This window comes from Streptomyces corchorusii, from assembly GCF_001514055.1.
Taxonomy (GTDB): domain Bacteria; phylum Actinomycetota; class Actinomycetes; order Streptomycetales; family Streptomycetaceae; genus Streptomyces; species Streptomyces olivaceoviridis.
Genome location: NZ_KQ948355.1, coordinates 1 through 111,286 on the forward strand (window position 1 = coordinate 1; position 111,286 = coordinate 111,286).

The following is a 111,286-nucleotide window of genomic DNA, read 5'->3' on the forward strand; positions in this document are numbered from 1 at the left end:
CGTGCGGTCTCGTACAGACGTTTGAGCCTATGAGAAAGGCGCAGCACTTCGTGTATCCATCCACACGACCGATCACGCCAAGACGCAGACAGGGCAGCCGCCTTGCGGCGGCAGCAGCACTGCTGCTGATTGCCGAGGCTGGCATCGCCGTTACGGGTCAGGCTGCTGCGGCACCCGCCCCGAAGCGCACCAACGGGCTGGCTGAGGTTGCCCAACCCTCCAAGGCCGAGATCCTCCAGGCCGACATGGAGTGGGCTGCCCGGCATGCCAAGGGCTCGAAGGCATGGGCGATCCTCAAGGCAAAGAAGACCGGCAAGAAGGTCGTCGCCTACGACGAAACAACGGCCACCTCCTACACGGTTGCCAACCCTGATGGCACCCTCACCACCGACCTCACCTCTGGACCCGAGCGGGTCTGGCGTGGCGGCAAGTGGCGCAAGGTCGACGTCACCCTGACCAGGTCCGGGGACGGAACCGTGAAGGCGAAGGAACACCCCAACGGGCTGCGCCTGGCAGGTAAGGGCGGCACCACGGCGCGGTCGCTGGCCGCGGCACGGGAGGCAACTCCGCGTGACCTTGTCACCCTGGGCAGTGGCGACCAGGCGGTGACACTGCAGTGGAAGGGGGGCCTTCCCACGCCGGAGCTGGACGGCACGACGGCCCGTTACCGTGACGCTGTGCCCGGCGCCGACGTCATCGTCGAAGCCACCAGGACCGGCTTCGAGCAGTTCGTGGAGATCAAGCGTAGGCCCTCCGGCTCGTACTCCTACACGCTGCCGGTCAAAGCCAAGGGATTGAAGGCCAGGGCGAACCAGGATGGGGCGGTGACGTTCACCGACGCCAAGACCGGTAGGCGGCGCGCGACGCTGCCGGCACCGGTCATGTGGGACGCCTCGGTGGACAAGCGCTCCGGTGAGCACACCCGCCGAGCCCGCGTCGCCATGAAGGTCGTGAACAAGGGCACCGGACGCATCGACCTGGTCGTTGCCCCCAGCGCGGACTTTCTGGCCGACCCAACAACCAAGTACCCGGTCACGGTTGACCCGTCAACTTCTGCGCTGGCCTCGACGTTCGACACCTACGTGCAGCGCGGCGAGACGGTCGACTTGTCCACCGACACCGAGCTTGACTTCGGCAACCCGGGCACAACGAACGCCGACGGCACCACCCGCGTGGCACGGTCGTTCATCCATTGGAACACCACGCCCATCCAGGATGCGTTGATCGTCGACACGAACCTGGCGCTGTGGAACTTCCACTCCGGTAACACCGACTGCACCGCACAGTCCTGGACCGTCTGGGACACCACCGCAGCATCCACCTCTTCGCGCTGGACGAGCCAGCCCACTTGGAACCAGGAGTACCACTCCTCCACGCAGACACGCGGCAATCCCAACTGCACCAGCACTCAGCCCGATGGGTGGATCAACGCCGACGTCGACACCCTCGTCCAGAGCTGGGCATCGGCGAAAGCCACCCGCGGCTACATGGGCCTGCGCGCGGCCACTGACGATCCCCTCGCCTGGAAACGCGTCAATTCCGGCAATGCCACCACGAACCAGCCGAAGCTGACCGTGACCTACAACTACCGGCCATCCGACGGCACTGACCGGCAGGCCGGCGCGCCCTTCAAGTCCTACGCTGGTGTATGGGCGGTGAACACCACCACCCCGACACTGCGGGACACATTCACCGACCCTGACGGCGACACCGTCAACGGCACGTTCCAGGTCTACGACGCCGCCACCAACACCCCTATCAGCACCCCAGCCGGCGACGGTCTACTCGTCTCCAGCTTCGGCCCCCAAGGGCAGCCGGTCAGTGTGGTCGTGCCTGCGGGCCAGCTCAAAGACGGCAAGACCTACAAGTTCCGCACCAACGCCTACGACGGAACCCACTACAACCTCTCCTGGTCCCCGTGGACCGAATTCGTCGTCGACACCACCGCGCCAGGAGAGCCGTCTCCGGTGAGTTCCGCCCAGTACCCTGAGGGCGGCTACGGCGGCGGAAGCGGTCAGTCCGGAACGTGGACGGCGACCACGGCCAGCGACGCCAACCGGCTTCGGTACCGAGTGGACGGTGAGGACCCCGACCCGGATGCGGGAGCCACAGGACGTGGCACCTGGCAGACGGTCAACACCACCACATCCTCGGCCGGTACGTCTGGATCGTTCGCGGTGACGCCCACCACCGACGGCGCACACCAGGTCGAGACCCAGGCCGTCGACCGCGCGGACAACGTCGGCGCCACCAACGAATACGGTTTCATCGCCGGAGCCGCGCCGGCCACCCGAAGCCACAAGGTCGACATCACTCTGAACGCTCCGGTGACGACCGCGCTGGATCCAGCCGACTGGAACAACCCTTATCCGGCGTTCGGGTGGGATGGCTGGGACACCGCGACCAGCTCCGGGAACATGACGGTGGACGCGCCCCCGGCCCTGTCCCCGAAGAAGAGGATCACCAAGGCTGGTGGCGTCACGCTCACCATGATCCCTCAGAAGCAGCGCACGCCGGCGGCCGCCGAGGCGCTCAGGCAGTACCGAAAGCAGCACAAGTCCCCGACCGACGCCGCACCCCTCGCTGCCAGCTCATACACCGGCCCAGTGCTGGACCCGTCCTGGTGCGACCCGACAAACATCAACCAGAAGTCGTTCATCCGCCGTACCGAGGCGTGCCTGCTGTTCACCTGGGGAGCGGAAGCCACATCGCCCCAGGGGATCTACCGCCAGTACTGGGACGTCATGTGGCAGGTGAAGCTGGATCCCAAGGGCAACACGATCAAGACGTTCCTGCAGATGTACCCTCTGATGCCCACCGTTCAGGAACAGTGGCCGTCCTCTCCCAAGGCCATGGCGTTCAATGTGGTCACCGGCTGCCGCAACGGCGGCTGCACCAGCGGCACAGGTTTCGACTGGGAGACCGGCCGAACCCCCTCCTGGTCCTCCGGCCTTGATCAGCACCTCGCCCAGGGCACAGCCGACTTCACCTGGGACGGAAGCGTCACCAACGCTGCCGGCCTGAAGGACAAGGACCTGTCCAAGGTGCTCAGCTTGCTGGTCGGAGCTTCCTTCAGCACCGACACACCCGACTTGGTCGTCACCCAGGACAAGGTCTCCTCCGGCCCGTTCAACATCCGCTGCGACAAGGTCTACACCAGCAGCGGCTGCGTCATCCCGTCGTACAGTCCGGGCTACTCGATGAACTCCAAGAAGTTCCCTGCGGCCGCGGCCCACGCCTGGCTGATCCAGAACCGTCTGGCTCCCGAGTTCTTCGGCCAGACACCCGTGACCCCGCTGCAGTACATGCCGAACAAGACGCGGAACGCAGCAGGTGCGAGCGGCGCAGGACGCAGCGAAACCGCGAACCGGTACCGGGTCTGCTATGGCGCGGCGGCGAACAAGATGGTCTACCGCACGGATACGGCGCTCCATCCCGAACTGTCCGGCTCGAACAAGGACTCTCGCTCCTGTGACGAGTACTCCTTCAACGCGACGTACCAGTCGGCCGGCATGCCCACGACCGAGGGCGGAAAGAACCCCCGGCCCGTATCAGATGCGTTGCAGGGCCGGGAGTGCGTCCAGACCTACGAGAAGAAGTTGCCCGACGGAACGTACCGGCTCTACGACGACGAGCGCTACGCCGCACCGACCTGGGACGAGACCTGTGGCCGGTCCTCGATGTCGCTCAACGTCAACTCCCTGTCCATGTCCCGCTTTGGGTCGTTCGCGTCCACTTTCCGGCTGCTCGACAAGGACACGTACTGGGTAGACATCGATGGATTCCAGGACTGTGACGCTACGGCTGACGTGATCAAGTGCGCTCAGCGCCCGTGACGCTCCTCCCCGCTGTGTAGAACCCTCGGCCCTCGAACCCACTCGGGTTCGAGGGCCGAGGTGCCGTGTGGGGCGGCAGGTCAGTGGGGCACGGGCCGCCAGCCGTCTTGTGCATACGTGGGGTCGGGGTCGAACCAGGTGAGGCCGTCGCCGGTGGGCGACACGTAGGGGCACATCCCGAACATGCCGGTGGGGCGTCCTTCGGCCAGCGCAGCGGCCCCGTCTTCCAGCCAATCGGCAAGACCGCCACGCAGCGATTGCAGTTCTTGCGCGTCCCCCCAGGTGCCCAGCGCTCCTGTTGCCGGGTCCAGGTAGGTTCCCTCCATCATCGTGTACTTCGCGCTCGCGGTGACGGGCACGTAGGGCACGGTTCCTTGACCGGACAAGGCCGTGAGTATCCCGCCATGCGCAGTGATCACGTGTTCAAGTGGCAGCCACGCCTGACCATTGGGCATGAAGTCAACCGCGTTCGCCCTTCGGTGCCATGGATCGTCCTCACCTCCTGGTGCGAACGGCTGCTCGCCGAACTCGTCCAGGTCCGCGCCCTGCACCCCGTCATGGATCAGATAGAGCGCTCTCAATTCCGGCGGAAAGACCACCCCTATGGCATGCTCGGCCTGCTCGATCTGCTCGGGCGTAGCCGGCTCACGCAAGAGACTGTGTGACAGCGGCGCGTGCTTGCTCAGCCACTCCTCGATGCGCTGCCACGCCGCCTCCACCCGGGCCTGGTCATTCATGTGCACCCTCCCTCGGTCATCGAAGTAGTCTCCCCGGACCAGCAAGATGCCCCACCACGCCCCCGTGCTGTCGGCGTGCGTAGCCAGCTCTTCGAGCTGCCTGGTGGTCCGGCCCCTGGGGCAATGCATCAGGCAATACCGCTCATCTGCCTCATTTTTTCAGGGACGGGTCGCATGCGACCGCTACGACGGTGTGCGGCGCGGTGTCGGTCGGCGCAGCAGTGGGTGTCCAATCGCACGGCAGCGTGGGCCGCGCGACATCCTGGTTCACCGTCGGCATCGGCTCCGGTGCCGGCCGCATGCTGGCGTTGAGCACTTCTGTCGCGGCGTACCCGGCCACGCCGATCACCACGGCCACGGCGAGGAACGCCTGCATGGCCCGGCTCACCCCAAACCCCCTGTCCCGCAGCGTGATGGGCGCGGTGCCCGACGGACCTTTCCCACTTCCTTCGGCACTCACCATACGAGAACCACGCCGGCCACATGCGCCAGCCCTGTAACTGATCGTTTCAGAATGAGGTTCGCAGGCGGCGGAGGCATATGAGGCTGCCGGCCAGTTCGAGCAGGTCCTGGTGGATGTCGGCGCGTCGCTCGTGGCGTATGCGGAGTCGCTTGATCTGGTGGAGCCAGGCGAAGGCACGCTCGACCACCGCCGGGGCCTGTGACGGGGGTGGCCCCGCAGGCCCCGGATCGGCGGCGGGACCGCGTCCAGCAGCGGCAGAGGTTGGGTGACATCGTGACGGTTGCCCCCGGTGAGCGTGACGGCCAGCGGGGTCTCGTGACGGTCGACGATCAGGTGGTGCTTGGAGCCGGGGCGGGCCCGGTCGACGGGCGAGGGACCTACGTGATCCCCCCTTTCAGTGCCCGAACGTGCGAGCCGTCCACGGCACAGTCGTCCAGGTCCAGCAGGCCGGCGCGGCGCAACTCGCTGTCAGCAGGGAGGGCGGACAGCGTCCTCACCTACTCACGATGGGTGAACTGCCAGCCGATCAGCCACCGGTCGATCCCGACGACCTCCGTGACCGACCGGCGGCCAGGCCTCACCTCGCGCCGCTCACACACCCGCCCGAGCCAGGCGACACCTCCCCCATGAAGTAGAGGGTGCCGGCCGCGACGATGTGCTCCAGCATCGAGTCAGCCGACAAGTCGCCCACCACGTGCGGCCTGCTCTACGCCCCGTCGGGCACCGCGGGCTCGGCCGGGCGGCGGCAGCCGGAGACGGCGCCGTCGAGAGCCGGCCGGCGCGGACTCGCTCATCTGAATGAACATCGGCGGGAAACGGCATGGCGAACCGTTCCGCCAGGACAGGTCGATGCCATGAGACTTCTGCCTGCACGACAGCCCCCCACCGGCAGGAGGGCGCTGCTCGCCGCCGCCGTCCCGGCCGCATCACTGACCGGCCTCACGCCCGTCCACGCCACCACCACCGCCGGCGCCGTGGCCCGCGACCAGATCGCGTGCCCGCGCGGGTTCGTCTGCATCTACCCCGACATCAACTTCAACGGCCAGCCCTACGTCAAAACACCGAACTGGTCGTGGCGGTGCCTTCGACCGGAGAGTTCGCCGGGCGCACCACGGTGCACGTCGACGAACTGGTCGACGCCGCATGGATCGCCACCCCGTCATCAGGCGGCGAGCCGCTGCTCGGCGTCTGGCCCGGCCTGCCCGGACGGCCGCGCATCATCCACTCCGCACGCGACTGGCTGACGAAGCTCCACCTGGTCGCCGGCGGCTTCGGCGTGACCACAGTGCCGTCCCGACTCTCACCAGTGCTGCCGCCGGGGGTAAGCCTGCTGCGCGTCGACGGCGCACCCCCCGAGATCCGCCGTGTGCTCGTGGCACGCCTCGGCGGCCACCCCGCCCCGGCGATCACGGCCGTCACCCGAGCGATCACTACGACCGTCTGAACCACCGCCACCGCCGGCCCGCTCTTCGCGGTACTGACGCCCGGTTCCGCCGCCGTCACAGCTTGGCATCACGTGCATGACGGTCCAACCCGCGGATACGCCAGCGAGCTGGTCCGGGCTCGCAGCCTGGGGGCGAGCTGCTACGGCGAACTCCAGGTGCTCCACGCTGCCCGCGGCTCGCCTGAGCAGTTGCGTGGACAGGTCGAGGAGAATCCGGGCCGCTGCCCTCACAAGGCGAGGCGGCCCGAAAAGGCCGCCCCACTGCTGCCCACCGACGCGCCGCACCCCCGGCAGGGCGAGGCCGCCGCCATCTACCGCGCGCTCGGCGACCGCCGCCGCGAGTGCGCCGCCTGATGGAGATCACGTGGTGTCGAATCAAGGAGAAGCACCCCGGCCAGCTATCGTGCTTCAGCTCATCTCTCGACCCGGTGCGCACCATGCGACGATGTCCGGCACTCTCGCGCGTACCCGGTGCGCCTCACTCGATGTTCCGGACCGCACCTGTGCGCGCCGCCCCTTGACCAGGTTCGGTCCGGCTCGCATTCCCCTTCGATCACTGTCGCTCAGGGCCTCTGGCAGAGGTGCTCGACTGGGCAGTCCGGCAAATTGCGGCGGCACGTGGCGATCAGCGAGACGAGCGTGGAGAGCCAGCTCTCGTCGTCGTGCTCGGCGGTGTTCGTCTAGACCCCGATGCTGAACCCGCCCGGCGCGTTGTGATCTCGCGCGTGCAGTAAAGCGCGATGGCCGACACGCCTACGGCGAGGGGGACCCATTGCGGCTGGACGAAACCGACGTACTGAAACCCAACCCGACTACCTGAGACCAGCTGCGTGGACGATCCCAATACCGCGACGGCGTTAACGCCGACGAGGGCGTAGCCGATTCCGCGCCTCCGGCGTTCCGTCCGGGAAGTGAGCGCCGCGGCCATTGCCAGGAGGCCCGCCAGCGTCAGCGTGGAGATCCCGCCAGGGAGCAGCCAGTAGCCCCAGTCGATGCTGTCGTCCGCCGCGGCGGACGCGACCACCATGGCGTAGGCACAGAAAAGGAGCGCCGGCGGGAGAAACCGGAGCGGCAGGGCCACTCGTGCCTGCCAACCGGGTCTTGCCTCCACGGCGAACCATACGATCAGCCCCACAGTGACGATGGCGACCGCGCCGGCGCCGCTGGCTACGTCGCGACCGTCATAGGCTCCGTCGATATTGGCCGCGGTCACCGTGGCGGCCACCAGCGTGATGAGGAACCAGATCGCGATCGCGATCCAGGACCGCGGCGCAACGGGCTTCCGGGGAGAGGGGCCACCGGGGGACGACGACGGCCAAGCCTCTGCCAGCGGTGCGGTGGCCGCCGGCACAGGCTTGGGCGCGTCCGCGAGCCTCCGCAGGGCCTGGGCGGCGTCGGCGGCACTCGCGTACCGCTTGGTGGGATCCTTGCGTAAAAGCCTGAGCAGGACAGCGTCCCAGGCCTCTGGCACACCCGCGGCCACGGAACTGGGCGCGGGTGGCTGTTGGCTCAGATGCGCCGTCAGATAGCCGACGCTGTCCGGGGCCTGGAACGGCAACCTGCCGGTGACCAGCTCGAAGAGCAGGCAGCCCAGAGCGTACAGATCGCTCCTCGGTTCCGGGTGGCCGCGCGCCTGCTCCGGCGCCATGTACGGGGGCGTGCCCACGATGAATCCGGTCTGGGTCAGCCGGTCGGCAGTCGCGTAGGGATCGGCGGCGCGTGCGACACCGAAGTCGAGGACCTTCACCGTTCCGGAAGGTGTGACGAGGATGTTGGACGGCTTGATGTCCCGGTGCATGATGCCGTGAGCGTGCGCGTCACCCAATGCGTCACATATCTGAGCGCCCCAGCGGGCCGCCTCGGCCAGGTCGACGGAGCCTTCGCGGAGCTTGACGTCGAGCCCTTCGCCCCGCACCAACTCCATGACCAGAAAGGGCACGGTGCCTCTCTGCGTATCGCTCTCGCCGAGATCGTGGACGGACACGATGTACGGATGCTGGAGCCGGGCGGTGATCCGTGCTTCGCGCAGGAAACGGGCGCGGGCGTCATCTCCACGGCTTTCCCCCCCGGCGAGAAGGGAGATCACTTTGACAGCGACCTGCCGGTCCAGCGTCTCGTCCCGCGCCTCCCAGACCTCGCCCATTCCGCCCTCGCCGAGCTGCCGGACCAACCGGTACCGGCCTCCCAGAAGCTGGCCCTCCACCGCGCCCTCCCCGTCGTGGACTCACCTGTGCGCCGTCGCCCCGAGTCCCTCGATCATGGCACTCGGCGCAGAGCGCCACCCGCAACATCTGAGATTCAGAAGGCGCTATCAGGCGATTACTCGTGTTTGGTGCAGCTCGGACGAGGCTCACGCGCCTGGTCAGCCGTGGGCCTTTTCGAGGCCGAGCCCCAGACGCAGGTCACCCACAGCGAGACCCAATGCACCCGTGCCTCCCAAGCCATCGACACCGGATGCTCTGGTCGCCAACTCACACGCTCACTCGCCAAATGAAGCGCTCAGTCACACCGGGGACGAGGCGCTTGTACGGAGGCTTCGCTACAGCTCGATCTCGATCTGCTCGATGTCGGTGAACTCCACGCCCAGGCCGTGGGCGCGGGTGTTGTTGGCGCGGAAGTACATCCGGGCGAGGCCCTCGGCGGCGATCTGCTGGAGCTGCCGTTCGGTGGCGCCCTGCTCTTGGGCGGTGAACAGGCGGTCAGCGAACTCGGGCGGCAGGGCCTGGGTGATGTCGCGGATCCGGGCGTCGTCGGTGGTGCCCGGCGCCGCGGTGAACCCGAACCGGACCCGGGTGGAGACGACCAGGCCGCCGGTGGAAGCCGACTGCTTCTTGGCCTTGGCCCTCACCTGCGGCTGCCACCGCTTCTTGACCTCACGCTCTATGCGGTCACGCAGCTCGCGGCGGGCCGCTTGAGCTTGCCCGCGACGTACCGTTCCACGGTGCGCTGGGAGATCCCGAGCGCCTGAGCAGCGGCCTTGGTGCCCTTGAGCTGCTTGACCAGGTACTTCATCTGCGCCTGGGCGCTCTGTGGGATGGGACGGGCGAACGCTCCTTCCAGCGCGCGGTCCAGGCTGTCCCTAATCGATTCCACCATCGGCGGCTACTCCCCTTCCCCGGCCGTCTGGTCGGTCTTGATGAGGTGCGGCCTGGCGTTGGTAGTGGCTACGTTGAGCACGGGCTTGGTGGCGTCGGCGCCAGGTGGATCAGCGCAGTCGATGGGCGAGGTCACGGGTCGGCCGTGCGATCAGGGCGGTGAACAGGGCAACAGTCATGCCGGCCCGGAGGCCAGCGGCCTTCTTGCAGGACCGCAGAAAACATAACTGTGAGAGTTCTTCTGCGGCCCGGGATGGGTTGCTGCCAGGCTCGGCGCTCGTGATCCGGCATGACTCGAAACATAACTGGCGTTCCGTCAGGGACTGCCGTTCCCCCGAGATGTCTGCCGGACATGGGCGTCGGCCCGACCCACCCGTTGGCTTGATCAGCAGCTTGCCCGCCTTCCGGCGTGACTCATCACAGTTCCGCCACGTGGTGGCTCCACCCAGGCCGACGCCGTCACGGTCGTCCGCCCGGAGGAGAACACTGCTGTTTCCCCGGGCGCGCGATCGAGGCGATGACCAGCGGGCACAGCACGGTCGCCGGGCAGATCGACATCGCCGGCACTTACACACTCGCCTCCACCTCCGCGAACGCCGTCGCCTACGTGCCTCAGGGCACGACGTACACGGCATTCACCGGCGCCTTGCTCAGGGCTCTGCCAGGGCCGGTGGCACTGAGCCTGGACGACCTCTTCGACGAGGTACGACGCGATCTCGCACTACGCGATATGCCGCGACCCCAGCGCCGGGTGGTCAACAACGCCGGCAAGCTCATCCTGGCGCGCCCTCCCGATCCGGATGCGCCCCGCCTTGCCTTTGCCAGCGACCCGCCTCCCACCGCGTGGACGGGTCCAGGCACCTCTGCCTCGCCGAAACCCCGCCGCCCGAAGGTGAAGATCCACATTCCGATCCGGGTGTGGCCGCTGTTTATCGCCGCGGCGGCCGGACTGGGCGGGTGGTACTGGCTGCACACGCAGACACACTGGAGCAAGGGTGACCTCAGAGACGCGGTGCATCAGGTAGCCGCGGATCTGAACAAAGAGTCACGGGTTCACTCCCTCGGTGGAACACGTATCACATCCGGACATCGACGACGGAAGCGCTGGTGACTACGAAGTCACCAGCGACGACAACGCCTTCTGCATGCACGTGACCACATTCGTTGAGAAGGGGGCGGCCCACGGCATCCTTGATGGAGTCACCTTTTACGCCACAGTCACGGACGGCACCTGTCCCACCGCCAATCAGCCGAGTACCGGCAACGGTTCGAGTCCGTCATCAACACCCTCAAAGACCAGGTAGCCGCCGGACTTTTCTCCGGGCCTCGGCCAAACAGTCGCCGGTGCGCACGGCTTCGACGGTGGTGTGCGCCGCCGATATCGCCGCACCCAGACCGGGCGGGCCGCCGACGCGGCCCGTCGGCGGGGGTCTCGCCAGCTCAGGCTGCGGCGCTGGCTGGGCGAGGGCGTGCAGGGGAAGTCTGGCCCAGGACCCGATCGGGCTCGACCTCAAGGGAGATCCGGGCGACGAGACATCAGGCACCGATGAGCTTCTCATGGCTGTACGTAAGCACCATGACCGGAGTTGATGAACCGATCGGCTGTCCACTCCCAGACGCTGCGAGGTGTTCTGGAAGTGGGAAAGAGCGCTCGGCTGGCAGCGGGCGCAAAGTCTCTCCGTTCCATTGATCGTCAAGGCCATAGTCAGAGGAAGCTCACCAAGTGGGTCACTGTGCACACGACTGCGGATGCCATTTCGCTATGGCTGTGAGCGTCACTGCCTGACCGGGTTCCTGCTGTCAGTTTGTTTCGACGTCAGTCAAGGGCTTGCGGTGAGAGCGGATCGTCCCGCGGCCTGCGCTCGATACCGCCCCGGTGTGGTGCCGAACTCCCGTTGGAAGGCGTGTGAGAGCGCGTACGGGCTGCCGTAGCCGACTCGGTCGGCGATGGTGGCCAGGGTGTCCGGGGTGTCGCGGAGCAGGGTGGCGGCGCGGATCACGCGCCACCAGGTGAGGTACGCCATCGGAGGGCGGCCGACCAGGGTGGTGAACCGGCGCGCCAGGGTGGGACGGGAGACGCCCGCCTCCGCCGCCAGACGATCGTTGCTCCACGGCGCGGCCGGGTTCGAATGCAGCGCCCGCAGGGCGGCGGCCGCCACCGGGTCGCCCAGTACGCGGGGCCAGGCTCCGCTGGGGGCCTCGGTCATCCAGGCGCGGATCATGTAGACGAGGAGGAGGTCGAGCAGGCTCGGGAGCGCCACGCAGGAGCCGGGTCGCATCTCATCCAGCTCACCGGCGAGCAGATCGATGGCGGCACGGAGTTCGAGATGGCTGCTTACTCGGCTCGGAAGATGGACGACCTCAGGCAGCTCTGCCATGAGCGGGTGCATACGGCTGCAGTCGAGCCAGTACTTGCCGCAGAGCATCTCTGTCTCGTAGCGATCGGGCTGGGTTCGCGGCTCTGTCTCCACAAGCCATTGCTCGAACGGCACCGCCTTCTTCTTCGCGACCGCCGCATCGACCGGGGAATCGGCGATCACATGGCCTGTGCCATGGGGCAGCAGCACCGCGTCACCCACGCCGAGAGGTATGGGGGCGCTGCCGTCGGTCAGTAGCCAGCAGTGGCCCTTGAGGACGATGTAGAAGCCCGCGCCGTCGTACGGGTCCAGTCGCGCGCACCAGCTCCCGCTCGTCCGCAGCCGGTGGAACCAGGGGTGCCCGAGGTGCACGGCAGAGATCGCATCGCTCACCACATCCATCCGTGCAGGGTATCTGCTGTATGAAGGATGAGACGGATTCGTATTTTCTTGAGCCGGATGCATATTGAGGCGATCGTTCGACCTTCCTTAACGTCGATCACGTGATGAACGAGAACGAGAGTGTGCAGAGCATGGTGCTGGGGGACGTCGAGGTCATCCGGGTTGTCGAGTGGCACGAACCGTTCCTGCCGACCTCCGGCATGTTCCCGGGAGCTGCCGCCGATGTGTGGAAGGACAACGAGGACTGGCTGGCACCGGACCACTGGGAGCCGGACAGCGACTTGGCAGTGCTTGCTCTGCAGAGCTGGGTGCTGCGCAGCGCGGGCCGGACCGTCCTGGTCGACACCGGAGCGGGGAACGGGCGCGAGCGACCGGGCATGGGACCGTTCCACCACTCCCACAGTGATTTCCTCGGCCTCCTGGCGAGGGCCGGTGTCCGCCCGCAGGATGTCGACGTGGTCATCAACACCCACCTCCACGTCGACCACGTCGGCTGGAACACCGTCGACTCGGACGGGCAGTGGGTACCGGCGTTCCCCAACGCCCAATACCTCATTCCGGCCGCCGACGACTTCCACTACGGTCCGGACAACGCGTACGGGAACGGCACGCAGGAGGTGGACCGCCTGATCTACGAAGACAGCATCGCGCCCATCCACCAGGCCGGACAGGCCGTGCTGTGGGACGGCCTCCACCGCATCGACGAACACCTCACCCTGGAGTCCGCACCCGGTCACACTCCCGGCTCATCCGTACTGCGACTCGCATCCGGCAGCGACCGGGCCGTCTTCGTTGGAGATCTGCTGCACAGCCCGGTGCAGATCCTTGAGCCCTGCTGCAACAGCAACGCCTGCCTGGCCCCGGAACAAGCGGTGACCAGTCGCCGTCGGATTCTGGGGAGGGCGGCTGATGAACGGGAGTTGCTCGTTCCCGCGCACTTCGGTGGCGCGGGGGCCCTGGAAGTACGACGGGACAGTGACAGGTTCGCGCTGGGCCCCTGGGCAACAACCAGCCGGAAGAAGAGTCCGTCCGCCTTCGAGTGAGCCGTGACCTCACCCGCTCACCGCCCCGCCGTCCTCCGAAGCCCTCATCCAGCAGGTCCTCGGGGAGAGTGACGGTGCGCTTGATCGGCACCGGGTGCTCGGCAGCGCGCGGGTCGGGTGGCCCGGCCGGCTGCACGTGGCGCACCGCGGCAAGCAGCGGGCCGAAGGCGGCCGGCAGCGGCGCGGGCCGGAGAGTGGGGACCAGTCCCATACCCGGCACTTGAAGAGTTCATCGTCAACCGAACAAAACGCCGCCGCATGTTCGAGGGCCTCCGGCAGCCGGTCGTCTGGACACTGCTCGACGAGTCGGCGCTGCGGCGCCGCATCGGCAGCTCCGAGGTCATGGCCACGCAGTTGCACAAGATCGCCGGTATGGCCGAGGCAGGACGCCTGCGACTCCCTGTACTTCCGCACCGCGTCGGAGCGCACGCCCTCCTACAGGGCGACCTCACGCTCATGAGCTGCGAGGACTCCGCCCCGGTGGCCTACGTCGAAGGCTTCAGCACCGGCAACTTGATGGATGATCCTTCGCTGGTGAGGGCCAGTCAGACGGCCTACGCTCTGGCTCTAAGCGACGCGTTGTCGCAGCAGGAGTCACGTGCCCTCGTCAGAGCGGCAGCGGAGGCTCACGCGCATGCCGAGCAATGACCGCACCCTCTCCGACGCATCCACCCTCACCGGCTGGTTCAAGTCCAGCTACAGCGGTGGCACCAACGACGACTGCGTGGAGATCGCCTCCGGCCACACCACCGTCCCCGTCCGCGACAGCAAGAACGCCTCCGGGCCGGCGCTGCTCTTCTCCCCCGGCGGCTGGGCCTCCTTCATCGGTGCCGTGAAGGGCGGGCGCCTCGCCTGACCTGTGTGACGGGCCGCCTCACGCCCCGGCGGCCTGCTGGCGGAACGCCGCCGGGGTGGTTCCCGTGCGTTGGCGGAAGAACTTGGTGAAGTCGCTGGGGTCGGTGAAGCCCAGCCGGGCGGCGATGGCGGTGGCGGGCAGCCCGCTGTGGGCCAGTTCCCGTTTGGCCTCCAGCACCACCCGCTCGTCGATGTACCGCTTCGCCGACATCCCGGTGGCCGCCGTCGTGGCCCGGGTGAGCGTGCGGGGGCTGTAGCCGAGGGCCGCCGCGTAGTCCTCCACCCGGCGCGTGACCGCGAAGTCCCGCTCGACGGCCGCGTGGAAACGCCGGAACGCCTGGTTGGAGGCCGGCGCGTCCGGGGCCGCGCCCCGCGCCTTGGCCAGCCGCAGCAGCAGTACCGCCAGCAGATGCCGTAGCGCCTGCACATGGGACTCCAGCGGCAGCTGAGCCATCGCGTCGTACTCGTACCGCAGGTGGTCGAGCGCCCGGCGCAGACCTTCCGCGTCCGTGCCCGCCGGGCGCACAGGCCCCGGCGCGTACGGCGGGCGCGCGAAGGCCGCCGCGACCGTGGCCGCGTCCGGGAAGCCCGCCGGGAAGGCGACCACCACTCCGTCGGAGGCCGGCAGGTCCCGCCCCCAGCGCTGCACCTGCCCGGGCCGGATCCACAGCCAGGAACCCGCGTCGAGGGTGTGCGTGGTGAAGTCCACGGACACCGTGAGGCTCCCGGAGCGCACCGCGACCAGCTGGTGGAAGGCGGGGCGCAGCGGCGCGTACGGGTCGTTGCCGTGGTTGCGGGCGCGCCGGTCCAGCTCGGCGAGGTTGACCAGTTCGAGGCCCGGCGGGGAGCCGGCGGTGCGGCGGAACTCCAGGTCCCGGATCACCGGCCGAGGTTCCGGCTGTCCGGAAGGCTGTCCGTTTCTTCCCATGGCTAGTCCCGAGCCTACCTCCGACGGCCTCCCGACCGCTCCTAGCGTGGAGACGTCGGTGCAGGTCACAGGTGTGCACGGCGATGTGTACGAGCCGTACGGAAAAGGTGAGGGAGCCCGCGTATGAGACTGGTCGTAGGGATGACCGGGGCCACCGGGGCCGTCCTCGGCGTGCGGCTCCTGGAGAACCTCGCGGAGCTTCCCGAGGTGGAGACCCATCTCGTGCTCAGCCGGTGGGCCCGCACCACGATCGAGCTGGAGACCGGCCGGACGGCCCGCGAGGTCGCCGAGCTGGCGGACGTCGTGCACAACCCCGACGACCAGGGCGCGACGATCTCCTCGGGGTCCTTCAGGACCGACGGCATGGTGATCGTCCCCTGCTCCATGAAGACGCTCGCCGGGATCCGCGCCGGTTACGCGGACGGCCTGGTCGGCCGCGCGGCGGACGTCGTCCTCAAGGAGCGCCGCAGGCTCGTCCTCGTCCCCCGCGAGACGCCGCTGAGCGAGATCCACCTGGAGAACATGCTCGCGCTGGCCCGCATGGGCGTGCAGATGGTGCCGCCGATGCCCGCCTTCTACAACCACCCGGCGTCCGTCGACGACGTCGTGGACCACATCGTCGCCCGCGTCCTCGACCAGTTCGAGCTGCCCGCCCCCGCCGCCAAGCGGTGGGAGGGCATGCGCGCCGCGCGGGACCTCAGGTCCGCCTCCTGACGCCCGCCCCGCGGCGCCCCCTCCCCCGCAACCCCGTGTCCGGACCCGTCGTCCGGACGTCCCCGAAGGAGTCCCATGCCCTACGACGACCTGCGCGGTTTCCTCGGCACGCTGGAGAAGGAAGGCCAGCTGCTGCGCATCAGCGAGGAAGTCCTCCCGGAACCGGACCTCGCCGCGGCCGCCAACGCCACCGGCCGCATCGGCGAGGGCGCGCCCGCCCTCTGGTTCGACAACGTCAAGGGCTTCACCGACGCCCGTATCGCCCTGAACGTGCACGGCTCCTGGGCCAACCACGCGCTCGCCCTCGGCCTGCCGAAGCACACCCCGGTCAAGGAGCAGGTGGAAGAGTTCGCCCGCCGCTGGGACGCCTTCCCCGTCGCCCCCGAGCGCCGCGAGGACGCCCCTTGGCGGGAGAACACCCAGGAGGGCGAGGGCGTCGACCTCTTCTCGATCCTCCCGCTGTTCCGCCTCAACGACGGCGACGGCGGCTTCTACCTGGACAAGGCCGCCGTGGTCTCCCGCGACCCGGAGGACCCCGAGAACTTCGGCAAGCAGAACGTCGGCACCTACCGCCTGGAGGTCATCGGCCGGAACCGGCTGGCCATCCAGCCGGTTCCGGTGCACGACGTCGCCATCCACCTGCGCAAGGCGGAGGAGAAGGGCGAGGACCTGCCGATCGCCATCACCCTCGGCAACGACCCGGTGATGACGATCGTCGCCGGGATGCCGATGGCGTACGACCAGAGCGAGTACGAGATGGCCGGCGCCCTGCGCGGCGCCCCCGCCCCCATCGCCACCGCCCCGCTCACCGGCTTCGACGTGCCCTGGGGCTCCGAGGTCGTCATCGAGGGCGTCATCGAGAGCCGCGAGCGCCAGATCGAGGGTCCCTTCGGCGAGTTCACCGGCCACTACTCGGGCGGTCGCCGGATGCCCCTCATCCGCATCGACCGCGTCTCGTACCGCACGAACCCGGTCTTCGAGTCGCTGTACCTGGGTATGCCCTGGACCGAGGTCGACTACCTCGTCGGGCCCAACACCTGCGTCCCGCTGCTCAAGCAGCTGCGCGCCGAGTTCCCCGAGGTCCAGGCCGTCAACGCGATGTACACGCACGGCCTGCTGGTCATCATCTCCACGAAGAAGCGGTACGGCGGCTTCGCCAAGGCCGTGGCCATGCGCGCCATGACCACCCCGCACGGCCTCGGCTATGTCTCCACCGTCATCGTCGTCGACGAGGACGTGGACCCGTTCAACCTGCCGCAGGTCATGTGGGCGATGTCGGCGAAGGTCAACCCGTCCGGCGACGTCGTGATCGTGCCCAACCTGTCGGTGCTGGAGCTCGCGCCGGCCGCCCAGCCCGCCGGCATCACCAGCAAGATGATCATCGACGCCACCACCCCCGTCAGCCCGGACAACCGCGGCAGCTTCGCCACCCCCGCCAAGGACCTGCCGGAGACCCGCGAGTGGGCCGCCAAGCTCCAGCGGCTCATGGCCGAGGCCCGCGACTGACCGGCCGCAGCCGATCCCGCCGTCACCGCGAAGAAGGAGAACCCGCCATGACCATCTGCCCCCGCTGCGCCTTCGAGACCATCGAGAAGCTGTACTCCTCGCCCGTGCCCGGCGTCTGGGACGTGCTCCAGTGCGGGCGCTGCCTCTACACCTGGCGGACCAGCGAGCCCGCCCGCCGTACGCAGCGCGACGCCTACCCCGAGCAGTTCCGGCTGACTCCCGAGGCCATCGCCAACGCCCCGGAGGTCCCGGCGGTGCCGCCGCTGCGCACCTCCGCCTGAACCGGGCCGGCGGTCATCCGCCGGCGTGCTCCAGGAACAGCTCCGCCGTCTCCTTCAGCACCTCCCGTCCGTCCCGGGCCCACAGGTCCTCGTTGAAGATCTCCACCTCGACGGGGCCGGTGCAGCCCGCCGCCGCCACCCGGCCGCACCACGCGCGCAGGTCGATCGACCCGTCGCCGAGCCGGCCCCGGCCGTTGAGGACGCCGGCGGGCAACGGGGTGGTCCGGTCGGCGAGCTGGAAGGTGTGGATGCGGCCCCCGGCGCCCGCGCGGGCGATCTGCGCGGGCGTCTGGTCGTCCCATCAGACGTGGTACGTGTCGACGGCCACCCCGACCTGGTGCGCGGGGAAGCGTTCGGCCAGGTCCAGGGCCTGCGCGAGGGTGGAGACCGCACAGCGGTCGGCGGCGAACATCGGGTGCAGGGGCTCCACGGCGAGGCGGACGCCGTACTCCTCGGCGTAGGGGGCCAGCTCGGCCAGCGCGTCGGCGACGCGTTCGCGGGCCGCCCCCAGGTCCTTGCCGGTGGGCGGGAGGCCGCCGGAGACCAGCACCAGGGTGTCGGTGCCGAGCGCCGCCGCCTCCCGCACCGCCAGGCGGTTGTCGGCGAGGGCGGCCGCGCGTTCGGCGGGGGCGGCCGCGGTGAGGAAGCCGCCCCGGCACAGGGTGGTCACCTCCAGCCCCGCCGAGCGGACCAGCGCGGCGGTCTCCCGCAGGCCGTACGCCTGGACCGGCTCGCGCCACAGTCCCACCTTGCCGATGCCGGACTCGGCGCAGGCCGAGACCAATTCGGGCAGGGACAGTTGCCGCACCGTCATCTGGTTGATGGAGAAGCGGTCGAGACCGGTCACGAGGTCACCCCGTACAGGGTGAGAAGGGTCTTCATGCGGTCCTCGGCGAGCGCCAGGTCCGAGAACAGGCCCAGGGAGTCGGCCAGTTCGTAGGCGCGGGCGAGGTGCGGGAGGGAACGGGCGGACTGGAGGCCGCCGACCATCGTGAAGTGCGACTGGTGGCCCGCGAGCCAGGCGAGCAGGACCACGCCCGTCTTGTAGAAGCGGGTCGGGTGCTGGAACAGATGGCGGGCCAACTCGACGGTCAGATTGAGGAGTTCGCAGAAGCTGCGCAGCCAGGACGCGAGCGGCTCCACCGTGCCGTCGACCCGCTCGGCGCCGGCGGGCAGCACGTGCTCCACTTCGCGGCCGCGGGTGCGGGGCCGAGCGCCGCCCGGGCCCGCCGGTGAAGGTCGGCGGCGCGCTCGGGCGGGCAGTTCGTGAGCATGAGGTCGACCAGGCGGGCACGCTCTGGGGTCGGTCGGCCGGCCAGCAGCCACACCGTGGCCGCGACCGCCCGGTCCCACCACTCCCCCACCCCCGCCGCGCTGGAGGAGGAAGCGCTGGCGCGACGCCCCTGAAGACGCTGCGCAGCGCCTCCCCCGTGTAGTCGTCAAGGCGATCCGTAGCTCTCAACCACACGCTTCCCGTGGGTAGTTCCTCTACCTCCTTGAAGGCACCGGACTCGCGCAGTCGAGCGACGCCGCCGAGGCGATCGGCGATGCGGGCGGAGCACACGGTCACCCAGGGATATCCGCGAAGCACATCCTGGCTCTCCTGGATCCCCTTCAGCGGGCTCAGCCCCAGCCGATCCTCCAGCATCGTTTCCCCACCGTGACCGCCGTCATCAGTGACACAGCCGAAAGTGATCGGAACCCTCAGCGCAAAACGCCTGAGATGCTCGACTGCGGAATTCACATCCAGTGACGAAATGATCCTATGACCAGAGTGCGCGCCAGACTCTCCAGCCCCATATTCCACCCGCAGCCGGTGCCATTCACCGTCCGCGCTGACAGACTGAACAGAAACCTTGGCCTGACTGGCCCCGTATCGGCGCCCCTGTCACTCAGTTCCAGAATCCAGAATTCACTGTCCGCAGGCTGCTTGGCCCTTTTCGTAAGAAAGTTGCTCCAATTCTCTTCGGACCATGCCTTCCGGACCCGCACCCTACCCTGCAGCGGGTCCTGCTCGGTCAGTGAGGCCCAGGTACCCCCAGGGGACCCCAGAACACCCTCACCCTTCTTCGGAATGCACAATTCGGGACCGTTCCGCAGGCTACGAAGGAGGGGAGAGAAAAGCCCCTCAGCGGCCGTTTCGAACCACTCGACCGCAAGTCCGGAGACACCCGCGTCCGATGCCCGCAGGTCCATCTCGACTCTCACTACTTACTCCTTACCGCTGAAACCACCTGACAGGCCGTCCCGTCACCGGGACACCTGCCAGGCAATGCACGAAGTCACATAGCCTCACGGTCGCCCGGTCGTGGGCCGCCGCACACGCGCACTTCCTGCCTTCCCCACGTGAACGCGGTGGGGGAAGGCAGCTACCCGATCGAGTGTGGGCCAAGAACAGGCGTACGGAGACCCGCAGGCCACTGGAGAACGCCGAGCGACGCGCCGCCGGCGAACCCGTGCCCGGAGGTGCCGACGAGCTGAGCCGGCTGGCGGCATTGGAGGCCATCGACCCGGGATGGGTGCATCCTGAGGTGGGACGTGGCCTGGCAGCGCCGCTTCACCCTCGCCCGCGCCGGGGGCACCCTCCCCGAGGCGGCCGGTGAACTCGTCGTCCAGGGCGAGCATCTCGGGGCATGGGTCGCCGCGCAGCGGCAGGGGTGGGACAAGCTCTCCCCCGCGCAACAGTGGCTCCTCGGCAGCGCGCTCGGTCTGGAGCCCGCCAGCCCGCGGAACGCCCGGCCAAGCTCACCGCCAACGGCAAGTGGGCACTCAACCTCCGCGCGGCCCGGCAGCTCCACGCCCGCGAAGGACACCTACGCCCCGCCCGCAAACACATCGAACGCCTGGACGTCGACGGCGAGGCGGTCGACATCAAGCTGGGCACCTTCCTGGACAACACCCGCCGCCGCGCCGACAAACTCACCCCCGAACGACGCGCCGACCTGGACCAGCTCGGCATGCGCTGGTAACCCGACCGGACACCGAGGCGGCGGGCAGCCAACGCCCCACCACCCTCGCACCCTACGCAGCCGTGATCACAACCACTGACCACCCGGGGACCACATGACCGAGGCCCTGACCCTTGCCGACGAGATGCCCGACGCGTGGGTGCGCGCCCTGGTCGCCGCGATCGGGCGCCGGGGATGGACGGTGGCGGACGCTCACGAGTCGGCCGTCAAGATCGAGCCTCCTGGCCATCGGCTGGAGCGAGCGCTATGGCGCCGACTTGCGCGTCAGCACCCACGGCGGAGCCGCAGTCCCCGACCCCGAGGCCGCTGGCGAACTGCCCCGACGTAGACACCATCGCAGCGACCGTCGACCGGGCGGTGCTGAGGGGATGTGCGAATGCCCGGCTCGTACGGCACGCCGTCCCGGACACCGCCCCATCGGCGTCCTGCTTCTGCCAGAGCGCCCAACCCTGCGGCGGGCTCATCCGCGGCCCGGACTGCCCAGACCACGGCGACCAGCGCACGCCCCGTATGTGGCGGCACCGGGAAGGCCCCGCCTGCCCCCCGACGCGCCGGTAACCCGAGCACGAGCGGCGGTCGATACGGGATCGCGCCCCCGCCCGGTTCCGCCCCCTATCGAGGGGCGCGCGGCTGCTGTGGACGCCATCCGTCTCCCGAACCGACACGGCATCCGAACTTCCCCATTCCATATAGGCGCCGCGGCTTCGGTGCGGCTCTGCCCAACCGCCAGCTGGGAAGTCGGCACCCACATCCCCACGGTCCGGACGGCACCGGGCGGGCCGGGCTCGGTACTGAACACGGCGGCGGTCAGGAGCAACGGCAACATCCTGCTGAACCGGGCATGGTCGTCGGCCGTGAACTGCCGGCGCGCCGTGGTGACACCATCGGCGGGCAATCGTGGTTCCGGGGCCGCCGGCATCGCCGTTCAATCATGAGCGTCCCGGCCCGCGAGGGCGACTCCCGCCGCGAGCATGCTGCGTCGCCCCACACTCGTCTGCTCGCCTTCTCCCTCGGCGCCGGACCAGTGGCGCCTCAGCGCTGCGGCCGACCAGTTCCTGCAGGCCGGGCGAACGACTCCAGCCTCACGCGCACCCAGTCCTCGGCCGCCGAGCAGCTCTCTAACCTCGCGCAGTACTTCATGGGGAAAGACGCGGCGGGGTACCGGGACTATCGTCCCGCGAAGGGTCGCTGCCCGGCGGATCCACCAGTGGGCTGGCCGCCGGTCCAGGCTTCCGACGCCGGGACAGCCACCATCGACGACGCCACGCTGTTCACAGCACGCCTTGCTTCCGGCGTCCTCCCCTCCTTCGAGGTCGTCCGCTATGCCACTGGCCGCACGAAGCCCTGTGCGTCGAACTCAACGGCGAGCGCGGCTGCCTCGCCTTCGGTCTGGAACGGCTCAACGGGCTGTCGTACCGCGACGGTACCGAGCCCGGCACACACGCCGGTTTCCGCCGCATCCTCGTCACCGAACCCGACCACTCTGGCCTCGCAGCCTGTGTCCGCCGGATCGCGGTCTGGGCTACGAGCGAGCACGCTTTCGTCCGCCAGGCTCACGGCCTCGTTCACACATTCGCCGCGGGCCGCGCATCCGAACCCTCCTTTGCCGCGGCCTGCGCCTGCTTTCCTCCTCCACGCCAGTCCTGTGGCCGGCGCACGGACGACAGAGGCACTGCGGGAGTCGGGACAGCAGCCGCCGACGGCTGGCTGTGCTGTTGGCGGCATGGTCGGGCGCACATCAAACCCTGATCGGTCACCGGTGGTGGCTTCGATCCTGGCAGTTCGCGTGCGGCGAGGTTGAGCTCCTTCAACGCGGCCTGTTGCGAGGGGAGGTATTAACGGGTGCGGGTGGCCTGTGACGTGCGAGTGCGACCCGCGGCGTACGCGCATTACCTGTGGCGTAATCGACCGTCCACAGCTCGCCGGGCAGGGTGGTCCCTAGCAGACCATTCCCACGGGACCCCGACGCCGATGGAGGCCGATTCGCCATGTCCGCTCCTCAGCTCGCCGCCCTGGCCCGCACCTCCGAGCCGCAGACCATGCTGCGCCGCTTTCTCGCCCTTGACGCCGTCATCACCACCGGCAACGGACTCGCCTACCTCGCCGCCTCCGGGCCGCTTGGCCGATTCCTCGGCGTGGACCAGGGGCTGCTGCTGGGACTGGGCGCCTTCCTCGCGCTTTACGGCGCGGGCGTCGGAATCCTCGCCGCGCGCAAGAACCCGCCGGTGCTGCCGGTTCGTGCCGTCATCGAGGCGAACGTGGCCTGGGCCGCGGTCAGCCTGATCGCGCTCGCAGCGTGGCTGTCGCCGACTGCGGCGGGCGCGGTTTGGATCCCTCTGCAGGCCGTCACGGTCGGCGGCTTCGCGGCCCTGCAGTACGCGGCGCTGCGCGCGACGCGGGCCTGACTCAGAGCTCCGGAAAGCATGGCCGGGTGGGCGGCGCCCTCACCATCGGCGTCCTGCTCCTGCCAGACTGCCCAGTCCTGCGGCGGACTCGTCCCCGACGCGAACAGCCCCGAACGCGGTGCCCGCCACGCGCACCAGACTGCCCTGCCACGGGGCCCGGGCACGCGTGCCGGGCGTTGTGGGCGGGGAACGTGCGTGCTTTGGCCGTCCTGTGCCAGCCGACGCGCGGACTTGCCGAGCCGGGTACGGGTGAACGTGGCGGATGCCGACTCCCTCAGCGGGTTACCGGACAGGTAGCCCTGCTGTGGCACGCCAGCAGTCCGGATCGTGAGGATCTGCCGGCCAGCCGGTCAGACGTGCAGCGCCGGCACCGAAGGCGCCGGGCAGTGAGGTCTGTTCGCCGGCCATGATCCTGCGGGCGTCGACATCGTGCGCGGTGTCATCGGTCTCGTACCAGCAGGCCACGCTCACAGCGGTGTCCACCGCGTGCCGTCCGTGTCAGTCCACGCCACCTGAAGCAGGAAGTCCAGTTTCTTTCAAGGTGTCGGGCGTTGCCGGCCGTGCCGGTGGGGGTGGGGCGCGGATGCGTACAGGGGTGGGGTGGGGGCAGGAGGGCGGCGCGTTCGGCGGCGGTGCGGGCCCGTATCTGTTCCAGGCGGCGTTGGACGCGGGCGTGGGTGTACTGGTCGATCACGTCGGTGAGGAGGTCCCAGTTTCGCTGTTGAGGCCTGCCGGGCGCGGGCCGGGGACGTCGGGGCCGACGCGGTGGTGGCGGCGCCGGTAGCCGCCGGTGGCGATGAGCAGCTTGGTGTAGGGGTGCTGTTCGTTCTCGGTGTCGTCGCCGGGGGCGGTGATCTCCTCCATCCACGCTTCCGGCAGGGTTCGCCGGTGAGGATGGCGGCCAGGGCGCCGTAGGTGAGCGGGGCGACGCCGAAGGGGGCGCGCAGGGCCGGGTGGTCGGGCAGGGGTCCGCCGGGCGGCGGCGCGGTCGAGGTGACCCAGGGCCGCCTCGATCATGGCGGAGGCGGGTGCGTCGGGTGGCGGCCTCCGGTCAGGGTGCGCACCCGGGCATCCAGGTCGTCAGGCTGCCGCATCGCCCGGATCGTCCGGGCGCGGGCCCAGTGGGGGCGCTGCGGTGATGGCGTGGCCGGTGCGCCACAGTTCCACCAGAGCGGCTGTGGTGGCCCACGCGTGGCGGCGCCGGGGGGGAACTGGTGGGCGGCTGTTTCCCGAGCGGGCGGGCCCCTGGGGGCGGGAGGTTGGCCAGGATGTGGCCGCGGTCGGCGAGCGGGCCCGGATGCGGTGGCGTTCGGGGAGGTGCGCGCGCCAGTCGGGCACGTAGCCGCGCACCGCCTCACCCTCGGTGAAGGTGGCCGCGCACAGGTCGCACAGTTCCGGCCGGGTCTGCGCCGTCTTGTTGTTCTTCTTCCACCAGGCCATCGAGAGCCGCCCTCGTGGCGTACTTCCCCAGGTACTGCCCTGAGCCGCGACTACGCGCCGAGCGCGCCCGGGGGTTTCCTCCGTCCCGCGGCAACAACGAGAGGCTCGCCGTCGATGGACCGGGACCAGGCTCAGTCGGCCGAGCGCCGCACCCACCGCCGGTTGCCGCGCCGGAACGGGCCCGCGCGGTGTGCCCGCGGTGTACCTCAGTGTTTCGTCACCGTCCGGAACGCGGTCGGTGTCATCCCGGTGTGCCACCGGAAGAAGGCGCTGAAGACGGTCGGGTACACAAACCCGATGCGTCCGCTGATGGCGGCCGGTGACAGCGAGGTGTGGATGAGAAGCCGTTTCGCCTCCAGCAGCACCCGGTCGTCGATGTACCGCTTGGCGCCGCAGCCCAGCGCCGCCAGGGTCACACGGGTCAGGGTCCGTGAGCTGTAGCCGAGTCGCGCGGCGTAGTCCTCCACCCGGTGGGTGCGGGCGAAACCTTCCTCGACGGCCTGACGGAACCGGTGGAACGGCTCGCGGTCGCCCGAGCGCGTCCGCTGCCGTGGGTCGGCCAGGTGCACCAGCCGGATGAGGATCACGGACAGCAGGCCGCGCAGCGTCTCGACGTACGCCACCAGCGCCAGGTCGGCAAGGCAGGCGTGCATCTTCAACACCGTGCGGACCGTCACCGATCTGCTCATGGCCGGCACCCTGGACCGCCACCAAAACGTCGAGGTCATCGTGCCGCACTGCGGCGGGGCCCTGCCGGTCCTGGCGGACCGCATCAACGGCTTCATGAAGACTTCATACCGGCGGGCACCGGGGCGCCCGACGCCATCGAGCAGCTCGGCCGCCTCTACTACGACCTCGCCGGCCCCGCCCTGCCCCGTCAGATCCCTGCCCTACTCGGCCTCGTCGGCACCGACCGGCTCCTGTACGGCAGCGACCACTGCTGGACTCCGGCCGCCGGGGTGGAGGCCCACGTCGCGGCCCTCGACGCCGCCCCGGCACCCGAGGGCTCCGCGAGCTGGCGCGCCCTCACCACCGCCAACGCCCGCCGCTGCCTGTCCCGCACGGCCCACTGAGGCGAGGGAGCCGCCATTGTGACCGACGCCGCACCCGTGTCCTTCCCCCTCCGCCTGCTGACCCGCCCGATCCGGCCACGCTGCCCCTGCACCCGGCGCACCCCGCCGACGGTGTGAGGCTGCTGCGCGGCGCCGTCTACGCCGTCCCCGACGGCAGCCGTCCGCTGACCGTCGACCTGTGGCTGCCCGAGGAGGCCGCCCCACCCGTGCCTGTCGTCGTCTTCGTTCACGGCGGTGCCTGGCGCACCGGCCTGCGCGACGACCTCGGCCCTCGTTTCCGCTCCTGGCAGCCGGGCTCCTTCGCCCGCCTCGCCCGGGCGGGCTTCGCCGTCGCCTGCCCCGACTACCGCCTCAGCGGCGAGGTGCAGTACCCGGCCCAGACCGACGACCTCACCGCCACACTGGCCTGGCTCCACACCCGCGCCGACGACCTCGGCCCGGACACCCCACGGACCGTGCTGTGGGGCGAATCGGCCGGCGGCCACCTCGCCGCCCTGACCGTGCTGACGCACCCGTCCGGACCAGTACGGCGACCGTCACCGGTTGCGTCACCTGGTACGCCGCCACCGACCTGCCCAAACTCGCCAAGGATCGCCCCAAGGGCGCGTACGACCCGAAAGACCGGGACTCCTTCGAGGCCCTGCTGCTCGGCGGTGCCCCGGCGGACCGGGCCGAGGCGGCGCGGGACGCCAGCCCGGTCACCCATGTGGGCCCGAAGGCGCCGCCCGTCCTCCTCCTGCACGGCGTCGCCGACACCCTGATCCCGGCCCGTCAGTCCGTGCGCCTCGCCCAGGCCCTGCGCGCTGCCGGGCACCACCCCGACCTGCGCCTCCTGGCCGGCGGCGACCATCTCTGGGTGAGCCTGTGCGAGCAGGACGTCGAAGACTGCTACGTCCGCACCGTGGACTTCGCCCGCCGCTGCACGCATGACGCCGAGGAGGCCTGTAGCACTCCGAGCAGGCCTGTCCCGCCCGGAGCTGCCCGACGGCGTGTCCGGGGGACGCGTGCGAGGGACGGTCCGCGGTCGGCACCGACGGCCTCGGCCGACGCCGGACCGTAGTGGACGTGTTTTCGTGCCGTGCCCGCGTCCAGCGACTCCCGTGTGGCCGACTCCAGTCGGTCCGCCGGGCGCTCGTGCTCGCCGGGCCGATGCGGGCCGCCTCCGGTCCGTCCGTCAGGCGTCCGGTGCGGGAGCAGCCGCGGGGTCCGCGACGGGCCGGTGGTCAGCGAGCTGGTGACCCAACGCGCACACGTACGCGCCCGGCCCCTGCCTGCTGGATCTGGAGGTCAGCAACGGCGCCGTGGAGATCAGCGTCCGGGACAGCGATCCGGCTCTGCCGGTGCCCCGGGGAGCCGATGCGCACCGGGTCGGCAAGCACAACTTGGAGATCGTGATGGCCGTGTGCCGCAGCTTCGGGATCCGCCGCGAGCCGGTGGGCAAGCGCGTCGAAGCCGCCAGTGCTGGCCGACGATCCCAGGCTTCCCTCTTCACCTCAGCCGTCCCTCCCCACTCCAGCCAGGGCATGGGCGATAGCGGTCGCAACGGGGATGTCAGCCATCCGACCACGACCAGTCCGCGTGTTCACCCGCGCGAACACGAGGGGTGTCCCTCCGGGTCGCGCAACAGTAGGCGCAACCCCTTTGGCGCAACCTCCAGCGCAACAGGCAGGCGCAGCCCTTGTCGCGACCTCGTGCTCCCGGCCGCCCGAGGCACCCGGTAAGGCGGCATGGACGGCTCCCCGGGCGCGGGCCGGCTGGCGCAGCTCGGAGCGTGCCGCCGGCACCGAGGGGATCGTCTGCCAGTAGGGGTGCCGCCACAGCCGTACGGACAGGAGCAGCAGGCGGCGGCGCAGGGCGGCGGTGTCGCAGGGGGCGGGGTGCGGCGAGCGCTTGGTAGGTGGCGTTCCAGGCGGCTTGCGTCCGCACCAGGTCGTCGGGGAAGTCGGCCACGCCCACACCGGCATTAGATCGCCTGTTCGGTGAATTCTCTGTCATCTCGGACCGTCGCTGCCCTCCGACCAGCCGCCGGGGTCGAGGCCGCGCGCCCTGCGAGTGCAGGCGTGGTCCGCCTCCTGGTGGCGCGGCGGCTGACCGGATCGCCGACGCGCCCAGCATGCCGAACGTGATCGGCGAGAGGGCGAAGGTGACGGCCTTCGTGATCCGGTGGTGCGTCGACCGCGGCCCGCTGGCCGACGTGAGCGCGAACCCGGACGGGAGGCTGCACCACCCCGGACAGGTCGCGGAGATCTGCGCGCGAAAGGACGGGGCGGACCTGGTCGCCGCGGGCACCCCGCTCGGACCAGAGCAAGCCGCCACCCGCCTCGGTGTGCGCCGTGCCGACTTCGACCACTCGATTGAAGTCCGCTTCGGCACCTCGCGGGGCCGGGGCCGTCGACTGAGCGGCGTCGGCCCCGGCGACGCCGTATCCGGGCCCGGACACGCGCCTGCGGGTGGGCTGCTCCCGTTGGAGGTGCCCGGTTCCCGGGAGGAAGGTGGGTGGGAGGCAGGGTCGCGTCCCCGCCTACCGCCGGCCGAGGGACCGACTCCCGCGGGACCTCCCGCGGCCACGGCCCGCGGATCGAGGAGGCTGATGAGATGACAGGTACGGTCGACGCTATCGTCGTCGGTTCCGGTGTGAACGGCCTGGTCGCTGCCGCCGAGCTGGCCAAGGGCGGCTGGTCTGTGGTGCTCGTCGAAGGGAGCCGCCGGCTGGGCGGCTTCATCGCCACCGAGGAGCGGACCTTGCCCGGCTACCTGCACGACACCTACTCCTCGTGGCACCCGCTGTTCGTGTCCGGCCGGGCCTATGCCGCGCTCGGCAAGGACCTGCACCGCCACGGTCTGGAGTACCGCAACACCGACGGCCTCGTGACGGGCACCGTCACCGACGACGGCCGCGTGGTCCTCGCCCACCGTGACCCCGCGATCACGGCGGAGGCGTTCGGCCACGCAGAGGACCGGGCCGCCTACCTCGCCATGCTCCAGCGGTTCCTCGACAACATCGACGCCGTGGGCGGCATGCTGGGCGACGAGCTGCGCTCGCCGCGCGTGCTCCGCCACATCGTGAGGCTGCTGCGCCGCGAGCGCTTCAGCGGTACCGAGGCATGGCTGCGGGCGACCGTCACCAGCGGCCGCTCGTATTGCCGCAGCGCGTTCCGCGGCGACGAGCCGGATGCGCTGTGGGCGCCGTGGCTGCTGCACGCCGGCCTGTCCCCGGACCACGCCTCGGGCGGCCTGATGCTGCCCGCCATCGCCGCCGCGCTGCACGGTTTCGGCGTCCCTGTCGTGGCGGGCGGCGCCCACCTCTTCGTCCGCGCCTTCGAGAGGCTGCTCGGCGAACTCGGGGTGGACATCCGCACCGGGCAGCCGGTGGAACGGCTGCTCCTCACGGACGGCAGGGTCACGGGCGTGGTCGCCGGCGGCGGCAGCATCCGGGCCCGCCACGCCGTCCTGGCCTCCGTGACCCCGACCGCGCTGTACGGCCGGCTGCTGCCGCCGGACGCCCCGGTCCCGCCCGCTGTCCGCGACCGGGCCCGAAACTACCGCTACGGACGCTCCGCGATGCAGCTCCACATCGCCCTCACCGCCCCGCTCCGCTGGCACGACGAGCGCCTGGCCGGCGTACCCCTGCTCCACCTGAGCGACGGGTCGGCAAGCACCGCGATCGCGTGCGCGGAGGCCGAGGCGGGCCTGCTGCCGCGCAGGCCCACGGTGGTCGTCGGCCAGCAGTACGTCCTCGACCCGCCGCGCGTGCCGGAAGGCGCGGCCGCCCTGTGGATCCAGCTCCAGGAACTGCCGTACGAGCCGATCGGCGACGCGGCGGGCGAGCTGGACGCGACAGGCCGCTGGACCGGGGAACTGACCGAGGGATACGTCCGCCGGGTCCTCCAACGCATCGCCCGCCATGCCCCGGACCTGCAGGACAAGGTGCTCGCCTGGGACGCCGTCACACCGCCGGACCTGGCCGCGTACAACCCCAACGCGGTGGCCGGCGACCCCTACGGCGGCTCGGCCGAACTCGACCAGAACCTGCTGTGGCGCCCGGTGCCCGGCGCCTCCCGGCACGCCACGCCCGTGCCCGGCCTGTGGCACATCGGTGCCTCCACCCACCCCGGCCCCGGGCTCGGCGGCGGCTCGGGACACCTGGTGGCACAACGGCTCGTCCGCGGCACACGCCGGAGCAACCGCCGCTGATCCAGACCCGGCGGATGAGGCGGGCACACGGCCACCGCGTCGTCATAACAAGACCCGGTTCGGCCGGTGCTCTGCGGCGCCCCCACGACTCCGATTCCGCCGGGCCGGCCGATCCGTGGCCGCAAGTCCGCCCGACGACAGGGAACTTCGGGGTGCGCAGGGTTGACTTCGACTGGATGGTGCGGCCCGGCTGGGTCCGCTCACCGCAGTCGATCGAGGTCCGCTTCGGCACGAGCCGGGCCGGGGCCGTCGACGTCGCGCTCTACACCGCGGCGTCCATCGACGCGGTCCCCGCCGCACACCCCGAGGTCGACTGCGGCCTGTCTCTGGTTGTGATCAATCTGCGGGGGTGCCGGCGTCTTGTGCCGCGATCTGGTAGATCGTCGTGCATGACGCAGGCGCAACTGACCGATGAGGCATGGGAGTTCATCGAGCCGTGCTTGCCGATCGGTAGGTTCGGCCCGTATCCCGAGCGGCTGCGGCAGCAGTTCGAGGACGTGATGCGGTTCAAGACAAGCGGGCAGTGGCGGGAGATGCCGACCGAGTTCTGCGCCTGGCGGACCGTCCACAACCGTTTTCGTCGGTGGCGGGACGTCGGTGCCTTCGAGGCCCTACTGGAGGGCCTGATAGCCGAGGCTGCGAAGCGGGGCGAGGTGGACTTGTCGCTGGCCAGCGTGGACTCCACCACCGCCCGTACCCACCACGATGCCGCCGGGATGCAACTCGGCGAGGACGTGCTCACCGCCCTGGAGGAGGCTGCCGCCGAGGAGGAGAAGGCCCGGTCAAAGGGGGCGATGAGCAAGGACAAGACGGGCGATCCGCCGACAGTGACACCGCCCGGGAAGAGCGCCGCCACCGACGGCGTCGACACCGACTCCGGCTGAAGGCCGCCCTGCTCGGGCGCTCGCGCGGCGGGCAGACCAGCAAGATCCACGTCGCCGCCGACCGCAAGTGCCGCCCGCTGGCGCTCGTCCTGACCGCCGGGCAGGCGGCCGACAGCCCGCAGTTCATCCCCGTGCTGAAGAAGGTGCGGGTCCGCCAGCCGGTCGGCCGTCCCGCACCCGGCCCGACGCGGTCGCCGTGGACAAGGCGTACTCGTCCCGCGGCAACCGCGCCTACCTGCGAAAACGCCAGATCAAGGCGGTCATCCCGGAGAAAGAGGACCAGGCCGCCAGCCGGAAGAAGGGCAGCAGAGGCGGTCGGCCCGTCGGCCAGGACACCGACCTCTACAAGGCGAGGAACACTGTCGAGCGACTGATCAACAAGCTGAAAGGCTGGCGCGGCATCGCCACCCGCTACGACAAGACCCCGCAGAGCTACCTCGCCGGCCTGCATCTCCGCGCCTCCATGATCTGGGTCAGCGACCTCATCCGAACAAGCCTGTGATCACAGCTGGTTACAGGGCCGGTCGCGAGGTCAGGCGGTCAGTGCCGCAAGCTCCGCGTTGGCGCGCTCGGTGACCAGGGCGAGGACGCGGCCGGCGGCGGTCAGGTCCTCGGCGGGTATCCCGCCCCAGATGCGGGCGGAGATGGGGGCGGTCTCCGCGCCGGTTGCGGCGAACAGCTCGCGCCCCGCGTCCGTCGGGCGAAGGTGCGCACCGTCCGCGACGAGCAGCTGCTTGGCCAGCAGTTCGTCGAGGGTGGCGCGGATGTCGGCCGGATCGGCCTTGAGGGAGCCCTGGACCTGGGTGATGAGATCGTCCGACGTCTGCGGGGTCTCGGTGGTGATGGCGGCGCGCAAGGCGACCTGCTGCTGGAACGTGGCGCCGTACCGGGCCAGGACGTACTCCAGGACGCTGCGGGCGGCGTAGTGGGCCAGGGCGAGGGCGCGGGCATCGGCGACGGGCGCAGTAGCGGTGGATGCGGTGGTGGTCATGGTGTTCTCCTCCGAGTGCTCTGGTCGTTCGGTACGGATGGAGCGAGAGGTACGTCGAGCAGGGCCATCAGCTCGTCGGTGAACGCGCGCGTCCGCGGGGCGTCGAGGCCGCCGAGCGGCTCCAGCAGCTGCTGGAGCAGTCCCTGGACCACCGCGATGGCCTGTCGCGTGACAGCCTGTCCTTGCTCGGTGAGGGCGAGCTGTACGGCGCGCGGGTCGCGGGGGTCGCGGGTGCGCTCGATCAGACCGGCCGACTCCAGGACGCGCGCCAGCTTCGAGACATACAGCGCCTCCAGACCGGTGTGGTCGGCGAGCCGGCGCTGGCTGGGCCGCTCGCCAGCGCGCTGCATGCCGTGCAGTGACGCGACCACTACGTACTGCGCGTGGGTGAGACCCAGCGGAGCCACCGCGCGGTCGACCGCGACGCGCCACTTGTTGGCGAGCCGCCATACCAGGAAGCCGGGCGTGGGGCCCGGTGAACCCTTGTTCATGGCGAATAGAGTACATGGCTACTATAGCCATGGCTACTATTTTCCGGCGCGTGTGACGGTGCAATCGACTCGGCGCCGCGACGCACCGAGGGAACGCCTCCAGCGGGACCGCCTCCGCCCCGTCACATGATCACGACCAAATACAGGCCCTGGGCGCAGCCGCGCGTGCCGGAGAAAGGCCGGCGCTCCCCGCACCCCGCGCCGGCGAAGCAGACCACCCCGGCCTGAGGCCGGGCCATCGCCTGTCGATGCCGCCCCTCCCCCGTGTCCGGCAGGAGGGGCGGCATCGCCGTATGTGATCAGCCGCGTCGGCGGAACAGAGCACGGCAGGGCCTACCCGGCTCCCGGTCGTGATCGTGCTCCTGTCCCAGTGACGTGACGACCTGGAGACGCGCGGCTTCGACGACGGCTTTCCTGCGGGAGACATCGTCGGCATGGCAAGCTTGAAATAGCGGCTGCCAGATACAGATGCCGTAGTCCTTCGGGATTCTTCAGATCAGGAACCTTTCACAGTACTCCGGTCTTGTCCAGACCGCGCACGAACAGAAAGGCCGACACTGCGGCGAAGACCAGGACCGCGGCGTGGACGAAATCTTGTCCCTCGATGCAGCATCTGATGTCGATCCAGTCAGTCAATGAGAGGTCAGTTGTGGGAGCGGGTGTCGCCTGCCCCCTCAATTGGGTGGGTCAGCAGCTCGGGTCGCAGCAGCACGAGATGCCGCCGCCGTCTTCGTACCAGAGGCGAGGGGCCATTCGCCCCTCGTAGTGCAGCCGCTCTTGAAGGCCTGGCTGCCGATCTTCACCGACGACGCGTGCTGGTTCGTCGGGTGCTTGACGTTCGACCACGCCGTGTTGGCGCCCTCGTCGAGAATGAGGGCCGCGGATGCAAAAGCGGCCCTGGACCAGGTTTCTCCTGTGCATGGTGATCCACATCTCATTGTGAGTGCTGTGCGGGCTTGCCCGCGAACAGTTCAAAACCCATATCGAAAGGTGAACGCCGATCGCTGCGCAACCGTCTGATCATTAATGGGCAGGTGATTGGCTGAAACCTACTGGATCATGAGGTGAGGTTGGCGCGAATGACAGGGGAGGAGGTGAATTCGGACAGTGGCGCGATTTGCAGAGTTGCGAGAGCGGTGGGAGCAGGTGAGTTTCGGCGCGAATCAAGACTCTCGCTAGGGTGCTACGGTCCACGGCCGGTGGATAACTCCTGACGGCCGACCCTCATCGACCACCGCCTCGGGAGCCCTTTTTCATGTCAACCGGCCGAAACTTAGAGACGCCGTTCCGCTTTTCTCTGTTCGAAAGTCCGCCTGCACCGCCGACCCGATTGCACCGCGCCGGTCTCGTGTGGTTGCTGCCGATGCTGTGGACGTTCGCCTTCGGCCTGTGGGGGTTGTCCCGGCAGGACAGTGTGTGGCGGGACGAGGCCGCGACTTGGCAGGTGGCCCAACGCTCGACAGTGGAGATCTGGCACATGCTGGCGAACGTCGACGTGGTCCATGGGTTCTACTACCTGCTGATGCACCTCCTGTTCGAGTGCTTCGGCCCCGGCACCACGACCCTCCGTCTGCCGTCGGTGCTGGCCACGGCGGTCGCGGCGGCCTGTGTGGCCGTCATCGGCCGCCGACTGGCCAGCGCCTGGGCGGGACTGGCCGGCGGAATGGCTCTGCCCCTGCTACCGGCCGTGCAGTTCCATCTCCAGGAAGGCCGGTCATACGCGCTGGTGGCAGCCGGAGCCGGGGTTACGACGCTGCTCCTCGTGACTGCCCTCCAACGGCCGGTCAGGACGCGCCACTGGGCTGCCTACAGCGCGGCCGTGCTCCTCATGGGCCTGCTGAACTGGCTCTCCCTCATGATCCTCGCGGCACACCTGGCTACTTTGCTTTGGACCCCGGCCGAGCGTGGAGTCCTCGCCCGCTGGGCGGTGGCGGCCGGGTGCGCCACCGTCGGTGTGCTGCCGTTGATCGTGTTCAGCCGGAACCAATCCGCGCAGCTGTCCTGGATCCCACCGCTGTCGTGGCACATGCTGATCGGCCCGGGCGTGCTGCTGGCGATCGGCGGTGCCGGCGCACTGCTGGATCGGCCGCGGGCGGGTCGCTTGTCGTCGTCGACCGTGGGGTTGCCGCTGCTGGCAGTGCCGCAACTGGGCCTCATCGCACTGTCCCTGATTCAACCGATCTTCCTGGACCGCTACATCCTCTACAGCATGCTGGGGCTGGCACTGCTGATCGGTACGGCCGTCGGCTCCGCGGTGCGGGCGGTCAAACCCCGCTTCCCGGCAGCATCGAACTGGGTCCTTCCCACGGTGCTCGCGCTGGCAGTGCCGGCCCTGCTGCCGCAGTCACTGGCCAAGCGGTCCCCGGCCAGCCGGGTGGACGACGTACTGGCTGTTGCGTCGGACGTACGGCACTTGAAGCAGACCGGGGATGCGGTGCTCTTCGTCCCCTCAGCCCGCCGCGACAGCAAGTCCGTCTGCCCCGAGGCCTATGCGGGACTGAGGGACATAGCCCTCGCGGAAACACCGGAAGCATCCGGCACGTTGAAAGGCACTGAGTCGGCTCCGAATCGCATACGCGCCGCGATCCTCGCCGAGCACCGAGTCCTCGTGGTGACAGACGCATCTGGGGTGGCCCGCCCGGTGACAGCCGACCGCGACAAAATGAAGACCACAATCCTGCGCCAGTACTTCACCCCGGTGGCTGACGAACAGATTCGCGGCCGCAGGGTGACAGTGTATGAACGTGACAAGCCCTATCCCAACCGAGCGTGATCCCTTGATTCCTGCTGATCAGGCGTGGTTTCGCTCGGGTTGAGGGAGGCATCGCGACGTCTTGTGTCCGCTTCGCGGTCGAGAGGGTGCGCGGTGGCGTCGGTGCTGGGATCTGAGCGAACTCGACGGCGCAGTCGACGACCTGATGGGGGGTGAGCGGTATCCGCCGGTGCTGCTGCGGATCCACCATGCCCGCCTGCTGCACCTTCTGCCCCGCGCCGTTCCGCTGGGCGACGAGGGGCAGTGGCTCAGCACCCGTGTCGGCCGCGAAGGAGCCCGCGTGGGCGAGTTGTTCGGGCGGCGCCGCGGGCGGCCGACACGAACTTGACCGGCTGTCGGGATCCGGCATGGTCAGTGCCACGGAACCGCCAAGGGGTGGCCGACGCAGGACACCGGCTCTCACGACACGGCAGTCGGCATGGCGTCGTGCGACACAGATCACGGTCCCGGGCCCGGCTGTCAGACGCCGCTGCCACACTTCTGGCCATGAGCGATGAGGGATTCGAGTGGATACAGCAAGACCTCACCTCCTGGGGCTTCTACCTGGAGATGGTCAAAGGCGTGAGCGTTGAGGAGCTGGCGGCGATGCGGGGGGCGGATCCCTGCCTCGGCATCATGTCTTGCGACGTGTTCAATACGGCGTTGGAGCGCTCCAGCAATGTCCCGGACTGGGCCAGGTTGGGCGAGCACGCGGGGTGGGCTTTCGCCCTGTGCGGGGGTGACGACGGCTTCTACATGCAGCACCCTGACCACGTGAAGCACTTGTGGGAGGGCCGCACATGGCTGACCGTCATGGACACCACCATGGACCCACCCGTCATCGATGTGATCGTGGACGGAAAGCTGGATTGGAGTTACTTCGACGGCGAGGTTCACCAGGCGGTCAGGGCGGATCATCCCCTCACCCAGCGGATGATCGCCGAGATCGGGCTCGGCAGCGTCGCCCCGAACCCTGACTCGCCCGACGAGCCGGACAAGTGGAGGCTGCATGTCCCCGACATCCAGGACGTGTACCGGCTGATGGGCGAGCACTACGGGCTGAGCCTTCCCCGGAGCACGATTGTCGGTGAGGAACTGGTCGGAGTGTTCACCTCACCGCGCGTGTACGCCAGCGGGGAGCCGAACACCAGGTACGACAACATCCGCCTGCCTTGACCTCAGGCTGTGTCCGCGACATGAGGCCGACACCCATGTCGTGGAGCATGGCCGCGGGTGAGGCAGTGAGTGCACTGCGCCGGCGATTCATCGGCCTTCCGTGGCATGACTATGTCGGTTCCCGCCTTCCGGCAGACAGTACGCAGGTCAGCGCGGAACCGCCCGAGGAGTGCCCAGGCCAGGAGGGAAACACCTGGGCGACCCTGTACATGCTCGGCAAGGGCAGAGCCGAGCCCGGGTGGGAGGCCGGCGTCGCATGGACGCTGCCGTGGATCGAGAACATCGCCGACCAGCTGACTGAGGACCGGTCGGTCGCAGCAGTCAGGGCAGAGTGCCCGGTGGAAGGCATCCGACGTGGCATGGACGCTGCCAGAGCCGATGCTGAGGGTTGCCAGCCGTCTCCGTAGACGCCGGCCGGGTCGTACTGCGCTCCAGAGCTGGCACCGAGAGGAGCGTGGTGTTTCCAGAGGTCGTGGCCGGGGCCGTGCGGTTGCCTGGTCGCTGCCGGATGCGTCCGCGCTGGACGGCGAGCTCGTCGTAGGGGAGGCCGCGTGCGGGCTCGCGTTCGAGCGGCTGCAGAACGGGCTGGCCCAGCGCGGCGTGAGGGCGGCCCGGGCTGCCGCGTCCCGGACCTCGAAACCGGCCCGCTCCGGCTGAGTGACGGTGGTGCCCGAGTGGCCGACGCACTTCGGGGCGTTCGATCTGCTCGGGTTGTCCGGGACGGGCACGACCGGATGGCCGTATCGGTGTGTCCGCCACTTCGCCGGCGGTGTGTGTGACGGAGGGGGCTGCACGTGATCGGCGCCGACGCCATCGAGGTCCTTCCTCGGCCCGGGCGTCAGCGAAGGCGAACACCACGCCATCGCCGTCGCCCCGACCGAAGACCCGACCGGACCCGACCGGAGAAGGCTTTCGCTCACTGAGTGACGAGGCGGAACGGGTGGTGCGGGTCGCGGGGGCAGACGGTGATGTTCAGGCGGCCCCGGCCCGGTGAGACGCCTGTCGGCACGTTGGCGCCCATGACCCGGATGTCCTGACGGTCCTCGTAGGGGACCCAGCCGGTGGTGGCGGGGTCCCATTCACGCTGGTCGATGGTGAGCAGCGGGGTGAGCTCTGCGTCGCAGACCGGGCAGGCCAGGCGCGTGGGTCCGGTGAGGTTCCAGGCGATGTAGCCGTCGACCTTCCAGCCGGGGGCCGTGGACAGGTCGTAGATGTACTGTTCGTTCTGGTCCTCGCTCTCGTCCTCCTCCGGTCCCTCCCATGCTTCGATGCCTTCCTGCACGTCCTGGGGGAGCTCTTCGAACCATGGGTGCTCGATGACTTCTTCGGGGTGCAGGACGCAGGGCGACGGGACGAGTTCGGGGCGGCCGACGACCTCGGGAACCGGCTGCTCGGTCAGCAGTGTGCCGGTGTCCTCCGAGCGCCGCCACCTCAGTTCGACGTGCATCTCGTGGCGGCTCTCGCCGTGTCGTTCGAAGGGGCACCAGAACACCTGGAGCAGGTCGCCTGCCCCGGCGTCGGGAAGGCCGGGCACGTCCCGCCGGTAGAGCTGGGCCACGCCGATCAGCGGGATGGGGTCGGTGTCGGCCAGGTGGGGCGCGAGTCGGCCTCGCTTGAAGCGGGAGAGCTCACCGGTCTCCTCGGCGTTGGGGCCGGAGCGCGGATCGCGCTGCCAGGCCCGTTCCAGGAACTCCCGCTCGCGCACCACGTCGGCGTAGCGGTGGCCACTACCGCGCTTGTGGGGGAGGGTGCACACAGGCCAGGGCTCGTCGGCAGGCCACAGCATCGGACCTCCGACGGAGCTGTCTCGGGCTGTGGGGGTACCGCGGCGTGGGTGCAGTCGGGTCGCGGTCCGGCGCAGCGCGACCAGTTCGGGGACGATCGCTTCCACGTCGACGGGCCGGGGCGGGGTGGTACGGGGCATCAGCCGGGGCTTCCTGAAGAAGGTCGGGTGGGTCGTGACGTCAGGGCTGGGGGCCGCAGGGGACTCTAGCGAGCCGGGGTGTCTTCCGGGGTCCGGGTCAGGATCTCCATCCGGGTATGGCGGTGTGTACTCCGGCGGCGGGGTTGCCGAGCCGGCCGGCCAGTTCGAATCCGCGGTTGCCATAGGCGGTGTACTCGACCAGGTCGCGCTGGTACGGCGAGTTGGTGGGATTGTTGGTCAGCGCCACCAGGTTGTGCCGGGTGTTGTGGCGGGTGCCCGCGCCGCCGAGGCGGTTGGCGAGGGGGTGGCCGCGGGCCTCGTTGAACGCGTTGCCGTTGCCGCACCAGCCGGGGGGTGCCCCTATGTCTTTGGTCAAGGGAAACGGGGGTGCGTCGGGTCGGTGGGCCGGGCAGCATGTCGGGGTGGCTGATCTGCTGTGGGATGACGTGAAGTGTTTCTTCGACCCGGACTTGATGGGGTCGCTGCCGGACGTGCGTGTCCCGGATGCCTCGGTGGAGGACTGGCAGGCGGTCCTCGATCTTGTCGCGGAGAAGGACTGGAAGTGCCAGTACTACGAGGGAGAGACGGTGCTTCCGGTGCCCCGGGCGGAGGCCGTGCTGTCCCGGCCGGCGGATGCCGAGTGCCCGGACCTGCGGGTCTGGCCGACGCCTGATGTGTTGGCGATCTTCCGTTTACATGCCGACGATGAAGTCGACTTCGACGTCGACCTGCGCGAGTTGCAGGGCCAGGAGCGACTTGATGTGTTCTGCGGTTTCCTTCGGGAGATCGGGCGGCGGCTGGGCAAGTCGGTGCTGATGGACCCGGAAGGCGACTATGGCCATCCGGTCCTCGGCTTCGATGTCGAGGCAGATCGAGTCGTTCTCCTCGCAGACCCGCAGGTCAGGTGACCGCGGCCGACGGCTGCGGTTCGTAGAAGGCCCCGTCCCGGAGCATCGCGAACAGGACGTCGGCCCGGCGCCTGGCGAGGCAGAGCAGGGCTTGGGTGTGGTGCTTGCCCTGGGCGATTTTCTTGTCGTAGTAGGCCCGGGATGCCGGGTCGCCCAGGGCGGCGAACGCGGAGAGGAAGAAAGCCCGTTTGAGTTGCTTGTTGCCTCTTCTGGAGGGCTGTTCACCGCGGATCGAGGAACCTGAGCTCCGGGTCGCCGGGGCGAGTCCGGCGTAGGCGGCGAGGTGGCCTGCGGTCGGGAAGGTGCTGCCGTCGCCGACCTCGATCAGGATGCGGGCTCCCGTCCTGACGCCGACTCCCGGCATCGACGTCAGGACCTTCGAAAGAGGGTGGGCCTCCAGCAGTTCCTCGATCCGTCCGGCCAAGAGTTTCCGCTGGTCAAGCACGGCCGTCAGCGAGCCGGCCAGGCTTGGGACGATCAACGCGGCCGCCTCGGTGCCGGGAACGGTGACGGTCTGCTCGTCCAGGGCGGTGAAGATGTCCTCGACCAGCCGCTCAGCCATCCTGGGAGCCTTCGGCCGCAGAAGGGTGACCAGCCGCCGGCGTCCGGCCTTGCGGATCTGGGCCGGTGACCCGAACCGTTCCAGCAGGGTGAGGACGGCTGGGTGCTGCAACCGCGGTCCCAGCACCCTTTCCAGCGACGGATGGACCTGGGTCAGCAGGCCGTGCAGCCGGTTCGCAACCCGGGTGGCCTCGCCGGCCAGGTCGTCGTCGAAGCCCACGATCATCTCCAGCTCGGCGATCGTCTCGTCCTCGCCGTCGATCGCCCGCAGAGTGTGGGGCATCGCGCGGGCGGCGTCGGCGATGATGAACGCGTCCTTCGCGTCCGTCTTCGCCTCGCCGGGGTAGAGGTCGGCGATCCGCCGCATCGTCAGGCCGGGCAGGTAGGCGACGGGACAGCCCATGTCGCGGGCGACCACCAGTGGGCGCCGATCGAGGCCGGCTGGTCGACCACGACGAGCACTGTTCCGTGCTTGGCCTGGAGTTTCGCGAACAGCTCGCGGAGCTTGGGTTCGGTGTTGGGCAGGCGCTTGTCGAACGCCTTCTTCCCGGTCGGTGTGACGGCGGTGGCGTGGTGTTCGCCCTTGCCGACGTCCAGGCCGAGGAAGACGTCGATGTCGCCGGTATCGATCACGTGCAGGCCCCTCCATCACGCTTTCGTCCGGCCTTGCCAGGGCACCGAGCTGCCACATCCACGTCACGGAGAGCTCTTCCAGCCTGGGTGCAGCCGGTGCTCAAGCCCCTCATCAGCGGTCCGTCGATGCCTCCGGGCCCGGTGACACCACCCCCCGAATCATCAACAACAAGGGGGGGAAGTCATGCCGGACCCGAAGGCCGGAGGCCCCATTGCGGAGCCACGAAGAAGGTAACGGGGGGGCCGGGTGCCGCCCGCCTCGGTGCCTGTGTCCGGTATCTCGGGGGCGGATGCAGGCGGAGACGCCGGTCGGGCGGCCGAGGGGTCGTGCGGCTTGTAACGGATGCTGCCGCCGCGTCCGCCAGCGCCGTCGCTCCAGGTGTAGTGCTCCTTGCGGCACGGGGCCGGGCCGATCGGGTCGTACAGGTCCAGCGGGTTGTCGACGTAGGCGACCGGGGTCGGCGCGGGCAGAGGCCCAGTGGATAGGGGCTGACGTACCGGGCGCAATCCGGGTCGTGATGGCGGAAGAGGTTGTAGAAGAGGCCGGTCTCGTGATCGGAGTACTGGGCGGGGTGGCGCAGCGGGGTGTAGGCGGTGGCGTCTGGGATGACGCGTGAGGTGAGGCGATCCTCGGCGTCCCAGGTGAAACGCCATGCATCGGGCTTGCGGGACAGCCGCATTTTGACGCGTTCGACGAGGCGTCCGGCGGCGTCGTCGCGGTAGTGGGTGTGTCCGGCTCGCAGCACGCGGGTGCCGGTGTAGTCCCGTTCGCCGCGTGCGACTGGGTCCGCGGCACGCTGCGGCCATTGGGCGGTGCGCACGTTGCCCGGCGCGTCGTAGGTGTACGTCTCCGCGCCGGCGGGCCCTTCGGCGCGCAGTGGCCGACCGGCCGGGCCGAGGGCGTACGCGGTGCCCTTCCCCGGTGACCTCGTCGTGTACGGCGCTCAGGTGGCTGTCCGCGCGGTAGGTGTGGGTGCGGACTCGGACGCGGCGGGCCGGCCGAGCGGTGAGGCGCTGGTGGGTGAGCCGGCCCACCGCGTCCCAGCCGGAGACGACGTGCAGGCCCGTGCCGAGAGTGCGCTCGGTCTCGCGGCCGAGGAGGTTGTGGCCGAAGGTCAGGATGTGCCGGCCGTCGACGGTGAGGGATATTCGGTTGCCGACCTCGTCCAGCCCGATTCGGTGCGCGCCCCGGTGGGTGTGGTGCGCGAGACTCGCCGACCGGCCGCTTCATAGCCGAGGCGCAGGGTGGCGCCGTCCACGGTCTGGGTCGGCAGCCGTCCCGCCACGTCGTAGGAGAACTCCAGCGTGCAGTGCGGGCTTGTGGCCGCTGTCAGCCGGGACGCGGTGTCGTAGGAGAACGTGGAGCGGGTGCCGCCCATGGTCTTCGTGGTGAGACGGTCGTTTGCGTCGAACTCGTACCCGACCTCCTGGCCGGCCGCGTTGGTACGGCGGACCAGCTGCTCGGCGGGGTCGTAGAAGCAGCGGCGGATCCTCGACGGTCAGGACGTAGCCGCTGCCGCGTGTGACGTACGTCAGCGGCAGCCGTACGCCCTCAGCCGTGGCGACGCGGTCGCCGGGCAGGTCGGGCCAGCGCGGGTATGCCGGGGGCCGACCCGGATCGCTGGCCGGAGCTCGCCGACGCGGACCGCGTGTACCTCAGCGGCAGGCTCGCAAGCCCGCGACGAGCGATCGACGACCGCGGCGCCGTGGATCAGATGCTCCACGGCGAGCCGCATCCAGGCAACGCGCTCAGCATGAAGAACGGCCCGCTGTTCATCGACCTTGAGACGTACTGCCGCGGACCCGTCGAGTTCGATCTCGCCCATGCTGCCGAGGCGGTCCGCGCGCACTACCCAGGTATCGGCCAACGGCTGCTGGACGGGTGCCCGCAGCTCGTCATCGCGATGGTCGCCGCGTGGCGCTGGGAGCTCGGCGACCAGTACCGCGGGGAGGGCGGCTTCACCGCCCTGTGGTGATCAGGCTTCCGCGCGCTTCGGCAGCCGCCAGTTCGGGCGCGGGAAGTGACAGGTGTAGCCATCCGGGTAGCGCTGGAGGTAGTCCTGGTGCTCTGGCTCGGCCTCCCAGAACGGACCGGCCGGTACGACGTCTGTCACCACCGGCCCGGGCCACAGCCCCGACGCCTCGACGTCGGCGATGGTGTCGAGCGCGACGCGCCGTTGTTCCTCGTCGAGGTAGAAGATGGCGGAACGGTAACTGGCCCCGATGTCGTTGCCCTGCCGGTTCTTCGTGGTCGGGTCGTGGATCTGGAAGAAGTACTCCAGGATCGTGCGGTAGTCGGTGGCAGCCGGGTCGAAGGTGATCTCGATCGACTCGGCGTGGTTCCCGTGGTTGCGATAGGTGGGGCGGGCCAGGTCGTTGTCGCCGCTGTAACCGACCCGGGTTCGGGTCACACCGGGGAGTTTGCGGATCAGTTCCTGCATGCCCCAGAAGCAGCCGCCGGCCAGCAGCGCCCTTTCCTCGACGTCGGTCATCAGTTCTCACCCTTCCCCTCCTCCGGCAACCGGAGGAGCAACACCAGTGTTATGCCATACATTTCGTCACCTGTCAAGACGGTGACGCATGGCGGGGTCACCTGACGCAGCCCTCGGGGCACAGGTGCGGCGTGGTGGCCGGCTTGAGGGTGATGCACGGGTCCGAGACTGTCCCCACCCTCGCTCCCCGGCGGTCGCCTCGCGGCGGGATTTCCCGGCCCAGGGGACCGCCAGCGAGACGGCGTACCAGCCCCACTCCAGGCCTAAGGCCTTGTTGAAGGTGCGCCTGCTGATCATGTAACTGTAAACCGGAACCCGCCCGGAGCGGACAACATTCCGACGATACCGGTGGCGGCCACCTGCGAGGCGGCGGAGAGCGATCGCGACGCGGGAGGGGGCGCGTGTTCGCCGCCCTGCACCCGGTCGGGCGGATGGGCGAGATCGGCGACATCGTCGACGCGGTCCTCTACCTGGAGGACGCGCCGTTCGTTACAGGCGAGGTCCTGCACGTCGACGGAGGCCAGAGCGCCGGTCACTGACGCCGGTCCGGCGGTCACCCACCGCCGCTCGCCCCCCTCAGGCACATCGGCAGGCCGCTGATCAGAGCGTGATCAGTGGCCTGTTCCGCTGGCGGGGTCACCCGGCCGAGCCACGGCAGGTCGTCGACGATGACCATCAGCAGTGTCGGCGTGACCCAGCCCCGGCAGCGGGGCCCTGCGGTGGACGCCGGCAGGCGGTCGGGAGCAGGTTCACTGCCCGCTCCCGACGACGCCGGGGAAGCGTCTCGGTGCGCCGGGCCCGGCCGACCCGAGCCCCAGCCGGACAGCGTCAGCCGCCACCGAAGGACTCCCGGAGCGAGTATGTGACTGACATCGAGACCGCATGCCCGCCAAAATGCGTGAGCTGGCGCACGGGCCCGTCGGACGGGGGGCGCCAGCCCAGGTGAGCGGCGCGCGGCGCGCCCGCGGGCTGTCTGCTACCAGGTCTGTTCGCCGGCGCGGACGAGGATCTCGTTGACGGCGACCCGGCGGTCCCTGGTGACGATGTAGGACACGGCGTCGGCGATGTCCTCGGGCCGGAGCGGCTCCATGCCCGCGATCTGGCGCTCGACGGCCTGTCGTACGCCGTCGCGCAGGTGCGTGCTCAGTTCGGTCTCCACGGTGCCGGGCTCGACCACGCTCACCCGCACGCGCTTCTGGCTGAGCTCCTGCCGCAGCGCCTCGGTGAAGCCGTTGACCCCGAACTTGGTCAGGTTGTAGACGGCCGTTCCGGGGCGGGCGACACGCCCCGCGGTGGAGCTGATGTTGACCAGGTCCGCCACGCCCCGCGGCGAGTCCTCCGCCGCGCGCAGGAGATGCGGCAGCGCGGCATGGGTGACGTACAGCAGACCCTGCACATTCACCTCCAGCATGTGCTCCCACTCCTCCAGCGGAGAGTCCACGGCCTGCCCGACGCCCATGAAGCCGGCGTTGTTGACGACCGTGTCCAGGCGGCCGAGCTCTGCCACCACGCTCTCCAGCGCGCTCGCGGCCTGCTGCTTGTCGGTGATGTCGGCCTCGACCACCAAGGCCGTGCCCCCGTCGGCCCGCAGTGTGTCCGCCAGCGCCTCAAGCCGTGCCCGCCGTCGTCCCAGCACGGCGACGGTCGCGCCTTCCGCGGCGAGCCCGCGCGCGGTCGCCTCGCCGATGCCGCTGCTCGCACCGGTCACCAGAGCCACCGTGTTCTGCAGTCGCGCGGTCATGTGTCTTCCTCTCGTGGGGGTGGTCGGGCGGGTTGCCCTCGGATGCCAGCAACGCGGGTAACGGGCAGCGAGCCGGGAGTCCGCCGTAGGCCGGCGTCGCCCCTCGCCCCTCAGGAGGAGCCACGGTAACCTCGTAACCGGAACCAGTTCCGCTTGCACGCTAACCGGAACCGGTTCCGCTTGCAAGGGGCGAGGGGAAGGAAACAGGTTGACCGGCAAGAGCACAGACGGCACCGGACGGCAGGACAGGCCGCTGCGCGCCGATGCGCAACGGAACGAGGACCGGCTGCTCAGCGCCGCGGCAGAGGCGTTCGCCAGAGAAGGCACGGGCGCCTCGGTCAAGGACATCGCCCGCGCGGCCGGGGTCGGTGTCGGCACGCTCTATCGCCGATTCCCGTCCAAGGAACTGCTGATCGAAGCGACGTACCGGCACGAAGTGCAGGTGCTGTGCGAAGCGGCACCTGAGCTCACCGCTTCACTGCCCCCGGCGGAAGCGCTCCGGGCCTGGATGGAACGCTTCATCGACTTCATGGCGGCCAAGCACGGCATGGCCGACGTACTCCGAGTGGTGCTGACGGACGAGGGTGAGCGGCTGACCACCCGCGCCCACCTCACCGAGGCGGTCCGTCATCTTCTCGCCGCCGGTGCGAGTCAGAACGTCACCCGGTCACAGGTCGAAGCGCAGGACGTCCTCATGGCTCTCGGCGGCATCAGCGTCATGGCCGACACCGAGCAACAGCCCGGCCTGGCCCCGGCCCTGATCGATCTCCTCCTGCACGGCATCCTGACGCACTGAAGGGCGGTCGCCCGTGGTGCGCACCACGGGCGACCGCCCCGTCCCGCCACAGGGGGGTGGGGTGGCGGGAGTCTGTCAACAGATACACGTAGCCGCCGAAGGATTGGTTCATGATCTACCTGGACTCCGCGCGTACTGCCGGAGACGCGGACCGGATCCCGGATTGACGGCGCGACCGTGGCGGGGCCCGTGCGGGCGGAACGGGTAGTCAGACGGGGATGGATACGGTCCCAGGCCATCGTGCGAATGGTGCTGTAGCGGTCGGTGACCTGGACCGTCGCGGCGTCGGGCTCGCCGCAGGTGTCGGGCTTGGCGAAGCGGAACTCCTTAGCGTGCTTGGGCGGGCGTCCCCCTGTGGCGGTGAGACCCACGGCAACGGGAACCCGGCTTGCGCGCCACGCGGCCCGTGCGCATCCGCCCGAGGATCTCCACCGGCAGTCCTTCCAGCAGGTAGGCCAGGCGCGGAGCGTCGTAGCCGGCGTCGAGGACGATCAGAACCTCACGGTCGCCCGCCTGACAACGGCCCATGTCGATGACGTCCTCGGCCACGCGGCGGACCTGGGCCGCGGTGACCTCGGCGACGTCGTCGGCCGACCCGAGGCACAGCGCGGCGAGGATCTGGGGCCACGAGGTCCGGCCCGACTCCAGCGCGGCGACGAACGAGTAGGGCCAGCCGGGCACGAACTGGTCCGACGAGCGTCCGCCGCGGCCGTAACCGTGGCAGAACAAGCGGTCCGCACTGGTCGGTGCGTCCGGCCGGAGCCAGTGGGTGACGTCCATCGTCAGGATCAGACGCCTGCCGGCGGTTGCGGGCTGTGGCAGCACCGCCAGGATCTGCCGCAACCGCGGCACGTCCACGTGCCCGCGTTTTAGCGCGTCGTACATCGCGCCTGTCCGCGCCGGTGCTCGACCGCCAGAGCGCCCGCGGACCCCGACCTCGTCGACGGGATCCTCAAGGAGCTCCGAATCGACCCCACTCCCCCGGCCGAGTAGTCCGCGACGCCGCCCGGCCGACGCGGGAGCCTGGGGGTGTCGTCGGCCAGGCCGGTGCCGGCGCGGGGGTGCCGGCCGGTCGTGGGCCGGGGCTTTTGCAGGCGGGCGGCGCGTGGGCTACGTCTCGTCGACGTGGTGCAGGACGACGGTGAGGCGTACGTCGGCCTCCAGCATGGCCTGCGCTCGGTGCTGGCCGTTGATGTAGCCGGTGCCGCGGGAGGGCTGGATCGCGTTCGCGACGTTGAACAGGGTGGCCAGGGCCTGGGTCTCCCAACCGGTGGCGCCGGCCGTAGTCGCGTAGGCGGTGGCGAACTCCTCCATGCCGTCAGGGTCTACGCCTTGCGCGCGGGCTCGCCCGAGGACCTCGATGGCCATCGCGTTGACCCGGTGCCAGTCGCCGCCGTGATACCAGCAACACGACCGGGCGCCGCGGCGCGGCAGTACCTGACGCAACAGGCGGCGCCACCAGGGCACCCCGGCCGGCATGCACGCCGGCTCACGGAACGGGCGGGGCCGAGCGAGGCGGGCCACCGCGAACTCGGCGAACACCAACCGCGGTTTCGGCGGCTCGGCGGCGCGCGGCACGTAGCCGGCGTCGCGCTCCTCGGCGACTTGCGCGCCGACCAGGTCCTGCAACTGCTCGTGGGTGATCACCGACCACTTCGGGCCCCGTGGCCGGTAGCGGTCTCCGCCGTCGAACACCACACGCCGGAAGCAGGTCTCCTCAAGGGGCCCCTGCGGCCAGAGCTGCCGCTCCACCCATACCGGCGGCTGGTCCTGCTCTGGGCAGTGCCGCTCCCACACCGCGCCCGCGAACGTCTCCGCCCCGTTCATCAGGCTCGTACCCTCCGCGCCGGCGACCTGGGTCGCCACCGCGACCGGGCGCGTCCCGTCCGCGGTGAACAACTGCAGCCGGAAGGTTCCCGGCAACCCCGGGACGGTGAACATGTGGTCGTCCACGCTGAGCCGGCGCGGCGCAGCCAGCGCACTCAACTCGTCCGGGCCGTGCGGACGCGGCGCCGGTTCGGGAGCCGGGCCGGCGTGCAGGTCGTCGGTCATACCCCGATCACCCCCGACCCCGGCCCGGTGGCGCACCGGGCCCGGCCGGTCGGCAGGCCGCCGCCGTCTGGGCGAGGTCCACCTCGCCGGCTTCGATCAACGCCCGGCGCAACTACTCCGCCTCGGCGGGACGCTCGGCATCGGGCAACGGGCAACGGGCAACGCTGAAGAGCGGGGGCACGACGGGCATTGGCACAGGGTAGGAGCCGCACGGCCTGTAGTCCCCGGCCCGCCTGACGTCCTGGGGTGAACGGAGAAACGCGAGCCGCGCACCGCGCTCCCCTACGGGTGCTCGGCCGGGCTGTTCATCCTGAAAAGAGCACCGCTGACCATCCGTTGGAGGATCGACCGAGGCTCAAGATCGGCTCAACTCGCTGGAATCCGTCGCGGCCACCGGTGCATCCTCCTCGACAAGGCACGCACACCAGGGGGGAAGACCGATGGAGACCTTGTTCGGCCGTATCGTGATGCACGTTCGGGACGTCATATCCGGGCGCCGGGATGCCAAGGAGTACGGCGACCCGGAGGCCCATCGGCGCGGGCTCCACAACCGCGATGCCGAGCTCGCTCGCCACTACGTCCCGACGCCGCCGCCGGTCCCCGTGAACTTCACCACCGGCATGTAGTGCGGCGCGCGCACGAACGCCGCTGTGTCGTTCAACCGGCGCTCGGCGCACGGTCCAGTTGGGCAGTGTCCTGGCGATCAATAACGGAACCTCTTGTGCCGAGCGATCACGCAGCCGTCGCCGCGCCAAGGTAAGGGGCGAAATGCTCGGCGACCTCTGCGGCCACAGCCACCGCGTCGAGCGTCCCGTCCACTTCGATGACGCGGATGCCGAGGCGGCGGGCGTTCTGTGCTGCGTCCTCGGCGACCAGCCGATCACGGGCGAGACGGTTGGCCTGGGAGCGGGCCGGATCAGTGACAGGGACGTTGAGAGTTCCCGCGCGCGGGAGAGTCCGGAGTTGGTACTGACGGAAATCCTCGGTAGGGACGAGGACGACCATTCGCCGGAGTGAGTCGAGCAGCGGCGCGACCAGCTCCGGTCGCAGCCCCCATCCCTCAGCGATCGCCGGCCGGCCGGTGAACAGTGCGCGCAGGTCGTCCAACGCCCACTCGAAGCGGACCGGGAAGCCGGCTAGCGTCTCGGCAGCCATCTCCTCCGGGTCCTGGTCCACCCAGACATGGTCGGGGGTGGGATCTTCCACGGGCTCACCCAGGGCGACACGACGCGCGATCCGGCGATCCTGGTGGCCGCGGGCATCGTGGTAGTCGTAGTGGTACACCGTCAATCCGTACTTTCTCGCAATGTGTTCGGCAACGGTGGTCTTGCCGGACCACTGTGCACCGCCGATCCACAGCGCGCGCTGCAGGCTGCCATGTGGATCCCAGACGTCTGACATGAGTGTCCTCCCGTTGGAGAGCGGTGCAGACCTCCGCTCGGGAACGAGTTTCCTGGTTTGACAGCAAAAATTGCAGTCTTGCCTTCACTGGGCGGTTCGCAGAGAGTTGAAAGGAAGGGGCGGATCGTTCCCCTCGCGGATCGTTCCCCTCGCACTCCTGGCCGTGGCTGCTGCCCAGTTGAGTCGTTGATACGACTATGGGAAGCGGGAGTGACCTGACGAATGCCCAGTGGGAGCGCCTGGCGCCACTTCTGCCGGTGAGCATCGGACGTTGTGGCAGGTGGCGGGACCATCGTCAGGTCGTGAACGCGTTGCTGTTCCGATGCGCACGGGCGTGCAGTGGCGCGATCTGCCGGGGCGGTACGGGCCGTGGAAGACGGTGCACGAGCGGCATCGCCGCTGGTCGGCGGACGGAACGTGGGAGATGCTGCTCCGGCGGGTCCAGGCCGAGGCGGACGCGGCCGGCGAGATCGACTGGGACATCTCGGTCGGCTCGACGTCCGTGCGCGCGCACCACCACACGGCCGGCGCCCGACACGCTCCGCCGCCCGCTCTCAAAGGGGGCTCCGCCCGGACGGTCAAAACCGCTCGGGTCCGGGCGGGACTGATCGAGCGGCTGGCGGAGGTAGTTCGGGAGGTGAGGCGCTCGGCTGCTCGTGCGGCGGGTTTACTACCAAGATCCACCGTTCCGGGGCGCAGCCGGCGCGCAGGGATCGGCCGGGGGTGGGTGGGCGGCGGGCGGGGAGGTCGGACAGGGCCCGCCGGGCGGTGTAGAGGCCGTAGCCGGGCTCCAGACCGCGTGAGGTCTTCGGTTCGCCGATGTCCAGGCAGTGCGTGGCGATGGCGGTGGCCACGATCCGGTCGTGCAGGCAGGGGTCGCGGCGGCCCGGCCACGCAGGACCAAGGCGAGGTGGCGGGGGGCTCGGGCTTCGGCGAGCACGTGTCTGCGGAGGAAGCGGTCGCCCTCGTTCATCACGAAGATCGTCGCGGCGACGTCGACGGCCGCCAGGACGACGTCGATCACGGCGGCGACCTGGGCCCGATCCTCCGCACCCGCCGCCTGGCCCGCTGCCGCGCCATCGTGGAACCTCGCCGGAAGCGCGCGGGGGCGGGTTCGAGGACGGGGGCGCGCCCGGCTGTCAGCGCCGGCTGGCAGCATGGCCTCATGACTGACGATCTTGACGGCGTACTGGCAGATCCCGCCCGGCTGCTGACCGCCGACCGTGCGGCGCTGCGCGACCACCTCTCCGACGACGACCGGGCCCGTGGCGTCGGGGGTGAGGTCTTCCTACAGGCCGAGGCGATCTTCGGGGGCGCGGAGGTGACGCCCGCGGAGTTCGCGTCCTGGCTGCACTTCGCGGCGAAGGCCACCGGTCATGACGCGTACGCCGACCGGATCGCGGCGGCCGGTCCCGGCATGCCGTGGCGGACGGTGTGGGCGTGGTGGCGGCCGGCTCACTGGTTCCCGGTCCACCCGAGCCTGAACGGCGACTACTTCCGGGTGCGCCGGTGCGTGGACGGGGACCGGGAACTCGTCGAGGTGACCGACCAGCGCGGCGCCCTCTGGCTCGACGCTGCGACCGGCCACCGGGTGACGGGCGTGGACGAGGCGGCGCTGACCGACGCGCCGAGCGCGACCGGGGCCGCCGAGGCACCCGCGCTGTACGACCTGGACCTGTTCCTCCCGGAGGAGTGGGTGGGCGCCGTGGCCTTCGCGACGGACGGCGGCCGGACCCGGCATCTCGTCGAGAGCGTGCACGGCATAGCGGTCGTGGAAACGGACCCCGACGCGCTGCGGGACTGGCCGCGCGGCGTGGGCCTCGACCCCACGTCGGCGGAGGAACCACCGCCGGGACCGGCGCCCGCCGTGCGGCGGTCGACGGGTCCGCTCACCGCGGCCCGGGTCGACGACGCCTTCGGCGGCGCGCGGCACGTGGTGCGCATCGCCGAGAGCGACCTGCCCGAGGGGCTCGTCCACGCGGGCAGCAGGCGGTACCTGCGGGACGTCGGTCTGCCCGCCTGGTGGGTGTGCCACAGCGCCCAGTACGAAACCCACCCGCTTGACGCCATGCGCCCACCGGCGGAGGGTGCCCTGCCGGACGGGAGCCTGCCCGACGGGGTGGCCGCCGCCGACCTGATCGCCTTCGGCACCACCGAGTACGGCGAGCTGTACCTCCACCGTCACGACGGCACGGTACACATCCGAAGCCGCCTGACCCGCCGTACCGACGAGGTGCTGGTGCCGCTCGCCCCGGACCTCGACGTCTTCACCCGCGCCCTGGAGGCCGTCGACCGCTACCGCAACGCCTGCTGGCACCCGTACCCGGTGGAGGGCGGCCAGGAAGACGTGACGGAGCTGTTCCTGACGGAGCTGGCGGAACTGGCCCCGGACCTGTCCGACCAGGACACTACGACGGGCAGGGTGTGGAGCTGGCTCTACGCCGGCATCACGGAGCTGGGGGTGGACGGCTACTGAGCCGGTGCCGCCGGGTGACCGGGTTACGCCGCCTGCCATCCTCTGCTCGTGATCACCGCGGAAACGGCCGAGAGCCCGCACGAGGGCTCGTCCGGATCGGTTCCACCGTCGTGCGAGCTCATCAGCTCGCCGCGGCCACCGGCCCAAAGGGGGACGTGCCGGCCGGACGAACCGGACGATCACGCCCTCGGTCGTGCACGCGGAGGTCTGACCACCAAGATCCACCTCACCTGCGACGGCCGAGGCAGGCCGCAGACGAGGTGACGGCGGAGCGGTATGGCAGCGGGGCGAGGTCAAGAGCGTCCGCTGCTGAGCTGAAGGTGCCGCCGCAAGACCGTCCTGGGTCCTGCGGCGGTTCAGCGCTCGATGCCCAGGCCGTCCAGGAACTCCTGGAACAGATCCTCCACGAACGGGTCGGACCGCTTCGACAGGACATCGGCGATCGTCTTGGGCAGGGGGGTCAGGCCAGCCGCCCGTGCCCAGGCCACAGCGCGCTCCGCAGCTTCCTTTGGCCCCAGGAACCAATCGTCGACGGATTGGCCGTCCTCCGCCATGTAGGCGGACATGGCTGCCCGGTCGAGACATGCTCGCCAGGTTGCCTGGTCCCTGGTTCGGCCTTCCAGCACAAGGCAGTCACTGTCCATTACGAACCCGGCGAGGACCGGGCGGCCAGTGACTTCCACAAGCTCGATGAGAGCCTCCTCGTCGAGTGAGGTCTGTCCTTCCAACGACCAGAGCCGCCAGTCATCGGCGCGCTCCTGAAGCAGCTCCATGTGCGCCCCGTCGGTGAAGGCTGCCGCCCCGTTCAGCGGGTGCGGATGGCGGGCGACGATGAGAGAACCCCAGTACCCCATGTGATTGCTCCATGTCCGAGAGCCGCCGCCTGGCGGCGCTCGCCGCCGCCACCCAGAGCCGCGTTTGCGCTCGGAGTGCGATTCTCGCAGAAATCGCATCCTCGTCCGCCCGGACTCGGTCGTCCGTCAGATCCCCACGCCTCAGAACGTTGTTAGGACTCCGGGGCCGTGTAGTCGAGGTCGAACCACTCTGTCGCCGTCCATGTGGTCTCGCTGGTGGAGCGGTTCACCGACTGGAGGCGGAAGAGATGGACGTCGGAGGACATCTCGTTGAACTCGCAGAACTGATCGCCTGGCCGGAGGCTGGAGAGCGGCATCTCGTTGACGACGCCGGCGACACCGTCGACGCCTGGGCCGTTGCCGTTCTCTCCTGTCACCGCTCGTTCACAGGCCCGCATGCCCATCTTGCCCGTGACCTTCCTCCCGCCCCAGGCGATGGTCAGGGTCACACCGTCCGGGCAGGAGTGGATGTCGAGGTCGTGGTGGCTCATCGGGCTCCAGTTGTCGTCATGGTTGCGGACGACAGGGCCCTTGTCGTCGAAGCCGACCACGGAGTGATAGCAGTCTCTTTCCGGTGCCCCTTCCACGGTGAACTTGGCGTCCTTGAACCTGGGTTCGGGGCCGCTGCTCTTGGTCTCTTGCGGGGAGGTGTGTCGGCCGGGCGACCGGTCGTCGTCGCCGTCACCGGAGGAACAAGCCGTTACCAGCAGGGCGAGGCCGAGGACGCCCCCGGCTAATAGGCGCTGACGCAAGCTAGGAAACATGCGTGCACGATGCCATCGGTACCGGACATGTTCAACGTCCGGGAGGGCTGCGCGGACGGTTTCAGCCTGGGTGTTGTGGCCGAGGGCGCGGCGGGGGGTCGGTTCGGCGACAGGGCGTTCGATGTCGCATGTTCTGACGGTCGTTGAGGAATGTCCCAGGAAGTCGCCGAGGAGGCCCGCGCCCTACTCAAGGCGAAGGTCAAGGAGATGGAGAAGGCCGGGGAGCAGCGCGGCTGGGGGCCCGGCGCCGGCCCTGTTGGTGGGGCACATGGAGCAGATCGCCGCCGCCCTGTCACGCAACGGGACATCCCCGGCCGCGGTGGTGAAGTAGACCCGGCGGCCGGCGTCGACCGCGGCTCGGCCGAGCGCGACGGACAGCATGGTCTTGCCCACCCCGGGCGGCCCGACTGGGCCGCGCCACCATTCCTGATCGCGGTGTTCACCATCTCCCTGATCGCGGTCGGTGCCGGACCAGGCCGCACCCGACGGCCGGCACTGACCGCGCTCATCCTCGTGAGCGGCCTCAGCCGGTCTCTCGCCAGGTGGTCATGGTCACCGGGGTGGCATTCGGGCAGAGGGGCGCCCTCTGGTGCCGTCGCCGCTTCCGTTCAACGGGAGCAGGGTCTCCAGATGAGCGCCCCGGACCCAGGAGCCCAGCAGGTCACGGTGCAGGGCCACGATGTCCTGGCGCAGCGCCAGGCCCAGCGCGGCCTTCGTGAACGTGCGGCAGGTGGTGACGAACAGGGCGACGTCGGCGCCGTGTTCGGGGCGGGCTGTGCCGACGAATTTCTGCATGTCCTGCGAGGACACACTGCGGTGCGGCGCGTACTTCTTGCACTGGACGACCAGCTTGCGGCCGTCGGCCAGGTAGCCGACGACATCCGCGCCCAGATCGCCGCTCTTGCCGCTGACGACGACTCGCGTGCAGCCGTCGCGCCGGCACAGATCGGCTACGTACGCCTCGAACTCCTGCCACGACAACGCGTCGACCTCGGCCATCGACAGCTCCCGCGCCTTGGCCTCCTCCTGTGCCCGCCACGCGCGGTCCTGACCGACCGCGCGGCGGTGCGCCCGCAACAGCGCCCATCCGGCCCCGCCCACCACGGCCGCGGCAAGCAGGGCCACCAGGACTGGCCACACCACCGACCAGTGCCCGGCCACCCACACCGCAACGACCACCGCCCCCACCGCACCCCAGCCCTGCAACTGCCTGCGCGTCCGCTTCTTCAAGCGCCGGCGCCGTCGACGTGCTGCCATCACTCCCCCTCTCCCCGGACCCGTGGCCCGCAGGGGGTGCCGCCGGGCGCCGCTCGTCGTTGGCATGTGCGGGGGCTCATCGGCCGGCCTGGGTGACGCCGCTCGCGAGCTGCCCCAGAAGGTTCACGATTCCCTGACCCGCCGGCGTGGGTGCGATCAGCACGCCCAGCGCCAGGACGATGACGACGGTCAGCTTCTCGTCGTTCCGGCTGCGGGAATGCGTACGCCGCCGCAGCCGGAAGAACACGATGACTGCGAGCAGCACCGCCACGTTGATGGTCAGCAACCGTCCAGACCTCCCCCACCGACTGTCCACCACTGCACCGGGACGGCAGAACGCCACCCCAGCCTTCTTGTGTAGCCGGGTGTCGGTGATGTTGGAGGCGGGTCGCTCGTGAATGGCACAAAGGCATCGGACCTGGCCGAATACCGCGCGATCTGCTACCGGTCGAAGATGCGCACGGTCATGTACAGGTCTCCGGGGGCACCGCCGTATTTCCCCGGTGCGCCGAGTTCCCTGATCCGGATCTTCCCGCGCCGCACCGTCCCGTTCCGTCCCGAGGCCCGCTGACTCACAACCTCACGCAGCCGCCACGGCCCCACCAGTGGCCGGGGGCATCCTGCGTCGGTGGATCGTTGCCGACGTCAAAGGTCCGTCAGGACGCGCTCAAGCGCCGAGCGGCCTGCGGGCCCCCAGTTCGGCTTGCCGCCCGGCAGGCCGTGGTCGCCGTTCTGGCCCATCAGCATCAGGAACAGGCTCTTCATCGCGGCCAGCCCACGCGCCCGTCGGACCGCCGCCTCGTCCGCCTGTGCGTAGCTGTCGAAGAACCGCGAGGCGCCGCCCTCGGGGAGCAGCACCCAGGCGGCGGCAAGGTCCCAGGCCGGGTCGCCGGCGAAGACGTCGCCGAAGTCGACTACGCCTGCCAATGTCCCCTCCGCGACGACGACGTTCGCGGGATGCAGGTCGCCGTGAACCCACACGCGCGGGCCCTCCCATCCGGGAGCCGCGGCAGCGTCGTCCCACACGGCCCGGATGTCGTCCTCGGCGAAGTGGCCGAGGTCCACGGCCCGCAGGAAGCGCTCGAAGCCCTCCGTGCACTCCTTGGGGTGGCCGCCGCGGTCCGAGGCGTCCGGTGCTTCGGCGGGCGCCTCCACATGCAGTGCCTTGAGGAAGGCCGCCAGGCTGTCGGCCGCATGGTCGCTGCGGGTGATCGAGCCGTGGTCCAGCGGCGTGCCCTCGACCCATGTCATGACGGTCCAGATCTTGGGGAAGCGCTCGGACGGCGCACCGTCCCGTACGGGGACCGGGATCGGCAGCGGCAGGCACGAGGCCAGGGTCGGCAGCCACCGGCGCTCCTTGAGCTGGAGATCCGGGTTGGTGTCCATCCGCTGCATCCGGACCACCAGCTCGTCCCCGAGGCGCCACATCTGGTTGCCCCAGCCGCCCGCCACCTCGCGGATGGGCAGCGCGGCCAAGTCCGGATGCTGGTCCCGCAGCAGGTCGCGGACCAGGTCCTCGCTGATCTCGATCTCAGATTCGATCATGCGGAGTCACAGTACTCGGCGCACGCGGAGGCGACCATGTTCTGACACGAACCTGGTCGCCGGGACCGCTGTGGCCAAGGGCCGGTGGCGCGCATGCAAGCGGTGCTGCGGCTACCGGGACACTTCATGCGCGAGGCAGACCGGTGGACCGTGAGCGAGGTCAGCAACCAGTCCACCGGGTACTGCCCGGACGTCACCTCTTGGGCGGAGGTCGCCCGTCCCATGAGCCGTGATCATTCACGGCCCAAGATCCACCTTCGATACACGGCCTGGGCGGCCCGCGGCCGTCAGTCGAGGCAGGTCACAGACGTCGTCCCAGGCAGCGGCGTCTCCCGGAGCAGCCCTCCCAGGACTGCGTGACGACGCCGACGCGCAACCGCGGACAAGCACGGACGCTCGCGGACCGTCGCCGCAGGTCAGGGCAGAGCAGGTTCAGGTTGAGCGCCAGACCGACTCGCCTTCCGCGTACCGGGGCCGCTTCAACCGATAAATGACTCACTGTCGGTCCGCTGCATGCTGTCGGCCCCGAAGCCTTCCCAGTCCACCGTCATGGTGGATGTCCCCGACCTGTAGATCTTGCCCAGGGTCCGGTCGGTGTTCCCGTCATCGCACTTCAGTCTGATCACGTGTCCCCCGTCCTCCTTGCTCAGAGTTCCTCGGCAGTGGCTTTCGCCCAGCAGTTCCACCCGGGAGCCTTCGATGCGCAGGACGACCGGGGGGCCGGCCGAGAAGGACGCCCAGGAGCCGGTGAGGGTGGTATCGACCCTGTCGTCGGCGTCCTGAGTCGAGGGCGTGCCGTTCACAGCGCCGCCGGTCGGCGTGGACACCGGTGCTGCGGACGGCTTCGCCTTCCCCGATTCCGCGCCGCTGCATCCGCTCAGGGCGAGGACTGCCGCCACGGCCACCGCGGCCTGGTGCATTTGTTTGATCACGTCAACCCTTCGAGGGAGCGGCGGAACCGGCGACCGACGTTCACGTCGGCCGGCGCGCGCCGAGATTGTCAACGCCATTCTCCGCTCCGGCCGGCTGCGGGAGGCGCACAGCCGGCCTTTTTCGAATCGAAGCTCGCAGGGGGTTGGGCCAGCCGACATCAGAGTCCGAACGCGGTGGTCACCTGCTCGGTGAGATCGTCTTCCGTCATCGTCGTGTCGACGTGGATGGTGTGCAGTTGGAGGCTCTCGGTTTCCTCCGCGAGGCGTGTTGTGAACATGTGGTCGCGTTCCGCGATGTTGCGGCCGGCCTTTGCGGGGTCGCTGGTCTTCCATACGAATTCCTGCCCTGACACGGACCGAGTCCGGATAGCGGCCTGGCGGAAATCGGGTGTGGGAAGAAGCCAGACTGCGTGCTCGGGAACAGCGAGCAGAGGTTTCACGAGGTGAGGCAGCAGCCGGAATCCCTCGACGATGACGCATGGCTCCTGCGGCAGGCGAAGGAGATCTTCAATGATCAGGTCGAAGCCCTCGCCTTGAAACCAGTGGAAGGTCTCAAGCATGACCTGCGGAGTCCGGCTCACCCATCGCTCGTCCATGTCCATGGCGATGAACTCGTGCAGGCGGGGGGCCTCTTCGGGGGTGGTCCGCCTGGCGTGATCGTGCATCACGTCGTCGGTTGCGTAGAGACGCCACCCGTAGCGATCGGCGAGTCGGCGGGCGATGGTCGACTTGCCCGCACCACTGCCGCCACCGATCCAGAAGACGTGCCGCAGCCGTGCCGGAAGTTCTGCGGCGTCGGTCATCTCTCCGTACTGTCCGGGTCGCATCTCTCTCCCATCCGGTGGGACGACCAGGGCGAGCCTCACTGCGGTCGTCGTGGTTGGCGGTTTCCTCTCACCCGATCACGAGGTATACCCCGGCGGGCCGCAAGAGGGGCTGTTCGCCGGGCCGCTACGCGGGCAGCCGCCGGAGCTGCGAGGGTCCCTTATGTCGTCGTCCGGGAAGCAGGCATCGCCGGGGTCAGAACCGGCCGGCCCCCCGGTACAGCTTCAGTTCGCCGTCCAGCTCGACGGCGAGGACGGTGGCGTGCGGGTCGAGGTCGGACTCGGCCGGCGGGTCGATCCACAGCACCCCGACCGCCTCGTGGAGTCCGCCGATCACCCGGTGGCGGAGTTCGGTGCCGGTGCCGAGGACGGTGACCCTGTTGACCTTGGTGGCCAGGCCCCGGACGCCGATCTCGGCGCGCGGGGCGTCGAACACGGTGAGGTAGAGGGTGCGCCGGTCGGGAGAGAGGGTGCTGGGACCGTAGTGGTGCCCGGCCGGAAGGCCGCGCACGGTGCCGTACACCGCCTCCGCGTGTGTGCGGATCCACTCCCCCAGCCCTTCCAGGCGCTCGACCTGCGGCTGCGGGATGGTGCCGTCCTCCATGGGCCCGACGTCGAGCAGCAGGTTGCCGCCGCCGCCGATGGTCTCGGTGAAGTAGCGGATCAGCTGGGCGAGGGACTTGTGGTGGTGGTCGTGGTGCTGGTAGCCCCACGAGTCGTTGATCGTCAGGCACAGTTCCCAGGGGCCGTCCGGGGGCACGACGGGGACGCCCTGTTCGGGGGTGGCGTAGTCGCCCTCGCTGAGCATGCGCGCGTTGAAGACGACGTGCGGGACGTACGAGCGGATGAGCGCGGCCAGTTCGGGGATGCGCCACTGCTCCTCGCTGCGGTCCCACTCCCCGTCGAACCACATCAGGTCCGGCCGGTAGCGGGAGGCCAGCTCTCGTATCTGGCCGTCCCGGTAGGCGAGGTAACGCTCCCAGGCGTCCAGGTCCTCGTCCTCGGCGGCCACTTCCGAGTAGCGGTTGTCCTCCAGCTCCGGCGGACGGCCCGGCTTGCGGGTGCTCGCGTAGTCGGGGTGGTTCCAGTCGGAGTGCGAGTAGTACAGGCCGACCTGCAGGCCCCTGTCGCGCAGGGCGTCGGCGTAGGGGCCGAGGTAGTCCCTGCCGAGGTCGAGGTCGCCGTACGCCGTGTCCCACAGGGCGACGCCGTCGTGGTGGCGGCTGGTCAGGACGGCGTACCTGGCACCGGCGCGGGCGAACAGGTCCGCCCACGCCCGGGGGTCGTAGCGGGCGCCGGTGAAGCGCTCCAGCTGGGACATGTACTGGTCGTGCGGCACGATGTCGTCGTAGAAGGACCAGGACTCCTGGACCCCGTCGACGGCGTAGATGCCCCAGTGCACGAAGATCCCCAACTTGGCGTCGGTGAACCAGGGTTGTATCGCCATCCGTCAGCTCCTGCGCAGGCGGAGGGTGAGGATCTGGAAGGGTCGCAGTTCGACGGGCACGGTGTCGCCGTCGGTGGTCGCGGCCTCCAGGGGGCGCTCAAGCAGGTCGGTGACCTGGGCGGCGGCGAGGGGGAAGCCGGTGCGCAGGAGGCCCTGGGCGCGGCCACCGCGGGACTCGTAGAGGCGGACCACGACGTCGCCGGAGGAGTCGTCGGCGAGCTTGACCGCCTCGACGGTCACTCCCTCGCCGTCCACCGAGACCACGGGCTGCGGCTCGCCCGCCGCCTCGGCGACCCGCAGCGGCAGGTTGAGGGCGTAGCCCTCGGCGACCGCGTCCGCGATGCTCGCGCCGGGCAGGAGGGAGTAGGTCAAGCGGTGCCGGCCCTGGTCGGCCCCGGGGTCCGGGATGCGCGGGGCGCGGACCAGGGAGAGGCGAACCGTGGTGGTCGTACCGCCGTCCTCGCGGACCGTGCGGGAGACGTCGTGGCCGTACGTCGAGTCGTTGATCACGGCGACGCCGTAGCCGGGCTCCGCGATGTGCACCCAGCGGTGGCCGGAGACCTCGAAACGGGCCGCCTCCCAGCTGGTGTTGGTGTGGGTGGGCCGTTGGACGTGGCCGAACTGGATCTCGGCGGAGGAGTGCGGGGCGCGGATGTCCACCGGGAAGCCGGCCTTGAGGAACTTCTCGGCTTCGTGCCAGTCGATGTCGGTCTCGAAGTCGATCCGGGGGCTGCCGGCCCGGAGCGTGATCGTCTGGGTGATCTTCGAGCCGTTGCCGAACGAGCGGCTGACCCGGATCGCGCCGAGGAGCGGGTCCTGCTCGACGACCGTGATCTCCGAGGTGTCCAGCAGGTCCGTGTAGCGGTTCTTGTAGTGCTTGTCGACGTCCCAGGCGTCCCAGTAGTTCGGGAGGTCGGTGTGCAGGCGCAGGAGGTTGCCCTTGTCGGCGAGGACCTCGCGGTTCACCCGCAGGTCGTACACGGAGGACAGGGTGCCGTCGTCCGCGATCCGTACGCGCACCAGGCCGTTGTCGATGACCCGCCCGTCGACCGTCACCGGCTGCGGAGTCCTGGCGCCGCCCGTCAGTGGCGCGCTGCCGCTCGCGGGGACCTCGACGTACACCGGCGCGCCCGCGCCGTCGCGGACGACCTCGGCGCGGGCGTAGGGGCTGGTGTTGAAGACCCGGGCGGTGCCGGTGCCCAGCGCGGTGATCGCCTCGGTGGTCAGGGCCTCCAGTTCCTCGGCGACACGCGCGTATTCGGCCTCGGCCTCGCGGTGCACCCAGGCGATCGAGGAGCCCGGCAGGATGTCGTGGAACTGGTGGAGCAGGACGGTCTTCCAGAGCCGGTCGAGCTTCTCGTGCGGGTACCGGTAGCCGGGCGCGTGCAGGGCGGCCGTCGTGGCCCACAACTCGGCCTCGCGCAGCTTGTGTTCGCTGCGCCGGTTGCCCTGCTTGGTGCGGGCCTGGGAGGTGTAGGTGGCGCGGTGCAGCTCCAGGTAGAGTTCGCCGACCCAGACCGGCGCGTCCGCGTACTCGGCACGGGCCTTGGCGAAGAAGGCGTCCGGGTGCTCGATCTCGACCCGCGGGGAGCCCTCCAGGTCCTTCAGGCGCCGGGCGCGTTCCATGATCTCGCGGGTGGGGCCGCCACCGCCGTCGCCCCAGCCGAACGGGGCCAGCGACCGGGTCGCGGCGCCCTTCTCGGCGTAGTTGCGGACCGCGCGGGACATCTCCTCGCCGCTGAAGCAGGCGTTGTAGGTGTCGACGGGCGGGAAGTGGGTGAAGATGCGGGTGCCGTCGATGCCCTCCCACCAGAAGGTGTGGTGGGGGAACTTGTTGGTCTGGTTCCAGGAGATCTTCTGGGTGAGGAACCACTCGTTGCCGGCCAGCTTGGCGAGCTGCGGGTAGGCCGCGTTGTAGCCGAAGGAGTCGGGCAGCCAGACGCCCTTGGTCTCCACGCCGAAGTGCTCGATGAAGAACCGCTTGCCGTGCACGAACTGGCGGGCGACGGCCTCGCCGCCGGGCAGGTTGCCGTCGGCCTCCACCCACATGCCGCCGACCGGCGCCCACTGGCCCTTCTTGACCGACTCCTGGATGCGGGCCCACACACGCGGGTAGTTGTCGCGCACCCACTCGTACTGCTGGGCCTGTGAGCAGGCGAAGACGAACTCCTCGTACTCGTCCGCCAGCGAGGTCACGTTGGAGAAGGTCCGGGAGGTCTTGCGCTTGGTCTCGCGGATCGGCCACAGCCAGGCCGAGTCGATGTGCGCGTGGCCCACGCCGGAGATGCGGTGGGCGCTCGCGTGCGCCGGTTTCGACAGCACCGGCTTCAGGGCCTCGCGGACGGCGGGCGCCGAGCCGGAGATGTCGTCCAGGTCGAGCAGGTCCATCGCGTGGTCGAGGGCGTGTGTGATCTCGTGCCGGCGCGGGTCGTGCTCGCCCAGCTCCACCATCAGCTCTCGGAGGACCCGCAGGTCCAGGTCGAGGTGCCAGACCTCTTCGTCGAGGACGGCGATGTCGGCGCGCCTGAAGGTGTAGAGCGGCTCGTCGCCGGCCGTCAGGACGTCGCCGAGCGGGGTCGGGGCCGCGAAGTCGCCTGCGAGGATGTCGGGGTTGGACGCGGCTTCGAGCAGGTAGTCGACGACCTCGCCGCCGGTCGCCGGGTTGGCGATCGGCACGTACTGGTTGAGCGGGTTGACCGCCTTCAGCGGGGTTCCGTCGGTGAGGTGGACCAGGGCCTCGGCCTGGTTGCCGGGCCAGTCGCCCACGAAGCCGAGGTCGATGACGGCCTCGACGCGGCGACCCGCGAACTCGGCGGGCACCTGGCCGTGCAGCCGGAACCAGGTGGTGCCCCAGGGCGGGCCCCACGGGGTGTTCATGGCGAACGGTTCGTACGAGGCGGCGGCGGCTTCCTCGAAGGGCACCGGCTCTCCGGGGGCCTGCCAGGCCGCCACCTCGAAGGGGACGGTGGCCGCGTGGATCGCGGGCTTGACGCGCTGGTTGTGGAGGCGCTCTACGCGCTCCTCGATCCGGCGGCGTTCGTCGTGCATGGAGGTCTCCAGAAGAGGGCTGGAAGCGGTTGTTGAGCGGCCGGTTAGGCGAGGTAGGCCAGGCCGGGATGGACCGCGGTGTAGCCTTCGACCAGTCGGCGGGCGACGTTGACCGAGTCGACCAGTGGGTGCAGCGCGAACGCCTTCACGGCCGTCGCGCGGGAGCCGGACTCGGCGGCCGCGAGCACCTCGCGCTCGACGGCCTTCACCGCGCAGACCAGCCCGGTGGCGTGGTCGGGCAGCGGCTCGACGGCGACCGGGTGGGCGCCGTTGGCGTCGACGAGGCAGGGCACCTCGATGACGGCCTCGCCGTCGAGCACCGACAGGGTGCTGCGGTTGCGGACGTTGAGGATCAGGGTGGTGCGCTCGTCGCGGGCGATGGCCCGCATCAGGGCGAGGGCGACCTTCTCGTAGCCGCCGGAGAGGTCGTCGGCGTCGCGTTCGCCGGCGCCCGCGGTCTCGCGGTTCTCGGCCATGTAGGTCGCCTCGCGCTCGGCGCGGGTACGGTTCCAGACGTCCAGGGCCTTCTTGCCCGGGTCCCTGACCTGCTGGTAGAAGTGCGCCTGCTGGTCGCGCAGGAAGGCGCCTCGGGTCCGCTCGGCCTGCTGGTAGGCGCGGACGGCCTCGCGGTTGAAGTAGTAGTAGTGCAGGTATTCGTTGGGGATCGCGCCGAGGGACCGCAGCCAGTCGGCGCCGAAGAGCTTGCCCTCCTCGAAGGAGCCGAGCAGGCCGGGGTCGGCGAGCAGGCGCGGGAGTTCGTCCCGGCCCGCGATGCGCAGGCCGCGTACCCAGCCGAGGTGGTTGAGGCCGACGTAGTCGATCCAGGCCTCCCGCGGATCGGCACCGAGGACCCGGGCGATGCGGCGGCCGAGGCCGACCGGGGAGTCGCAGATGCCGATGACGCGGTCTCCGAGGTGGCGGGACATGGCCTCGGTGACCAGGCCGGCGGGGTTGGTGAAGTTGATGACCCAGGCGTCGGGGGCGAGGCGGGCCACCCGCTGGGCGATGTCGACGGCGACGGGGACCGTCCGCAGACCGTAGGCGATACCGCCCGCGCCGACCGTCTCCTGGCCGAGGACGCCCTCGTCCAGCGCGACCCGCTCGTCGTGCGCGCGGCCCTCCAGGCCGCCGACGCGGATCGCGGAGAAGACGAAGTCGGCACCGCGCAGGGCCTCGTCCAGGGAGGTGCTGGTGGTCACGGTCGGGGCGTCGTCCACGGTCGACGCCTGTTCGGCCAGCACACGGGCGACCGCCCGCAGTCGGTCGTCGTCGAGGTCGTGCAGGACGACCTCGGTCACCCGCCCTTCGCCGCGGTCCGTCAGCAGTGCCCCGTACACCAGCGGCACCCGGAATCCGCCGCCGCCCAGGATCGTCAGTTTCACGTCCGTACCTTTCCTGCTCCTGCCATGACCACCTCGACACCGGCCTCCTCCAGGGAGGACCGGGTCGCCGGGTCGATGGGAGCGTTGGTCACCACCATGTCCAGGTGCTCGGGACCGCATACCTTCGCCATGCCCGTACCCGGGAACTTGGCCGCGTCGGCGAGCAGTACGACCTTGTCGCTCGCGTTGATCATGGCCCGCTTGACCGGCACCTCCACGACCGTCGTGTCCATCACCTGTCCGCCCGGACGGACCCCGCTGGTGCCCAGGAAGAGCCAGTCGGCGTGCAGTTGGCGCAGGTTGTCCTCGGTGAGGAAGCCGACCAGGGACCGGTACTCGCGCCGGACCATGCCGCCGAGCAGCACCAGTTCGATGCCCTCGTCGTCGGCGAGCTCCTCGTAGACGACCAGGTTGCTGGTGATGACCGTGAGGCGGCGGCCGTGCAAGTGGCGGGCCAGCCGGTAGGCGGTGGTGCCGATGTCGAGCAGTACCGACTGGCCGTCGGCGACCATGGCCGCGGCGCGCTCCGCTATGGCGTCCTTCTCGGCCACGCGCACCTCGGCGACCTCGGCGAAGGGCTGGTCGCCCTCCTCCACGACCGCGCCGCCGTGCACCCGCGTGAGCAGCCCGTCCTCCTCCAGTTTGACCAGGTCGCGCCGGATCGTGGCGGGGCTCACGCCCAGTTGCTCGGAGAGGTCGGTCACGGCGGCGGGACCGCCCGAGCGCAGGGCCCGCAGGATGAGTTGATGTCGTCGTTCTGCCAGCACGACGTGAACAGTACTCTTCATCTTCAATCAAATCCATGCTCACTTCTGCTCGACTATTGACCAATCTCGGCGAGCGGCGCACGATTCCCGTCATCGAAATGGACGGGTTCCGACGAGAGGGTGGCGTGTGGACGACGACAGGCCCGATGTGCTGCTGACCGGGCTGCTCTTCTACGACCTCGTCCTCACGGGGCTCGCGAAGCCGCCGACACCGGGTGAGGAGATCTGGACGGCCGGCATGGGCTGCGGCCCCGGCGGGATCGCGAACCTCGCGGTGGCCGCGTCCCGGTTCGGTCTGCGCACCTCGCTGGCCACGGTCTTCGGCGACGACTTCTACGGCGCGCACTGCCGGGAGGTCCTGCGCGACCAGGAGGACGTCGACCTCTCGCTGTCCCGCACCGCGGACGGCTGGCCCACCCCGGTCACGGTCTCCCTCGCACATGGCGGTGACCGCGCCCTCGTCACCCACGGCCAGGAGCCGCCGTACTCGCAGGACGCGCTGATGGGCGACCCGCCCGAGGCGCGCACCGCCCTGGTGCACCTTGAGGCCGAGCCCCGCGAGTGGATCGCCAAGGCTGCTGCGAACGGCACCCGCGTCTACGCGGACGTCGGCTGGGACCCCACCCAGCAGTGGTCCCGCGACCTCCTCGACCAGCTCGCGCTCTGCCACGCCTTCCTCCCCAACGAGCACGAGGCCATGGCCTACACCCGCACCGACACCGCGACCGCCGCGCTGCGCGCCCTCGCGGAGCTGGTCCCGGTGGCGGTGGTGACGCGCGGCGGTCGCGGCGCGGTGGCCGTCGACCAGACGACCGGCGAGTACGCGGAGGTACCGGCGCTCGACGTGGACGTCCTCGACGCGACGGGAGCCGGGGACGTCTTCGGGGCGAGCTTCGTCGCCGCCTCGCTGGGCGGCTGGCCGCTGACGGAACGGCTGCGGTTCGCCGTCCTCGCCGCCGGACTGTCCGTCCAGCACCACGGCGGCGCACTCGCCGCCCCCGGCTGGTACGGCGTCGACCGCTGGTGGCGCCGCGCGCCGGCCGACCCCGACGTCAGGCGCGCCTACGGCTTCCTCGCGGACCGGCTGCCGGCCGACCCCGGACCACCGGTGCGGTACGCGCCCGTCACTCCCCCCGCACCGCGGCGCTGACCCCACCCCCACCCCACGCTCATGCGAAGTCACGAAAAGATCCGAAAGGCGGTGGGAGCTGTGCGGCTCTCACGTAGGGGCCTGCTGCGCGCGGGCCTGGCCGGCACGGCCGCCACGGCGCTCGGCGGCCTGGCGCCCGGCTGTGCCGTCCCGACCGGTTCCACCGGCCGGGACATGGTCCTGTGGTACTGGGACGGCGGGCTCGGCGACACGGTCGTGCGGAAGGCGAAGGCCCGCTACGAAGCGGACGTCGACGTGCAGGCCATCAAGATCGGCGGCTACTACCGGTCGAAACTGCTCACCACCATGACCGGCCGCGCCCGCGTTCCCGACATCGCGGGCCTCAAGGGCGAGGACATGGCGTCCTACCTGCCCGACGCCGACCAGTTCGTCGACCTCAGGACCTTGGGCGCCGACAGTTACAAGAGCCAGTACCTGCCGTGGAAGTGGGAGCAGGGTTGCGCCGACGACGGCACGATGGTCGGGTTCCCGATCGACTGCGGGCCGGTCGCGCACTTCTACCAGTACACCGTCTTCCGGAAGGCGGGGCTGCCCTACGAACCCGACGACGTCTCCCGGCAGTTGAACACCTGGGAGAAGTTCTTCGCGGCCGGCGAGCAGCTGAGGAAGCGGATCCCGGGGACGTGCCTGCTGACCGACATCACGTCCGTGTTCACCAACGTCGTGCAGCAAGGCAGCCAGCGGTACGTCGACAAGGACCGGCACTTCATCGGCGACCAGGCACATGTGCGCGACGCCTGGGCGCTGGCCGTGGAGGCCAAGCAGCGGAAGATCGTGTCCGACCTGGTCACCGGCACACCGGACCAGCTCTCGGCCGTGCAGGACGGCAAGCTGCCCAGCCAGCTCGGCGCCTCGTGGGCGACGTACGACCTCAAGAGCGGGGTGCCGAAGACCAAGGGCAAGTGGCGCGTGGCCCAGATGCCGGTCCGGCCCTCCAACAACGGCGGATCGTTCCTGTCGATCACCAAGGCGTGCCGGGAGCCCGAGCAGGCGTTCCGGATCATCACCTGGATCCTGAACGCCGCCAACCAGGCCCAGGGGTACGTCGATGCGGGCCTGTTCCCCTCCACCCCCGCCACGTACGCCATGAAGCAGCTGCGGGAGCCGGACCCCTTCTTCGGCGGTCAGGTCACCACCGACGTCTTCGGCCCCGCCGCGCGGAAGATCGCGGTCGCCTACAACAGCCCATACGACGTGGCGCTCTCGCAGCCCATCCTCGACGAGATCAAGAACGTCGGCGTCCTCGGCAAGGACCCGGAGAAGGCCTGGAGTGACGCCATGGGCAAGTGCCGCCGGATCGCCAAGCACCTGGGGGTGAGCTACTGATGGCCACCGCACTCGAAAAGCCCGCGCCGGCCGTGGAAAGCCTCCCGGCCGGCCGCCCCCGCACGGGTCTGCGCAGGTACTGGCACCTCTACGCCGCGATCTCCCCCTTCTACCTCCTCTTCCTCTGCTTCGGCCTGATCCCGGTCGGCTTCTCGCTCTACGTCTCCCTGCACCGCTGGGACGGCCTCGGCCCGATGGAGTGGGCGGGCCTGTCGCAGTACCAGTACCTGCTGGGCGACGGCGACTTCTGGCAGTCGGTCGGGAACACCATCGTCATCTGGGCGCTGGCCACCTTCCCGATGATCTTCCTGGCGATGGTGACGGCCGTGATGCTCAACTCGGCGGTCCGCTTCAAGAACGTCTACCGCTTCGCCTACTTCCTGCCGAACGTCACCTCGGTGGTGGCCGTCGCGATCGTCTTCGGCTCGGTCTTCTCCACCAACTTCGGCCTGGTGAACGCCCTCTTGCAGGCGGTCGGCCTCGATCAGGTGGCGTGGCTGAACACGCCGTGGGGCATCAAGATCGCCATCGCCACGCTGATGACCTGGCAGTGGACCGGCTACAACGCGATCATCTTCCTGGCCGGCCTCCAGACCATCCCGGGCGAACTGTACGAGGCGGCCCGCATGGACGGCGCCGGCCCCGTGCAGACCTTCTTCCGGATCACGCTGCCGATGCTGCGGCCGGTGCTGCTGTTCGTGCTCGTCGTGTCCACGGTCACCGGCCTGCAGAGCTTCTCCGAACCGCAGGTGCTGCTACAGAACACCGCCAACGAGTCGACGTTCTCCGGTGGTCCCGGCCACGCGGGCCGCACGATGGTCCTCTACTTCTTCCAGCAGACCTTCGACAACAACGACTTCGGCTACGGAGCCGCCGTGGCGTGGGGCGTCTTCCTCGTCGTCATCCTCTTCTCGATCATCAACTGGCGCCTGGTGCAGCGTCGGGGCGAAGACTAGGAAGGCCGATCACCATGGCATCCATCCAAGGAACCCGCGGGCCGGGGCGCATCCAGGGAACCCGCGCCCGGGGCATCGCGCTGCACGCCGTACTCATCGTCGGTCTGCTGCTGTCGGCCTTCCCGTTCTACTGGGCCGTCATCATGTCGACGCACACGTCGTCGGAGATCTTCGCCTATCCGCCGAAGCTGCTGCCGGGCTCGCACTTCCTGGAGAACGTCCGCAACCTCTTCCACAGCGTCGCCTTCTTCGGCTCGATGGGGAACTCGCTGCTGGTGGCGGGCTCGGTGACCTTCCTGGTCCTGTTCTTCGACTCGCTGGCGGCCTTCGTCTTCGCCAAGTTCGACTTCCCCGGCAAGAACGTGCTGTTCGCGCTGCTGATGCTCATCTTCACGGTGCCGGCGCAGCTGTCCGCCATCCCGCAGTTCGTGATCATGGCGAAGCTGGGCTGGATCGGCACGATGACCTCGCTGATCGTGCCCGCCGCGGCCAACGCGTTCGGCATCTTCTGGATGCGCCAGTACATGAAGGGCGCCATCCACGACGAACTCCTCGACGCCTCCCGCATCGACGGCGCCAGCTTCCTGCGCCAGTACTGGCACGTGGCCCTGCCGGTGGTCCGGCCCGGCCTGGCCTTCCTCGGCATCTTCACCTTCATGGGCCAGTGGAACGACTACGCCTGGCCCCTGATCGCCCTCACCGACCCCCGCAACGTCACCCTCCAGGTGGCCCTGTCCCAGCTCAACGGCACGCACGGCACCACCGACTACGGAATCGTCGTGACCGGGGCGCTCCTCGCCCTCATCCCCCTGCTGATCGTCTTCGCGATCGGCGCCAAGCAGATCATCGGTGACCTCGGCAAGGGAGCCATCCGTTGACGGACCCGCTTCTCGCACTGCGCCCCTGGCAGGCACCCGAGGTGACCTCCTGGGGGCGGCTGCCCATGAACGCCGTCGACCGGCGCTCCGGCGCCCTGTCCCTGGACGGCGACTGGCGCTTCCGGCTGCTGCCGACGCCGGAGGCGACGGTCCACGGCACCTGGTCGACGGCACACGTCCCGGGCGCGTGGACCATGCAGGACACCGACGACCTGCCCCAGTACACCAATGTCCGTATGCCGTACGCGGAATTCCCCCCGCGGTCGCCCGCCGCCAACCCCACCGGTGTGTACGAACGCCACGTGGACGTCCCCGCCGACTGGGCCGGCCGCCGGATCGTCCTGCACGTCGGGGCCGCCGAGAGCGTGCTGCTGGTGCACGTCGACGGACGGCCCGTCGGGATCTCCAAGGACTCCCACCTGGCCGCCGAGTTCGACCTGACCGACGTGGTGCGCCCCGGTGAGCCGTCGGTCGTACGGCTGACGGTGGTCAAGTGGTCCGACGCCACGCACATCGAGGACCAGGACCAGTGGTGGCACGGCGGGATCACCCGCTCGGTGCTGCTGTACACGACCGACCCCCTGCACCTCGCGGACGTGACCGTGCGGGCACGCCGGGACGGCGACCTGCGAGTGGACTGCCTGGTGCGCGACGCGGCGGGCGACGGGGCGCTGCCCGAGGGCTGGTACGTCACCGGTGACCTGGACGGTGACCTCCTGGCCCAGGACACCGAGTTCGACCGGCTCAACGCCGAGGACGAGCGGGTCTCCGACTTCCTGGGCGAGGTCCGTATCCGCGCCGTGGTGCCCGGGGTGCGCACCTGGAACGCGGAGCAGCCCGAGCTGTACGGGCTGACCGTGCGGCTGCACCGCGCGGACGGCACGGTCGCCGACTCCTCGTACCACCGCATCGGCTTCCGGGACGTCGACATCGTCGGCCGGGACCTGCTGGTCAACGGCGAGCGGGTCTTCATCCGCGGCGTCAACCGGCACGACTTCCATCCGCTGACCGGGCGGACGGTGTCGTACGACGACATGCGCGCGGACCTGGTGCTGCTGAAGCGGTTCGGCTTCAACGCGATCCGCACCTCGCACTACCCGAACGACCCGTCGCTGTACGACCTCGCCGACGAACTGGGCTTCTACGTCGTCGACGAGGCGGACATCGAGTCCCACGACCACGCCCATGAGATCGCCGACGACCCGCGCTACCTGAACGCCTTCGTGGACCGCGTCTCGCGCATGGTGCTGCGCGACAGGAACCACCCCTCGGTCATCGTCTGGTCGCTGGGCAACGAGTCCGACTACGGCGCCAACCACGACGCGGCGGCGGGCTGGGTGCGCCGGCACGATCCCACCCGGCCCATCCAGTACGAGGGCGCGGCCAAGCGCGGCTGGGCGGACCCGGACGTGGCCTCCGACATCGCCTGCCCCATGTACGCGCCGCTGGAGGACTGCCTGGCCCACGCGCTGTCCGGGCAGCAGACCAAGCCGCTGATCCAGTGCGAGTACTCGCACGCGATGGGCAACAGCAACGGCACGCTGGCCGACCACTGGGCCGCCATCGAGTCCACTCCGGGCCTTCAGGGCGGGTTCATCTGGGAGTTCCGGGACCACGGAATCCTCCAGCGCGTGAGCGACGGCAGACCGGTCGGGCGCGCGGGCGCCGGACTGTACGGCAACGGTGTCGCCGCGCCCGGCCACCGCTGGGCGTACGGCGGTGACTTCGGCGAGACCGTGCACGACGGGGCGTTCGTCGCGGACGGGATCGTCTTCCCCGACCGCACCCCCAAGCCCGCGATGTACGAGCACCGGGAGATCGCGGCACCGGTCCGCATCCGGTCCTTCCGGCACGAGGGCGTCGTCCTCGCCAACCATCAGCACTTCCGCGGCCTGGACTGGCTGACCGGCACCTGGGAGCTGGCGCTGGCAGACGGCCGTACCCTGACCGGGCCGGCCGCACTGCCCGACCTGCGGCCGGGTGAGACCGCGGCCGTACCGCTGCCGTTCGCGGTGCCGGCCGACGGCGGTGAGGCGTGGCTGACGCTGCGGGTGACGACGGCCGAGGACCAGGCGTGGGCACCGGCCGGTACGGAGGTGTGCGCGCCCCGGATCCGGTTGCGGGCTGCGGACGCCCCGAGGGAGCCGGTCGTGTCCGGGCCGGCCGTCGAAGTGGACGCCGAGGGGCTGCTGCGCCACCCGCTGCTGACCGCCGCCCCGACGCTGACGCTGTGGCGGGCGCCCACCGACAACGACGAGCTGGGCGGGATGGCGGCGCGCTGGCGTGCCTGGGGCCTGGACCAGATGGTGCGCGAGGTGGTCTCCGTGCGCCGGGACGGCGAACGGGTGACCGTGGAGTCCGAACACGGCTGCGCTCTCGGCGTGGTACGGCACCGGCAGCAATTCACGCCTGTCGAGGGCGGGGTCCGCGTCGAGGAGTCGGCCGAGCTGCCCGAGGAGTTCCACGACGTCGCCCGGATCGGCTCGGTCTTCGAGACGGTGGCCGGGCTCGACCTGCTGGAGTGGTTCGGTCAGGGTCCCTGGGAGTCGTATCCGGACCGGGCCGCCGGGGCGCCGGTCGGCCACCACGCACTGCCCGTCGACGACCTGTTCACCCCGTACCTGCGCCCCCAGGAGAGCGGCGGCCGGCACGGCGTACGGCGGTTCACTCTGTCGTCGCCCGACGCCACCGGACTCGCGGTCGAGCTGGACGAGCCCCGCCAGGTCTCCGTCACCCGCTACCGCGCCGAGGACCTCACCGCCGCCGCGCACCACGACGAACTCACGCCGCGGACCGGCTGCGTGGTCCACATCGACGCCGCGCACCGGGGCCTCGGCACGGCCTCCTGCGGCCCCGACACCTTTCCCGCCTACCTCGTCACACCGGGGGTGCACCGCTGGAGCTGGACCCTGCGCATGGTGTGAGTCCCCCGACGTCTCCGGCGGTGCCGTAACCGACGTCGTCCTCACCCCGGTCGACGAGCCGGCCGGGGTGACGGACGTGGCGGGTGGCCCAGGTGCGGCGGTCGAGGACGTTCGTCCGCAGGAGCGCGAAGAAGCCCTCCATGCAGGTTGTCGGGTTCGTCGGCGGTGAAGTTGCGCCACACCCGGTCATCGCGGGTCGGCGGACCTCGCTCCAGCAGTCCTCGGTGCGCCGGACCAGCCCCGTTCGGCATCCGCCCCGCTCGCGTCGACGTCCGGTCTTCGTGCCGGCCGCGACCATGGTGGCGGGCGCCCGTTGGCTCCAGGCGGCGGATGGTGGAGCAGAGCTCGCGGCGGACCGGGAAGTTACTCACCAACAGCGGACATACCTCGCCGGACAGCTGGAGCCTGCCGCCCGGCCCCGCAGGGTGAGGCACCCGTGGCCGTCCGCGCCGTAGACGACCGTGCCCGGCAGCGGCACGGTGCCTGGAACCGGGAACGGACCTCGGCCGCCCGTCAGTTACCCCTCAACGACATCTCATCACCCCCAACCGGAACGGCGAGGCTAGAGTGGGCACCCAGCCGGTGAGAACAGCCACCGCCGGAACGACGAGGGCGACGAGAGCATGAGCGACAGCGCGGACATCGGACGCTGGGGACAGTTCGCCGTGGAGGCGGCGCGAACGGTTCCCGCCTACCGGTGCTTCCTGACGGAGCGGAACATCGACGTCTCGGCGTTGGACCCCTCGGACCTGCCCGGCCTGCCCGCCATGGACAAGCCCGGCTACGTCAACGCCTTCCCGCTCGCCGAACGGTGCCGCGACGCCGACCCGCGCACGATTCAGATGGTGTCGATGTCCTCCGGCTCGTCCGGCACGCCCACGGTCTGGCCGCGTCGTCTCGACGACGAGGAACACGCGGCCACGCCCTTCCGCCGCGTCCTCGCCGGAACCTTCGGCGCGGACAGCCGCCACACCCTCGCCGTCGTCTGCTTCCCCCTCGGATCCTGGGTCGGCGGCCTTTACACGCTTCAGTGTCTCCAGCACCTGGCGCGGACCGGGCTGATCCTGACCATCGCGGCACCCGGAAACGACGTCACGGCCGTGCTGCGGGTCGTCCGGTCGCTGGCTCCGCTCGCCGAGCAGACCGTCCTGCTGGGGTATCCGCCGTTCCTGAAGGACGTGGTCGACGCCGGACGGGCCGACGGCGTGCCGTGGGAGCGCTACGGCATGCACCTCGTGTTCGCCGGTGAGGTGTTCAGCGAGACCTGGCGCGACACGGTGTGCGAGCGCGCGGGCATCGTCAGCCCCGAGACGGCCACCGCCGGGCTCTACGGCACCGCGGACGCCGGCGTACTCGCCTACGAGACCCCGGCGAGCATCCGGCTGCGCCGCGCCATCGCCGCCACGGCGGGGGCGGCCCCGGTCGTGTTCGGCTCCGAGCGGCTGCCGTCCCTGATGGAGTACGACCCGGCCCTGCGTCACTTCGACGCCGTGGACGGCGAGCTCTTCCTCACCACGGACGGCGTGGTGCCCCTGGTGCGCTACACGCTGGGCGACACGGGAGGGACGGCGAGCGAGGAGGCGCTGATCGAGCGGTGCGCGCAGGCAGCCGTCCCGGCGCCCTCGGCCGCACCTCGGCCGGCGGCCCCGTACGTCTGGCTCTTCGGCCGCCCGTTGTTCGCCCTGTCCATGTACGGCGCCAACATCTTCCCCGAGACGATCGCGGCGGGCCTGGAGAGGGACGACTGCTACGCGTACCTCACCGGGAAATTCGTCATGGAGGTCCAGGACGGCGAACGGCCCCGGCTGCGCGTCACCGCGGAAGTCGCTCCGGGCCACTCCGCCTCGGAGGTCCGGACGGAGAAGACCTCGGACTCGCTCCTCGCCGCGCTGCGCGAGCAGAACAGCGAGTACGCGCACTACGTCCCCGCCGAACTCCAGCCGCCCCTGGTCCGGTTGCGCCCGCACGGCGACCCCGAGTACTTCCCGGTCGGTGTGAAGCACCGCTACACCCGGACCGGCTGAGCACCACGCCTCACACGCGGTGCATGTCGACCTCAACACCCACTGCCACCGCGCAGGATGTCCGGGACGGACGCGTGGCGCAGCAGCGGCGGCGCGAGCAGCCCGCATGGTTCGGGTTCGGCGCGAAGCCCGGTCCCCGCGTAGTAGCGGTTGGCCGCCGGCGGCGCGACCTGAACGCGGAGCTCGTTGCCTCCGGGCTGTAGGGCGTCGGCAGGGATCGTGACGCGGTACGGCGACCAGGCGCGTTCCCCCACGCGCAGGCCGTTCGCGAACACGAGCACAGCTCCGGCGACGGCCGGGAGCGTCAGTTCCAGCAGGACTGGTGCGTCGAGCTGGATCCGCCGTACGTAGTCAGCGGTGCCCGCGAACGTCGGAAGGCCTTGCTGCTCCCAGCCGCACGTCACCGCGATGTCCCGGCGGGTACCCGCCTCCTCGTGCGCGTCCTCGGGGATTTCGAGCACCCAGCCGGACTCCAGCTCCTCGGGTTCCGACCATTCCGGCGTGCGGTGACCGGTCGCGGCCTCGCGACCTTCCGTGGCAGCCGCCCGCCCGGAGGCGGGCTCTGCGCCCCTGCGTACGCGCAGCAGGCGCAGCTCGTTGCGCTCCAGTCTCAGCACGACCGTGCCCTCGGCCGCGTCGAGGGCACGCACGGTGCCGTCGGCGGCCACCCACTCTTCGAGTTGCCAGGGTCCGTCCGGCAGCAGGAGCTCCGCTGTCCCCTCGGTCTCGGCGAAGCACGCGAAGCGGAAGCCGTCGGTCCCGTCCGGGCCGCCGCGCCAGCGCACCGCCGAGCCCGCCGGCACGTGCAGCGTCGGTTCGTTCTGCCCGCGCGGCGCGACGAGCCCGCGCAGGACCGCCTCCTCGGGGACCGCGTCGAACACCTCCACGGCCCGGGCGAGCGCTGCCCAGTCCTCTGCGGCGGTCTGCGGGCCCTCCTGGTAGACAGCGGGTGTCGCGCCGCTCGCGAGCACCCGTACCCCCGCCTCGGCCAGGCGGCGAAGCCGGCGCAGTGACGCGGCGGAGCGCAGCGTCGTCACGGCGGGAAGTACGAGCGCCCGGTACCGGCGGTCCTCGAAGCACACCGCGTCGTCCTCGACGACGGCAGCCTCAAGATCACGCTCGTCCACAAGGTGGAAGCTCACCCGGGACTCGGTGAGCGCGCGCGCCCACATGCCCAGCGCCGACGCCTGCTCGCCGAGTTGTCCCGCCGTCCAGATGGTGCGCAACGGGTAGAGGACCGCCACATCGCTCTGCGGTGACACGGGTTCGAGGAACTCGCTCAGCCGCGCGCTCTCAAGCGCGAAGCGCGGGTGGTGATCGGCGAACCAGGGCTCGAAATTGATGCCCGGGGGAAAGTCGAAGCGCGGGTTGCGCAGCGACTCGTGATCGTCGCCGTGGCCATGGGTCTGGTAGAAGCCGTGGAAGATCATCTGCCGCATGCCCTGGAGATGGTGGTTGATCGCCGTTGTGCGCAGCTCTTGCAGGCTGAGTCCCCAGTGGCCGGACCACGGAGTCCCGCCCTCGGGCGGGGTGAGGAAGTACTGCTCGACCATCGTCCCGCTGCGGCCGTGGTGGCGGGCGACCGAATCGCCGAAGACAGGACTGAGCTGTACCAGGGCGTCCTGGGCATCCACCGCGGTGAGGTCGCGGTAGCCGTCCACGCCGAAGTGGTCGAGGCCGAAGTTGACCCGCAGATCCCAGTCGGCGAACGCGGTGTCGAGCGTCCAGCCACCGACGTGCCCGAGGACTTCATGGCCGGACTGGCGCAGGCCGTGGGCGTGGCTCCAGGCCCGCAGCCGACCGAGGAACGTCCGCATCGCGTAGCCGCTGAAGTGCTCGTAGAACTGGGCCCGGAGGCTCAGCCTCTCCGGGTCGTCCCCGTCAAGCACGGAGGCGAGCACCTGGGGGGTCCGCTCGCCCCAGCGTTCCCGGATCGAGACAGCCAAGCCCTCGTGGAAGGGCATCGCCGAACGCAGGTCTCCTGTGCGCTCCGCCCAGTCGTAGTACACGGCGTGGGGCTGGTCGAAGAACATGTACGCGACCGTGCCGCCGAAGAAGTCGCCGACCGCTTCGGCGAAGGGCTGGTAGCCGGCCTCGACGAAACGATCCACCGCGACCGGATCGACGGGGTTCACGAGCCGGGAGGTCGCGCAACGGGCGGAGACGAACACGATCGTCTCCGCGTCGTCGGGTACGGGCTCGACAAGGCGGACCCGGCATCCGTCGGCCCCGCCGTCCACTCGGTCGACGAGATCGGGTCGCTCGACGACCGTGCCCCGCGCCTTTCGGATGACGAGCGCGTACTCCACCCGCCAGTCGGCCCAGGCAACGAGGCCGCCCTCGTAGTGCCAGTTCATCGCGGTCGGGCCGAGGTTCTCTGTCGCCGACCGGATCCCGCTGAGCGTGCCCCCGCTCTCACCTGTGGGAATCCGCACCCAGAAGAGATGCCGTTCGCGCAGCTCGTCGTGTCCGGCCACGGCTCGGCCCGCGGCGTGACCGGTCTGCCAGTTGTAGTCGTCATAGATGCCGACGATCATTCCGAGCCCGGCGGCTGTCTCGATGGCGACGCGGCACGCGGCGAGGTAGTCGTCGTCCAGGTAACCCTCGATCGGGTAGGACAGGCGTGCCTGCACCTGGAAGCTCCGGATCCCGGCGTCGTGCATCTGCCGCACCTGGGCGCGGATGGTGTCCGGGTCGGGCAGCCGATGCCAGAACCAGTAGGCGGCGGGCGCGTGCCACGGGTCCGGGTTCCGGAATCGCTGGAGCGCGGTCTCTCGTGCGGACAAGGGTGTCAGCTCCTCGACAGGGCGGCGAGGCCCGCACGGGCCGCGCCGCCGTCAGTACGGTCAGCGGTCAGTGTTCGGTGGAGTCGGCCGCAGGGCTGTCCGCCGCGTCGGGAGCCGGCGACTGGGGCCGGCCCTCCCCGCGAGCGGCGTCTCCTGCGGCCACGAGCGAGTAGTCGGGTCGCGGGTCCAGCCGGAGTCCGAAGGTGAGGATCCCGTAGAGCGCGGCACCGAGCACCATGGCGATGACAATGCCGAGCCCGCTCGACGCGAACACACCGGTTCGGCCGCTCTCGGTGAGGAGGAACCCGGTGATGTCACCCAGGTTCGGGTCGGCGCTCGTCACCAGGCCGAGGCCGACGACGGTTCCGATGATCAGGCTCACTATCGCGGTCCAGCGCCCGTCACGTCCGCCATGGCCGCGCGGGTTCGCCATGTCGGTGTTCCAGCCCGCGCGGCGCTGCCGGATGAAGTCGACGAGCTGGATGCCGCCCATCGTGCCCATCATCACGGCGATGAGCGACAGGAACGACTGGAACGTCGCAAGGAACGACGTGGAGATGAACAGCAGGTAGAAGGCGCCTGCCGCGATGATGATCGCGTTGATCATCGTCGTCACGGAGCGGCGCAGCGGCACACCGACCGCCATGAGCGCCAGTCCGGAGCTGTACATGCCGGTGATCGCAGCCGAGACGAGCGAGATGACGATCACGATGGAGAACGGGACGAAGAACCACATCGGCAGAAGCGCGGTGAGCGCGCCGATCGGGTCGGACGCGGTGGCGGCGCCGAGCTTCGGGTCCCCGCCGACGAGGAGCGCCCCGATGACGAGGAGGGTGACGACGGGCAGGCTGAGTCCGGCGGTCGTCCAGCCGATCACACCGCGCGCCGGGGTGTTCCGCGGAAGGTAACGGGCGAAGTCACCGCCGTAGTTGAGGAAGCCGAGGCCGACCAGGGTCATCGCCATCACGATGCCGCCGACGAACACGAGCGGTCCGCCCGCGGGGGTGTCTCCGAGGTGAGTCCACCGGATCTGAGGCACCACGAAGCCCAGGAACGCGACCGTCATGATGCCGGTCACCCATGAGATCCAGACTTCGAGCTTCATGATGAGCTCGTGGCCGAGGACGGACACCGTCATCGTCACGGCGAGCACGAGGACGAACCACAGCACGATGGTGAACGTCGCGCTGGACCCGTCCGTGTCGGCGAACGCCGACGGCCACAGCTCGGCGAACAGCTTCGCGCCGGTGGTGGAGGCCAGGGTGATGATCGTCACCTTCCAGCCCATGTTGGAGAGGTACGCGAAGAACGCGGGGATCCTGTTGCCCTTGATGCCGAACGCGAAGCGCGTCTGGGTGAGGGTCGGCAGTCCTGTGCGGGGCCCGCCCACGGCGAGGATGCCGACGAGTGCGGACGAGGCCAGGTAGCCGATGGTCCCAGCGATGATCGTCTGCCAGACGTTCAGGCCGAGGCTGAAGACGAAGATGCCGTAGCTGATGCCGAGGATCGAGATGTTCCAGGCGAACCAGACGGCGAACAAGCCGCTCGGTCTCCCGCGCCGTTCGGCATCGGGCACGGGATTGACGCCGTTCGATTCGACAGCGGTGCCTATGCGCCCTTGCTGGGTCGCACTGCTCATGGTGTACGCCTTTCAGTTCACTGTGTGGTGGTGCTGGGGATGAGTCCGGAGGCATGGCGGAGTCGAGTCAACAAGCCCGTTCGCCTTGCACAGCGTGGTCTGTGTCCGTGGGCGCACGGATCCGTCGGCGAGCAGAGAGCCGGACGACGGGGTGCGGTCCGTCCCTGCGGAGTGCGCAGCGGGTCCGGAGTGATCCGCTTCCTCCGCTTCCTCACGGTTCTGTGGTTCAGCCGAACACAGGGGCGGTCTTCCGCCGCGCGGCCCGGTGTTCGGTGCGCCAGTGCAGCAGCGGCAGAGCCGCGCCGGGGATGCTCACCGCGCTCCAGCCGCCGGCGCGGTGAGCGATCGAGCCGAGTTGGGGGCCGAGGGCGCCGCCGAGGACGAGGGTGGCGGCGAGGAAGAGGGTGGCGCCGAGGAAGACGGTGGCGCCGAGGAAGACGGTGGCGATGAAGGCAGAGTTGAGGCCAGCCCGGGCAGTGGCATCGAGCCGGTAGATGGTGTGCCGGCCGAGCATCAGGGTGGTCTGCACGACCATGCCGATGACGATCGCGGCCGGGGCGAGTAACACGATGCTGTGCCACACGATGCCGCGCTGTCCGAAGCCCGCGAAGGCGGTGACGGCGATGGCCGCGGCGGCGACGGCGAACGCGAGGCCGGTCATGGGACCGGCGAGCTCGCGGTCGGCCCAGTCCCCGGCGAGCGGAACGTTGGCGGCACCGGCGGCTCCGACGACGGCGAAGAGGCCGACGCCGACGGGGGTGTGGCGGAAGCCTGGGCCGGTCAGGACGTAGGGGACGGCCGTGATCGGGGCGTGCCTGGGCAGCGCGGCCCGCAGGGCCACGGCCGGCAGGGCCGTCAGGGCCGCGGAGCCAAGGGAGACGACGCGCCATCCGGCGACGTTGGAGACCAGGCTGCTGAGCATGCGGGACAGCAGGATGCCGGTGAGCAGGCCGCTCATCACCCGGCCCACGATCCGTCCGCGGGCGCGGTCCGGGGCGAGACTCGCGGCGAACGGGACCAGGATCTGGGCGACCACGAACGTGGCACCGCTGATCAGGGAGGCGGCCGGCAGCATCGGGAACCCGGTCTCGAGGCCGGCCGCCACCTGGGCGAGGGTGGTGACCGTCAGCAGGAGGGTGATCAGGCCGCGCTTCTCCAGCCGGTCGCCGAGCGGCATCAGGAAGAGCACGCCGATCGCACAACCGGCCTGGGTCAGCGTGATCAGTGTGCCCGCGGCGACCGTGCTGATATGGAAGACGTCCCGCGGGGACGACAACAGGGGCTGCGCGTAGTACAGGTCGCCGACCGTCATGCCTGAGGCGACGGCCCACAAAGCGACCAGCCGGCCCGGCACGCCGTGCGCGGGTGCAGCACGGTCTGACCCGCGGGGATCGGATGTGGGGAGATCGAGCGACTGGGACATGGAACCTTCTTCATGGCGGACGAGCCGGGGGCCTGGCTCGCCGATGACGCGTGACGGCGGTCGAGCGCCTTCCTTGCTGCCCTCACCTGGACCAAGCGCGGGACACCCCGTACCGCTTCCCTGAAGCCCTCTCCCGCCGCTCCGCCTCGGTGCGACCACGTCAGACGCCGTAGGCCTGGCAAGAAGCCTTGGCTAAGAGATCACAAGCAGAACTGACCGGACAGGGCTCGCGGATCGCACGTGCTGCCTTTTCCCGCCGTCGGCGTGCAGACACGCGGCGTCGGCCCGCCACGTCCACATGTCCCAAAGGGGTTTTTCCTCCGGGACTTCACGAAGACCTCCGCTCGATCCGCAACGTCGTTTCCTGCCGCAATCGCCAGGGTAACGACGGCTACCCGAGGCAGTTGTCCTTCGCTGCACGGAGGGAAGTCCGTCAGCGTACTGTTCGGCCCCTACGGGAACGTGCGGCGCACCCAGTCGGCGCCGGCCGGGCCGGTGGCAGCGCCGTGCAGGGTGCCCGAGGTCTTCCCGTATCCCTCGGCGTCGGCGCTGTTCAGGCCGGCGCCGCCTCCTCCTACGAGGAGGCGGAGGGCGTGCGCGCCGCCGCCGAGGGCTGGAGCCTCACTGATCGACGGCGCAGGCCGGCCAACCTCGTCGTCGTCGCCCTGGACAGGCTCGAAGCACTCGTACGCAACCGGCTCAAGCGCCTTCAGTACCGGCCCGGCACGCTCGAAGGCTTCACGGCGAATTGGTCGCGACGAGTGCGAGCCCGGGCCAGCTACGCGGGCGTCATTTCGGCCTCTGCGGTGCGGCCCTGCAACATCGGATGTCCTTCCACCACGCTGTCCAAGGCGGCGAATCCTTCGGTCAGTTGCAGGGAGTAAGGCACGAGCATCTCGATCAGCGCCTCTTCTACGTCGGGCAACTGCCGCACGTGCTCGGGGGTGAGACGCCCGTCGGCCAGCAAGTCCCCGGCGTGTGCCCTCACCTGCCGTAGCGCGAACAGGCGGTGCAGCTGTCCGAGGAGTGCCCGAGCTTGCGGATCCGCCGTCTCGCCACCTTCGCGCAGCAGTGCCTCGGCCGCGAGCCGGTGTACGTGGGCTTCGACGAGCTGCAAAGCCGGTCGCACGGTTCCGTTCCACCGCGCCAGGGGATCACCGCGGCGTCCCGTACGCAGTCGGCTCCGTGCTCGGCCGTGCCAGATGCGCTCGACATCGGCCAGCAGTTCCATCAGATACTCCGCGTCGTGGAGTGAGCGGTCGACCGGAGACACCTCTGACGGCGGCATCGGGGTGAAGCCGCCCATGAGCATCTCGCCTGCGGCTTTGACCCAGATGACCTGGTTGTCGCCCTCGGCGGTGACGGTCCCTTCATTCGCAGCCAACTGGTAGGCGATCCCGTTCGACAGCAGCAGGCCTTGTGCTCCGCAACGCTCCCGGCACTCGGTCATGACCGCCCGGGCCTGCCAGGTGATCCAGGCCTTGGCCACGGCCGCCAAACGCTCGACTTCGTCCTGATCTGCGTCCGTGCCGCTCGTCCACCTCTGCACCACGTGGCGGTGCAGTAACGTCGCGGCGTAGGTCGTGGCCACCGCGGACAGCAGAGGCGCGTGATGGCTGCGGTGCTCGATGAGGGAGACCTTGCGGCCCGTCGTCATCCCGGACGTGAGGCGGCGGTGAGAGTGCCGCATGGCGACTGCCAAGGCGTGTCGCGTCACTCCGAGGCTGTAGGCGCTCATGCACAACTTGCCTGCGTGTACACGGCGGACCGATCTGAGGAAACGTTTCCGGGGATTCCCCAGGGCGCTGGTGAAGGTGCCGTCAGGCGACAGCCGCCCCTGCTCGCCCTGGAGCATGGCCTCGTAGGGAAGCCGCACGCCGTGGAAGTAGGTGGCGCAGTGGTCGACCGGTGCGCTGGCCGTCTGGGGAAGGGGGCGTACCTCCACGCCTGGGTAGTGCCGCCCCTCGCTGTCGGTGAGCGGTGTGAGGAACAGGAACACTCCGTGATCGACGTCCCCGACCACCAAGCGGGCCGCGACCAGGGCGTTCTTGGCTCCGCCGGTGCCGCTGGTGTTGGGCATCCACTTGCAGGAGCCGGGAGTTGGCGTGTCAAGGATGAAGCCGCCCGTCGCGAAGTCGAACCGTGCTGTCGTCTCCAAGGCTGCGGCGTCGTTGCCATGGTCCAACTCGGTGCACAGGAACGTACCGATGCGCTCGGTGCTGCTGTAGACGGACAGGTCCCGTCCGCCGTGGTCATGGTCCAGCAGGCTGCCGATGTGCAGATTCCAGTGGATGCTCGCGATCGTCGCCATGCCTGCGTCCACCACCCCGGCCCACTCGTGCATCGCCGCGAGCAGCTCGATATCCGAAGCAAGACCGACGGGGTCCGGCACGGCTTCGGCGATGATCCTGAGCCGCTCGTACGACAGCGCCGTGCGGTCCTGTGGACTGAGGCCTTCCTGGAAGGCGAAACGATGTCCGCTGAACAGGCGTCTCCAGGGCTCGTGGATCTGCTCTGCGCGGGGCCCTAACAGAATACGAGCGAGTTCTGCGGATATGTACTGTTCATGAACTATTTGGGTGGTAGTCACGCTGGGAAAGATAGTGGAATTGATCACTCCGCACACCGTGATGATCAACACGATTGGGCACCTGTTGAAAGTGGAACAGGCCCTTCTCGGTCGGGTGAGCCGCATGTGCACAGGTCACGACGCAGGGAAGAGTCGCGCCGCTCCTCCCAGCTCAGCGCTGACCGCGCCCCGTCCAAAGGACGCACCCGCAGATCAGGTTCTCGATAGCGAAATCCTGTCGAAATGCCGCAAGGGCCAATTCATGAAATAGGGACCGAAACTTACAGGCCCTGGCATGCCCAGTGGCGGCCGGGGAGGATCGCACACTGGATTCCTCGCGCGTCGTGAAAGACGCGATGAGTCCGCGACAGCGAGGGGGTTCGCTTTGCTGAACCCCGTTATCGCTGCGCCGGAACGCGAATCTGAGCGCCGTGGTGCGCACCCCATGGCAGCACTGAGGGCTATGGACCGACTGAGGCCCGGGCAGCCGCTTGCTGCTGTCGCTGCGGTACTGCGCCCCCGGATCGGTGTGCATCACGGTGCCGGCGAGGCTGCCGCGGGTCCGTTCAGCTGCCTTCAGGGCGTCGACGACGAGATCGGCGCGCTGGTGTTCGGCGATCGCCCACCCGGCCAGGCGCCGTGAGCAGAGATCGATCACGGTCGCAAAGCAGCGGAACGTCCCGTCGACCAGCGGCAGATCAGTGACGTCGCCGACGTACGTCCGGTTCGCCTCGTCCGCGGTGGAGGTGCGGCTGTTCAGGTCCGGCACCTTCACCGCGGCGGGGTCCGGAATGGTCGTGCGATGCCACCCGCGCAGGCGGGGACTGGCCGGCCCGATGCCTGCATGACCCGGGCGATCTGCTTGTCGTTCACCACCTCGCCGTCCTCGCGGAGTTCGGCGGTGATCCTGGGGACCCCACAGGTGCCGTCCGAGGCCCGGAGAATCACCCGTATCCGGGCGGCGAGCTCGGCGTCGACAGCCTGGCGGGCCGCCCGCAGCGGTGCCCTGCGGCGCCAGTGCTCGTCGGCGGTGAGCTTGGCAAGGGTTGCCCTCGAACGCAGGTCGTCGGCGGGGAAGTTCCGGAGCACCTCGTTGGCGGCGATGAGCTGGGCGACGCGCTGCCGCTCGGACGGGTCGATGGTGCCGTCCGTCCCGGACCGCGTGCGTCGCCCGACCTCCCCCTTATCTACGATCGTGCAGAAGTCACCAGGGGTTGGCCATGCCCCTTCAGTCTTCCTCCTCGCCTTCGTCTTCGAAGAAGTCGCCTACCTCGTCGACGACTTCGGCCGCGACCAGACCGCCGACGACACCGACCGCCAGGCCCGCGGCGCCTGCGGCGATGGCGGTGCCCATGCCCGGCCCGGAGCGGTGGTGTGTGCCGTGATGGTCGTCGTGGCCGTAGTGTCCGCCGTGTCCGTGGCCCGCGTACGGATCCCCGTACCCGTAGGAGGTGGGGGCGCCGTAGGGGGCGCGGTGTTCCACAAGCTGCCGGATCCAGCCGTCGACCAGCGTGTTCCAGTCCTGGGCCGCATCGTGGGAGACGGTGAAGCGGGTGAGCGCGTCGTGGCCGGCGGTGAACAGGCCGCCGCGCTTGTCGGCCTCCAGCACCACCTCCAGGCCGCCGGGGCCGGCGAGGAAGGTGACCTCCAGCTCGTTGAGCTGGTGCGCGTACTGAGGGGCGGGGGTGAGTTCGATCTCCTGGTAGAAGGGCAGTTGCTGGCCGGTGCCGCCGATGCGGCCGAGTTCCAGGTCGGCGGACTTGAACCCGAATCCCAGCTGCCCCAGAGCCTCCAGGACCGCCTCCTGGGCGGGCAGCGGGCGAACCGCGAGCTGGTCCAGGTCACCCTTGTCCTTCGCCCCGGAGACCGCCAGCTCGGTGCGCACGCCGAGGACGATGCCCAGCGGCTGCCCGTGCAGTTCGGTGACCGGGGTCTCCCACGGCAGGCTGACGCGGAACGGGACGCTGCGGTGCTCGCCCTCGCCCAGGCGGAAGCCGCCACCGACGGTGAACCTATCGAAGACGACGGCGCCTTCGCTCTCCCCGTGCTCGTGCTCCGCTTCGACGCGGGCAACGAGTTCGAGGGTGATGTGGTCGATGTCGAAGTCGGCGTTGCCGCCCTTGAGGTGGACCTGCCCCGACAGGGCGCCACCGGGAAGGGCGGCGCCGGGGTCGAGGACCGTGTCAACCGTGGGCCCGCCCACGCCGAGCGAGCCGAGCAGCCGTTTGAACACCATCGGGGCGTTCACTCCTTTACGTGCGTGTCACTTGCGGGGCCGGGCAGGCGCGGCGGCACACACCTGATGGAACGGTGCCGGCCGCAGGCGCGTCGACCCGTCACCGGCCGCGTGCGGCCTCGCGCACCTCATCGAGGCGCCCTCCCTTCCCGGCGGGATGTCCTGGGAGGCGGCCGGGGATGTCCGGCTCCGCCTCTCGCTTTTTCTACACCCCTGTAGAAGCATAGGGGCCGGACGGCCCTCCAAGGTCGCGCAACGGCGCGCCTGGAGCAAACGGCTGAAAAGCAATCCCCGGATGACAGGTGCAGCCTGCTGACGAGGGTACTTTGCTGACCCTTTACGACGGGTGCCCTACCCGCCGGCCGGCAAGGACCACCAGTTCTCGCCACAGCCGAAGGAACAGCAGGCCCGCAACGGGTGAAGCTCCCAGCGCCAGCCGTGCCGTACCCGGCCGGCCGACGGGGGGCGGGACGGGGGCGGCACGGTGACCGAAGTCCTGCCGCTCCTGCTCGCCGTGGCAGGACGTTCGTCTTGCGGGGGCGGGACACCGGCGCCGCTCCCGGCGCTACGATCACCCGTGTGACCGCTGCGGAACCGACCATCCTCGCCACGTCCGGAGGGCACCGTGCCGGTACGCGCACCCGGCTGCTCTTCGACGCCCTGGTCCATCATGCGGTCGACCTCTCCGGCGTGCACGGCAGGCGTCCCCGCATCCTGTACGTCGGCACGGCGACCGGTGACGCCGAGCACGTGACGGCGCGGGTGGCGGAGGCGGCCCGGGTGGCGGGGTACGACCTCACTCCCCTGCAACTGTTCCCCATGCCGAACGTCGAGGACGTCGAGGGCACCGTCCTCGCGCACGACGTGGTCTGGGTGATGGGCGGTTCGGTGGCCAACCTGCTCGCCGTGTGGCGGGTGCACGGCCTGGACGTGATCATGCGGCGGGCGTGGCGGGCGGGTGTGGTGCTCGCCGGTGTCAGCGCGGGTTCCATCTGCTGGTTCGAGGGCGGCGCGACGGACTCCTTCGGCCCCGGGTTGCGCCCGGTCACCGACGGGCTGGGCCTGCTGCCGTACGGCAACGGCGTGCACTACGACTCCGACGCGGGCCGGCGTCCGCTGATCCACCGGCTGGTCGCCGAGGGCGCCTTCCGGACGGCCCACTGCACCGACGACGGGGTGGGTCTGGTCTACCGGGGCACCGAGCTGGTCGAGGCCGTGACGGAACTGCCGGGCAGGGGTGCCTACGTGGTCGGCCGCGCGGGCACCGAGACGGTGGAGGAGCGGATCGAACCGCGGCTGCTGCCCGCGCCCCGGTTCTGAGCAGCCGTTCCGTCGTCCCGGGACGTCCACGCGGTGACCGCTCCCGGCCGGTGCGGCACGCGCGGGAACACGGGGCGCCCAGGAATATGGGGGTCACTTCCCCATGTGGGGGTCGCGGAGGTCTGGCAGCTTCTTCCTCGTGACTGACACCGCCGACCTCCCGGCTCCCCGGACCGCCAGCCTTCCGACCCCGCTCAGCGCCGGCCCGCCCCACGCCTGGTGGGCCCCGGCGCTGACCCTCGCGGAACGGCTCGCCGCACCCGGCCTCCCGGCCGTGCCCGCCGGCGCCGCCGCCGGGCGGGCCCCGTGGAACCTCGGGGACGGCGAGGGCTTCGCCCTGCGACTGGCCCACCTCGGGGTGGACGGGGCCACCGCGGCGGCCCTCGCCGCGGAGACCGCCGAGTGCCTCGCCCTCCGCGCGGCCAAGCCCCACTGGGCCGGTTACGCCGAGGCGGCACTGGCCGCCGCCCCCGAGAGCGTCGACGTGCCGACCGCGGACGGCACGGGTCCCGGGGTCTTCGCCGCCGTCGTGCGGCCGCTCGTCACCCCGGCCGCGGACCTGCTGGCCCGCCGCACGGCGGACGTGTCCGCGGCCGAACAGGTCGTGTGGCGGGAGGCGTTCGAGCGGCGGTTGACCGAGCAGCTGACCCGGCAGGCGGCCAGGACCCTGGTCCACGAGCTGTCCCAGGCCCGACGAGCCCGGCGGCTCGCCGGCGCGGACCCGCGGGCACGGTTCGCCTCGTTCGTCACCGCCACCGGCAGTCGGCGGGGCCTGTCCGAACTGTTCGCGTCCTACCCGGTGCTGGCCCGGATGCTCGCGCAGACCGCGCTCGACGCGGCGGACGCCGCGGTGGAGCTGGTGACGCGGTTCCAGGCCGACCGGGAGGACCTGGTCGGCGAACTCCTCGACGGGCGCGGGCCCGGTGCGCTGACCGGGGTGGACCTGGGGCTGGGCGACGCCCACCAGGGCAACCGGGCGGTCGCCGTCCTGCGCTTCGCCGGCGGCGCCCGGCTCGTGTACAAGCCCCGGCCGCTCGATCAGCACGGCCTGCTGGACGACCTGGCGGCCTGGCTCGGCGCCAAGGTGCCCGGGCTCGCTCTGCGCACGCCGCGCAGTGTGCGCCGGCCCGGCTACGGCTGGCTGGAGTTCGTGGAGCACCGCTGGTGCCGGTCGGGCACCGAGACCGATGCCTTCTACCGTCGCCAAGGCGCGCTGCTGGCCCTGTTGTACGCGGTGGACGGCGCCGACATGCACTACGAGAACGTCATCGCCTGTGGCGACCAGCCGGTCCTGGTCGACGCGGAGACCCTGCTGCACACCGGCCTTCCGCAGGCCATGACGGCCGGCGCCGACCCTGCCGCGGACGCCCTGCATTCCTCCGTGCACCGCACCTGTCTGCTGCCCCACCTGCTGATCGGCGAGCACGGCGCGCTGGACATCTCCGCGCTGGGCCGGAACGCCGAGGGCACCTTCCCGAGCGAGGGGCTGCACTGGGAGGACAGCGGCGAGGACACGATGCGGGCGGTACGGGGGGCGGTGCTCAGCCCGGCCGCGCAGAACCAGCCGCTGCCCACGGGGGTGCCCCTGGACGGGGCGGACCACCGGGCGGCCCTGCTGGAGGGGTTCCGCACCGGCTACGCGGCGCTGGCCGCGCACGGTCGTGAACTGCTCGCCCCGGATGGGCCGCTGGCGCGGTACGCGGACAGCCCCGCGCGCCTCATCGTGCGCTCCACCCGTCTGTACGCCACGCTGCTGGAGGAGTCCGCCCACCCTTCGCTGCTCGCCGACGCCCTGGCTCGGGAGGGCGTGTTCGCGGTGCTGTGGACCGAGTCCGAGCACGACGAGGCCCGTCGGCGCCTGATCGAGCACGAGACCGCGGAGCTGTGGCGCGGTGACGTCCCCCTGTTCGTCCATCGGCCGTCCGGTACAGGGGTCCGGACGGCCGATGGCACCTGGTTGCCGGACGTGCTGCCGGTGGCCGCCCTGACCGCGGTCGGCGCGAAGCTGGCCCGGATGGACGAGGTCGACTGCCACGACCAGGAGTGGATCATCTCGGCGACGCTCGCGGCGCGCGGCAGCGGTTCACCCCTGGCGCGGCGCTCCGAACTCGCCCTCGCCCCGCTCCCGGCGGTCGTGCCGGACGCCTCGCGGCTGCTGGCCGCCGCGTGCGGCATCGCCGACGAGATCGCCGCCCGCGCGGTGCGCGGCGGCGGCCGGACCAACTGGCTGGGTCTGGAGCAGGTGTCGGGACCGCACTGGGCCGTGCTGCCGATGGGTGCCGGTCTGGGGCAGGGGTACTGCGGGGTGGCGCTGTTCCTGGCGCAGGCGGACGCGCTGACCGGGGCCGGCCGGTATGCCGCGCTGGCCCGGGAGGCGGTCCGGCCACTGCCCGCCCTGATGAAGGCGCTGGCCGACGATCCGGAACTGAGCGCGGCGGCCGGACCCGGCGCCTACACCGGGCTCGCCGGTGTCGTCCACGCGCTGGTGAGGCTGTCCGTGCTGCTGGACGAGGACCTGACGGGCTGTCTGCCTGAGGCGCTCACCGCGCTCGGGCACGCCGTGGCCGCCTGTTCCGATCCGGGGCTGGCCGGTGGCGCGGCCGGGGCGCTGACCGCCGCCGTCGCCGCGCACGAGGCGACCGGGATGCCCGAGGCCCTGCGGCTGGCCGACGCGGTGGCGGACCTGCTGCTGGCCGCGGTGCGCGGACCGGACCGGCCGGGCCCGTCCGCGGACGCCTCGGGCGTCGGTGGCGAGCCCGGGTTCGCGGACGGCGCGGCCGGGATCGGCTGGGCCCTGCGGCGCTACGCCGGCTGTCGCCCGGAGCGGGCCGCCGCGCACGCCGGCGCCGCCGACGCGCTGCTGCGTGCCGCGGGCCGCACGGTACGGACCGCGCCCGCGGACCTCTCCTGGGTCTCCGGGCTCGCCGGTGTGGCCGCCGCCGCGCCGCTGAGCGCCGTCGGCGCGCTGACACCGTTCCTGGCGGACGCCGAGGTGGGTCCCGGTCTGAGTCTCGGGCAGGGCGCGCTGGGCACGCTGGAGGCGCTGACCACGCTCGCCGGGCGGGGTGACACGGTGGCCGCCGGGGCGCTGCCCCGGTGTTCCGGACAGGTGCTCGCGCTGGTCGAGGCGCAGAGCCATCGTTGCGCCACTCCCGACCAGGTCCCCTCCCCCGGGCTGTTGACGGGCCTGTCCGGCATCGGCTACGGGCTCCTCCGTCTCGCCCGTCCCGAGACCGTGCCGTCGCTGCTGCTCCTGGAAGGGCCCGGTTTCTGACCGCTCACCTCCCCGCTCCGGGGCACCGCGCCCGCGGGCCGCGACCGGGCTCGCGCTCTCGGCCGCGTCCCGCCGCCGTGGTTCTCACCTGCGGCGTCGTCAGCGCACTCGCCACCTCGCCCCCGCGCCGCGGTGGCACCGGGACCGTTCCGTGGACGTGGTGGCGAGGGCGGGCGCCCGGCGCGCCGCGGGGGTGGTGGGACCAGTCCCCGGCTGCGCGACCTGCCGCGGTAGCCGATGTCCGATTACTATCTGCGCTCATGCGTTCCCATGCGCCTTCTCTGGTCGGACGGGACTCCCAACTGGTCCTGTTACAACGTGCCCTGGCCGACACGTGCCAGAGTCGCGGCGGTGTCGTGTTCCTCGTCGGAGAGGCCGGTGTCGGCAAGTCGCGGATCGCCGCGGAGGCCGTCGGCGGAGGTCTGGGCGCCGGGATGCGGGTGCTGCGGGGCCGCAGCAGCACCACGGGACCGGCCGTGCCGTTCCGACCGCTCACCGAAGCCCTGATGCCGCTCTTCCGCGGGGGCGAACCCGTCGACGACCTGGCCCTCGGTCCTTACCGGCCGGTTCTCGGGCGGCTGATCCCGGACTGGGACACCGGCGAACGGGACAGCAGTTCCATGGTGATCCTGGGCGAGGCGGTCCTGCGCCTGCTCATCGCCGCCGGGCGCGGGCAGGGCCTGTTGCTGCTACTGGAGGACCTGCACGACGCGGACCCGGAAACGCTCGGCGTCCTCGAATACCTGGTGGACAACCTGGAGTACTCGCCCGTCCTGCTGCTCGCCACGGTCCGGACGGACTTCAGCGACGCCCTCGACCTCGCGCAGTCCGCCCGCCGGCGCGGCGCGGCCACCCTGGTGGAACTGCCGCCGCTGACCCGGCCCCAAACGCACGAGATGATCGCGGCGCAACTGGGAGCCGACGGTCCGGAGCAGGTGCCGGCGGCGGTGCTGGAGCGACTGTGGGAGGACAGTTCGGGGAGCCCGTACCTGGTCGAGGAACTGCTCCAGTCGATGATCGGAGCCGGCGCCCTGGTCCGGGGTCCGGAGGGCTGGCGGGCCGTCGACAACCTCCGCAGCGACGTCTCCTCGTCGCTGGCGCGCGGCATCGTGCGGCGCATCGACCGACTCGGCGCACAGGGCCTGACCCTGCTGTCGGCCGCCGCCGTGCTCGGCCGGCGCTTCCCGCTCACGGTTCTGCAGCGCATGACCGGCGTCGACGACCGGGCCTTGCTCAGCCATCTGCACGCCGGGGTGGCCGCGCGGCTGGTGGTTCCCGACGAACCCGCGCCGGACTGGTACTCCTTCCGCCACTCGCTCACCGTGGAGGCCCTGTTCACGCAGATGACCCCGGGCCTGCGCGCGGAGTTGGCCCGGCGGGGCGCGGAGGCGGTCGAGGAACTGCATCCGGACCTGGCCGGTGACTGGTGCGCGCTCGCGGCCGGGCTGCGCAGCACGGCGGGCGACAAGGTGGAGGCCGGCCTGCTGTTCGCGAACGCGGGCGGGCGGGCGCTGGCGGCCGGGGCGCTCGGCTCCGCCGTCACCCTGCTGAGCCGGTCCGAGGCCCTGCTGGCCGACGCGGGCGATCCACAGTCGCGGGCCATGGTGCTGGAGAACCTGCTGCCGGCCCTCGCGGAGGCCGGCGACTTCACCCGCGCCCTCGACCTCGCCGAGGACCTGCACGCGCTGGGCGGCTCGGGGCTGAGCCCCGCCCGTCTGGCCACGCTGCACACCCGGCTGGCCAAGGTCGCCCACACGGCGGGCCGGTGGAGCGACGGCAACCGGCAGATAGCCCGGGCCCGTGAGGTGCTGGCCGCGGCACCGGACGAGTCGGTCGCCGCGGCCGTCGACGTCACGGCCGCCTACCTGGCCCTCGACACGCCGGGGCCCGACCGCACCCAGCACGCGGAGAAACTGGCCCGGTCCGCCGCCGACACCGCCGAACGGCAGGGTCTGCCCGTCGTCGCCTGCCAGGCCCTGGAACTGCTCGCGACGGTGGCCCGCGAGCGGGACCCCGAGGAGTCGGCGGCGATGCTCGGGCAGGCACTGGCCACGGCGGAGCACCACCGTCTCCCTCTCCAGCGCATGTACGCGGCCACCCGGCTCGGCGGCAACGCCTGGCTGGCCGACGGCGGCACCACGGGCCTGCTGGCGGTCCGCGAGGAGGCACTGCGGCTCGGCTCCGTGAACATCGTCCACACCGTGGACGGCATCCTCGTGCTGGACGCCGTGCTGCGCGGCCACTACGACACCGCCCGGTCGGCGGCCGTCGAGTGCATGGCCGTCGTGCGCAGGCTGCGTCTCGCGCCCGTCGTGCGGTACGTCCTGATGGCCCAGGCCGTCCTGGCGGCCCACCACGCCGACCGGGGGGCGATGGAGCGGTCGCTGGCGGCTTTCGACGAGTGGGACGGCGCCGGTTCGCAGGAGGAGGCGCTGGGCCGCGGTCTGGCCCGGGCGTTCTGCGCTCTGCTGGAGGAGAACCGCGGCCTCGCCCGGGAGGAACTGCGGCAGGTGCTGGCGCTGGAGGCGGGCAACCCCTCGACCTACCATCTCGGCGGCACCCACGGCCTGGTCCTGCTGCTGGACGTGCTCGCCGGGGACGCGGACCGGGCCCGGCACGAGGAGATCACCGCCACCGCCGTCGCCCGGATGCGCTGGAACCGTCAGTTCGTGCTGCTGAGCGACGCCGTGCTGCTGGGCCGCGAGGGCGCGGGTGAGCGGGCGGCGGCCACGGTGGAGGCCGCGCTGGCGGTGGCCGAGCCGTACCCGCTGGCCCGGCATCTCGGGCTGCGGCTCATCGCGGACGCGGCGCACCAGGACGGCTGGGGCGATCCGGTGGGCTGGCTGCGGCGGGCGGAGCACTACTTCCACGAGCGGGACGTCCAGGCTGTCGCGGGCGCCTGCCGGGCGGGGCTGCGCCGGCTCGGCGCCTCCGTGCACCAGCACCGCACCGGCACCAGCGGCATCCCCGACCGGCTGCGCGCCCAAGGCGTCACGGTGCGGGAGTTCGAGGTGTTCCGGCTTCTGGCGGAGCGGCTGAGCAACAAGGACATCGCCGACCGGCTGTTCATCTCACCGCGCACGGCGGAGAAGCACATCGCCAGTCTGGTCACGAAGACGGGGGCGGCGAACCGCGCGGACCTGTGCGCGCAATCAGCCGCCCTGCGGGACGTCTGAGGCCTGTCTGACCGTTTCCGCGCCAAACGGGAAACGCCGGGCGGGCCTTGGGGGCTCGGCGGCCGGCCCCGGCGAGCGGGGTCCGGCCGGCCGCGTGGCACCGGTGCCCGGCGCGGCGCTGGGTGGAAGCCCTGCGTGCTGGTCGCACCGCGTCCGTGAGGGGCCCTGCCCGGTCGGTGCAGCCGCGGCTCGTTCCCGCCGGTGCGGTGGAGTGCGCCGGCCGGTATCGGTGGGACGAGGTCCGGCCGGGCCGGCTGCCGCGGGCGCCCCGGAGCGGGCGGGCGTTTCAGTGCGGGGCGGGCGTTTCAGTGCGGGGCCGACACCGAGGTGTCGATCGAGGTCAGGGTGATGACCAGACCGCTGGTGAGGACCATGCCGGCCAGGACGCGGGCTCGGGCGCAGGCGCGGTTGCGGCCCGACAGGGTGATGCCGCCGGCGGCGTCCGAGTCGGCGGCCGGACGGGCGGGGAGGTCGGCGGGAGCGGAGGAGGCATCGCGACGGAGCTCGGCCATGGTGGGAACCTCGTGTCTGTGAGGGCGGGTACGGGAAGGTGAGCGAGCGGCGTCGGCAGAGACGCCCGGTGACTCTCAGCGTGCGGAGGGCCGGCCGGTACAGCGACGCTCGGCGATCGCCGTGGTCGGGGCGGGAGCGCCGGTGCGGAGCGGTTCGCGGCCGGTGCCGGCCGTGAGGATCGTGGCGGCCCGCCGGACGGGGGCCGGGGGGTTCGCGCCGCGGGGAGTCGCGGGTGCGGGGGATTCGGTCACGAGAACAAGGTCACAGATGCGGTGGGGGCCCGCATGGGGAACTGTCCCCCATATTTCCCGACGCCCTTGCCCGGTGCCGCCGGCCGATGGGGGGCCGCGGGGCGCGGGGCGTCGGGTCCCGTGCCGCCCGGCCGGGTGAGAAGCGCAGGCCGGCGGCGTAGGGGCGGCTGACGACGCGGCCAGGCGCCGCGTGGCCGGGCGGTGTACGGGGCGGGGGGACGGCCGTGGGGATATATGGGGGCGTGCACGACCCGACGAGCACGCCCTTCGTGCGTACGGGGTGACGCGTCGGCGGCCGGGGAGGGGGCCGGTGTGCGCGGTGGGGTCCGGTCCGCCCTCCGAGCGCGGTGGGCCCGGGCGCCGGACAGCCGGGCATCCGGACGGGAGCGCCGCCCGTGGTGGTGCACTCGCCCGACCCGGGCGCGGTTGTCCACGAGGAACTTGGGGGTTCGGCCCGCATCCGCCGTCGCGGCGGTTCCCGTTCTACTGGTGTCCGGTCGGCGGCCCGCGGTCGTGTCCCGGGGATCGCCGCCGGCCCGATCTCAACCCGTGTCCCACAGCCAACAGGTGCCGTACGACAAGACTTACAGGAGTGGACGACATGCGGACCTCTCTGGGTATCGACTCCGTTGCGCGGAGCGTGTACATCGCGATGGTCGACCGGCCCGGCGCGAAGGTGTCCGAGCTGGCCGAGTATCTGGAGGAGACCGAGGAAACGGTCCGAGAGGGGCTGGAGCGGCTGTCCGCCCTGCTGCTCGTCGTCCCGGGGGACTCCGCGAGCGGCTGGCGTCCGGTCGATCCGGAGGTCGGGCTGGCGGCGATGCTCGCCCGGCAGCAGGACGAACTCGCCCGCCACCGACTCCAGGTGGAGGGCAGTCGGCTGGAGGTGACGCGGCTGCTGTCGGAGCGCGGGCGGCGCGGCCGTGCGAGCGTTCCGGACGTCGAGTGGCTGGCCGGTGCGGACGCCGTGTGGCAGCGCATCACCTCTCTCGCCGAGGAGTGCGCGAACGAATGGCTGACCGTCGGACCGGCCGAGCGGCTGGACGCGGCGGTCCTCGACGCGGGCCGACCGGTGGACGAGGTACTGCGGCGGCGCGGTACTCCCGCACGCTCCATCGTGCTGGAGAGCGTCCGCAACGACCCCGGGGCGACGGAGCGGCTGCGCCGCGCGGAGGAGTGCGGCGGTGCCGTCCGCACCCTGCCGTCGCTGCCGGTGTGGATGATCCTCTCCGACCGGAGGCACGTCGTGGTGCCGGTCGTCGGCGGCCACAGTGTGGTCGGCGCGATGGCGTGCGGCGTCGAGTCGGTCACGGAAGCGTTCGCGACCCTGTTCGCCCGGCTGTGGAAGGAGGCCCTGCCGCTCGCGGAGGCACGCCCTCGTACCCGTGGCAACCTCTCCCTCCAGGAGCAGCACGTGCTCCGGCTGTGGGCGCAGGGGCTCACGGACGCGGCGGCGGCCCGCAGGATGGACGTCTCCCTGCGCACGGTGCGCCGGCTGTCGGAGAAGCTGACCGACCGGTTCGGTGCCCAGAGCCGGTTCCAGCTCGGCGCCCTGGCGCTCGCCAGCGGCGGCATCCGCGCCGAGGACGTGGCCTGAAGTCCCCCGCACCCGGTGTGACCCGCGGACGGTGAAGGGGCCGGACCTCCACGACGAGGTCCGGCCCCTTCACGGTGTGGCACCGCGCGCCGTCATCCGGCCGGCGCGAACTGCGCCGTGATCGCCGCCATCATCAGGTCGGCGATGCCCTGGGCGAGTCCGGCCGGGGTGGGAGAGTCGAACACGGCCCGCACCGGCACGTCGACCCGCAGCGCCTTCCGCAGTCGGGAGGCCACCTGCGTGGCGAGCAGCGAATGCCCGCCCAGTTGGAAGAAGTTGTCGTGCACGCCGACGCGCTCGATGCCCAGCAGTTCCTGCCACACGACGGTGACGGTCCGCTCGACGGCGTTGCGTGGCGCCGTGTACTCCGTCCCCAGGTCCGGCCGCTGGTGGTCCGGCACCGGCAGGGCCGCCCGGTCCACCTTGCCGTTGGCGGTCAGCGGCAGCCGGTCCAGCGTGACGAACGCCGCCGGGATCATGTAGTCGGGCAGGAACCGGCCCAGGTGGGCGTGGAGTTCCGCGGTGCTCGGCGTGTCCGCGCCGGTGGCCACGAGATACGCCACGAGCCGCTTGTCGCCGGGCGTGTCCTCGCGGACGACCACGCTGACCTCGCCGATGCCGGGGTGGGTCAGCACCGTGGCCTCGATCTCGCCGAGCTCGATGCGGTTGCCGCGGATCTTGACCTGGTTGTCGATCCGCCGCAGGAACTCCAGCTGTCCGTCCGCCCGCCACCGCACCAGGTCACCGGTGCGGTAGACCCTGGTGTTCAGCCCTTCGGCCTCGTACGCGGTGAACCTCTCCGCGGTCAGCTCCGGCCTGCCCAGGTAGCCGCGGGCCACCTGCACGCCCCCGACGAGGAGTTCGCCGGGCACCCCGACCGGCACCGGCCGGCCGTGCTGGTCCACCACGAACGCCAGGACGTTGGGGATGGGCCGGCCGATCGGCGGGACCGCGTCGCCGGGTTCGACCACCGTCGAGGTGACGATGATGGTGGTCTCGGTGGGTCCGTAGTTGTTGATCACGCGGAACGGCAGCCGGGCCCGTGCCGGCATCCGCAGCCGGTCACCGCCGGTCAGCACGTACCTGAGGGTGCTCTGGGCCGGCCACTCCACCGCCACCAGCGCCTCCAGCATGGGCGTGGACAGGAACGTGGCGTGGACACGCTGCTCGCACAGCCAGTCCCGCAGCAGGTGCGGAGTGAGCCTGACGGTCTCGGTGGTGACGCAGCAGGTCGCGCCCCGGGTCAGGCCGAGCCACAGCTCCCACGCCGCCGCGTCGAAGCCGATCCCGGCCAGCAGCGCGATCCGCTGCCCGGGCTCCAGCCCGTGCTCCCGCGCCGTCCAGTGCACCAGGTTGACCACGCTGCGGTGTTCGACCTGTACACCCTTGGGGCGGCCGGTGGATCCGCTGGTGTAGATCAGGTAGGCCAGGTGGTGCGCCGCGGCGACCGGCTCGGGGTCGGTGTCCGGTTCGCCGGCCAGCGTCACGGCGTCCTCGTCGAGCAGCAGCAGTGGTACGTCCGAGGGCAGCCGGCCGGTGTGCGCGGAGCGGGTGAGGACGACCGGGGTCGCGGTGTCCCGGACCATGTACGCCAGGCGCTCGGGCGGATAGTCCGGGTCCAGCGGCACGTACGGTGCCCCCGCCTTCAGGACCCCGAGCAGGGCGGTCACCAGGTCCGGGCCGCGCTCCAGGCACACCGCGACCGGCATGTCCGGCCGCACTCCGTACCGGGTGCGCAGGTGGTGGGCGATCCGGTTGGCGCGCGCGTTCAGCTCGCCGTAGGTCAGCGTGCCCTGCGGCCCCTCGACGGCCACCGTGTCCGGTTGCCGTGCCGCCCGTTCCTCGAACAGGCCGTGCAGCGTGGCGGTGTCCGGGAAGGCGGTGGCGGTGTCGTTCCACTCGACCACCGTCCGCCGCCGCTCCTCGGGGGTGAGCAGGCAGAGCCGGGACAGCCGTACCGCGGGGTCGCTCGCCACCGTCTCCAGCACTGTGCCGAGGTGGCCGGCCAGCCGGGCGACCGTGTCCCGTTCGAAGAGGTCCGTGCGGTACTCCAGGACGCCGCGCAGACCGCCGTCCGCCTCCTCGGACATCATCAAGGTGAGGTCGAACTTGGCGTCCGGCAGCGTGACCGTGAACGGCCGCACGTCGAGCCCCGGAAGGCTCCAGCCGTGCTGGTCCGGCGTGTTCTGGAGGACGAACATCGTCTGGAACAGGGGGTTGCGGGACGGGTCGCGGTCGGGGGCGAGTTCTTCCACGAGGCGTTCGAAGGGCAGGTCCTGGTGGTCGTAGGCGCCGAGGGCGGTGTCCTTGACCCGGTCGAGGAGTTCGGTGAAGGCGGGGTCGCCGGAGAGGTCGGTGCGCAGGACGAGGGTGTTGACGAAGAAGCCGATCAGATCCTCGGTCTCGGCGCGGTTGCGGCCGGCGACCGGGCTGCCGACGGTCACGTCGTCGTGGCGGCCGTACTTGGCCAGCAACACCTGGAAGGCCGCCAGCAGCACCATGTACAGGCTCGCGGAGCCGCTCCTTGCCGCCTTGCGCAGTCCGGCGGCCACCGCCGCGCCCACCTCGAAGGTCACGGTGTCGCCGCCTCCGGGCGGTCCCGCCGGACGGCGGTGATCGGTCGGCAGTTCCAGCGGTTCCACGCCGGCGAGCCGCTCCCGCCAGTACGCCAGCTGTCCTTCCAGGACCTCACCGGTGAGCCTCTGTCGCTGCCACACGGCGAAGTCCGCGTACTGTATTGGCAGTTCCGTGTCCTGGGGCGGGGTGCCGGTCGTCGCCGCCCGGTAGCCCTCCCGCAGTTCGCGCGCCATGAGCGGCTCCGACCAGCCGTCGCAGGCGATGTGGTGCACCGTCAGCAGCAGGTGCGCCTCCTCGTCGGCCAGCCGCACCAGGTGCGCGCGCAGCAGCGGTCCCGCCGCCAGGTCGAACGGCCGGGCGGCCTCCGCCCGGGCGAAGCGCCGTGCCGCCTCCTGCCGTTCTGCGGGATCGGCGATGTGCCGCAGGTCGTGGACGGCCGTGCGCACCGGGGCCGGCGGATCGACGACCTGCGCCGGCTCTCCGTCCTCGTCGGCGACGAACCGCGTCCGCAGGATCTCGTGCCGCGCCAGCATGCGGGTCAACGCCGCGTCGAGGGCGGCGGTGTCCAGCGGGCCGTCGACGCGCAGCGCGAACGGTACGGCGTACTCCGCGCGTCCGGGCTCCAGTTGGTCGAGGAACCACAGCCGCTGCTGGGCGAAGCTCAGCGGCAGCGGGCCGCCGGTCCGGTCGGCCGGGACGATCCGCCCGGCGCCGGCCGCCGCGTCCGGTGCCGGTTCCGCGACGGCCGCGGCCAGCCCGGCGACGGTGGGTGCCGCGAACAGGGCCCGCACGGGCACCTCCACCCCAAGCGCGTCCCGCAGCCGTGACGTCACCTGGGTGGCGAGCAGGGAGTGGCCGCCGAGTTCGAAGAAGTTGTCGTCCACGCCGGTGACCTCGGTGCCCAGCACTTCGGACCAGGCCGCCGCGATCGCGCGCTCGACCGGGGTGCGGGGGGCCGGACCGCCGGCCGCGGACGCGCGGGGCCGCGGTGCGGGCAGCGCCCGCCGGTCCACCTTGCCGTTCGGGGTGAGCGGCAGCCGCTCCAGCGCCACGAACGCGGACGGCACCATGGAGTCGGGCAGTTCCCGGCGCAGCCGCCCGCGCAGGGCCTCGCTGGTCACCGTACCGCCCGCCGCCGGGACGACGTAGGCGACCAGCCGCCTGTCTCCGGGGGTGTCCTCGCGGACGACGACGGTGGCCGCGGCGACATCGGGGCCGGCCAGCAGCACCGCCTCGATCTCACCGGGCTCGATACGGTGTCCGCGCAGCTTGACCTGCTCGTCCAGCCGTCCCAGGAACTCCAGTTGTCCGTCGGCCAGCCAGCGCACCCGGTCCCCGGTGCGATAGACCCGGCGCGGTGTGCCGTCCACGTCGACGGTCACGAACCGTTCCGCCGTCTGCTCCCGCTGCCCCCGGTAACCGCGGGCCAGCCCGGTCCCGCCGACGAGGAGTTCGCCCGGCACTCCGGTCGGCACCGGCCGGCCGTGCCGGTCCACGACGTACACGAAAGTGCCGCGCACCGGCCGGCCGATCGGTGGCACGGCCGTGCCGGGGACGACCTCGGCCGAGGTCGTCACCACCGTCGACTCGGTCGGCCCGTAGTTGTTGACGACGCGGAAGGGCAGGCGCAGCCCGGCCGGCAGGCGCAGTGCGTCCCCACCGGTGAGCACGTACTCAAGGGAGGTCGGCTCCGACCAGTCGAGGGCCGCCAGTGCCTCCAGCACAGGTGTCGAGACGAAGGTGCCCGTGACGCGCTGCTCGGTCAGCCAGCGCTGGAGCAGCGCCGGCGTCAGCCGCACCGTGTCGTCGGGTACGCACACGGTGGCGCCGGTCGCCAGCGCGGGCCACAGCTCCCAGGCCGACGCGTCGAACCCGACCCCCGCCAGCAACGCCACCCGCCGTCCCGGGGCCGCGCCGAAGGTGTCGGCCGTCCAGCGGACCAGGCCGACCAGGCTGCGGTGTTCGATCTCCACGCCCTTGGGCCGGCCGGTGGAGCCGCTGGTGTAGATCACGTAGGCGAGGTCGCCGGGGGCCGCCGCCGGCTCCGGGTCGTGCGCCGGCAGGTCCGCGAGGGACGGCCAGTCCCGGTCGGTCAGGAACCGGCCCGGCTCCTCGGACAGCCGTGCGGCCCCGGCGCCGTCGGTGACGACGAGCGCGGCCCGCGCGTCCGTGATCATGTAGGCGAGCCGGTCGGACGGGTGCTCGGGATCCAGCGGCACGTAGGCGGCGCCGGACTTGAGGACCGCGAGCAGTGCGGTGATCTGCTCGGGGCCGCGCTCCAGGCACACGGCCACCGCGGCCCCGGGGCCGGCTCCGCGGGAACGCAGGTGCCGGGCGAGCCGGTTGGCCCGCGCGTTCAGCTCCCGGTAGGTCAGGTCCCCGGCGGCCGAGAGTACCGCCGGGGTGTCCGGCCGCAGGGCGGCGCACTCCTCGACGAGCCGGTGCACGGTGGCCCCGGCACCGGCTTCGGCCCCGGTGTCCGCGGCGGCCTCCGTCCCGCTCCAGTCGGCCAGCACCCGGCGCCGCTCGGCACCGGTCAGCACCTCCAGCTCCGACAGCCGGCGCTCCGGGCCGGTGACGGCCGCGCGCAGCAGGGTGGTGAAGTGCCCGGCCAGCCGTTCGGCCGTGTCCGGTGCGAACAGGTCGAGGGCGAACACCACATCGCCGTCGAGCGAACCGTCGGGCCGCTCGGTGAGGAACACGGTCAGGTCGAACTTGGCCTCCTCCGCACGGACCGCGAACGGCTCCACCACCGTTCCGGGCAGCCGCCAGGCGTGGCCGTCCGGGGTGTTCTGGAGCACGAACATCGTCTGGAACAGCGGATGGCGGGACAGGTCCCGGTCGGGGGCCAGTTCCTCCACGAGGCGTTCGAAGGGCAGGTCCTGGTGGTCGTAGGCGCCGAGCGCGGTGTCCTTGACCCTGGCCAGCAGCTCGGTGAACGTCGGGTCGCCGGACAGGTCGGTGCGCAGGACGAGGGTGTTGACGAAGAAGCCGATCAGGTCCTCGGTCTCGGCACGGTTGCGGCCCGCGACCGGGGTGCCCACCGCGATGTCCTCCTGGCCGCTGTACTTCGCCATCAGCAGCTGGAACACCGCCAGCAGGGACATGAACAGGCTCGCCCCCTGTCCCGCCGCCAGCCGCCGGGCCGCGCCGGCCACGTCGGCGGGCACCGCGAAGGACACCGTGCCGCCCCGGCCCGACCGCTCGGCCGGCCGCCGGTGGTCGGCCGGCAGCTCCAGCGGCTGCACCCCGGCGAGCCGCTCCCGCCAGTACGCGGACTGCCCCGCCAGCACCGGGCCGTCCAGTGCCGCGCGCTGCCAGCTCGCGAAGTCCGCGTACTGAAGGCCGAGGGGAGCCAGGGCGTCGGGCCGGCCGGCCACCGCCGCGCCGTACAGCTCGCCCAGCTCCCGCGCCAGGATGCCCTCCGACCAGCCGTCGGAGACGATGTGGTGCACGGCGAGCAGCAGGAGCCACTCCGCGTCGGCCACCCGTACCGCCACCGCGCGCAGCAGCGGCCCCGCGGCCAGGTCGAACGGCCGTCCCGCCGCCTCGTGCAGGATCTCCCGCGCGGCGCCGTCGCCGAGGTGCCGGGCGTCGTGGACGTCCACCGGCACCTCCCGCACGGCGTCGACGACCTGGTACGGGCGTCCGGTGCCGTCCGCGGGGAACCGGGTCCGCAGGATCTCGTGCCGGGCGGTCAGCGCCGTCAGCGCGGTGCCGAACGCGTCCGGTGCGAAGTCGCCCTGCACGCGCAGCCCCACCGGGATCGCGTACTCGGCCCGGCCCGGCGCCAACTGGTCCAGGAACCACAGGCGTTGCTGTGCGAAGGACAGCGGCAGGGCGCCGGCCGAGCGGTCCGCCCGCGGGATCGCGGCGGAGGTGCCCGGCCCCAGCGTGTCCACGGCAGCCGCCAGCAGCGCCGGGGTCGGCGCGTCGAACAGCGTCCGGTGGGGCACGTCCACCCCGAGGTCCCGGCGCAGCCGGGAGGCGACCCGGGCGGCCAGCAGGGAATGCCCGCCCAGTTCGAGGAAGTCGTCGTCCGCGCCGACCGCGTCGACGCCCAGCAGCTCGGCCCAGATGCCGGCGACCACCCGCTCCGTGGGCGTGCGCGGCGCGGTGAACGCGGCGGAGACGTCGGGGCGGTGGCCCTCGGGCGCGGGCAGGGCCCGCCGGTCCACCTTGCCGTTCGGGGTGAGCGGCAGCCGCTCAAGTACGACGTACCGGGCGGGCACCATGTGCGCGGGCAACTCCCGCGCCAGCGCCGCGCGCAGCCCGGCCACGGCCAGGGTCGCGCCGCCGGCCGGTACCAGGTACGCCACCAGCCGCTTGTCACCGGGGACGTCCTCGCGGACCACGACCGTGGCCGCCGCGACGTCCGGCCGGGACAGCAGGGCGTTCTCGATCTCTCCGAGTTCCACCCGGTGCCCGCGCAGCTTCACCTGGTCGTCCATCCGGCCCAGGTAGACCAGGCGCCCGTCCGGCAGCCACTTCACCAGGTCGCCGGTGCGGTACACGCGGGCCTCGGGGTCGGCCGAGAAGGGGTGTGGCACGAACCGCCGCGCCGTCAGCTCGGGTCGCCCCAGATAGCCGAGGGCCACGTTGACACCGCCGATGAGCAGCTCACCGGGGACTCCGACCGGCTGGACCTCACCGTGCGCCCCGACCACGTAGACCTCGGTGTTGTCGATCGCCCGGCCCATCGGCACGTGGTCCGCCGCCGGGTCCACCGACACCGTCCGGCTGACCACGTTGCCGACGGTCGCCTCGGTCGGCCCGTACTCGTTGACGATCGCCGTGTCCCCGGCGCCCAGGTCCAGCACCCGGTGCGCCAGCGCCGGCGTCAGGTCCTCGCCGCCGGCGACCACCGTGGCGATGCGGTGCCGGACGCCGTCCTGCTCCAGCCGGGCGGTCAGCAGCTCCAGGTGCGAGGGCGTCGCCTTCAGGAAGCTGATCGGCACCCCGGACGCGACGACGTCCACGGCCGCGTCGAACACCGTGCGGCCCGGCTCCGGCCGCGGCACCACCAGGCACAGCCCCTGCACCAGCGGCAGGAACAGCGCGGTCACCGTCAGGTCGAACGCCGCCGAGGAGCACAGCAGCGAACCTATCCGCGCGCCGGGCGCCGGGGGGTAGTTCCGGTCGCACCAGTGCAGGTAGTTGACGACGCCGCGGTGCCCGACCCGCACACCCTTGGGGCGGCCCGTGGAACCCGAGGTGTAGATGACGTAGGCCACGTCGTCCGGGCCCGCGGCGACGGCCGGGGCGGCGCCGGTGCCGGCCGGCCACTCCCGGTCGGCCAGCAGCAGCGCGGTGCCCGGCGCGAACAGGCCCGCGTGCGCGGACTGCGTCACCACCACCGGGGCGGCGCTGTCCTCGACCATGTACCGCAGCCGCTCGGCCGGGTAGGCCGGGTCCAACGGCACGTAGGCGGCCCCCGACTTGAGCACGCCGAGCAGCGCGCACACCAGGTCCGGGCCGTGGTCCAGGCACACCGCGACCAGCGTGCCGGGGCCGACGCCCCGCTCCGCCAGGTACCGCGCCAGGCCCTCGGCCCGCTCGTCCAGCTCCCGGTAGGTCAGCCGCCGCCCGCCGTGTTCCAGGGCCACCGCGTCGGGTTGGAGGGCCGCACGCTCCTCCACCAGCCGGTGCACGGTCGTGTCCGGGAACGCGGACCGCGCCCCGTTCCACTGGCTGAGGATCCGGTGCCGCTCGGGCTCCGTCAGCATCTCCAGCGCGCTGAGCGGCTCCCCGGGCGCGTCGGCGGCGGAACAGGCGAGTGTCACTAGGTGCCCCGCCATCCGCTCCGCCGTGGCCCGCTCGAACAGGTCGGTCCGGTAGCCGAGGACACCGCTCAGCCCGCCGCCGTCCGCGACGACCTCCAGGGTGACGTGCGCATCCGGCGGGAACACGGCGGCCTCCCGGGCGGCCGTGCGCGACGCGAACCACGCCACCGCGCCCGCCGGCACCGCGAGCGGCACCGGCGCCCGGCCGGTGGCGTCCGCCATGCCCCGCGCGACCTGCGCCACGGCCTCGGTGAACGCCGGGTCGCCGTCCGCGCCCCGTACCACGATCGCCGTGTCCGGGACGTCCGCCGGTACCGCCACCGGGACGTCGCCCCGTCCGGCGTACCGCCCCAGCAGCGTGTGGAACACCGTCAGCAGGACCGCGGGGAGTTCCACACCGGCGTCGCGGGCCAGCGCGGCCAGCGCGTCGGCGGTCCGGGCGGGCACGTCGAACGGGACCCGGTCCGCAGGGCCCGGGCCGTCGTCCGACGGCCGTCGGTCCGTCGGCAGTTCCAGCGGTTCCGGGCCCGCCGACTCCTGCCTCCACTCCCCCAGCTGGTGATCAGCCACCGTTCACTCCCCATCGTCAGGACTTCGTCAGCGGTACAAGCGGTTCACGGGCGGCACGTCGTACGGCGGGCGGTGAGGGGTGGGCGGGGCGCCCCGGGCGGGCCGGGAGCCGCGCCACCGGCACGACCACGGCCCCGGCGGAACGTCCGCGACAAGCACGCTAGGGCGCGCGGGCGGCGGGCTCCCAGTGGGCACAAGTGACGCCCCGCGGGGTGGTCACAACTGCCCAGTGCCGCCTGCGATCACCGCTGGCCACCATGGACGACGTCACTAGTGGACAGCCCGTACGCCCCCCGTTCCAGGGCGCGTTCACGGGCACCCGGCCCGATCGCAGCGGTCGCGGCCCCATCACGGTGTCGAGAGGAAAAGCCGGTCGTGTACCCGCATCACCAGCCCCCGGACAGCCCGCGCCACGCGGTCCTGACCACCATCGCCTCGGACTCACACACCTGGAACCTGCTCTTCCTGCAACTGTTGCTTGAGGAACAGGGCTGGGAGGTCACCAATCTCGGCGCGTGCGTCCCGGTCGGCGTCCTGGTCGAGGAGGCCGCGGCCCGCACGCCCGACCTCATCGTCGTCAGCACGGTCAACGGACACGGCGCCGAAGAGGCCCCGGGCCTGGCCCGGGCGGTGCGCGCCGTGCCCGCGCTGGCCGAGGTGCCGCTCGTCGTCGGAGGCAAGCTGGACACCTCGGGCAGCACCGGCCCGGACGTCCACGCCGCGCTCACCGACGCCGGCTTCGACGCCGTCCTGACCGGCGCCAGCGCCGTCCCCGGGCTGCTCGCCCTGCTGGACGGCCTGCCCGAGCACCGGCACGGAAGGTCCCACGCTGATGCCGTCCGCTGAACCCGCCCCCGCCGCCGGCGCCTTCCACCGCTTCATGGCGGACGCCGCCCGCGCCGGCACCCTCGTCGTGCAGCCCCGCATGGGCTTCGCCGATCCCGCCCGGATGCGTGCGGGCCTGATCGCCACCCGGGCCGCCGACGCCACCACCGTCGGCACCCTCACCCTGGACAGCTTCACCCGCGTCGGCGACTACGCCGCCGCCGCCCGCGCCGCCGCCCAGGGCCACCACCTCAACGGCTATCCGCTGGTCAGCATGGACCTGGAAACCACCACCGGTCTCCTCGACGGCGTCCACGGGCCCGGCTTCCCCGTACAGGTGCGGCACGGCTCCGCCCGGCCCGGCCGGATCGTCGAGGCCCTCATCGCCGCCGGACTCGACGCCACCGAGGGCGGCCCCGTCTCCTACTGCCTGCCCTACGGACGCACCCCGCTGGCCACCTCGGTCCGTGCCTGGGCCGAAGCGTGCCGCAGCCTCGCCGCCCTGCGCGAGACCGGCACCGAACCGCACCTGGAGACCTTCGGCGGCTGCATGCTGGGCCAGCTCTGCCCGCCCTCCCTGCTCGTCGCCCTCTCCGTCCTGGAAGCCAAGTTCTTCCGCCGGCACGGCCTGCGCAGCGTCTCCCTCAGCTACGCCCAGCAGATCAGTCCCGAACAGGACGAGGAGGCCGTCCACGCACTGCGCGCCCTGGCCGCCGACCACCTTCCGGACACCTCCTGGCACGTGGTCGTCTACGCGTACATGGGCGTCTACCCGGAGACCCGGGCGGGTGCGCTGCGGCTGGTCGCGGACGCCGCCCGGCTCGCCGTAAGCACCGGGGCCGCCCGGCTCATCGTCAAGACACCGGCGGAGTCGGCCCGCATCCCCTCCGTCGAGGAGAACGTCACCGCGCTGGAGACCGCCGCCGCTGCCGCCCGCACCGCGCGGCCGGCCGCCCCGCCGCCGTCCACCGGCATCGAGGCGGAGGCCCGCTCCCTCGTCGAGGCCGTCCTGCACCTGCACGACGACCTCGGCCAGGCCCTGGTCCGTGCCTTCGCGCACGGCTACCTGGACGTGCCCTTCTGCCTGCACCCCGACAACGCGGGGCGCACCCGCAGCTTCATCTCCGACCGCGGCCGGCTGGAGTGGTCCCGCACCGGATCGCTGCCGCTCGGCCGGTCCACCGCGGCAACGCCGTCCCGGCGGCTGACCTCGTCCGGACTGCTGCACGCGCTCCACCACGTCAGGAACCGCTACGACGACCCCGCCGCCCTCCTCGGCAGGGCGGGCTGACCCCCGCTCACGGATCCCCTCCGCCACCGGTGGCCGGTCGCCCCCGCCCCGGTAACGACAGGACAGGACGAACATGACACTCCAGATGGATCTCCCGCCGGCGCCCGAGGCCCCCGTGCTGCCCTCGCCGCTGGAGCACCTGCGCGACCCGCGCACCCGCGCGGCCCTGCGCGTCCAGCAGGCACTCGTGGCCGGTGCCCGCGCCTTCCTGCGCTCCGACGGCGCCGTGGAGATGGCCCACCCGGTCATCGGCCCCGTCACCGACCCGGGCTCGCGCGGCGCCAAGCAGGTCGACGTCGACTACTACGGCCACCGCTACAAGCTGATGACCAGCGCCATCCTCTACAAGCAGGCCTCGCTGCTGGCCTTCGACCGCATCTTCCTCATCGCGCCCAACGTCCGTCTCGAACCCGTCGAGACCAGCAGCACCCAGCGCCACCTCGCCGAGTTCCGGCAGATCGACGTCGAGTACGCGGGCGCCACCCGTGACGTCGCCATGGACGTCGCCGAGGAGCTGGTCCGCCGCGCCGTGACCACCGCCGTCGACGAGTGCGGCGCCGACCTCGCCCTCCTCGGCCGCGACCCCGACACCCTGCGCCGCCACGTGGCCCGGCCGTTCGCCCGCGTCCCGCACGGCGAGGTCGTCGACGGCCTGCGCCGCGACGGCTACCCGCAGGCCGCCGGAACCGAGATCGAATGGGAGGCCGAGGAGCGCATCTCCCGCCAGGCCGACGCCCCGTTCTTCATCGTCGGCTACCCCAAGGGCTCCCGCGGCTTCTACGACAAGGAGAGCCCGGCCACGCCCGGTACCCTGCTCAACTTCGACCTCATCGCCCCCGAGGGCTGCGGCGAACTGTGCAGCGGCAGCGAACGCGAGTACGACTACGCGGCCCTGGTCACCCGGATGCGTGAAACCGGGGAGAACCCCTCCAAGTACGCCTGGTACCTCGACGTCGCCCGGCACGGCATCCCCAGCAGCGCCGGCTTCGGCATCGGCCTGGAGCGCCTGACCCGCTGGGTCACCGGCCTGGACTCCGCCTGGCGGACCACCGCCTTCCCGAAGATCGCGGGGGTGGTGTCGCCGTGACCCCGCTGACCGCACCCGGCCTGCCCGAGGACGCCATCCGCGCCCGGGCCCGCGACGGCGCCGCCGCCGTCTTCCCGCCCCTGGACAGTTACGGCACCGCCGTCTTCGGCGCCGCCCCCGCACCCGCCGGCGACGAGATCGACGCGCTGCGCCTGGTCCCGCCCGTCTTCATGCCGGGCCGCCTCGCCACACTCATCGACCTCGGCCGCGAACCCCTCTACTCGGACGTCCGCCTCGACACCGACCTCGGCGGCTTCACCGCGCCACTGCCGGTGTACGTGTCGGCGCTCGGTTCCACCCGTGTCGCCGGCACCAGCCTCGCGCTCAGCCGCCAGGCCGGACGGCTCGGCATCCCCATGGTCATCGGCGAGAACGTCGCTCCCATGAACGGCTTCCGGGCCGGCGGCGACGACCACCGCAAGGGCCTGCTGGAACGCATCCAGGCGTACTGCGAGGAACTCCCCGACGGTGTCGGCGGCGTCTGCGTCCAGCAGAGCACCGAGGACGCCGACTCCGAGGTCTGGAACCACGTCTACAGCGACCCGGCCGTCACCGGTCTCCTCGCCTCCGGCCGCCTCGGCTTCGAACTCAAGGTCGGCCAGGGCGCCAAACCCGGCCTCGGCGGCCTCACCATGATCAGCGAAGCGGTCGCGTCCGACCTCGCCGGGCAGTACGCCGTGGAACGGCTCGGCCCCGGCGCCTCGTCGATCCTGCGCTGTGCGAGCCCCGGCACCTTCACCGACGAGATCTTCCGCCGGCAGATCCAGCTCATGCGCAACAACTACCCGCGCGCCCGCTGCTGGGTGAAGCTGTTCCCCGGTCGCGACGCCGGCCACGCCGCCGCCGTCGCCTGGGACGCCGGCGCCCACGCCGTCGCCGTCGACGGCGCCGAGGGCGGCACCGGCTGGGCCCCCACCGGCTTCCTCGGCCACGTCGGACTGCCCCTCGCCGAAGCCCTGCGCCGCGTCGACCCCGCGGGCCGTACCCTGCTCGCCAGCGGACGCGTGTGGGAGGGCATGCGCGCCGTGAAGCTGCTCGCCCTCGGCGCCCGCGCCGTCGGCCTCGGCCGCGCCGCCCTGATCGCCGCCGACGAGGACCCCGAGCACGGGCTGGAGCGCCTGCTGGACGCCATGGCCCTGGAACTGCGCATGGCCGTCAGCGCGCTGGGCCGCTACACGGCGCGGGAGACCGGCCCCGAAGACCTGTGGGAGCCCCGGTCATGATCTACGAGCACGCCTACGACCTCGTCACCGACGACCTCTTCGTCCTGCTGCCCCGGATGGTGCCCGGCTCGGACGTCTTCCTGAAGATCGAGGGCCTCAACCCGGCGGGCTCCGTCAAACTGAAGACCGCGCTGAGCCTCATCGAGGACGCCGAGCACCGCGGCGTCCTCGCCCCGGGCGCCCGCGTGATCGAATCCTCCTCCGGCAACCTCGGCATCGCCCTCAGCTCCATCTGCGCCGCCAAGGGGTACCGCTTCACCTGCGTCGTCGACCCGAACACCAACGCCACCAGCATCGATCACATGCGCGCCCTGGGCGCCGAGGTGGTCGTCGTCGACACCGTCGACGCCAACGGCGGTTTCCTCCAGTCGCGCATCGCCCACATCCGACGCCACCTCGAAGCGGACCCGACCGTGGTCTGGCTCAACCAGTACGCCAACCCGGCCAACCCGCGCGCCCATTACGAACAGACCGCGCGCACCCTGCTGAAGGAGGTCCAGCACCTCGACTACCTGTTCATCGGCGTCGGCTCCACGGGCACCTTCGTGGGCTGCGCACGGTACCTGCGCGAATTCTCGCCCCACACCCGGATCGTCGCCGTGGACGCCCTCGGCTCCGTCATCCTCGGCGCCGCCCCCGGTCCGCGCCGCATCCCCGGACTGGGCGCCAGCCGCGTTCCCGAACTGTTCGAACCCGGTCTCGCCGACGACGTCGTACTGGTCGCCGAGGAGGACGCCGTGCGGGAGTGCCGGCTGCTCGCCCGCACCCACGGCCTCCTCACCGGCGGCTCCACCGGCTCGGTGCTGGCCGCCGTCCGCCGCCGGGCGGCCACCCTCCCGGCCGGCTCCCGCATCGCCGCCGTCTCCCCCGACCTCGGCGAACGGTACCTCGGCACGATCTACAACGACGACTGGGTCGAGCGGAACCTCGGAGTCCTGACGTGATCCCGCCCGCGCCACCCGCCCTCGAAAGGCAACCACCGATGTCGACCTTCCACGTGATCGACGGCTCCGTCGCCCAGGATGTCATCGGCTCCGCGCCGTCGGACGTCCTGGACCTCGTGCGGGAGACCTACCTCCAGCACAGCCGCGGGGCCACCGTGAACCCCAACAGCCATTTCCTGCGCTTCCCGCACGATCCCGGCGCCCGGATCATCGCCCTGCCCGCCCACCTCGGCGGCGACACACCGGTCTCCGGCCTCAAGTGGATCGCCAGCTACCCGCAGAACGTGCGCCAGAACCTGCCGCGCGCCTCCGCCGTCCTCGTGCTGAACGACGCCGAGACCGGCTACCCGTTCGCCTGCCTGGAGGCGTCCGGCATCAGCGCCGCCCGCACAGCGGCGTCCGCCGCGCTCGCCGTGGAGACCCTCGCCGACGGCGACACCCCGAAGACGGTCCTCTTCGTCGGGGCCGGCGTCATCGGCCGGACCGTCTCCGACTTCCTCGCGGCCCGCGGCACGAACGTCCGCGAGTGCCTGGTCCACGACCACGTCGACGCGTACGCCGAGACCTTCGCCGCCTACGCCGCCGACGCCCACGGCTGGCGGACCCGCACCGTGTCGCAGATCGACGCGGCCCTGGCCACCGCCGACCTGGTCGTCCTCGCCACCACCGCGCCGGAGCCCTGGCTGGCGGACGGGCAGACCCTCCTGCCGGGCCAGCTCATCCTGAACCTGTCCCTGCGCGACATCCACCCGACCGTCATGATCAAGTGCCACAACGTCCTGGACGACATCGACCACTGCCTCACCGCGCGGACCTCACCGCACCTCACGGAGACGGAGTACGGCACGCGCGACTTCATCGACGGCACGCTGGCCGACGTGCTGCGCGGTGACGTGACCCTCGGCCACGACCGCCCCACCGTGTTCTCCCCGTTCGGCCTCGGCGTCCTCGACCTGGCCGTCGGCTACCACATCTACCGGACCGCCGTGCGCACCGGCCGGGCCACCGAGATACCGGGCTTCTTCCCCGAGTTGAAGCGCTGGTGAGCCGGGCGGCGCCGGCCGCCGCCCCCGACGCCCCGGTCTCGTGCTCCCACCGATCACCAGGTGGGAGCACGAGACCGGGGCGTCGCCGCGTGCGCCGCGAGGGCAAGGGCAAGGGAGAGGAGAGGAGAGGAGAAGAAGGGACCAGGGGCACGGGGACGGGGGAAGGGAGATGAGAAGCGTAAGGGCGGCGATGCGATGCCACCGGCCGGCCGTGCACCCGAGGTGGTCCGGGCAGTGACACCCCGAGGCCGCGAATCCCCGCCGCCCCGGCCGGCGGCACGGGGCCGGTCGGTCCCCCGCGGCGGTCTTCCGGGTCCGGGTGCACGACGACGTCCTCTGCATCCTGGCTGGTCCGCACGAAACCCCCGGTGGGGCGTAGTTGGGGGGGAAGGGCCGGGCCAGGCGGTGCGGTCCCGGGACCGCGGCTCCGCCACTCACGGACGACGGCGGACCCATGAACAGGACGAGGGGCCCGCCACGTTCGTGGCGGGCCCCTGTCGGCTCCGATCCCTCGGCGAGTGTCCCGGTCAGGCCGTCAGCAACACCCGTTCCCGGTCGACGGCAACCGCTGGCACGCTCTCCCTCAGTGTGGAGACCAGGAGCTCCAGTTGGTCGTCGCCCCTGACCATCTCCATGTGGCGGCCAGGCATCGCCCGCTGGGCCAGGCCCGCCGGGTACAGCCCGCGCCAGTGGGCGATGTACCGGGCTTCCGGCACCTCGTCGCCGCTGCCGTCACGCACCGTGTCGCTGACGAACAGCGTCGCCCTGGCCGCCGAGCGCCCAGGCCGGTAGGCGGCGAGCGACCGCACCTCAGCCTCCAGCACCGCATAGGGCAGCCACTCGTCGAGCGTGACCAGCTCCTCGTCGAGGTTCATCTCCGGCGCCAGGCGCCGCAACTCCCGCTCCGTGGCAGCCCGTTCGTCGCCGCGCTGGTCCTGGCCGCGCTGCCACAACGCGCTCACCCGGCGGTACACCTCGGCGTGCCGCTGGAAGCGGTCCCGCTGGTCGTCGTCCGTCACCGCCGGCTCCAGCAGGAACAGGCCGGTGACCTCCTCCGGGGCCCTCACGCCCATCGCGTGCGCGATCACGGCGCCCGTCGACCATCCGAGGATCGTGCACGGGCCCGTGGGCTGCACCCTGCGGATCTCCCGCCAGTACCGTTCCGCGATCGACTCGATCCCGACGAGCGGCGCCTCGTCCGCGTTCAGCCCCGGAGCCTGGATGCCGTACACGGTGAACGTGCCGGCCAGGCACCGCGCGAGCGCCCGGTACGGGTGGGTGCTGCCGCCGCCCGGGTGTACGCAGAACAGGGCGGGCAGATCAGGATCGGCCACGGACGAGAGGAGCCCCACGAGCCCGGACAACGCCGGTTGCGGCACGTCCAGCGCAGCCGCCAGCTGGGCCACCGTCGGGTGCCGCACGATCTGCTGGAGGGCGACGCCCAGGCCGGCCTCCCGCAGTCGGGAGACCACCCGCACCGAGCTGATCGACTGTCCGCCCAGTTCGAAGAAGTTGTCGTGGATGCCGACGGTGCCGACACCGAGTACGTCGGACCACACACCGGCGATGGTCTCCTCCGTCGTGTTCCGGGGTGGGGTGTAGGTGGTGTCGAGGTCGGGTCGGTGGTGGTCGGGTGCGGGGAGGGCCTTGGTGTCGACCTTCCCGTTGGGGGTGAGCGGGAGCTGGTCGAGCGTGACGTAGACGGCCGGGACCATGTAGTCGGGAAGTTGTTGCTGGAGGTGTGCGCGGAGCTGGTGTGTGGCGGGTGTGTGGCCGGGGGTGGGGACGATGTAGGCGACGAGTTGTTTGTTGCCGGGTGTGTCCTCGCGGGTGGTGACGGCGGTGGCGTGGATGTCGGGGTGGGTGTTGAGGGCGTTCTCGATCTCGCCGAGTTCTATGCGGTAGCCGCGCAGCTTGACCTGGTTGTCGATCCGGCCGATGAACTCCAGCGTGCCGTCCGGACGCCACTTGACCAGGTCACCGGTGTGATACGTGCGCGGGTCGGAGCGGGGCGGGCTGAGGGGATTGGGCGTGAAG

General features: G+C 71.0%; 75 protein-coding genes and 18 pseudogenes. 45 read left to right on the forward strand and 48 right to left on the reverse strand.

Annotated elements, in window-relative coordinates:
* The first annotated feature begins 29 nt into the window (after nucleotides 1-29).
* Nucleotides 30-3,836, forward strand: a complete 3,807-nt coding sequence (locus AQJ11_RS49175) for a DNRLRE domain-containing protein (RefSeq protein ID WP_398781505.1) — start codon at nucleotides 30-32, stop codon at nucleotides 3,834-3,836.
* Between the two features lie 80 nt (nucleotides 3,837-3,916).
* Here AQJ11_RS49175 and AQJ11_RS50330 read toward each other — a convergent pair whose 3' ends face one another.
* From AQJ11_RS50330 to AQJ11_RS45690, 3 genes and pseudogenes are all read right to left on the reverse strand, one after another.
* On the reverse strand, nucleotides 3,917-4,573 hold the full coding sequence (locus tag AQJ11_RS50330; RefSeq protein WP_208616493.1) for an SMI1/KNR4 family protein: 657 nt from the start codon (nucleotides 4,571-4,573) through the stop codon (nucleotides 3,917-3,919).
* Nucleotides 4,574-4,724: 151 nt separating this feature from the next.
* Nucleotides 4,725-4,949, reverse strand: coding sequence for a hypothetical protein (locus AQJ11_RS12995; protein ID WP_059263119.1), 225 nt, complete (start codon nucleotides 4,947-4,949; stop codon nucleotides 4,725-4,727).
* Nucleotides 4,950-5,082: 133 nt separating this feature from the next.
* Nucleotides 5,083-5,503, reverse strand: a pseudogene (locus AQJ11_RS45690) (transposase); the annotation flags it as partial.
* Between the two features lie 387 nt (nucleotides 5,504-5,890).
* Here AQJ11_RS45690 and AQJ11_RS50890 point away from each other — a divergent pair.
* The 3 genes and pseudogenes from AQJ11_RS50890 to AQJ11_RS49180 form a co-directional block, all read left to right on the forward strand.
* Nucleotides 5,891-6,061, forward strand: a pseudogene (locus tag AQJ11_RS50890) (peptidase inhibitor family I36 protein); the annotation flags it as partial.
* Nucleotides 6,062-6,093: 32 nt separating this feature from the next.
* A pseudogene (locus tag AQJ11_RS13005) lies at nucleotides 6,094-6,480 on the forward strand (LysR substrate-binding domain-containing protein); the annotation flags it as partial.
* Nucleotides 6,481-6,552: 72 nt separating this feature from the next.
* Nucleotides 6,553-6,834 (forward strand): hypothetical protein, encoded by a 282-nt coding sequence (locus AQJ11_RS49180; RefSeq protein ID WP_159061651.1) that lies wholly within the window; start codon nucleotides 6,553-6,555, stop codon nucleotides 6,832-6,834.
* A gap of 271 nt (nucleotides 6,835-7,105) precedes the next feature.
* On the opposite strand, the gene AQJ11_RS45700 is transcribed toward AQJ11_RS49180, so the two are convergent.
* Together AQJ11_RS45700 and tpg are read right to left on the reverse strand one after the other, a co-directional pair.
* Nucleotides 7,106-8,683, reverse strand: coding sequence for a serine/threonine-protein kinase (locus tag AQJ11_RS45700; protein ID WP_244218206.1), 1,578 nt, complete (start codon nucleotides 8,681-8,683; stop codon nucleotides 7,106-7,108).
* Between the two features lie 336 nt (nucleotides 8,684-9,019).
* A pseudogene (gene tpg / locus AQJ11_RS13015) lies at nucleotides 9,020-9,576 on the reverse strand (telomere-protecting terminal protein Tpg).
* Between the two features lie 516 nt (nucleotides 9,577-10,092).
* Here tpg and AQJ11_RS49185 point away from each other — a divergent pair.
* Nucleotides 10,093-10,686, forward strand: a complete 594-nt coding sequence (locus AQJ11_RS49185; RefSeq protein WP_159061652.1) for a hypothetical protein — start codon at nucleotides 10,093-10,095, stop codon at nucleotides 10,684-10,686.
* Between the two features lie 709 nt (nucleotides 10,687-11,395).
* On the opposite strand, the gene AQJ11_RS13020 is transcribed toward AQJ11_RS49185, so the two are convergent.
* Nucleotides 11,396-12,334, reverse strand: a complete 939-nt coding sequence (locus tag AQJ11_RS13020) for an AraC family transcriptional regulator (RefSeq protein ID WP_059263121.1) — start codon at nucleotides 12,332-12,334, stop codon at nucleotides 11,396-11,398.
* Nucleotides 12,335-12,438: 104 nt separating this feature from the next.
* On the opposite strand from AQJ11_RS13020, the gene AQJ11_RS13025 reads away from it, so the two are divergent.
* The 3 genes from AQJ11_RS13025 (at nucleotide 12,439) to AQJ11_RS13035 (ending at nucleotide 14,233) form a co-directional block, all read left to right on the forward strand.
* Nucleotides 12,439-13,377 carry an MBL fold metallo-hydrolase gene (locus tag AQJ11_RS13025; RefSeq protein WP_208616494.1) on the forward strand — a complete coding sequence of 313 codons (939 nt, stop codon included), beginning with the start codon at nucleotides 12,439-12,441 and terminating at the stop codon, nucleotides 13,375-13,377.
* A gap of 117 nt (nucleotides 13,378-13,494) precedes the next feature.
* Nucleotides 13,495-14,025, forward strand: coding sequence for a DUF5753 domain-containing protein (locus tag AQJ11_RS13030; protein WP_279616947.1), 531 nt, complete (start codon nucleotides 13,495-13,497; stop codon nucleotides 14,023-14,025).
* Nucleotides 14,012-14,233: a DUF397 domain-containing protein gene (locus AQJ11_RS13035; RefSeq protein ID WP_059263124.1), complete on the forward strand. Its 222-nt coding sequence runs from the start codon at nucleotides 14,012-14,014 to the stop codon at nucleotides 14,231-14,233. Before AQJ11_RS13030 ends, AQJ11_RS13035 begins: the two co-directional genes overlap by 14 nt.
* An 18-nt stretch (nucleotides 14,234-14,251) precedes the next feature.
* On the opposite strand, the gene AQJ11_RS13040 is transcribed toward AQJ11_RS13035, so the two are convergent.
* Nucleotides 14,252-15,115: an AraC family transcriptional regulator gene (locus tag AQJ11_RS13040; protein ID WP_059263125.1), complete on the reverse strand. Its 864-nt coding sequence runs from the start codon at nucleotides 15,113-15,115 to the stop codon at nucleotides 14,252-14,254.
* Between the two features lie 168 nt (nucleotides 15,116-15,283).
* Here AQJ11_RS13040 and AQJ11_RS13045 point away from each other — a divergent pair, with 168 nt between their 5' ends.
* The 3 genes from AQJ11_RS13045 to AQJ11_RS13055 all read left to right on the forward strand — a co-directional run bounded on the left by AQJ11_RS13045 (nucleotide 15,284) and on the right by AQJ11_RS13055 (nucleotide 17,661).
* A complete protein-coding gene (locus tag AQJ11_RS13045) occupies nucleotides 15,284-15,874 on the forward strand; it encodes a non-oxidative hydroxyarylic acid decarboxylases subunit B (protein WP_058085305.1) in 591 nt (196 codons plus the stop codon).
* 75 nt (nucleotides 15,875-15,949) lie between these two features.
* Nucleotides 15,950-17,380 carry a non-oxidative hydroxyarylic acid decarboxylases subunit C gene (locus AQJ11_RS13050; protein ID WP_059263126.1) on the forward strand — a complete coding sequence of 477 codons (1,431 nt, stop codon included), beginning with the start codon at nucleotides 15,950-15,952 and terminating at the stop codon, nucleotides 17,378-17,380.
* Between the two features lie 47 nt (nucleotides 17,381-17,427).
* Entirely contained in the window at nucleotides 17,428-17,661 is a 234-nt protein-coding gene (locus AQJ11_RS13055) for a non-oxidative hydroxyarylic acid decarboxylases subunit D (RefSeq protein ID WP_059263127.1), read from the forward strand.
* Nucleotides 17,662-17,674: 13 nt separating this feature from the next.
* On the opposite strand, the pseudogene AQJ11_RS45705 reads toward AQJ11_RS13055, so the two are convergent.
* Together AQJ11_RS45705 and AQJ11_RS13070 are read right to left on the reverse strand one after the other, a co-directional pair.
* Nucleotides 17,675-18,475: pseudogene (locus AQJ11_RS45705) on the reverse strand (sugar phosphate isomerase/epimerase family protein).
* Between the two features lie 29 nt (nucleotides 18,476-18,504).
* Nucleotides 18,505-18,774 (reverse strand): annotated as a pseudogene (locus AQJ11_RS13070) (DUF993 family protein); the annotation flags it as partial.
* 1,571 nt (nucleotides 18,775-20,345) lie between these two features.
* Here AQJ11_RS13070 and AQJ11_RS50895 point away from each other — a divergent pair.
* From AQJ11_RS50895 to AQJ11_RS13085, 3 genes and pseudogenes are all read left to right on the forward strand, one after another.
* On the forward strand, nucleotides 20,346-20,630 hold the full coding sequence (locus AQJ11_RS50895) for a helicase associated domain-containing protein (RefSeq protein WP_244218207.1): 285 nt from the start codon (nucleotides 20,346-20,348) through the stop codon (nucleotides 20,628-20,630).
* 1,134 nt (nucleotides 20,631-21,764) lie between these two features.
* Nucleotides 21,765-22,238 (forward strand): annotated as a pseudogene (locus AQJ11_RS52650) (gfo/Idh/MocA family oxidoreductase); the annotation flags it as partial.
* A gap of 380 nt (nucleotides 22,239-22,618) precedes the next feature.
* The gene (locus AQJ11_RS13085) at nucleotides 22,619-23,035 is read left to right on the forward strand and encodes a hypothetical protein (RefSeq protein WP_059263132.1); all 417 of its coding nucleotides are present in this window, start codon (nucleotides 22,619-22,621) and stop codon (nucleotides 23,033-23,035) included.
* 690 nt (nucleotides 23,036-23,725) lie between these two features.
* On the opposite strand, the gene AQJ11_RS50905 is transcribed toward AQJ11_RS13085, so the two are convergent.
* The 3 genes from AQJ11_RS50905 to AQJ11_RS13095 all read right to left on the reverse strand — a co-directional run bounded on the left by AQJ11_RS50905 (nucleotide 23,726) and on the right by AQJ11_RS13095 (nucleotide 25,164).
* Complete coding sequence (locus tag AQJ11_RS50905; RefSeq protein WP_244218208.1) at nucleotides 23,726-23,899, reverse strand: hypothetical protein; 174 nt, start codon at nucleotides 23,897-23,899, stop codon at nucleotides 23,726-23,728.
* A gap of 216 nt (nucleotides 23,900-24,115) precedes the next feature.
* Nucleotides 24,116-24,475, reverse strand: a complete 360-nt coding sequence (locus tag AQJ11_RS50910) for a hypothetical protein (RefSeq protein ID WP_059263133.1) — start codon at nucleotides 24,473-24,475, stop codon at nucleotides 24,116-24,118.
* A 206-nt stretch (nucleotides 24,476-24,681) separates the two neighbouring features.
* Nucleotides 24,682-25,164, reverse strand: coding sequence for a helix-turn-helix transcriptional regulator (locus tag AQJ11_RS13095; RefSeq protein ID WP_244218209.1), 483 nt, complete (start codon nucleotides 25,162-25,164; stop codon nucleotides 24,682-24,684).
* Nucleotides 25,165-25,754: 590 nt separating this feature from the next.
* Between AQJ11_RS13095 and AQJ11_RS52655 the strand changes: the two are divergent.
* Both AQJ11_RS52655 and AQJ11_RS50915 read left to right on the forward strand, forming a co-directional pair.
* Nucleotides 25,755-26,000, forward strand: a pseudogene (locus AQJ11_RS52655) (alpha/beta hydrolase); the annotation flags it as partial.
* Between the two features lie 8 nt (nucleotides 26,001-26,008).
* Nucleotides 26,009-26,608: a prolyl oligopeptidase family serine peptidase gene (locus AQJ11_RS50915; RefSeq protein WP_063807675.1), complete on the forward strand. Its 600-nt coding sequence runs from the start codon at nucleotides 26,009-26,011 to the stop codon at nucleotides 26,606-26,608.
* A gap of 661 nt (nucleotides 26,609-27,269) precedes the next feature.
* Here the strand turns inward: AQJ11_RS50915 and AQJ11_RS50925 are convergent.
* A pseudogene (locus AQJ11_RS50925) lies at nucleotides 27,270-27,504 on the reverse strand (hypothetical protein); the annotation flags it as partial.
* 639 nt (nucleotides 27,505-28,143) lie between these two features.
* Between AQJ11_RS50925 and AQJ11_RS13105 the strand changes: the two are divergent.
* Both AQJ11_RS13105 and AQJ11_RS45740 read left to right on the forward strand, forming a co-directional pair.
* Nucleotides 28,144-29,742, forward strand: coding sequence for a phytoene desaturase family protein (locus AQJ11_RS13105; protein WP_059263135.1), 1,599 nt, complete (start codon nucleotides 28,144-28,146; stop codon nucleotides 29,740-29,742).
* Between the two features lie 389 nt (nucleotides 29,743-30,131).
* Nucleotides 30,132-31,128: pseudogene (locus AQJ11_RS45740) on the forward strand (IS5 family transposase).
* A gap of 30 nt (nucleotides 31,129-31,158) precedes the next feature.
* On the opposite strand, the gene AQJ11_RS13120 reads toward AQJ11_RS45740, so the two are convergent.
* From AQJ11_RS13120 to AQJ11_RS53090, 3 genes are all read right to left on the reverse strand, one after another.
* A complete protein-coding gene (locus AQJ11_RS13120; protein WP_059263136.1) occupies nucleotides 31,159-31,617 on the reverse strand; it encodes a hypothetical protein in 459 nt (152 codons plus the stop codon).
* Nucleotides 31,614-32,108: a MarR family winged helix-turn-helix transcriptional regulator gene (locus AQJ11_RS13125; RefSeq protein ID WP_059263137.1), complete on the reverse strand. Its 495-nt coding sequence runs from the start codon at nucleotides 32,106-32,108 to the stop codon at nucleotides 31,614-31,616. Before AQJ11_RS13125 ends, AQJ11_RS13120 begins: the two co-directional genes overlap by 4 nt.
* Nucleotides 32,109-32,782: 674 nt before the next feature.
* Nucleotides 32,783-33,046 carry a lactococcin 972 family bacteriocin gene (locus AQJ11_RS53090; RefSeq protein WP_107120818.1) on the reverse strand — a complete coding sequence of 88 codons (264 nt, stop codon included), beginning with the start codon at nucleotides 33,044-33,046 and terminating at the stop codon, nucleotides 32,783-32,785.
* A 425-nt stretch (nucleotides 33,047-33,471) separates the two neighbouring features.
* On the opposite strand from AQJ11_RS53090, the gene AQJ11_RS13130 reads away from it, so the two are divergent.
* The gene (locus AQJ11_RS13130) at nucleotides 33,472-34,881 is read left to right on the forward strand and encodes a glycosyltransferase family 39 protein (protein WP_059263138.1); all 1,410 of its coding nucleotides are present in this window, start codon (nucleotides 33,472-33,474) and stop codon (nucleotides 34,879-34,881) included.
* Nucleotides 34,882-35,367: 486 nt separating this feature from the next.
* The gene (locus AQJ11_RS13135; RefSeq protein WP_059263139.1) at nucleotides 35,368-36,036 is read left to right on the forward strand and encodes a hypothetical protein; all 669 of its coding nucleotides are present in this window, start codon (nucleotides 35,368-35,370) and stop codon (nucleotides 36,034-36,036) included.
* A gap of 916 nt (nucleotides 36,037-36,952) precedes the next feature.
* Here AQJ11_RS13135 and AQJ11_RS13145 read toward each other — a convergent pair.
* Together AQJ11_RS13145 and AQJ11_RS49190 are read right to left on the reverse strand one after the other, a co-directional pair.
* On the reverse strand, nucleotides 36,953-37,960 hold the full coding sequence (locus AQJ11_RS13145; protein ID WP_059263141.1) for a hypothetical protein: 1,008 nt from the start codon (nucleotides 37,958-37,960) through the stop codon (nucleotides 36,953-36,955).
* Between the two features lie 97 nt (nucleotides 37,961-38,057).
* The gene (locus AQJ11_RS49190) at nucleotides 38,058-38,336 is read right to left on the reverse strand and encodes a hypothetical protein (RefSeq protein ID WP_159061654.1); all 279 of its coding nucleotides are present in this window, start codon (nucleotides 38,334-38,336) and stop codon (nucleotides 38,058-38,060) included.
* A 46-nt stretch (nucleotides 38,337-38,382) separates the two neighbouring features.
* Here AQJ11_RS49190 and AQJ11_RS13150 point away from each other — a divergent pair, with 46 nt between their 5' ends.
* Nucleotides 38,383-38,868, forward strand: coding sequence for a hypothetical protein (locus tag AQJ11_RS13150; protein ID WP_208616495.1), 486 nt, complete (start codon nucleotides 38,383-38,385; stop codon nucleotides 38,866-38,868).
* Here the strand turns inward: AQJ11_RS13150 and AQJ11_RS13155 are convergent.
* Nucleotides 38,861-40,059, reverse strand: a pseudogene (locus AQJ11_RS13155) (IS110 family RNA-guided transposase). The gene AQJ11_RS13150 and the pseudogene AQJ11_RS13155 overlap by 8 nt on opposite strands.
* A 1,118-nt stretch (nucleotides 40,060-41,177) precedes the next feature.
* A complete protein-coding gene (locus AQJ11_RS45750) occupies nucleotides 41,178-41,441 on the reverse strand; it encodes a hypothetical protein (protein WP_107120820.1) in 264 nt (87 codons plus the stop codon).
* A gap of 219 nt (nucleotides 41,442-41,660) precedes the next feature.
* On the opposite strand from AQJ11_RS45750, the gene AQJ11_RS13165 reads away from it, so the two are divergent.
* Complete coding sequence (locus tag AQJ11_RS13165) at nucleotides 41,661-42,038, forward strand: phosphotransferase (RefSeq protein WP_079082295.1); 378 nt, start codon at nucleotides 41,661-41,663, stop codon at nucleotides 42,036-42,038.
* On the opposite strand, the gene msrA is transcribed toward AQJ11_RS13165, so the two are convergent.
* The gene (msrA, locus tag AQJ11_RS13170) at nucleotides 42,039-42,554 is read right to left on the reverse strand and encodes a peptide-methionine (S)-S-oxide reductase MsrA (protein ID WP_059263144.1); all 516 of its coding nucleotides are present in this window, start codon (nucleotides 42,552-42,554) and stop codon (nucleotides 42,039-42,041) included.
* Between the two features lie 407 nt (nucleotides 42,555-42,961).
* Here msrA and AQJ11_RS45755 point away from each other — a divergent pair.
* Nucleotides 42,962-43,093, forward strand: a pseudogene (locus AQJ11_RS45755) (SDR family oxidoreductase); the annotation flags it as partial.
* A 437-nt stretch (nucleotides 43,094-43,530) separates the two neighbouring features.
* Here the strand turns inward: AQJ11_RS45755 and AQJ11_RS13180 are convergent.
* Nucleotides 43,531-44,295: an SDR family NAD(P)-dependent oxidoreductase gene (locus AQJ11_RS13180; RefSeq protein WP_059263145.1), complete on the reverse strand. Its 765-nt coding sequence runs from the start codon at nucleotides 44,293-44,295 to the stop codon at nucleotides 43,531-43,533.
* Between the two features lie 208 nt (nucleotides 44,296-44,503).
* Between AQJ11_RS13180 and AQJ11_RS13185 the strand changes: the two genes are divergently transcribed.
* The gene (locus AQJ11_RS13185) at nucleotides 44,504-45,091 is read left to right on the forward strand and encodes a TetR/AcrR family transcriptional regulator (protein ID WP_059263146.1); all 588 of its coding nucleotides are present in this window, start codon (nucleotides 44,504-44,506) and stop codon (nucleotides 45,089-45,091) included.
* A 193-nt stretch (nucleotides 45,092-45,284) separates the two neighbouring features.
* Here the strand turns inward: AQJ11_RS13185 and AQJ11_RS13190 are convergent.
* Together AQJ11_RS13190 and AQJ11_RS49195 are read right to left on the reverse strand one after the other, a co-directional pair.
* Nucleotides 45,285-46,008, reverse strand: a pseudogene (locus AQJ11_RS13190) (transposase); the annotation flags it as partial.
* A 193-nt stretch (nucleotides 46,009-46,201) separates the two neighbouring features.
* On the reverse strand, nucleotides 46,202-47,143 hold the full coding sequence (locus tag AQJ11_RS49195) for a hypothetical protein (protein ID WP_059263147.1): 942 nt from the start codon (nucleotides 47,141-47,143) through the stop codon (nucleotides 46,202-46,204).
* Nucleotides 47,144-47,583: 440 nt separating this feature from the next.
* Here AQJ11_RS49195 and AQJ11_RS13200 point away from each other — a divergent pair, with 440 nt between their 5' ends.
* A complete protein-coding gene (locus AQJ11_RS13200) occupies nucleotides 47,584-47,769 on the forward strand; it encodes a hypothetical protein (RefSeq protein WP_059263148.1) in 186 nt (61 codons plus the stop codon).
* A 106-nt stretch (nucleotides 47,770-47,875) separates the two neighbouring features.
* On the opposite strand, the gene AQJ11_RS13205 is transcribed toward AQJ11_RS13200, so the two are convergent.
* Nucleotides 47,876-48,544, reverse strand: coding sequence for a hypothetical protein (locus AQJ11_RS13205; RefSeq protein ID WP_059263149.1), 669 nt, complete (start codon nucleotides 48,542-48,544; stop codon nucleotides 47,876-47,878).
* 197 nt (nucleotides 48,545-48,741) lie between these two features.
* Between AQJ11_RS13205 and AQJ11_RS50930 the strand changes: the two are divergent.
* From AQJ11_RS50930 to AQJ11_RS50335, 3 genes and pseudogenes are all read left to right on the forward strand, one after another.
* Nucleotides 48,742-49,086: pseudogene (locus AQJ11_RS50930) on the forward strand (IS5 family transposase); the annotation flags it as partial.
* Between the two features lie 623 nt (nucleotides 49,087-49,709).
* Entirely contained in the window at nucleotides 49,710-51,020 is a 1,311-nt protein-coding gene (locus tag AQJ11_RS50935; protein ID WP_059263445.1) for an SUKH-4 family immunity protein, read from the forward strand.
* Between the two features lie 95 nt (nucleotides 51,021-51,115).
* A pseudogene (locus AQJ11_RS50335) lies at nucleotides 51,116-51,272 on the forward strand (IS5/IS1182 family transposase); the annotation flags it as partial.
* Nucleotides 51,273-51,376: 104 nt separating this feature from the next.
* On the opposite strand, the gene AQJ11_RS13215 reads toward AQJ11_RS50335, so the two are convergent.
* The 12 genes and pseudogenes from AQJ11_RS13215 to AQJ11_RS13270 all read right to left on the reverse strand — a co-directional run bounded on the left by AQJ11_RS13215 (nucleotide 51,377) and on the right by AQJ11_RS13270 (nucleotide 63,840).
* Nucleotides 51,377-51,874 carry a hypothetical protein gene (locus AQJ11_RS13215; protein WP_059263150.1) on the reverse strand — a complete coding sequence of 166 codons (498 nt, stop codon included), beginning with the start codon at nucleotides 51,872-51,874 and terminating at the stop codon, nucleotides 51,377-51,379.
* 152 nt (nucleotides 51,875-52,026) lie between these two features.
* Entirely contained in the window at nucleotides 52,027-52,638 is a 612-nt protein-coding gene (locus tag AQJ11_RS13220) for a hypothetical protein (protein WP_148282071.1), read from the reverse strand.
* Between the two features lie 324 nt (nucleotides 52,639-52,962).
* Nucleotides 52,963-53,046 (reverse strand): annotated as a pseudogene (locus AQJ11_RS48165) (ATP-binding protein); the annotation flags it as partial.
* 144 nt (nucleotides 53,047-53,190) lie between these two features.
* Complete coding sequence (locus tag AQJ11_RS13230) at nucleotides 53,191-53,895, reverse strand: restriction endonuclease (RefSeq protein ID WP_063807677.1); 705 nt, start codon at nucleotides 53,893-53,895, stop codon at nucleotides 53,191-53,193.
* A gap of 76 nt (nucleotides 53,896-53,971) precedes the next feature.
* Nucleotides 53,972-54,181, reverse strand: a complete 210-nt coding sequence (locus AQJ11_RS13235; RefSeq protein ID WP_059263153.1) for a hypothetical protein — start codon at nucleotides 54,179-54,181, stop codon at nucleotides 53,972-53,974.
* Between the two features lie 359 nt (nucleotides 54,182-54,540).
* Nucleotides 54,541-55,440 carry an aminoglycoside phosphotransferase family protein gene (locus AQJ11_RS13240; RefSeq protein WP_059263154.1) on the reverse strand — a complete coding sequence of 300 codons (900 nt, stop codon included), beginning with the start codon at nucleotides 55,438-55,440 and terminating at the stop codon, nucleotides 54,541-54,543.
* A 479-nt stretch (nucleotides 55,441-55,919) separates the two neighbouring features.
* On the reverse strand, nucleotides 55,920-56,360 hold the full coding sequence (locus tag AQJ11_RS13245; protein WP_244218211.1) for a hypothetical protein: 441 nt from the start codon (nucleotides 56,358-56,360) through the stop codon (nucleotides 55,920-55,922).
* Nucleotides 56,361-56,530: 170 nt separating this feature from the next.
* The gene (locus tag AQJ11_RS13250; RefSeq protein ID WP_079082322.1) at nucleotides 56,531-57,175 is read right to left on the reverse strand and encodes an AAA family ATPase; all 645 of its coding nucleotides are present in this window, start codon (nucleotides 57,173-57,175) and stop codon (nucleotides 56,531-56,533) included.
* 217 nt (nucleotides 57,176-57,392) lie between these two features.
* Complete coding sequence (locus AQJ11_RS13255) at nucleotides 57,393-58,643, reverse strand: alpha-L-fucosidase (protein ID WP_059263155.1); 1,251 nt, start codon at nucleotides 58,641-58,643, stop codon at nucleotides 57,393-57,395.
* A gap of 3 nt (nucleotides 58,644-58,646) precedes the next feature.
* Entirely contained in the window at nucleotides 58,647-61,691 is a 3,045-nt protein-coding gene (locus AQJ11_RS13260; protein WP_059263156.1) for an alpha-mannosidase, read from the reverse strand.
* A gap of 44 nt (nucleotides 61,692-61,735) precedes the next feature.
* A complete protein-coding gene (locus AQJ11_RS13265; RefSeq protein ID WP_059263157.1) occupies nucleotides 61,736-63,073 on the reverse strand; it encodes a 6-phospho-beta-glucosidase in 1,338 nt (445 codons plus the stop codon).
* Nucleotides 63,070-63,840 (reverse strand): DeoR/GlpR family DNA-binding transcription regulator, encoded by a 771-nt coding sequence (locus tag AQJ11_RS13270; RefSeq protein ID WP_014670259.1) that lies wholly within the window; start codon nucleotides 63,838-63,840, stop codon nucleotides 63,070-63,072. The genes AQJ11_RS13265 and AQJ11_RS13270 overlap by 4 nt, the downstream gene beginning before the upstream one ends.
* A gap of 127 nt (nucleotides 63,841-63,967) precedes the next feature.
* Between AQJ11_RS13270 and AQJ11_RS13275 the strand changes: the two genes are divergently transcribed.
* The 6 genes from AQJ11_RS13275 (at nucleotide 63,968) to AQJ11_RS13305 (ending at nucleotide 73,119) form a co-directional block, all read left to right on the forward strand.
* A complete protein-coding gene (locus tag AQJ11_RS13275; protein WP_059263158.1) occupies nucleotides 63,968-64,990 on the forward strand; it encodes a carbohydrate kinase family protein in 1,023 nt (340 codons plus the stop codon).
* Nucleotides 64,991-65,050: 60 nt separating this feature from the next.
* Nucleotides 65,051-66,337 carry an extracellular solute-binding protein gene (locus AQJ11_RS13280; RefSeq protein WP_059263159.1) on the forward strand — a complete coding sequence of 429 codons (1,287 nt, stop codon included), beginning with the start codon at nucleotides 65,051-65,053 and terminating at the stop codon, nucleotides 66,335-66,337.
* Entirely contained in the window at nucleotides 66,337-67,293 is a 957-nt protein-coding gene (locus AQJ11_RS13285) for a carbohydrate ABC transporter permease (RefSeq protein WP_059263160.1), read from the forward strand. Before AQJ11_RS13280 ends, AQJ11_RS13285 begins: the two co-directional genes overlap by 1 nt.
* A gap of 14 nt (nucleotides 67,294-67,307) precedes the next feature.
* The gene (locus tag AQJ11_RS13290; protein ID WP_059263161.1) at nucleotides 67,308-68,171 is read left to right on the forward strand and encodes a carbohydrate ABC transporter permease; all 864 of its coding nucleotides are present in this window, start codon (nucleotides 67,308-67,310) and stop codon (nucleotides 68,169-68,171) included.
* Entirely contained in the window at nucleotides 68,168-71,095 is a 2,928-nt protein-coding gene (locus AQJ11_RS13295; protein ID WP_059263162.1) for a glycoside hydrolase family 2 TIM barrel-domain containing protein, read from the forward strand. Before AQJ11_RS13290 ends, AQJ11_RS13295 begins: the two co-directional genes overlap by 4 nt.
* A 623-nt stretch (nucleotides 71,096-71,718) precedes the next feature.
* Nucleotides 71,719-73,119 (forward strand): phenylacetate--CoA ligase family protein, encoded by a 1,401-nt coding sequence (locus AQJ11_RS13305; RefSeq protein WP_059263163.1) that lies wholly within the window; start codon nucleotides 71,719-71,721, stop codon nucleotides 73,117-73,119.
* 32 nt (nucleotides 73,120-73,151) lie between these two features.
* Here AQJ11_RS13305 and AQJ11_RS13310 read toward each other — a convergent pair whose 3' ends face one another.
* The 3 genes from AQJ11_RS13310 to AQJ11_RS13320 all read right to left on the reverse strand — a co-directional run bounded on the left by AQJ11_RS13310 (nucleotide 73,152) and on the right by AQJ11_RS13320 (nucleotide 78,856).
* Nucleotides 73,152-75,905, reverse strand: coding sequence for a hypothetical protein (locus AQJ11_RS13310; RefSeq protein WP_059263164.1), 2,754 nt, complete (start codon nucleotides 75,903-75,905; stop codon nucleotides 73,152-73,154).
* A gap of 67 nt (nucleotides 75,906-75,972) precedes the next feature.
* Nucleotides 75,973-77,544 (reverse strand): purine-cytosine permease family protein, encoded by a 1,572-nt coding sequence (locus tag AQJ11_RS13315; protein ID WP_244218212.1) that lies wholly within the window; start codon nucleotides 77,542-77,544, stop codon nucleotides 75,973-75,975.
* A 226-nt stretch (nucleotides 77,545-77,770) separates the two neighbouring features.
* Entirely contained in the window at nucleotides 77,771-78,856 is a 1,086-nt protein-coding gene (locus tag AQJ11_RS13320) for an MFS transporter (protein WP_244218213.1), read from the reverse strand.
* Between the two features lie 743 nt (nucleotides 78,857-79,599).
* Here AQJ11_RS13320 and AQJ11_RS50940 point away from each other — a divergent pair.
* Nucleotides 79,600-79,713 (forward strand): annotated as a pseudogene (locus tag AQJ11_RS50940) (IS630 family transposase); the annotation flags it as partial.
* 32 nt (nucleotides 79,714-79,745) lie between these two features.
* Here the strand turns inward: AQJ11_RS50940 and AQJ11_RS13325 are convergent.
* The 5 genes and pseudogenes from AQJ11_RS13325 to AQJ11_RS13340 all read right to left on the reverse strand — a co-directional run bounded on the left by AQJ11_RS13325 (nucleotide 79,746) and on the right by AQJ11_RS13340 (nucleotide 83,772).
* Nucleotides 79,746-81,608: an acyl-CoA dehydrogenase family protein gene (locus AQJ11_RS13325; RefSeq protein WP_279616948.1), complete on the reverse strand. Its 1,863-nt coding sequence runs from the start codon at nucleotides 81,606-81,608 to the stop codon at nucleotides 79,746-79,748.
* A 100-nt stretch (nucleotides 81,609-81,708) separates the two neighbouring features.
* Nucleotides 81,709-82,311, reverse strand: a complete 603-nt coding sequence (locus AQJ11_RS13330; protein WP_059263167.1) for a DDE-type integrase/transposase/recombinase — start codon at nucleotides 82,309-82,311, stop codon at nucleotides 81,709-81,711.
* A complete protein-coding gene (locus AQJ11_RS52120; RefSeq protein WP_398781502.1) occupies nucleotides 82,308-82,535 on the reverse strand; it encodes an IS3 family transposase in 228 nt (75 codons plus the stop codon). The genes AQJ11_RS13330 and AQJ11_RS52120 overlap by 4 nt, the downstream gene beginning before the upstream one ends.
* A 23-nt stretch (nucleotides 82,536-82,558) precedes the next feature.
* Nucleotides 82,559-82,694 (reverse strand): annotated as a pseudogene (locus AQJ11_RS48175) (Tellurite resistance TerB); the annotation flags it as partial.
* Between the two features lie 70 nt (nucleotides 82,695-82,764).
* Nucleotides 82,765-83,772, reverse strand: a complete 1,008-nt coding sequence (locus AQJ11_RS13340; protein WP_059263169.1) for a sporulation protein — start codon at nucleotides 83,770-83,772, stop codon at nucleotides 82,765-82,767.
* 579 nt (nucleotides 83,773-84,351) lie between these two features.
* Between AQJ11_RS13340 and AQJ11_RS13345 the strand changes: the two genes are divergently transcribed.
* From AQJ11_RS13345 to AQJ11_RS13355, 3 genes are all read left to right on the forward strand, one after another.
* The gene (locus AQJ11_RS13345) at nucleotides 84,352-85,092 is read left to right on the forward strand and encodes a Type 1 glutamine amidotransferase-like domain-containing protein (protein ID WP_058083644.1); all 741 of its coding nucleotides are present in this window, start codon (nucleotides 84,352-84,354) and stop codon (nucleotides 85,090-85,092) included.
* 139 nt (nucleotides 85,093-85,231) lie between these two features.
* Nucleotides 85,232-88,366 (forward strand): type 2 lanthipeptide synthetase LanM family protein, encoded by a 3,135-nt coding sequence (locus tag AQJ11_RS13350; RefSeq protein ID WP_059263170.1) that lies wholly within the window; start codon nucleotides 85,232-85,234, stop codon nucleotides 88,364-88,366.
* Between the two features lie 260 nt (nucleotides 88,367-88,626).
* Nucleotides 88,627-91,542: a helix-turn-helix transcriptional regulator gene (locus AQJ11_RS13355; protein WP_079082302.1), complete on the forward strand. Its 2,916-nt coding sequence runs from the start codon at nucleotides 88,627-88,629 to the stop codon at nucleotides 91,540-91,542.
* 305 nt (nucleotides 91,543-91,847) lie between these two features.
* On the opposite strand, the gene AQJ11_RS13360 is transcribed toward AQJ11_RS13355, so the two are convergent.
* Nucleotides 91,848-92,054 (reverse strand): hypothetical protein, encoded by a 207-nt coding sequence (locus AQJ11_RS13360; RefSeq protein WP_014670275.1) that lies wholly within the window; start codon nucleotides 92,052-92,054, stop codon nucleotides 91,848-91,850.
* Between the two features lie 853 nt (nucleotides 92,055-92,907).
* Between AQJ11_RS13360 and AQJ11_RS13365 the strand changes: the two genes are divergently transcribed.
* Nucleotides 92,908-93,903 carry a helix-turn-helix domain-containing protein gene (locus tag AQJ11_RS13365; RefSeq protein WP_244218214.1) on the forward strand — a complete coding sequence of 332 codons (996 nt, stop codon included), beginning with the start codon at nucleotides 92,908-92,910 and terminating at the stop codon, nucleotides 93,901-93,903.
* Between the two features lie 92 nt (nucleotides 93,904-93,995).
* Here AQJ11_RS13365 and AQJ11_RS13370 read toward each other — a convergent pair whose 3' ends face one another.
* A complete protein-coding gene (locus tag AQJ11_RS13370; RefSeq protein WP_059263172.1) occupies nucleotides 93,996-102,833 on the reverse strand; it encodes a non-ribosomal peptide synthetase in 8,838 nt (2,945 codons plus the stop codon).
* A gap of 375 nt (nucleotides 102,834-103,208) precedes the next feature.
* Between AQJ11_RS13370 and AQJ11_RS13375 the strand changes: the two genes are divergently transcribed.
* From AQJ11_RS13375 to sbnB, 6 genes are all read left to right on the forward strand, one after another.
* Nucleotides 103,209-103,679 carry a cobalamin B12-binding domain-containing protein gene (locus AQJ11_RS13375; protein WP_014670278.1) on the forward strand — a complete coding sequence of 157 codons (471 nt, stop codon included), beginning with the start codon at nucleotides 103,209-103,211 and terminating at the stop codon, nucleotides 103,677-103,679.
* Nucleotides 103,666-104,949: a methylaspartate mutase gene (locus AQJ11_RS13380; RefSeq protein ID WP_059263173.1), complete on the forward strand. Its 1,284-nt coding sequence runs from the start codon at nucleotides 103,666-103,668 to the stop codon at nucleotides 104,947-104,949. The genes AQJ11_RS13375 and AQJ11_RS13380 overlap by 14 nt, the downstream gene beginning before the upstream one ends.
* 73 nt (nucleotides 104,950-105,022) lie before the next feature.
* The gene (locus AQJ11_RS13385) at nucleotides 105,023-106,036 is read left to right on the forward strand and encodes an asparagine synthetase A (RefSeq protein WP_059263174.1); all 1,014 of its coding nucleotides are present in this window, start codon (nucleotides 105,023-105,025) and stop codon (nucleotides 106,034-106,036) included.
* Nucleotides 106,033-107,259: a glutamate synthase-related protein gene (locus AQJ11_RS13390; protein WP_059263175.1), complete on the forward strand. Its 1,227-nt coding sequence runs from the start codon at nucleotides 106,033-106,035 to the stop codon at nucleotides 107,257-107,259. The genes AQJ11_RS13385 and AQJ11_RS13390 overlap by 4 nt, the downstream gene beginning before the upstream one ends.
* Nucleotides 107,256-108,203, forward strand: a complete 948-nt coding sequence (gene sbnA, locus AQJ11_RS13395) for a 2,3-diaminopropionate biosynthesis protein SbnA (protein ID WP_059263450.1) — start codon at nucleotides 107,256-107,258, stop codon at nucleotides 108,201-108,203. The genes AQJ11_RS13390 and sbnA overlap by 4 nt, the downstream gene beginning before the upstream one ends.
* 38 nt (nucleotides 108,204-108,241) lie before the next feature.
* Nucleotides 108,242-109,249, forward strand: a complete 1,008-nt coding sequence (gene sbnB / locus AQJ11_RS13400; protein WP_014670283.1) for a 2,3-diaminopropionate biosynthesis protein SbnB — start codon at nucleotides 108,242-108,244, stop codon at nucleotides 109,247-109,249.
* A 527-nt stretch (nucleotides 109,250-109,776) separates the two neighbouring features.
* On the opposite strand, the gene AQJ11_RS13405 is transcribed toward sbnB, so the two are convergent.
* Nucleotides 109,777-111,286, reverse strand: a 1,510-nt coding sequence (locus tag AQJ11_RS13405) for an alpha/beta fold hydrolase (protein ID WP_159061656.1), incomplete at its 5' end; no start/stop codon positions are given.

Bases quoted from the DNA above. Each gene is read 5' to 3' on its own strand.
- AQJ11_RS49175 (WP_398781505.1), top strand. From the start codon at position 30: ATGAGAAAGGCGCAGCACTTCGTGTATCCATCCACACGACCGATCACG.
- AQJ11_RS50330 (WP_208616493.1), bottom strand. From the start codon at position 4,573: ATGAATGACCAGGCCCGGGTGGAGGCGGCGTGGCAGCGCATCGAGGAG.
- AQJ11_RS12995 (WP_059263119.1), bottom strand. From the start codon at position 4,949: ATGCAGGCGTTCCTCGCCGTGGCCGTGGTGATCGGCGTGGCCGGGTAC.
- AQJ11_RS49185 (WP_159061652.1), top strand. From the start codon at position 10,093: ATGACCAGCGGGCACAGCACGGTCGCCGGGCAGATCGACATCGCCGGC.
- AQJ11_RS13020 (WP_059263121.1), bottom strand. From the start codon at position 12,334: ATGGATGTGGTGAGCGATGCGATCTCTGCCGTGCACCTCGGGCACCCC.
- AQJ11_RS13025 (WP_208616494.1), top strand. From the start codon at position 12,439: ATGAACGAGAACGAGAGTGTGCAGAGCATGGTGCTGGGGGACGTCGAG.
- AQJ11_RS13035 (WP_059263124.1), top strand. From the start codon at position 14,012: ATGCCGAGCAATGACCGCACCCTCTCCGACGCATCCACCCTCACCGGC.
- AQJ11_RS13045 (WP_058085305.1), top strand. From the start codon at position 15,284: ATGAGACTGGTCGTAGGGATGACCGGGGCCACCGGGGCCGTCCTCGGC.
- AQJ11_RS13050 (WP_059263126.1), top strand. From the start codon at position 15,950: ATGCCCTACGACGACCTGCGCGGTTTCCTCGGCACGCTGGAGAAGGAA.
- AQJ11_RS13055 (WP_059263127.1), top strand. From the start codon at position 17,428: ATGACCATCTGCCCCCGCTGCGCCTTCGAGACCATCGAGAAGCTGTAC.
- AQJ11_RS13085 (WP_059263132.1), top strand. From the start codon at position 22,619: ATGTCCGCTCCTCAGCTCGCCGCCCTGGCCCGCACCTCCGAGCCGCAG.
- AQJ11_RS50905 (WP_244218208.1), bottom strand. From the start codon at position 23,899: ATGGAGGAGATCACCGCCCCCGGCGACGACACCGAGAACGAACAGCAC.
- AQJ11_RS50910 (WP_059263133.1), bottom strand. From the start codon at position 24,475: ATGGCCTGGTGGAAGAAGAACAACAAGACGGCGCAGACCCGGCCGGAA.
- AQJ11_RS13095 (WP_244218209.1), bottom strand. From the start codon at position 25,164: ATGAGCAGATCGGTGACGGTCCGCACGGTGTTGAAGATGCACGCCTGC.
- AQJ11_RS13105 (WP_059263135.1), top strand. From the start codon at position 28,144: ATGACAGGTACGGTCGACGCTATCGTCGTCGGTTCCGGTGTGAACGGC.
- AQJ11_RS13120 (WP_059263136.1), bottom strand. From the start codon at position 31,617: ATGACCACCACCGCATCCACCGCTACTGCGCCCGTCGCCGATGCCCGC.
- AQJ11_RS13125 (WP_059263137.1), bottom strand. From the start codon at position 32,108: ATGAACAAGGGTTCACCGGGCCCCACGCCCGGCTTCCTGGTATGGCGG.
- AQJ11_RS53090 (WP_107120818.1), bottom strand. From the start codon at position 33,046: ATGAGATGTGGATCACCATGCACAGGAGAAACCTGGTCCAGGGCCGCT.
- AQJ11_RS13130 (WP_059263138.1), top strand. From the start codon at position 33,472: ATGCTGTGGACGTTCGCCTTCGGCCTGTGGGGGTTGTCCCGGCAGGAC.
- AQJ11_RS13135 (WP_059263139.1), top strand. From the start codon at position 35,368: ATGAGCGATGAGGGATTCGAGTGGATACAGCAAGACCTCACCTCCTGG.
- AQJ11_RS13145 (WP_059263141.1), bottom strand. From the start codon at position 37,960: ATGCCCCGTACCACCCCGCCCCGGCCCGTCGACGTGGAAGCGATCGTC.
- AQJ11_RS45750 (WP_107120820.1), bottom strand. From the start codon at position 41,441: ATGGGCGGCACCCGCTCCACGTTCTCCTACGACACCGCGTCCCGGCTG.
- AQJ11_RS13165 (WP_079082295.1), top strand. From the start codon at position 41,661: ATGCCGGGGGCCGACCCGGATCGCTGGCCGGAGCTCGCCGACGCGGAC.
- msrA (WP_059263144.1), bottom strand. From the start codon at position 42,554: ATGACCGACGTCGAGGAAAGGGCGCTGCTGGCCGGCGGCTGCTTCTGG.
- AQJ11_RS13180 (WP_059263145.1), bottom strand. From the start codon at position 44,295: ATGACCGCGCGACTGCAGAACACGGTGGCTCTGGTGACCGGTGCGAGC.
- AQJ11_RS49195 (WP_059263147.1), bottom strand. From the start codon at position 47,143: ATGACCGACGACCTGCACGCCGGCCCGGCTCCCGAACCGGCGCCGCGT.
- AQJ11_RS13200 (WP_059263148.1), top strand. From the start codon at position 47,584: ATGGAGACCTTGTTCGGCCGTATCGTGATGCACGTTCGGGACGTCATA.
- AQJ11_RS13205 (WP_059263149.1), bottom strand. From the start codon at position 48,544: ATGTCAGACGTCTGGGATCCACATGGCAGCCTGCAGCGCGCGCTGTGG.
- AQJ11_RS50935 (WP_059263445.1), top strand. From the start codon at position 49,710: ATGACTGACGATCTTGACGGCGTACTGGCAGATCCCGCCCGGCTGCTG.
- AQJ11_RS13215 (WP_059263150.1), bottom strand. From the start codon at position 51,874: ATGGGGTACTGGGGTTCTCTCATCGTCGCCCGCCATCCGCACCCGCTG.
- AQJ11_RS13220 (WP_148282071.1), bottom strand. From the start codon at position 52,638: ATGTTTCCTAGCTTGCGTCAGCGCCTATTAGCCGGGGGCGTCCTCGGC.
- AQJ11_RS13230 (WP_063807677.1), bottom strand. From the start codon at position 53,895: ATGGCAGCACGTCGACGGCGCCGGCGCTTGAAGAAGCGGACGCGCAGG.
- AQJ11_RS13240 (WP_059263154.1), bottom strand. From the start codon at position 55,440: ATGATCGAATCTGAGATCGAGATCAGCGAGGACCTGGTCCGCGACCTG.
- AQJ11_RS13245 (WP_244218211.1), bottom strand. From the start codon at position 56,360: ATGCACCAGGCCGCGGTGGCCGTGGCGGCAGTCCTCGCCCTGAGCGGA.
- AQJ11_RS13250 (WP_079082322.1), bottom strand. From the start codon at position 57,175: ATGACCGACGCCGCAGAACTTCCGGCACGGCTGCGGCACGTCTTCTGG.
- AQJ11_RS13255 (WP_059263155.1), bottom strand. From the start codon at position 58,643: ATGGCGATACAACCCTGGTTCACCGACGCCAAGTTGGGGATCTTCGTG.
- AQJ11_RS13260 (WP_059263156.1), bottom strand. From the start codon at position 61,691: ATGCACGACGAACGCCGCCGGATCGAGGAGCGCGTAGAGCGCCTCCAC.
- AQJ11_RS13285 (WP_059263160.1), top strand. From the start codon at position 66,337: ATGGCCACCGCACTCGAAAAGCCCGCGCCGGCCGTGGAAAGCCTCCCG.
- AQJ11_RS13290 (WP_059263161.1), top strand. From the start codon at position 67,308: ATGGCATCCATCCAAGGAACCCGCGGGCCGGGGCGCATCCAGGGAACC.
- AQJ11_RS13305 (WP_059263163.1), top strand. From the start codon at position 71,719: ATGAGCGACAGCGCGGACATCGGACGCTGGGGACAGTTCGCCGTGGAG.
- AQJ11_RS13315 (WP_244218212.1), bottom strand. From the start codon at position 77,544: ATGAGCAGTGCGACCCAGCAAGGGCGCATAGGCACCGCTGTCGAATCG.
- AQJ11_RS13320 (WP_244218213.1), bottom strand. From the start codon at position 78,856: ATGACGGTCGGCGACCTGTACTACGCGCAGCCCCTGTTGTCGTCCCCG.
- AQJ11_RS13340 (WP_059263169.1), bottom strand. From the start codon at position 83,772: ATGGTGTTCAAACGGCTGCTCGGCTCGCTCGGCGTGGGCGGGCCCACG.
- AQJ11_RS13355 (WP_079082302.1), top strand. From the start codon at position 88,627: ATGCGTTCCCATGCGCCTTCTCTGGTCGGACGGGACTCCCAACTGGTC.
- AQJ11_RS13360 (WP_014670275.1), bottom strand. From the start codon at position 92,054: ATGGCCGAGCTCCGTCGCGATGCCTCCTCCGCTCCCGCCGACCTCCCC.
- AQJ11_RS13365 (WP_244218214.1), top strand. From the start codon at position 92,908: ATGCGGACCTCTCTGGGTATCGACTCCGTTGCGCGGAGCGTGTACATC.
- AQJ11_RS13380 (WP_059263173.1), top strand. From the start codon at position 103,666: ATGCCGTCCGCTGAACCCGCCCCCGCCGCCGGCGCCTTCCACCGCTTC.
- AQJ11_RS13385 (WP_059263174.1), top strand. From the start codon at position 105,023: ATGACACTCCAGATGGATCTCCCGCCGGCGCCCGAGGCCCCCGTGCTG.
- sbnA (WP_059263450.1), top strand. From the start codon at position 107,256: ATGATCTACGAGCACGCCTACGACCTCGTCACCGACGACCTCTTCGTC.
- sbnB (WP_014670283.1), top strand. From the start codon at position 108,242: ATGTCGACCTTCCACGTGATCGACGGCTCCGTCGCCCAGGATGTCATC.